Annotated in this window: 106 protein-coding genes (1 of these 106 cut by a window edge); 43 read left to right on the top strand and 63 right to left on the bottom strand. The window is 71.1% G+C overall.

Annotated elements, in window-relative coordinates:
* A protein-coding gene (locus AB0I22_RS24250) for a 2-oxoacid:acceptor oxidoreductase subunit alpha (RefSeq protein ID WP_363132974.1) crosses the window boundary here: on the top strand, positions 1-1,870 show its 3' portion. Its footprint begins 89 nt before the window's first position; 1,870 of the gene's 1,959 nt are visible here — the last part of the coding sequence; its start codon lies off the left edge, out of view; its stop codon occupies positions 1,868-1,870.
* Positions 1,863-2,942 (top strand): 2-oxoacid:ferredoxin oxidoreductase subunit beta, encoded by a 1,080-nt coding sequence (locus AB0I22_RS24245; RefSeq protein WP_363132973.1) that lies wholly within the window; start codon positions 1,863-1,865, stop codon positions 2,940-2,942. Before AB0I22_RS24250 ends, AB0I22_RS24245 begins: the two co-directional genes overlap by 8 nt.
* 85 nt (positions 2,943-3,027) lie before the next feature.
* Here the strand turns inward: AB0I22_RS24245 and AB0I22_RS24240 are convergent, their stop codons facing one another.
* The 5 genes from AB0I22_RS24240 to AB0I22_RS24220 form a co-directional block, all read right to left on the bottom strand.
* Positions 3,028-3,270 (bottom strand): DUF397 domain-containing protein, encoded by a 243-nt coding sequence (locus tag AB0I22_RS24240; RefSeq protein WP_363132972.1) that lies wholly within the window; start codon positions 3,268-3,270, stop codon positions 3,028-3,030.
* Positions 3,270-3,497 (bottom strand): DUF397 domain-containing protein, encoded by a 228-nt coding sequence (locus AB0I22_RS24235; RefSeq protein ID WP_363132971.1) that lies wholly within the window; start codon positions 3,495-3,497, stop codon positions 3,270-3,272. Before AB0I22_RS24235 ends, AB0I22_RS24240 begins: the two co-directional genes overlap by 1 nt.
* 1 nt (position 3,498) lies before the next feature.
* On the bottom strand, positions 3,499-3,840 hold the full coding sequence (locus AB0I22_RS24230) for a Scr1 family TA system antitoxin-like transcriptional regulator (protein WP_363132970.1): 342 nt from the start codon (positions 3,838-3,840) through the stop codon (positions 3,499-3,501).
* Between the two features lie 81 nt (positions 3,841-3,921).
* The gene (locus AB0I22_RS24225) at positions 3,922-4,143 is read right to left on the bottom strand and encodes a DUF397 domain-containing protein (RefSeq protein ID WP_363132969.1); all 222 of its coding nucleotides are present in this window, start codon (positions 4,141-4,143) and stop codon (positions 3,922-3,924) included.
* A gap of 3 nt (positions 4,144-4,146) precedes the next feature.
* Complete coding sequence (locus AB0I22_RS24220) at positions 4,147-5,007, bottom strand: helix-turn-helix transcriptional regulator (RefSeq protein ID WP_363132968.1); 861 nt, start codon at positions 5,005-5,007, stop codon at positions 4,147-4,149.
* 223 nt (positions 5,008-5,230) lie between these two features.
* Between AB0I22_RS24220 and AB0I22_RS24215 the strand changes: the two genes are divergently transcribed.
* The 8 genes from AB0I22_RS24215 to AB0I22_RS24180 all read left to right on the top strand — a co-directional run bounded on the left by AB0I22_RS24215 (position 5,231) and on the right by AB0I22_RS24180 (position 11,588).
* The gene (locus AB0I22_RS24215) at positions 5,231-5,551 is read left to right on the top strand and encodes an ATP-binding protein (protein ID WP_363132967.1); all 321 of its coding nucleotides are present in this window, start codon (positions 5,231-5,233) and stop codon (positions 5,549-5,551) included.
* An 85-nt stretch (positions 5,552-5,636) separates the two neighbouring features.
* On the top strand, positions 5,637-5,816 hold the full coding sequence (locus tag AB0I22_RS24210; protein WP_363132966.1) for a hypothetical protein: 180 nt from the start codon (positions 5,637-5,639) through the stop codon (positions 5,814-5,816).
* A 256-nt stretch (positions 5,817-6,072) separates the two neighbouring features.
* On the top strand, positions 6,073-6,426 hold the full coding sequence (locus AB0I22_RS24205) for a hypothetical protein (protein ID WP_363132965.1): 354 nt from the start codon (positions 6,073-6,075) through the stop codon (positions 6,424-6,426).
* Positions 6,427-6,444: 18 nt separating this feature from the next.
* Positions 6,445-6,990: a DUF6624 domain-containing protein gene (locus AB0I22_RS24200; RefSeq protein ID WP_363132964.1), complete on the top strand. Its 546-nt coding sequence runs from the start codon at positions 6,445-6,447 to the stop codon at positions 6,988-6,990.
* Positions 6,991-7,267: 277 nt separating this feature from the next.
* Entirely contained in the window at positions 7,268-7,450 is a 183-nt protein-coding gene (locus tag AB0I22_RS24195) for a hypothetical protein (protein ID WP_363132963.1), read from the top strand.
* A complete protein-coding gene (locus tag AB0I22_RS24190; protein ID WP_363132962.1) occupies positions 7,447-8,568 on the top strand; it encodes a methyltransferase domain-containing protein in 1,122 nt (373 codons plus the stop codon). The genes AB0I22_RS24195 and AB0I22_RS24190 overlap by 4 nt, the downstream gene beginning before the upstream one ends.
* 337 nt (positions 8,569-8,905) lie before the next feature.
* Positions 8,906-9,931, top strand: coding sequence for an EamA family transporter RarD (gene rarD, locus AB0I22_RS24185; protein ID WP_363132961.1), 1,026 nt, complete (start codon positions 8,906-8,908; stop codon positions 9,929-9,931).
* Between the two features lie 310 nt (positions 9,932-10,241).
* Entirely contained in the window at positions 10,242-11,588 is a 1,347-nt protein-coding gene (locus tag AB0I22_RS24180; protein WP_363132960.1) for a M28 family metallopeptidase, read from the top strand.
* A gap of 156 nt (positions 11,589-11,744) precedes the next feature.
* Here AB0I22_RS24180 and AB0I22_RS24175 read toward each other — a convergent pair whose 3' ends face one another.
* The 4 genes from AB0I22_RS24175 to AB0I22_RS24160 form a co-directional block, all read right to left on the bottom strand.
* Entirely contained in the window at positions 11,745-12,635 is an 891-nt protein-coding gene (locus AB0I22_RS24175; protein ID WP_363132959.1) for an ABC transporter permease, read from the bottom strand.
* Complete coding sequence (locus AB0I22_RS24170; RefSeq protein WP_363133016.1) at positions 12,622-13,605, bottom strand: ABC transporter ATP-binding protein; 984 nt, start codon at positions 13,603-13,605, stop codon at positions 12,622-12,624. Before AB0I22_RS24170 ends, AB0I22_RS24175 begins: the two co-directional genes overlap by 14 nt.
* Positions 13,606-13,974: 369 nt before the next feature.
* Positions 13,975-15,348, bottom strand: a complete 1,374-nt coding sequence (locus AB0I22_RS24165) for a DUF2092 domain-containing protein (protein WP_363132958.1) — start codon at positions 15,346-15,348, stop codon at positions 13,975-13,977.
* A 401-nt stretch (positions 15,349-15,749) separates the two neighbouring features.
* Positions 15,750-16,760 (bottom strand): polyprenyl synthetase family protein, encoded by a 1,011-nt coding sequence (locus AB0I22_RS24160; RefSeq protein ID WP_363132957.1) that lies wholly within the window; start codon positions 16,758-16,760, stop codon positions 15,750-15,752.
* A 484-nt stretch (positions 16,761-17,244) separates the two neighbouring features.
* Between AB0I22_RS24160 and AB0I22_RS24155 the strand changes: the two genes are divergently transcribed.
* Complete coding sequence (locus AB0I22_RS24155; protein ID WP_363132956.1) at positions 17,245-18,735, top strand: peptide MFS transporter; 1,491 nt, start codon at positions 17,245-17,247, stop codon at positions 18,733-18,735.
* A gap of 18 nt (positions 18,736-18,753) precedes the next feature.
* Complete coding sequence (locus tag AB0I22_RS24150) at positions 18,754-20,778, top strand: CocE/NonD family hydrolase (protein WP_363132955.1); 2,025 nt, start codon at positions 18,754-18,756, stop codon at positions 20,776-20,778.
* Between the two features lie 5 nt (positions 20,779-20,783).
* On the opposite strand, the gene AB0I22_RS24145 is transcribed toward AB0I22_RS24150, so the two are convergent.
* Positions 20,784-21,809, bottom strand: a complete 1,026-nt coding sequence (locus tag AB0I22_RS24145; protein WP_363132954.1) for a methyltransferase domain-containing protein — start codon at positions 21,807-21,809, stop codon at positions 20,784-20,786.
* A 246-nt stretch (positions 21,810-22,055) separates the two neighbouring features.
* The gene (locus AB0I22_RS24140; protein ID WP_363132953.1) at positions 22,056-22,790 is read right to left on the bottom strand and encodes an SDR family oxidoreductase; all 735 of its coding nucleotides are present in this window, start codon (positions 22,788-22,790) and stop codon (positions 22,056-22,058) included.
* Positions 22,791-22,879: 89 nt separating this feature from the next.
* Here AB0I22_RS24140 and AB0I22_RS24135 point away from each other — a divergent pair, with 89 nt between their 5' ends.
* Complete coding sequence (locus AB0I22_RS24135) at positions 22,880-23,785, top strand: LysR family transcriptional regulator (protein WP_363132952.1); 906 nt, start codon at positions 22,880-22,882, stop codon at positions 23,783-23,785.
* An 11-nt stretch (positions 23,786-23,796) separates the two neighbouring features.
* Here AB0I22_RS24135 and AB0I22_RS24130 read toward each other — a convergent pair whose 3' ends face one another.
* Together AB0I22_RS24130 and AB0I22_RS24125 are read right to left on the bottom strand one after the other, a co-directional pair.
* Positions 23,797-25,020 carry an FAD-dependent oxidoreductase gene (locus tag AB0I22_RS24130; RefSeq protein WP_363132951.1) on the bottom strand — a complete coding sequence of 408 codons (1,224 nt, stop codon included), beginning with the start codon at positions 25,018-25,020 and terminating at the stop codon, positions 23,797-23,799.
* Positions 25,021-25,039: 19 nt separating this feature from the next.
* Positions 25,040-26,299 (bottom strand): ATP-grasp domain-containing protein, encoded by a 1,260-nt coding sequence (locus AB0I22_RS24125; protein WP_363132950.1) that lies wholly within the window; start codon positions 26,297-26,299, stop codon positions 25,040-25,042.
* A 381-nt stretch (positions 26,300-26,680) separates the two neighbouring features.
* Between AB0I22_RS24125 and AB0I22_RS24120 the strand changes: the two genes are divergently transcribed.
* Both AB0I22_RS24120 and AB0I22_RS24115 read left to right on the top strand, forming a co-directional pair.
* Entirely contained in the window at positions 26,681-27,877 is a 1,197-nt protein-coding gene (locus tag AB0I22_RS24120; RefSeq protein WP_363132949.1) for a fumarylacetoacetate hydrolase family protein, read from the top strand.
* On the top strand, positions 27,874-28,527 hold the full coding sequence (locus tag AB0I22_RS24115; protein WP_363132948.1) for a GPP34 family phosphoprotein: 654 nt from the start codon (positions 27,874-27,876) through the stop codon (positions 28,525-28,527). Before AB0I22_RS24120 ends, AB0I22_RS24115 begins: the two co-directional genes overlap by 4 nt.
* Before the next feature lie 99 nt (positions 28,528-28,626).
* On the opposite strand, the gene nuoN is transcribed toward AB0I22_RS24115, so the two are convergent.
* From nuoN to AB0I22_RS24045, 14 genes are read right to left on the bottom strand one after another with little or no spacing between them, the layout of a single operon-like run.
* The gene (gene nuoN, locus AB0I22_RS24110) at positions 28,627-30,243 is read right to left on the bottom strand and encodes an NADH-quinone oxidoreductase subunit NuoN (protein WP_363133015.1); all 1,617 of its coding nucleotides are present in this window, start codon (positions 30,241-30,243) and stop codon (positions 28,627-28,629) included.
* Positions 30,244-30,275: 32 nt separating this feature from the next.
* Positions 30,276-31,919 carry an NADH-quinone oxidoreductase subunit M gene (locus AB0I22_RS24105; protein WP_363132947.1) on the bottom strand — a complete coding sequence of 548 codons (1,644 nt, stop codon included), beginning with the start codon at positions 31,917-31,919 and terminating at the stop codon, positions 30,276-30,278.
* A gap of 3 nt (positions 31,920-31,922) precedes the next feature.
* Positions 31,923-33,818, bottom strand: coding sequence for an NADH-quinone oxidoreductase subunit L (gene nuoL, locus AB0I22_RS24100; RefSeq protein ID WP_363132946.1), 1,896 nt, complete (start codon positions 33,816-33,818; stop codon positions 31,923-31,925).
* A 12-nt stretch (positions 33,819-33,830) separates the two neighbouring features.
* Positions 33,831-34,130, bottom strand: coding sequence for an NADH-quinone oxidoreductase subunit NuoK (gene nuoK / locus AB0I22_RS24095; protein WP_030883239.1), 300 nt, complete (start codon positions 34,128-34,130; stop codon positions 33,831-33,833).
* Positions 34,127-34,945, bottom strand: a complete 819-nt coding sequence (locus AB0I22_RS24090) for an NADH-quinone oxidoreductase subunit J (RefSeq protein ID WP_363132945.1) — start codon at positions 34,943-34,945, stop codon at positions 34,127-34,129. The genes nuoK and AB0I22_RS24090 overlap by 4 nt, the downstream gene beginning before the upstream one ends.
* Positions 34,942-35,547, bottom strand: a complete 606-nt coding sequence (gene nuoI / locus AB0I22_RS24085) for an NADH-quinone oxidoreductase subunit NuoI (RefSeq protein WP_363132944.1) — start codon at positions 35,545-35,547, stop codon at positions 34,942-34,944. The genes AB0I22_RS24090 and nuoI overlap by 4 nt, the downstream gene beginning before the upstream one ends.
* Positions 35,540-36,895, bottom strand: a complete 1,356-nt coding sequence (gene nuoH / locus AB0I22_RS24080) for an NADH-quinone oxidoreductase subunit NuoH (protein WP_363132943.1) — start codon at positions 36,893-36,895, stop codon at positions 35,540-35,542. The genes nuoI and nuoH overlap by 8 nt, the downstream gene beginning before the upstream one ends.
* The gene (locus AB0I22_RS24075; RefSeq protein ID WP_363132942.1) at positions 36,892-39,402 is read right to left on the bottom strand and encodes an NADH-quinone oxidoreductase subunit G; all 2,511 of its coding nucleotides are present in this window, start codon (positions 39,400-39,402) and stop codon (positions 36,892-36,894) included. Before AB0I22_RS24075 ends, nuoH begins: the two co-directional genes overlap by 4 nt.
* Positions 39,399-40,760: an NADH-quinone oxidoreductase subunit NuoF gene (nuoF, locus tag AB0I22_RS24070; protein WP_363132941.1), complete on the bottom strand. Its 1,362-nt coding sequence runs from the start codon at positions 40,758-40,760 to the stop codon at positions 39,399-39,401. The genes AB0I22_RS24075 and nuoF overlap by 4 nt, the downstream gene beginning before the upstream one ends.
* Complete coding sequence (nuoE, locus tag AB0I22_RS24065) at positions 40,760-41,641, bottom strand: NADH-quinone oxidoreductase subunit NuoE (protein ID WP_363133014.1); 882 nt, start codon at positions 41,639-41,641, stop codon at positions 40,760-40,762. The genes nuoF and nuoE overlap by 1 nt, the downstream gene beginning before the upstream one ends.
* A 17-nt stretch (positions 41,642-41,658) precedes the next feature.
* On the bottom strand, positions 41,659-42,999 hold the full coding sequence (locus AB0I22_RS24060) for an NADH-quinone oxidoreductase subunit D (protein WP_363132940.1): 1,341 nt from the start codon (positions 42,997-42,999) through the stop codon (positions 41,659-41,661).
* A complete protein-coding gene (locus AB0I22_RS24055) occupies positions 42,999-43,739 on the bottom strand; it encodes an NADH-quinone oxidoreductase subunit C (RefSeq protein ID WP_363132939.1) in 741 nt (246 codons plus the stop codon). Before AB0I22_RS24055 ends, AB0I22_RS24060 begins: the two co-directional genes overlap by 1 nt.
* Entirely contained in the window at positions 43,736-44,290 is a 555-nt protein-coding gene (locus tag AB0I22_RS24050; RefSeq protein WP_363132938.1) for an NADH-quinone oxidoreductase subunit B family protein, read from the bottom strand. The genes AB0I22_RS24055 and AB0I22_RS24050 overlap by 4 nt, the downstream gene beginning before the upstream one ends.
* Before the next feature lie 9 nt (positions 44,291-44,299).
* Positions 44,300-44,659 carry an NADH-quinone oxidoreductase subunit A gene (locus AB0I22_RS24045; RefSeq protein WP_363132937.1) on the bottom strand — a complete coding sequence of 120 codons (360 nt, stop codon included), beginning with the start codon at positions 44,657-44,659 and terminating at the stop codon, positions 44,300-44,302.
* A 769-nt stretch (positions 44,660-45,428) separates the two neighbouring features.
* Between AB0I22_RS24045 and AB0I22_RS24040 the strand changes: the two genes are divergently transcribed.
* Positions 45,429-46,277, top strand: coding sequence for a C40 family peptidase (locus AB0I22_RS24040; protein WP_363132936.1), 849 nt, complete (start codon positions 45,429-45,431; stop codon positions 46,275-46,277).
* Positions 46,278-46,408: 131 nt separating this feature from the next.
* Positions 46,409-46,741: a hypothetical protein gene (locus AB0I22_RS24035; protein ID WP_363132935.1), complete on the top strand. Its 333-nt coding sequence runs from the start codon at positions 46,409-46,411 to the stop codon at positions 46,739-46,741.
* Positions 46,742-46,871: 130 nt separating this feature from the next.
* Here the strand turns inward: AB0I22_RS24035 and AB0I22_RS24030 are convergent, their stop codons facing one another.
* Positions 46,872-47,360, bottom strand: a complete 489-nt coding sequence (locus AB0I22_RS24030; RefSeq protein ID WP_363132934.1) for an ATP-binding protein — start codon at positions 47,358-47,360, stop codon at positions 46,872-46,874.
* Positions 47,361-47,605: 245 nt separating this feature from the next.
* On the opposite strand from AB0I22_RS24030, the gene AB0I22_RS24025 reads away from it, so the two are divergent.
* The 3 genes from AB0I22_RS24025 (at position 47,606) to AB0I22_RS24015 (ending at position 48,949) form a co-directional block, all read left to right on the top strand.
* Complete coding sequence (locus AB0I22_RS24025; protein ID WP_363132933.1) at positions 47,606-48,454, top strand: helix-turn-helix transcriptional regulator; 849 nt, start codon at positions 47,606-47,608, stop codon at positions 48,452-48,454.
* A gap of 9 nt (positions 48,455-48,463) precedes the next feature.
* Positions 48,464-48,664 carry a DUF397 domain-containing protein gene (locus tag AB0I22_RS24020; protein ID WP_363132932.1) on the top strand — a complete coding sequence of 67 codons (201 nt, stop codon included), beginning with the start codon at positions 48,464-48,466 and terminating at the stop codon, positions 48,662-48,664.
* A 93-nt stretch (positions 48,665-48,757) separates the two neighbouring features.
* Positions 48,758-48,949, top strand: coding sequence for a DUF397 domain-containing protein (locus tag AB0I22_RS24015; protein WP_363132931.1), 192 nt, complete (start codon positions 48,758-48,760; stop codon positions 48,947-48,949).
* Positions 48,950-49,172: 223 nt separating this feature from the next.
* Here the strand turns inward: AB0I22_RS24015 and AB0I22_RS24010 are convergent, their stop codons facing one another.
* Both AB0I22_RS24010 and AB0I22_RS24005 read right to left on the bottom strand, forming a co-directional pair.
* Complete coding sequence (locus AB0I22_RS24010) at positions 49,173-49,937, bottom strand: maleylpyruvate isomerase family mycothiol-dependent enzyme (protein ID WP_363132930.1); 765 nt, start codon at positions 49,935-49,937, stop codon at positions 49,173-49,175.
* Entirely contained in the window at positions 49,934-51,052 is a 1,119-nt protein-coding gene (locus tag AB0I22_RS24005; protein ID WP_363132929.1) for an EamA family transporter, read from the bottom strand. Before AB0I22_RS24005 ends, AB0I22_RS24010 begins: the two co-directional genes overlap by 4 nt.
* 81 nt (positions 51,053-51,133) lie before the next feature.
* Here AB0I22_RS24005 and AB0I22_RS24000 point away from each other — a divergent pair, with 81 nt between their 5' ends.
* The 3 genes from AB0I22_RS24000 to AB0I22_RS23990 are packed head-to-tail and all read left to right on the top strand — an operon-like array spanning position 51,134 to position 52,492.
* Entirely contained in the window at positions 51,134-51,607 is a 474-nt protein-coding gene (locus AB0I22_RS24000; protein ID WP_363132928.1) for an Lrp/AsnC family transcriptional regulator, read from the top strand.
* Between the two features lie 58 nt (positions 51,608-51,665).
* On the top strand, positions 51,666-52,142 hold the full coding sequence (locus tag AB0I22_RS23995; RefSeq protein ID WP_363132927.1) for a hypothetical protein: 477 nt from the start codon (positions 51,666-51,668) through the stop codon (positions 52,140-52,142).
* The gene (locus AB0I22_RS23990; RefSeq protein ID WP_363132926.1) at positions 52,139-52,492 is read left to right on the top strand and encodes a hypothetical protein; all 354 of its coding nucleotides are present in this window, start codon (positions 52,139-52,141) and stop codon (positions 52,490-52,492) included. Before AB0I22_RS23995 ends, AB0I22_RS23990 begins: the two co-directional genes overlap by 4 nt.
* A gap of 217 nt (positions 52,493-52,709) precedes the next feature.
* Here the strand turns inward: AB0I22_RS23990 and AB0I22_RS23985 are convergent, their stop codons facing one another.
* The 5 genes from AB0I22_RS23985 to mqnC form a co-directional block, all read right to left on the bottom strand.
* The gene (locus AB0I22_RS23985; RefSeq protein WP_363132925.1) at positions 52,710-54,143 is read right to left on the bottom strand and encodes a M1 family metallopeptidase; all 1,434 of its coding nucleotides are present in this window, start codon (positions 54,141-54,143) and stop codon (positions 52,710-52,712) included.
* A gap of 220 nt (positions 54,144-54,363) precedes the next feature.
* Positions 54,364-55,647: a geranylgeranyl reductase family protein gene (locus AB0I22_RS23980; protein ID WP_363132924.1), complete on the bottom strand. Its 1,284-nt coding sequence runs from the start codon at positions 55,645-55,647 to the stop codon at positions 54,364-54,366.
* A gap of 285 nt (positions 55,648-55,932) precedes the next feature.
* Positions 55,933-56,634: a demethylmenaquinone methyltransferase gene (locus AB0I22_RS23975; protein ID WP_363132923.1), complete on the bottom strand. Its 702-nt coding sequence runs from the start codon at positions 56,632-56,634 to the stop codon at positions 55,933-55,935.
* Between the two features lie 89 nt (positions 56,635-56,723).
* Positions 56,724-57,308 (bottom strand): hypothetical protein, encoded by a 585-nt coding sequence (locus AB0I22_RS23970; protein WP_363132922.1) that lies wholly within the window; start codon positions 57,306-57,308, stop codon positions 56,724-56,726.
* Positions 57,309-57,565: 257 nt separating this feature from the next.
* On the bottom strand, positions 57,566-58,762 hold the full coding sequence (gene mqnC / locus AB0I22_RS23965) for a cyclic dehypoxanthinyl futalosine synthase (RefSeq protein ID WP_363132921.1): 1,197 nt from the start codon (positions 58,760-58,762) through the stop codon (positions 57,566-57,568).
* A gap of 427 nt (positions 58,763-59,189) precedes the next feature.
* On the opposite strand from mqnC, the gene AB0I22_RS23960 reads away from it, so the two are divergent.
* Positions 59,190-60,224, top strand: coding sequence for an alpha/beta hydrolase-fold protein (locus tag AB0I22_RS23960; protein WP_363132920.1), 1,035 nt, complete (start codon positions 59,190-59,192; stop codon positions 60,222-60,224).
* Between the two features lie 119 nt (positions 60,225-60,343).
* Here AB0I22_RS23960 and AB0I22_RS23955 read toward each other — a convergent pair whose 3' ends face one another.
* Positions 60,344-61,225 (bottom strand): menaquinone biosynthesis protein, encoded by an 882-nt coding sequence (locus AB0I22_RS23955; protein ID WP_363132919.1) that lies wholly within the window; start codon positions 61,223-61,225, stop codon positions 60,344-60,346.
* 282 nt (positions 61,226-61,507) lie between these two features.
* Here AB0I22_RS23955 and AB0I22_RS23950 point away from each other — a divergent pair, with 282 nt between their 5' ends.
* Positions 61,508-61,714: a cold-shock protein gene (locus AB0I22_RS23950; RefSeq protein WP_363132918.1), complete on the top strand. Its 207-nt coding sequence runs from the start codon at positions 61,508-61,510 to the stop codon at positions 61,712-61,714.
* Positions 61,715-62,151: 437 nt separating this feature from the next.
* Complete coding sequence (locus AB0I22_RS23945; protein WP_363132917.1) at positions 62,152-63,309, top strand: lipase family protein; 1,158 nt, start codon at positions 62,152-62,154, stop codon at positions 63,307-63,309.
* 495 nt (positions 63,310-63,804) lie between these two features.
* Here the strand turns inward: AB0I22_RS23945 and AB0I22_RS23940 are convergent, their stop codons facing one another.
* From AB0I22_RS23940 to AB0I22_RS23920, 5 genes are all read right to left on the bottom strand, one after another.
* Entirely contained in the window at positions 63,805-65,154 is a 1,350-nt protein-coding gene (locus AB0I22_RS23940; RefSeq protein ID WP_363132916.1) for a dicarboxylate/amino acid:cation symporter, read from the bottom strand.
* A gap of 402 nt (positions 65,155-65,556) precedes the next feature.
* Positions 65,557-65,847: a DUF4229 domain-containing protein gene (locus tag AB0I22_RS23935; RefSeq protein ID WP_363132915.1), complete on the bottom strand. Its 291-nt coding sequence runs from the start codon at positions 65,845-65,847 to the stop codon at positions 65,557-65,559.
* 66 nt (positions 65,848-65,913) lie between these two features.
* Positions 65,914-66,435, bottom strand: coding sequence for a GNAT family N-acetyltransferase (locus AB0I22_RS23930; protein ID WP_363132914.1), 522 nt, complete (start codon positions 66,433-66,435; stop codon positions 65,914-65,916).
* A gap of 129 nt (positions 66,436-66,564) precedes the next feature.
* A complete protein-coding gene (gene mqnE / locus AB0I22_RS23925; protein ID WP_363133013.1) occupies positions 66,565-67,731 on the bottom strand; it encodes an aminofutalosine synthase MqnE in 1,167 nt (388 codons plus the stop codon).
* Positions 67,732-67,834: 103 nt separating this feature from the next.
* Positions 67,835-68,290 carry an Lrp/AsnC family transcriptional regulator gene (locus tag AB0I22_RS23920; protein ID WP_363132913.1) on the bottom strand — a complete coding sequence of 152 codons (456 nt, stop codon included), beginning with the start codon at positions 68,288-68,290 and terminating at the stop codon, positions 67,835-67,837.
* A gap of 119 nt (positions 68,291-68,409) precedes the next feature.
* Here AB0I22_RS23920 and AB0I22_RS23915 point away from each other — a divergent pair, with 119 nt between their 5' ends.
* Positions 68,410-68,550: a hypothetical protein gene (locus AB0I22_RS23915; RefSeq protein WP_363133020.1), complete on the top strand. Its 141-nt coding sequence runs from the start codon at positions 68,410-68,412 to the stop codon at positions 68,548-68,550.
* Between the two features lie 5 nt (positions 68,551-68,555).
* Here the strand turns inward: AB0I22_RS23915 and AB0I22_RS23910 are convergent, their stop codons facing one another.
* From AB0I22_RS23910 to AB0I22_RS23900, 3 genes are all read right to left on the bottom strand, one after another.
* Positions 68,556-69,236, bottom strand: a complete 681-nt coding sequence (locus AB0I22_RS23910; RefSeq protein ID WP_363132912.1) for a UbiX family flavin prenyltransferase — start codon at positions 69,234-69,236, stop codon at positions 68,556-68,558.
* Positions 69,237-69,369: 133 nt separating this feature from the next.
* Complete coding sequence (gene mqnP / locus AB0I22_RS23905; RefSeq protein ID WP_363132911.1) at positions 69,370-70,287, bottom strand: menaquinone biosynthesis prenyltransferase MqnP; 918 nt, start codon at positions 70,285-70,287, stop codon at positions 69,370-69,372.
* Between the two features lie 70 nt (positions 70,288-70,357).
* Positions 70,358-71,815 (bottom strand): menaquinone biosynthesis decarboxylase, encoded by a 1,458-nt coding sequence (locus AB0I22_RS23900; protein WP_363132910.1) that lies wholly within the window; start codon positions 71,813-71,815, stop codon positions 70,358-70,360.
* An 86-nt stretch (positions 71,816-71,901) separates the two neighbouring features.
* On the opposite strand from AB0I22_RS23900, the gene AB0I22_RS23895 reads away from it, so the two are divergent.
* Positions 71,902-72,333 (top strand): PLD nuclease N-terminal domain-containing protein, encoded by a 432-nt coding sequence (locus AB0I22_RS23895; RefSeq protein ID WP_363132909.1) that lies wholly within the window; start codon positions 71,902-71,904, stop codon positions 72,331-72,333.
* Between the two features lie 357 nt (positions 72,334-72,690).
* Complete coding sequence (locus AB0I22_RS23890) at positions 72,691-74,118, top strand: alkaline phosphatase family protein (protein ID WP_363132908.1); 1,428 nt, start codon at positions 72,691-72,693, stop codon at positions 74,116-74,118.
* A gap of 42 nt (positions 74,119-74,160) precedes the next feature.
* Here AB0I22_RS23890 and AB0I22_RS23885 read toward each other — a convergent pair whose 3' ends face one another.
* From AB0I22_RS23885 to hemL, 8 genes are all read right to left on the bottom strand, one after another.
* On the bottom strand, positions 74,161-74,718 hold the full coding sequence (locus AB0I22_RS23885) for a Uma2 family endonuclease (RefSeq protein ID WP_363132907.1): 558 nt from the start codon (positions 74,716-74,718) through the stop codon (positions 74,161-74,163).
* A 140-nt stretch (positions 74,719-74,858) separates the two neighbouring features.
* Positions 74,859-76,013 carry a c-type cytochrome biogenesis protein CcsB gene (gene ccsB / locus AB0I22_RS23880; RefSeq protein ID WP_363132906.1) on the bottom strand — a complete coding sequence of 385 codons (1,155 nt, stop codon included), beginning with the start codon at positions 76,011-76,013 and terminating at the stop codon, positions 74,859-74,861.
* Positions 76,010-77,749 (bottom strand): cytochrome c biogenesis protein ResB, encoded by a 1,740-nt coding sequence (locus AB0I22_RS23875; RefSeq protein ID WP_363132905.1) that lies wholly within the window; start codon positions 77,747-77,749, stop codon positions 76,010-76,012. Before AB0I22_RS23875 ends, ccsB begins: the two co-directional genes overlap by 4 nt.
* Before the next feature lie 4 nt (positions 77,750-77,753).
* On the bottom strand, positions 77,754-78,491 hold the full coding sequence (locus tag AB0I22_RS23870; RefSeq protein WP_363132904.1) for a cytochrome c biogenesis protein CcdA: 738 nt from the start codon (positions 78,489-78,491) through the stop codon (positions 77,754-77,756).
* 1 nt (position 78,492) lies between these two features.
* A complete protein-coding gene (locus tag AB0I22_RS23865) occupies positions 78,493-79,116 on the bottom strand; it encodes a TlpA disulfide reductase family protein (protein ID WP_363132903.1) in 624 nt (207 codons plus the stop codon).
* A 58-nt stretch (positions 79,117-79,174) separates the two neighbouring features.
* Positions 79,175-80,392: a hypothetical protein gene (locus AB0I22_RS23860; protein WP_363132902.1), complete on the bottom strand. Its 1,218-nt coding sequence runs from the start codon at positions 80,390-80,392 to the stop codon at positions 79,175-79,177.
* 145 nt (positions 80,393-80,537) lie between these two features.
* Positions 80,538-81,185 (bottom strand): histidine phosphatase family protein, encoded by a 648-nt coding sequence (locus AB0I22_RS23855; RefSeq protein WP_363133012.1) that lies wholly within the window; start codon positions 81,183-81,185, stop codon positions 80,538-80,540.
* Positions 81,186-81,292: 107 nt separating this feature from the next.
* Positions 81,293-82,609, bottom strand: a complete 1,317-nt coding sequence (hemL, locus tag AB0I22_RS23850; RefSeq protein ID WP_363132901.1) for a glutamate-1-semialdehyde 2,1-aminomutase — start codon at positions 82,607-82,609, stop codon at positions 81,293-81,295.
* Positions 82,610-82,727: 118 nt separating this feature from the next.
* Between hemL and AB0I22_RS23845 the strand changes: the two genes are divergently transcribed.
* Complete coding sequence (locus AB0I22_RS23845) at positions 82,728-83,279, top strand: hypothetical protein (RefSeq protein ID WP_078644343.1); 552 nt, start codon at positions 82,728-82,730, stop codon at positions 83,277-83,279.
* A gap of 298 nt (positions 83,280-83,577) precedes the next feature.
* Here the strand turns inward: AB0I22_RS23845 and AB0I22_RS23840 are convergent, their stop codons facing one another.
* Complete coding sequence (locus AB0I22_RS23840) at positions 83,578-84,009, bottom strand: hypothetical protein (RefSeq protein ID WP_363132900.1); 432 nt, start codon at positions 84,007-84,009, stop codon at positions 83,578-83,580.
* Between the two features lie 96 nt (positions 84,010-84,105).
* Positions 84,106-86,625 carry an ATP-binding protein gene (locus AB0I22_RS23835; RefSeq protein ID WP_363132899.1) on the bottom strand — a complete coding sequence of 840 codons (2,520 nt, stop codon included), beginning with the start codon at positions 86,623-86,625 and terminating at the stop codon, positions 84,106-84,108.
* Positions 86,626-86,778: 153 nt separating this feature from the next.
* Between AB0I22_RS23835 and AB0I22_RS23830 the strand changes: the two genes are divergently transcribed.
* The 3 genes from AB0I22_RS23830 to AB0I22_RS23820 all read left to right on the top strand — a co-directional run bounded on the left by AB0I22_RS23830 (position 86,779) and on the right by AB0I22_RS23820 (position 88,512).
* A complete protein-coding gene (locus AB0I22_RS23830) occupies positions 86,779-87,114 on the top strand; it encodes a YnfA family protein (RefSeq protein ID WP_363132898.1) in 336 nt (111 codons plus the stop codon).
* 202 nt (positions 87,115-87,316) lie between these two features.
* Entirely contained in the window at positions 87,317-88,093 is a 777-nt protein-coding gene (locus AB0I22_RS23825; RefSeq protein WP_363132897.1) for an SDR family oxidoreductase, read from the top strand.
* Between the two features lie 35 nt (positions 88,094-88,128).
* Complete coding sequence (locus AB0I22_RS23820) at positions 88,129-88,512, top strand: VOC family protein (protein ID WP_363132896.1); 384 nt, start codon at positions 88,129-88,131, stop codon at positions 88,510-88,512.
* 43 nt (positions 88,513-88,555) lie between these two features.
* Here AB0I22_RS23820 and AB0I22_RS23815 read toward each other — a convergent pair whose 3' ends face one another.
* Positions 88,556-89,749, bottom strand: coding sequence for an RtcB family protein (locus tag AB0I22_RS23815; RefSeq protein WP_363132895.1), 1,194 nt, complete (start codon positions 89,747-89,749; stop codon positions 88,556-88,558).
* A gap of 163 nt (positions 89,750-89,912) precedes the next feature.
* Between AB0I22_RS23815 and AB0I22_RS23810 the strand changes: the two genes are divergently transcribed.
* The 3 genes from AB0I22_RS23810 to AB0I22_RS23800 all read left to right on the top strand — a co-directional run bounded on the left by AB0I22_RS23810 (position 89,913) and on the right by AB0I22_RS23800 (position 93,711).
* Positions 89,913-90,800 carry a hypothetical protein gene (locus tag AB0I22_RS23810; RefSeq protein WP_363132894.1) on the top strand — a complete coding sequence of 296 codons (888 nt, stop codon included), beginning with the start codon at positions 89,913-89,915 and terminating at the stop codon, positions 90,798-90,800.
* Positions 90,801-90,968: 168 nt separating this feature from the next.
* On the top strand, positions 90,969-91,682 hold the full coding sequence (locus tag AB0I22_RS23805; RefSeq protein ID WP_363132893.1) for a DUF3558 domain-containing protein: 714 nt from the start codon (positions 90,969-90,971) through the stop codon (positions 91,680-91,682).
* An 85-nt stretch (positions 91,683-91,767) separates the two neighbouring features.
* Positions 91,768-93,711, top strand: a complete 1,944-nt coding sequence (locus AB0I22_RS23800; protein WP_363132892.1) for a DUF2637 domain-containing protein — start codon at positions 91,768-91,770, stop codon at positions 93,709-93,711.
* 97 nt (positions 93,712-93,808) lie between these two features.
* Here AB0I22_RS23800 and lysS read toward each other — a convergent pair whose 3' ends face one another.
* Positions 93,809-95,575 carry a lysine--tRNA ligase gene (lysS, locus tag AB0I22_RS23795; RefSeq protein ID WP_363132891.1) on the bottom strand — a complete coding sequence of 589 codons (1,767 nt, stop codon included), beginning with the start codon at positions 95,573-95,575 and terminating at the stop codon, positions 93,809-93,811.
* Between the two features lie 276 nt (positions 95,576-95,851).
* On the opposite strand from lysS, the gene argS reads away from it, so the two are divergent.
* Positions 95,852-97,633: an arginine--tRNA ligase gene (argS, locus tag AB0I22_RS23790; protein ID WP_363132890.1), complete on the top strand. Its 1,782-nt coding sequence runs from the start codon at positions 95,852-95,854 to the stop codon at positions 97,631-97,633.
* Between the two features lie 24 nt (positions 97,634-97,657).
* Here the strand turns inward: argS and AB0I22_RS23785 are convergent, their stop codons facing one another.
* Positions 97,658-99,106 (bottom strand): helix-turn-helix domain-containing protein, encoded by a 1,449-nt coding sequence (locus AB0I22_RS23785; RefSeq protein WP_363132889.1) that lies wholly within the window; start codon positions 99,104-99,106, stop codon positions 97,658-97,660.
* A gap of 387 nt (positions 99,107-99,493) precedes the next feature.
* Here AB0I22_RS23785 and AB0I22_RS23780 point away from each other — a divergent pair, with 387 nt between their 5' ends.
* Positions 99,494-100,183: a DUF4232 domain-containing protein gene (locus tag AB0I22_RS23780; RefSeq protein WP_363132888.1), complete on the top strand. Its 690-nt coding sequence runs from the start codon at positions 99,494-99,496 to the stop codon at positions 100,181-100,183.
* Between the two features lie 126 nt (positions 100,184-100,309).
* On the opposite strand, the gene AB0I22_RS23775 is transcribed toward AB0I22_RS23780, so the two are convergent.
* Positions 100,310-100,783: an ATP-binding protein gene (locus AB0I22_RS23775; RefSeq protein ID WP_363132887.1), complete on the bottom strand. Its 474-nt coding sequence runs from the start codon at positions 100,781-100,783 to the stop codon at positions 100,310-100,312.
* Between the two features lie 142 nt (positions 100,784-100,925).
* Between AB0I22_RS23775 and AB0I22_RS23770 the strand changes: the two genes are divergently transcribed.
* Complete coding sequence (locus AB0I22_RS23770) at positions 100,926-101,777, top strand: helix-turn-helix transcriptional regulator (RefSeq protein WP_363132886.1); 852 nt, start codon at positions 100,926-100,928, stop codon at positions 101,775-101,777.
* 105 nt (positions 101,778-101,882) lie between these two features.
* Here AB0I22_RS23770 and hemB read toward each other — a convergent pair whose 3' ends face one another.
* The 5 genes from hemB to AB0I22_RS23745 all read right to left on the bottom strand — a co-directional run bounded on the left by hemB (position 101,883) and on the right by AB0I22_RS23745 (position 107,880).
* Complete coding sequence (gene hemB / locus AB0I22_RS23765; protein ID WP_363132885.1) at positions 101,883-102,869, bottom strand: porphobilinogen synthase; 987 nt, start codon at positions 102,867-102,869, stop codon at positions 101,883-101,885.
* On the bottom strand, positions 102,866-104,530 hold the full coding sequence (locus tag AB0I22_RS23760) for a bifunctional uroporphyrinogen-III C-methyltransferase/uroporphyrinogen-III synthase (protein WP_363132884.1): 1,665 nt from the start codon (positions 104,528-104,530) through the stop codon (positions 102,866-102,868). The genes hemB and AB0I22_RS23760 overlap by 4 nt, the downstream gene beginning before the upstream one ends.
* Complete coding sequence (gene hemC / locus AB0I22_RS23755) at positions 104,527-105,525, bottom strand: hydroxymethylbilane synthase (protein WP_363132883.1); 999 nt, start codon at positions 105,523-105,525, stop codon at positions 104,527-104,529. Before hemC ends, AB0I22_RS23760 begins: the two co-directional genes overlap by 4 nt.
* Positions 105,522-107,030 (bottom strand): glutamyl-tRNA reductase, encoded by a 1,509-nt coding sequence (locus tag AB0I22_RS23750; RefSeq protein WP_363132882.1) that lies wholly within the window; start codon positions 107,028-107,030, stop codon positions 105,522-105,524. Before AB0I22_RS23750 ends, hemC begins: the two co-directional genes overlap by 4 nt.
* Before the next feature lie 70 nt (positions 107,031-107,100).
* Positions 107,101-107,880, bottom strand: coding sequence for a redox-sensing transcriptional repressor Rex (locus tag AB0I22_RS23745; RefSeq protein WP_363132881.1), 780 nt, complete (start codon positions 107,878-107,880; stop codon positions 107,101-107,103).
* Positions 107,881-108,283: 403 nt separating this feature from the next.
* On the opposite strand from AB0I22_RS23745, the gene AB0I22_RS23740 reads away from it, so the two are divergent.
* From AB0I22_RS23740 to AB0I22_RS23725, 4 genes are all read left to right on the top strand, one after another.
* Complete coding sequence (locus AB0I22_RS23740; RefSeq protein ID WP_363132880.1) at positions 108,284-108,571, top strand: glutaredoxin family protein; 288 nt, start codon at positions 108,284-108,286, stop codon at positions 108,569-108,571.
* A gap of 78 nt (positions 108,572-108,649) precedes the next feature.
* Positions 108,650-109,666 (top strand): HAD-IB family hydrolase, encoded by a 1,017-nt coding sequence (locus tag AB0I22_RS23735; protein WP_363132879.1) that lies wholly within the window; start codon positions 108,650-108,652, stop codon positions 109,664-109,666.
* Between the two features lie 394 nt (positions 109,667-110,060).
* The gene (locus tag AB0I22_RS23730) at positions 110,061-110,855 is read left to right on the top strand and encodes an ECF subfamily RNA polymerase sigma factor, BldN family (RefSeq protein ID WP_363132878.1); all 795 of its coding nucleotides are present in this window, start codon (positions 110,061-110,063) and stop codon (positions 110,853-110,855) included.
* 204 nt (positions 110,856-111,059) lie between these two features.
* Positions 111,060-112,262 (top strand): DUF5667 domain-containing protein, encoded by a 1,203-nt coding sequence (locus AB0I22_RS23725; RefSeq protein ID WP_363132877.1) that lies wholly within the window; start codon positions 111,060-111,062, stop codon positions 112,260-112,262.
* The last annotated feature ends 89 nt before the right edge of the window (positions 112,263-112,351 follow it).

Genomic DNA, 112,351 nt, shown 5'->3' with positions numbered 1-112,351 from the left:
CGGCGGGGCGGGCGGCAAAGAGGTGCGCCGGCTCGACCGAGTGATCATCCGGTTCGCGGGGGACTCGGGTGACGGCATGCAGCTCACGGGTGACCGGTTCACCTCCGAGACCGCGTCGTTCGGCAACGACCTGTCCACGCTGCCGAACTTCCCGGCCGAGATCCGGGCGCCCGCCGGCACCCTGCCCGGCGTCTCCAGCTTCCAGCTGCACTTCGCGGACCACGACATCCTCACGCCGGGCGACGCGCCCAACGTGCTGGTGGCCATGAACCCGGCCGCGCTGAAGGCGAACCTCGCGGACGTGCCGCGCGGCTCCGAGATCATCGTCAACACCGACGAGTTCACCAAGCGCCCGATGGCGAAGGTCGGCTACGACACCAGCCCGCTGGAGGACGGCTCGCTGGAGGCGTACAACGTCCACCCGGTGCCGCTGACGACGCTGACGATCGAGGCGCTCAAGGAGTTCGGGCTCTCCCGCAAGGAGGCGGAGCGCTCGAAGAACATGTTCGCGCTCGGCCTGCTGTCGTGGATGTACCACCGGCCGACCGAGGGCACCGAGTCCTTCCTGCGCAAGAAGTTCGCGAAGAAGCCGCAGATCGCGGAGGCCAACGTCGCCGCGTACCGGGCGGGCTGGAACTTCGGCGAGACCACCGAGGACTTCGCCGTCTCCTACGAGGTGGCCCCCGCCACCGCCGCCTTCCCGGCCGGCACCTACCGCAACATCTCCGGCAACCTGGCGCTCGCCTACGGGCTGATCGCCGCGTCCCGCCAGGCGGACCTGCCGCTCTACCTCGGCTCGTACCCGATCACCCCGGCCTCGGACATCCTGCACGAGCTGTCCCGGCACAAGAACTTCGGCGTGCGCACCTTCCAGGCCGAGGACGAGATCGCGGGCATCGGCGCGGCGCTCGGCGCGGCCTTCGGCGGCTCGCTGGCCGTCACCACCACCTCCGGCCCGGGCGTGGCGCTCAAGTCCGAGACCATCGGGCTGGCCGTCTCCCTCGAACTGCCGCTGCTGGTCGTCGACATCCAGCGCGGCGGCCCGTCCACCGGGCTGCCCACCAAGACCGAGCAGGCCGACCTGCTCCAGGCGATGTACGGGCGCAACGGCGAGGCCCCGGTGCCGATCGTGGCCCCGAAGACCCCGGCGGACTGCTTCGACGCGGCGATCGACGCGGCCCGTATCGCGCTCGCCTACCGCACCCCGGTCTTCCTGCTCTCCGACGGCTACCTGGCCAACGGCTCCGAGCCGTGGCGGGTGCCGGACGTCGGCGAACTGCCGGACCTGCGGGTCCGGTTCGCGCACGGCCCCAACCACGAGCTGGCGGACGGCACCGAGGTCTTCTGGCCGTACAAGCGCGACCCCGAGACCCTCGCCCGGCCCTGGGCCGTGCCCGGCACGCCCGGCCTCGAACACCGCATCGGCGGCATCGAGAAGCAGGACGGCACCGGCAACATCTCCTACGACCCCGCCAACCACGACTTCATGGTCCGCATCCGGCAGGCCAAGATCGACGGCGTCGTGGTCGACGACCTCGCCGTGGACGACCCCACCGGCGAAGCCGACACCCTGGTGCTCGGCTGGGGCTCGACCTACGGGCCGATCACCGCGGCGGTCCGGCGGGTGCGCGGCGAGGGCCGTGCCGTCGCCCAGGCCCATCTGCGCCACCTGAACCCCTTCCCTGCCAACCTCGGCGAGGTGCTGAAGCGCTACGACAAGGTCGTCGTGCCGGAGATGAACCTCGGCCAGCTCGCCACCCTGCTGCGGGCCAGGTTCCTGATCGAAACCCGTTCCTACACCCAGGTCAGCGGGATGCCCTTCAAGGCCGAGCAGCTCGCCGATGTGTTCAAGGAGGCCATCAATGACTGAGACGCTGTCGGAGGGCTCGGCGACGACGGAAGCGCTCTCCCTGGTGCCCAAGGCCGAGGCCAAGCAGTCCATGAAGGACTTCAAGTCCGACCAGGAAGTGCGCTGGTGCCCCGGCTGCGGCGACTACGCCATCCTCGCCGCCGTGCAGGGCTTCATGCCCGAACTCGGCCTGGCGAAGGAGAACATCGTCTTCGTCTCGGGCATCGGTTGCTCCTCCCGCTTCCCGTACTACATGAACACCTACGGGATGCACTCCATCCACGGCCGCGCCCCGGCCATCGCCACCGGCCTCGCCTCCTCCCGCCGCGACCTCTCCGTCTGGGTCGTCACCGGTGACGGAGACGCCCTGTCCATCGGCGGCAACCACCTCATCCACGCGCTGCGGCGCAATGTGAACCTCAAGATCCTGCTCTTCAACAACCGGATCTACGGGCTCACCAAGGGCCAGTACAGCCCGACCTCCGAGGTCGGCAAGATCACCAAGTCGACGCCGATGGGCTCCCTCGACGCGCCCTTCAACCCCGTCTCGCTGGCGATCGGCGCCGAAGCGTCCTTCGTGGCCCGTACGGTCGACTCGGACCGCAAGCACCTCACCTCGGTACTGCGCGAGGCCGCCGCCCACCCCGGCACCGCGCTGGTGGAGATCTACCAGAACTGCAACATCTTCAACGACGGCGCCTTCGAGGTCCTCAAGGACAAGCAGCAGGCCGAGGAGGCGGTGATCCGGCTGGAGCACGGGCAGCCGATCCGCTTCGGCGCCGACAGCGCCAAGGGCGTCGTCCGGGACCCCGCCACCGGCGACCTGAAGGTCGTCGAGGTCACGCCGGAGAACGAGTCCCAGATCCTGGTGCACGACGCCCACGCCGCGTCCCCGACCACCGCGTTCGCCCTCTCCCGCCTCGCCGACCCCGACACCCTGCACCACACCCCCATCGGCGTGCTGCGCAGCGTCGACCGGCCGGTCTACGACACCCAGATGTCCGACCAGCTGGAAGCCGCCGTCGTACAGAACGGCAAGGGCGACCTGGCCACCCTCCTCGCCGGCAACGACACCTGGACGGTCGTCGGCTGACGGTCGTCCACTGGACAACAGCGCCCCCTGTACGGCCTGAGCAAGGGCCGTGCAGGGGGCGCTTTTCCGCGTCCTGTTCCGGTTGTCAATGTTCCGGCGACAGATCGAACTCGCCGTCGCGCACGCCCAGGGTGAAGGCTTCCCACTCGGCTGCGGTATACCGCAGCACTGTTCCGGCCGGGTCCGCCGGGTTTCGCATAGCGACAGCTCCACCGGGGAGTTCGGCGATCTCGATGCGATCGCGCGCGTCACTGTCCGGTGCGCTGAGCCACGTCACGCCGGACAGATCCAACGCGTACAGCTCGGCTTTGGCTCGCTCGCCTGTCATCAGCCTGTCAGCGTGTCGTCATGGACAGCAGCCACGAAGGAAGACCACGCCGCGCGGGAGACGCGCGCCGCTGGAATGTCCACGTTCTTGGAGTCGCGTACAGCGACACCGGGCATCGTGGGGATGCGGGCGACCTCGACGCAATTGCCGTTGTTCGCCGTGTAGGAACTCTTACGCCACGCAGCGCGCGCGAGGTCGACCGCGTACAGGTCGGCCGGCTCGTTCATCTCACCGTTCCTTCTCGATACGTTCGATCAGCTTCACCGTGTCCTGCTCCGACAGTGCGGCCCCAGCCAGGTTGCTGAACAGGCGGTTCAGGCGGCGTAGCCCGAGCGCATCATCCCGGAAGGTGGTCGCTTCCGCCGACTCCATGAAGGCTACGTCTGCGTCCCTCTCTTGCCCATCGCTGAAGAGCGTAAAAGCTCCCGTGCTCGCCCCGTTCTCCCCGCCGAGCGCCGCCGTCCTCGTCGACGTCGGCGACTGCGCCCTGTCTGCCTGGCAGGTCGCCCGATGAAACGCCACACCCCCGCTCACCAGCTCAATGCCGACGAGCGGGGGCCCTTCCCTCATCTTGGCCGAAGGAAACAAAGACGGTCCCCGCACCCGGCGGCACCGGATACAGGGACTCAACCACGTTGTCCAAGGCGGCTATCAGCCGTTGAACACTCCAGCGTCCACACCCTTAACGAAAGCCGCCCACTCGCTGGTTGAAAACGTCAATGCCGGGCCCGTCGGGTTCTTCGAGTCACGGACAGCCCGGCCACCGGCGGGAAGTTTCGCGATCTCGACACAGTTGTTATTCGTGCCGGAATACGACGACTTCACCCACTCAAGACCAGCAACAGACGCGCACTCGATGTACTGGGGCTTCACTGTCTACACCATTTCTCTCAGGACGTTCTCCAACAATGCCCGGGACTGTTCTACGCTGCTCGCCGCCATGTTGAGACGTCGGAACACCTGGGTATATTTCTCGACCTCGTCCGTCTCTTCGTAATAGACAGTACTGGTCGGCAAGTCGTTGTAGACCACGTCAGTCTCCGTCGCCCCCGGGAAACTCATGATGACGAACGAGCCGAACAAGCAGGCATTCATCGGGTCACTTTGCGGAAGGATCTGAAGCTCAATGTTCGTCTCGTGGCTGGCCCGAATCAGGAACTCGACCTGTTCCTTCATGACATGGGATTCGCCGATGTGATGAAGGAGAGCCGCCTCAGCCATGACCACCCACAGGCGGACGGGTGTTGCGCGCGCGAGCACCTTGCGGCGCTCCTGACGGACTTCGACTTGCGCCGCGATCGTCTCGTCGGACAGGTCCGGCGTCTGGAGCCGCATCACGGCCTCGGCGTACGCCGGCGTCTGGAGCAGCCCCGGAACGAGGTTCGACTCCACGGCATAGATCTCCGCAGCGTCCCACTCAACAGCGACATAGGCCGCATAAGTCGCCCCGATGGCGTTCCGGTAGCGCGACCACCAACCACGCTGACGCGCCTCCTTCGCCAGCGCCTCTATCGCCGCCCGCTCCGAAGGATCGTCAACGCCGTATGCGTCAAGGAGCGCACGGAGATCGGGCAACCGAACACCCGACTGCGCGTTCTCGATGCGCCCGACTTTGGACTCCGCCGAACCAAGAGCTTTGGCCACGTCGGCGTGCGTCATCTTGGCAGCCTGCCGCAGCTCACGCAGACGCTGCGCGAGCCGCCTCTGACGGATCGTCGGGTTTGGGTTGAGTGGCACGCCGGACGGCCTCCCCTGCTGCCTTGCACGCCAGTTTGCGCCCTCACGAGAGTGGCGGCAACAGCCTTTGAACCTACTCAAAATGAGGACTTGACACTTTAGGTATCCCAAGGTGCATGACAGCCAACACGATGATGCTTCGTAGCGGCTTCATCACGTTAAGTTGATCTCGCTAGAGCGCCACATACCGGCCGCAAGCGGTCAGAGGGGGATGCGTAGACCCATGGAACGCACCGAGCAGGCGCGCTACTCCCGCCACCGCGCAAGCGTCAAGGCATCCCGTACTCGTGCCCGGCAGCTCGCCAATGAATGGGGCTTGGCTGATCTCGTCGACGACCTCGTGCTCGTCGTAGACGAATTGGTTACGAACGCGATCATTCATGCCACAACAGCCAACGGCCGCGAGGTCTCCGTGTCCTACCACCTCGACGCCGTACGACTCCGCGTCGAGGTGCGCGACACCGGCGACGGAGTGCCAGCCCCCGCATCCCCGGCACGAGCGACGAGGACAACGGGCGAGGGCTCGTCATCATCGACGTACTGACGAACGGATGCTGGGGCGTGATTCCCCAGGTGATCGGCAAGAGCGTCTGGTGTGAACTCAAGCTATCGGCCCCGGCGGTGAGCTCATGAAGATGCCCGAAACCTCGGACACCGGGCCAACGCCCGTGCCGACTCCCACCGAAGGGGCCACTCGCCCCGCCCCGAGCGACCCATCATCCGTGGAACAACTCAACGCACAGATCGCCGAGTTGAAGCAGCGGATCGACGACCACTTCGCCTCGCTTCGCGGGGAGGCCACCAAGTGAGGCACCCCGCCGAGCGGTTTCGCGAGTACACCATGCGCCCCGATGGAGCACATCACCCATCTCAAGCAGCTCACCCACCCGTACCGGTTCGCACCCGGCAAGTGATGGTGATGATCCGCCGCCTCACCGCGCCCGCCCACGGCGGCACGCCCCCACTCCCGCCCCCTGCCGCGATGACCCCGGTCGAGCTCCGCCTATGCGGCCCGACCGCCTGCGGCAGGGGTACGTGCCTCACCTCCACCGCGAAGGAATCCTTATGCCTGATCCACTCGTGCAGACCGTGACCATTGCCGCCGACAGTGTCCGGCCGCGTGACGTGATCGCCGTAGGCGGCATCCCGCACGCCGTCGCCGATGTGCGGGAGCTCGCCGGCAGGCGTAAGCGGCTTGAGTTCGAGGACGGCAACGCCTACGTAGTCGGCCGCTCGGTCCACATCGAGGTCACCCGCGTATACGTGCCGGCAAACGCTGTCGTCCGCCGGCAGCCCGCGGTCGGCGTTCCCCGAAGAGAGCGGCGCATCGTCGTACCCGAGGAACAGCACGACCGCGCCACCGCGGCCCGTCAGTGGCTGCACTCTTCATCGGCCGCCCGCCGACCGCCCGCCAGGTAGGCAGAGAGGGACAGAGCCATGCCCGACCCCACACCGCCGCAACGTCCAGCCGTCGCCGACGAGTTGCTGCGCCGCATGGCCACCGACCAACACGCCCGCGGCGTACGCGAGAACAGTCCGAGCGTCGCCCCCGACGGCGACCTGATGCGCACCGTCGACACCGACAACACCGCTGCTCTCGCCCGTATCCTCGACGAGTACGGATGGCCCGGCCTCTCCCTCGTGGGCGAGCAGGCCACGACCGCGGCATGGCTCATCGCTCAGCACGCCGAACCCGACTTTCAGCTACGAGCCTTGAACATGCTCCGCGACGCCGTCGCCCGCGGTGAGGCACCCGCATGGCACCTCGCGTACCTCACCGACCGGTGCCTCATGCACCAGCGAGAACCGCAACTGTTCGGCACCCAGTACCTCGACACCGGCGACGGTCACGGCATTCGCCTGTGGGACGTCGCCGACCCGGACCACCTCGACGCCCGCCGAGCCGAGGTCGGGCTCGGACCGCACGCCGAGTACGAGGCCGTGTTCCGGGCTCGACAGCAAAGCGCCCCGATGGAGCCGTAGCACCGGCCGCCCGGACAGAACGTCACTGGCGACCGAGTCAATAGGACACGACTGCACCATGTGCGACTCCATCGCCTGCCTTGACATCTGGTGAGGGCAACCGCTCCGCCACACCGCAGGCACCGCCGCCGCCCTGGCCACGGCTGGTATCGACCACGACCCCGCGCCGGCCGTCGCCGTCCACGCACCCGAAGGGCCCGCCCGCCTCGACTGGCGCCGCGCCGGGGACAGCCTCGGCTACGGCCCCGCCGAGCTGCCCGTCGCCGTCGCCGACGGCATGCGCACCCTGCTGGACCGTCTCGGCCTCGTCTTCGCCGCCCTCGACCTGATCGTCGACAGCAAGGGCGCCCACCACCTCGTCGACGTGAACGCCAACGGCCAGTGGGCATGGATCAACCGCACCCGCGAACCCATCACACACGCGCTCGCCGACCTCTTCGAGAAGGGCACCACCGCATGAGCCACCCCGCTCCCGACCCCGGACTGGACGAGCGGGCCGCCGCGCTGCGCTTCGAACTCGCCCAAGCCCTCAGCGACTCAGGCGACCTCGTCACCCTGGCCTGGCGCGACGCGTTCGAGCACGTCCCCCGCCACGTCTTCGTACCCGCCTACTACGACAGCAGCGGGCGCCGCATCAGCGGAGACGCCCCCGACACCCGCGAGGAATGGCTCGCCGGCGTCTACGCCGACCGCACCCTCATCACGCAACGCACCGACGGCGCCCCGACCTCGTCCAGCACTGTCCCCTCGCTCATGGCGGAAATGCTCGAAGCCCTCGACATCACCGACAACGACACCACCGTGCTCGAAATCGGCACGGGCACCGGCTACAACTCGGCCCTGCTCGCGCACCGTCTCGGCGGGCAGCACGTGACGACCGTCGACCTGACGGACGAGCTGACCGAGCCCGCCCGCGAGCGCCTCGCCAAGGCCGGATACCGGCCGCGCGTCATCACCGGCGACGGTGCGCACGGCCACGCCGCCGCGGCCCCGTACGGGTGCGTCCTGGCAACGTGCGGCATCGAGTCCGTACCCCCGGCGTGGCTCGACCAGCTCGCCGACGGCGGGCTCATCCTGGCCCCGCTCGGTCTCGGACTCGCCCGCATCCGTCGCACCGGCTCCCGCACCGCGGAGGGCCGGTTCATCGGCACCGCCGCGTTCATGCCGCTGCGCCACGGTGAAGAGACCGGCCCTCCCAAAGGCGACCTCGCCCAACTCTCCGACGCACCCGGGCGCCCCTCCACGCTGCCCACCGCGATGCTCTTCGACAACGCCTTCCGGTTCCTCGTCGGCGTCGTCGAGCCCGGCCTCGTCTGGCAGTACGACCTCGACGACCGCCGCGCCCCCAACGGCGCGCGCGTATGGTCCCCCGACGGCTCCATCGCCGGTCTCGACGCGGACGGCACCGTGACCGAGGCCGGCCCCCGGCGCCTTTGGACGCACCTCGAAGAGACATACGCCGTCTTCCGCGGCAACGACGAGCCCGCTCCCGACCGCTACGGCGTCAGCGTCAGCGGCACAGCACAGCGGGTCTGGCTCGACACCCCCGACGGCCCGAGCTGGCCCCTGAGCACCTGACCAGCACCGCCTGCCACACGCCCCCGAGCGCAGCGGGCGTTCGCATGTCCGCCGCCCCGGTCCCCCAGCGCACATGCTCCCCGCTGCCGGGCCGGCTGCTGCACCGCGGCACGGGCGACCAGCCGGCCAAGCCCGTGGAGCACTTGCGGGACATCGCGGTGACGATCCCGCCCTTCGACGTGGAACGGGCGGTGAAACGGCTGCGTGCGGGAGCGGGGGGCCGGAGCCAAAGGCTCGGCCGTCCACCGAAGGTAACGACCGTCATACGGAACGCACCTGACAGGCGATCTCCACCGCGTTACCGTCAACGGGTCACCACGTCCCCGGGGAGGACCTCTTGACGTCGCGTTCCGACACCAGCACCGGCCTCGTCTACGGCCTCGCCGCCTACGGCATGTGGGGGCTGCTGCCGCTCTACTGGCATCTGCTCCAGTCCTCCGGCGCGATCGAGATCCTCGCCCACCGCATGGCCTGGTCGATGGTCGCCGTCGGGCTCGCCCTGATCGCGCTGCGCCGCTGGTCCTGGCTGCGCCCGCTGCTGCGCCAGCCCAAGAAGCTCGCGCTCGTCACGGTCGCGGCGGCCGTCATCTCCGTGAACTGGGGGATGTACATCTGGAGCGTCAACAGCGGCCATGTCGTCGAGGCGGCCCTGGGCTACTTCATCAACCCGCTGGTCTCCATAGCCTTCGGCGTGCTCGTGCTGCGCGAGCGGCTGCGGCGCGCGCAGTGGGCGGCCGTCGGCGTCGGTGTGCTCGCCGTCGTGGTGCTGACCGTCGGCTACGGCAAGCTGCCCTGGATCGCGCTCACGCTGGCGCTCACCTTCGGCACGTACAGCCTGGTCAAGAAGCAGATCGGGATGGACGGGCTGGAGTCGCTGGCCGCCGAGTCCGCCATCCAGTTCCTGCCCGCCCTCGGCTTCCTGGTCTTCCTGGGGGCGCGCGGCGAGTCCACCTTCACGTCCGGCGGGGCCGGGCACGCGCTGCTCCTGGCGGGGTGCGGCGTCGCGACCGCGCTGCCGCTGATCTGCTTCGGGGCGTCGGCGGTACGGCTGCCGCTCTCCACGCTGGGGATGCTCCAGTACCTGGCGCCGACCCTCCAGTTCCTGCTCGGGCTGTTCGTCTTCCACGAGTCGATGCCGCCCGAGCGGTGGGCCGGGTTCGCGCTGGTGTGGCTGGCGCTGGCGCTGCTGAGCTGGGACGCGCTGCGTACGGCCCGCAGGGGGCGGGCGGAGCTGACGGCGGCGCGGGCCGGGTTCGCGGCGGCGGCGCACGACCCCGCCGAAGGGTCCGGCGAGGGGGCCGGCGGCAGGCCTGCGGTCGCACCTGCCGAGGGGCCCGCGGCAGTGCGCGCGAGCGACTCCTAGGGGCATCCCGCGGCAGTGCGCGCGAGCGACTCCTAGGCATCCCGCGGCCGTACGCGCGAGTGATTCCTAGAGGGCCGCGGCCGTACGCGCCAGCAGCTCCGGCGGGCCCGATGAGGGGCCCGGCGAAGGGCCCGGCGAAGGGCCCGGCGAAGGGCCCGGCGAAGGGCCCGGCGAAGGGCCCGGCGAAGGGCCCGGCGAAGGGCCCGGCGAAGGGCCCGATATCCGGGAATCACTGTCCGAATCCCGCCCTTGACGGTGGCATGGGGCACCCCCAGCATCATGCCCACGTCAACAGAGTTGGGAGCCCCCCATGCCTCACCGCACCGGACAGCCCCTGCACCGAAGATGCCGCGGTCTCGCCCTGTTCACCGCCGGCGCCGCGGCGACCGCGGCCCTCCTCGGCACCGCCTCCGCATCGGCCGCCGGCCCGTCGGCGCCCGCGACACCCACCGTCGCGGCCCCCGACATCCCGGTCGCCAACGTCAAGGCGCACCTGTCCCAGCTCCAGTCGATAGCGAACTCCAACGGCGGCAACCGCGCCCACGGCCGGGCCGGGTACCGGGCGTCCCTCGACTATGTGAAGGGCAAGCTGGACGCCGCCGGATTCACCACCACCGTGCAGCAGTTCACCTCCAGCGGCGCCACCGGCTACAACCTCATCGCCGACTGGCCCGGCGGCGACCCCAACCACGTGATCTTCGCGGGCTCGCACCTGGACTCCGTGAACGCGGGCCCCGGCATCAACGACAACGGCTCCGGCTCGGCGGCCATACTCGAAGTCGCCCTCGCCGCCGCCCGCGAGGGCTTTAAGCCCGACAAGCACCTGCGGTTCGGCTGGTGGGGCGCCGAGGAGCTGGGCATGGTCGGCTCCCGGTACTACGTCAGCAACCTGCCGGCCGCCGAGCGCTCCAAGATCGACGGCTATCTGAACTTCGACATGGTCGGCTCGCCCAACCCCGGCTACTTCGTCTATGACGACGACGCGCAGCTGGAGAAGGTCTTCAAGGACTACTACGCCACCAAGAACATCCCCACCGAGATCGAGACCGAGGGCGACGGCCGCTCCGACCACGCGCCCTTCAAGAACGCGGGCATCCGCGTCGGCGGCCTCTTCAGCGGCGCCGACTACATCAAGACCGCGGCCCAGGCCCAGAAGTGGGGCGGCACCTCCGGCCGCGCCTTCGACGCCTGCTACCACCGGTCCTGCGACACCTCGGCGAACATCAACGACACCGCCCTGAACAACAACAGCGACGCCATCGCGAGCGCTGTCTGGGCCCTGAGCGGCGGCTCCACCAACCCGCCCGACGGCAAGACCTTCGAGAACACCGCCGACGTCCAGATCCCCGACGCCGGAGCCCCCGTCGAGTCGGCCGTCACCGTCGCGGGCGTCGCGGGCAACGCGCCCAGCGCCCTCAAGGTGGGCGTCGACATCAAGCACACCTGGCGCGGCGACCTCACCGTCGCCCTCGTCGGCCCGAGCGGCCGCACCTTCAGTCTCAAGGCGGCCAGCGGCAACGACTCGGCGGACAACGTCATCGCCACCTACACCGTCGACGCGTCCGCCGAGACCGCGAACGGCGTCTGGAAACTCCGCGTGCAGGACACCGGTGCGCAGGACACCGGCTTCATCGACAGCTGGAAGCTGACCTTCTGAACCGCCCGTACGGGGGCCGGCGGCACCCGCCCCGGCCCCTCCTCCGCGTCCGTCGGCGGGACGGTGTCGACGAACCCGTGTCGACGAACCCGTGTCGGCGGGCCCGCGTCGACGGGCCCGTCCGCGGACTCATCGGCGGGCCCATCCCCGGTCGCGTCACACCGTGATGTCGCGCGTGGTGAAGCGCGCCCAGGCCGCCGACCCGAAGACCGCCGCGTACAGCGCCTGGAGCCCCAGGTTCTTCAGCATCTCGTCCCAGTAGACGGGGTCCCGCAGGAGGTCGGCGAAGGAGAGCCAGTAGTGCGAGAAGAAATAGGGCCGGACGGCGTCCAGCTGGGGGAACTGGTCGAGGATCTGGACGGTGATCAGCAGCCCCACGGTCGCCGCCATCGCGGCGATGCCGCTGTTGGTGAGCGTGGAGATGAACAGGCCGACGGCCGCGACGCCCACCAGTGACGCCGCGACGGCGACCGCGATCGCCCCGGCCCGCAGCAGGCCGTCGGCGAAGGAGACCGTCGTGCCGGAGATCAGGGTGACGTCGCCCAGCGGGAAGAGCAGCGCCCCCACCGCCAGCGCCGAGACGGCCACCACCAGGGTCGCGGCCAGGCAGAAGGCGATGACGGTCGCGTACTTGGCGAGCAGCAGGCGCGTACGGCCCGCGGGGGCGACCAGCAGATAGCGGAGCGTGCCGGAGCTCGCCTCGCCCGCGATCGAGTCGCCCGCCACCACGCCGATCGCCATCGGCAGGAAGAACGGCAGGGTCGCGGCGAGCGAGGTGAAGACCAGGAAGATCCCGTTGTTGGTGACCTGCGCGATGAACGCGGGCCCGCCCCCGCCGCCCCCGCCCGACGAGCCGCCGTCGTCCGTCTGGATCTTCACGGCGATGCCGACCAGGACCGGTACGGCCGCGAGCACGGCCAGCAGCGCCAGCGTCCGCCAGCGCCGGAAGGTCGTACCGATCTCGCTGCGTACGAGCCCCAGCCGCCACAGCGGGCTGGGCGCGCGCACGGCCCCCCCGGCCCGTACCTCCGTATCAGCCCGCGACATCGAAGCCCTCCCCCGTGAGCGCGACGAAGGCGTCCTCCAGCGAGGCCCGCTCCGTGCCGAAGCCGCGCACCCGCACGTCGGCCCGTACGAGCGCGGCGTTGAGGTCGGCGAGGTCGAGGGGGCCGCCGGGGTCCGCCGGCAGTTCGCCGGTGATCCGGCCGTCGGCCGCGACGAGGTCGCTCACGCCGTGCTCCTTGAGGACGCGCACCGCGTCCGCCGTGTCGGGGGTGGTGACGGCCAGCCTGCCGCGGGCGGCCCCGGCCAGCTCGGCGACCGTGCCCTGGGTGAGCAGCCGGCCCCGCGCCATGACCGCGGTGTGCGTGCAGACCTGCTCGATCTCGTCGAGGAGGTGGGAGGAGAGGAAGACGGTGGTGCCCTCGGCGGCCAGCTCGCGCACCAGGGTGCGGATCTCCCGCATGCCCTGCGGGTCGAGACCGTTGGTCGGCTCGTCGAGTACGAGCAGTTCGCGCGGCTGGAGCAGGGCCGCGGCCAGCCCGAGCCGCTGCTTCATGCCGAGCGAGTACGCGCGCGCCTTCTTGCCCGCGGCGGCGGCCAGGCCGACGCGGTCCAGGGCGGCGGAGACCCGGGCGGCCCGGGTGCGGGGGTCGGCGGCCGGGTCGGCGGCGTCGTACCGGGCGAGGTTGTCGCGGCCGCTCAGGAACGCGTAGAGCGCGGGGCCCTCGATGAGCGCCCCCACCCTCGGCAGCACCCGCCGCGCCGCGCGCGGCATCGCCTCGCCCAGCACGCGCGCGACGCCGGACGTCGGCTCGATCAGCCCGACGAGCATCCGGATCGTGGTCGTCTTCCCGGAGCCGTTGGGCCCGAGGAACCCGAAGACGCTGCCGCGCGGCACGGTGAGGTCCAGCCCGTCGACGGCGAGCTGCCCGCCGCGGTACCGCTTGCTGAGCCCGCGCGTCGCGATCACGGCGTCGCCGTCCGGGAGAGCCGGCGGGACCGGCGGGGCCGGCAGCGGCGGGGCCGGGTGCGGTCGGGACGCGTCGTTCACGGGCTCCACCTTCGTCTCCCGGCTGTCCGGCTGTCCGGCTGTCCGGCTGTCCGGCCGACCGGCTGACCGGCTGACCGGCTGACCGGCTGACCGGTTGTCCGGCCGGTCTGCTGTCCGGCCGGTCTGCTGTCCGGCCGGTCTGCTGTCCAACGGACCCGCCGCGCGACGGACCGGCCGCGCGACGGACCTGCTGCCCGGCGGAGCTGCCGTCCGAACAGCCCTGTCCGAGCAAGTCTGCCCCGGCCGACGGGCGGCCGGGGCAGGTGGTGCGGGGCGGCGGGCACCTCGCCTCCTGGGCGCTGCTCGCCTGCTTCGCGCTGTTCCCCTACTTGGCTACTTGGCGTTGTTCGCCGCGTTGACCAGCGCGTCCTTGTCGACCGCGCCGACGTACAGCTTGCCGTCGTCCGTCAGCAGGGCGTTGACCAGCCGGGTGCTGAAGACATGGCCGGAGCCGAACTTCCCGGACACCTTCGAACCGAAGGAGTCCATCAGGCCGGACGCCTCGTCACCGCTGCCCTTGCCGTTCTTGCCGTTCTTGCCGTTCTTGCCGGGGACGCTGTCCTTGGGCATCGAGATCTCGGCGATCGAGGCCCAGCCCTCGCCGGTCACCTTCACCTCGGAGTCGCCCTTGGCGCCGCCGAAGCTCTTGGCCCAGTCCTCGGCCTGGCCCGCGCTCTTGCCCTTGCCCTGGCTCTTGCCCTTGCCCGAGAAGAGGTCCGAGCCGCCCTTGCGCCCGGCCTCGGCCTTGGCGTCCTTCTCGTCCGTGACCTTCGCGCCCTTCGGCGGCGTGAAGTCGAACGTACTGGCGGCCGGCTTGCCGAAGTCGACCTTCGTGAAGCCCGCGTCGACGACCGGCTTGCCGCCGCCCTTCGGGTTGACCGAGACCTTCAGCGGCACGCCGTTCTTCGCGTCGACCGAGATGCGGACCGACTCGATCGTCGAACCGCTCTGCTTGGGCTTGACCGAGAGCTGGTACGCGTCCCGCCCGGCGACCTTGGCCGTGCCGTCCACGGACACCGAGGTGGAGCCGTCCACGGCGGCCAGCGCCTGCTTGGCCAGCTCCTGCGGGGAGGCGTTGCGCAGCCCCTTCGACGCGTCGGAGCCCTTGTGCGCGTCCTTGCCGGTCGCGCCCTTGCCGGTCGCGTCCTTGCCGGTCGCGTCCTTGGGGAGCGTCGCGTGGTAGGCGGAGTTGCTGCCGCTGTCGTAGCCCCAGAGCTGGTCGCCGTTGTGGATCAGGCTGTACTCGGCGGCCTTCTCCACCATCGACAGCCGCTGCTTGTCGGGCCCGTCGGCGGCCACCCGCAGCGTGTGCGTACCGGCGGCGAGCTCGGTGAGCTTGGACTGCGGCGAGGCGTCGGAGCCGCCGTCCTTGCCGCCGCCGTTCCCACCGCCTCCGCCTCCGCCGCCTCCGCCGAACGACATGCCGGACGGCAGCGAGGGCAGGCCCAGGTCGGTCGAGATCTTCACCGAGCCGGACAGCTGCTGGGTGTCGGAGGCCGCGACCTTGGCTATCAGGTCCTGGGCGGTGATCTTCGGCAGGTCGGGGTCGCCGCTGCTGGCGAGCGCCGGGACCAGCCCGATCGTCGCCGCCGCCACCCCCGCCACCGCGACCGGTACCCCGTACCGGACAGCCTTGCGACGCCCCGTGCGGCGGCCCTCGGGCTCACCCGCGTCGTCGGCCTCGTATGTCGGTCGGATCAGTGGCATCTGGTCTACCTCCGTCGTCGGCGGCGGTCTTTCGCGTCCTGCACTCGTCCACCCACGGGCCATTGTCGCCCGACCGCCCTGTGGTGGCGCTACCAATCCCAGCAAAACGGCCGGTAAGAAACGTCAGCCCCGGGGATCAACTCGTGTCCGCCTCCGGTATGACAGCGGCTCGCCACCGGGCAGCCGGGCTACGCCGGTCGGCGCACTGCCCGCGCGCGATCCCTTAGGGGGCACCCCCAGCCCCGCCACGGCTCCGTACAAGCGCGCCTCCGGCTCCGCCACGGCTCGTACGAGCCTGCGTCCGGCTGCGCTGCGGCCCGTACGACCGCGAGCGGACCGCGGCCCGTACAGCCGCGGACAAGGTACGTACGGCCCCGACCGCACACGACACGCGCAGGCCGTCAGCCCGCGCGGTGCACCACCGCGTCGCAGAGTTCCTCCAGCGCGGACTTCGCGAACCCGTCCGGCAGCGGGGCCAGGCACGTACGGGCGTCCTGGGCGTAGCGGACCGTGTCGCGGCGGGCCTGCTCCAGGGCGGGGTGGACCCGGAGCCGGCCGAGTACGTGCGCCAGCCGGGCGTCGTCCGTGAGGTCGCCCTTGAGCAGCTCGACGAGTTCGCGGTCGTCCGCCGAACCGCTCACCGCGGCCTGTTCGCGCAGCCGCAGCACCGGCAGGGTGGGGATGCCCTCGCGGAGGTCCGTGCCCGGGGTCTTGCCCGATTCGTGGCCCTCGCTCGCGATGTCGAGGACGTCGTCGGCGAGCTGGAAGGCGATGCCGAGCCGCTCGCAGTATTGGGTGAGGATGTCGACGGTGCCCTCGTCGGCGCCGGCCATCATCGCGCCGAACCGTCCGGCGACGGCGATCAGCGAGCCGGTCTTGCCCGCCAGGACGTCGAGGTAGTGCTCGACCTCGTCCCGGCCGTCGCTCGGGCCGGCGGTCTCCAGGATCTGGCCGGTGACCAGCCGTTCGAACGACTCGGCCTGGATGCGTACCGCCTCCGGGCCCAGGTCGGCCAGTATGTGCGAGGCGCGCGCGAAGAGGAAGTCGCCGGTCAGGACGGCTACGGAGTTGCCCCAGCGGGCGTTGGCGCTGTCCACGCCGCGCCGCACCTCGGCCTCGTCCATCACGTCGTCGTGGTAGAGCGTCGCCAGGTGGGTGAGTTCCACGACGACGGCCGAGGGCACGATGCCCGGCGCGTACGGGTCGCCGAACTGGGCGGCGAGCATCACCAGCAGCGGCCGGAACCGCTTGCCGCCCGCCCGCACGAGATGCTGCGCGGCTTCGGTGATGAACGGCACTTCGCTTTTGGTGGCCTCCAGGAGGCCCTCCTCGACGGCGGCCAGCCCGGCCTGGACATCGGCTTCAAGAGCCTGGTCCCGCACGCTCAGCCCGAAGGGCCCTACGACGGTCACGAGGGTTACTCCTGTCTGCCTGCGATCACGAGGTTTGTCGATGTATCGCTGTCTCCACCGAAAGTCAGCGTATCCGGTCCCGTATGGATCACCGTGGCCGCCCGCCCGACGAAGTGCCCGGGCGGCGGCTCCGCGCGACTTCCACACGACGCCCGCACGAGCTTCGGTCGGGCGCCACACGACGTCCGCACGGCTTCCGGTCCGGCGCCACGCGACGCCCGTACGGCCTCCGGTCCGGCTCCACGCGACGCCCGCACGGCCCTGGATCGGGCTCCGCACGGCCTCGGGCCCGGCTCCGCGCGGCGTCCGCACGGCTTCCGGTCGGTCTCCGGTCCGGCTCCGCGCGGCGTCCGGCCGGCGTCCGCCGCCGCGCAGCCCGCTTTTCGACCCGGTATGTTCTTGATCACCCAGAGCATCGGGTTTTGCCCGGAAAGGAAGGGGCAGCAGCGGCAGTCGGACCACTGATGACCTTGGAGCCAGCACCTTGACCGAGACCGCGCCGGTCGACGAGAGACCCCCGACCGCAGCCGACCACTCCTTCTTCGGACACCCCCGCGGCCTGCTCACCCTCTTCGGCCTGGAGATGTGGGAGCGGTTCTCGTTCCTCGGCATGCAGGCCATCCTGGTCCTGTACTTCGCGGACACGCTGGCCCACGGCGGCCTCGATATGGCCTCCAACACCGCCGCCTCCGTCACCGCCGCCTACGGCACCCTGGTCTATCTCGTCTCGGTCGCGGGCGGCTGGCTCGCCGACCGCGTCCTCGGCACCTACCGCGCCGTCCTGTGGGGCGGCGTCCTCATCGCCTGCGGGCACTATGCGATGGCCGTGCCCGCCGGCGCCATGACCTGGGTCGGCCTAGGGCTGATCATCGCCGGTACGGGCCTGCTCAAACCCAATGTCTCCACCATGGTCGGAAAGCTGTACGCGACCGACGACGAGCGGCGCGACGCCGGATTCGCGCTGTACTACATGGGCATCAACATCGGCGCGTTCCTCGGCCCGCTGATCACCGGCTGGCTCGGCCAGAAGATCGGCTGGCACTGGGGGTTCTCCGCCGCCGCGATCGGCATGACCTTCGGCATCGCCCAGTACGTGCTCGGCCGCCGCGGTCTGGCCGGCCGCAAGCACAGCGCCGAGTTCGCGCTGCCGCCCACCGCCATGCGCCGCGCCGGCCTGCTGACCGCCGGGGGCGCGGTCGTGCTCGCCGCCGTCGCGCTGGCGCTGCACGCCGCGGGCTGGCTGACCATGGGCCGCACCGTGGACGCCGTCACCGTCGTCTCCGTGATCGCGCCGGTCGTCTACTTCACCGTCATGTTCCGCAGCCCGCGGGTGACCGCGCCCGAACGCGGCAGGCTGCGCCCGTACATGGTGCTGTTCGCCGCGTCCGTGGTCTTCAACTTCATCCTCTTCCAGTCGTATTCGACGATGACGCTGCTGGCCGCGGACCACGCGCGGACCTCCGTCCTCGGCTTCGACTTCCCCTCCACCTGGTACAACTCCGTGCTCGGCGTGGTGGAGGTGCTGCTCGCCCCGTTCGTCGCGGCGCTCTGGGTCCGGATGGGCCGCCGCCAGCCGCACGCCTCCCACAAGATCGCCTACGGCGTGATCCTCGGCGGCCTGTCCTTCCTCGTCATGGTGCCCGCCACCACCGGCCGCGCGGGCGACTGGAAGATGGCCGCCTGGTGGCTGGTCGTCTCGTACGTGCTCCTCGGCCTCGGCGACATCCTGCTGGAGACCACCGGCATGTCCGCGACCACCAAGCTCGCCCCGGCCGCCTTCGCCAGCCAGACGATGGCCCTGTGGTTCCTCTCACTGGCCCTCGCCAACGGCATCCAGGCACAGACCGTGAAGCTCTTCGGCGAGATCTCCAACGCGCTGTACTTCGGCGCGAACGGGGCCGTCGCCGTCGTCGCGGGCATCGCGGTGATCGCCGTCGGCCCCTGGCTGCGCCGCACCATGCACCCCGTCCACTGAGGCTGTTGGGACCACGCCATGCAGAACACCCCGCACATCCGCACCGACTTCCCGCACCGCACGTTCCGCGAGGACGTCCGCATCCCCATGGCGGACGGCACCGAGCTGTACGCGCGGATCTGGCGCCCGTACGGCTCCGAGCCCGTACCCGCCCTCCTGGAATACCTGCCCTACCGGCTCGGCGACTGGACCGCGCCGCGCGACGAGCAGAGACACCCCTGGTACGCGGGGCACGGCTACGCGTCCGTACGGGTCGACGTGCGCGGCCACGGCAACTCGCAGGGCATGCCGGGCGACGAGTACGACGAGCGGGAGCTCGCCGACGGCGTCGCGGTGGTGGAGTGGCTCGCCGCCCAGCCCTGGTGCAGCGGGCGGGTCGGCATGTTCGGCATCTCCTGGGGCGGCTTCAACAGCCTCCAGATCGCCGCCCGCGCCCCCGAGGCGCTCAAGGCGATCATCACGGTCTGCTCGGCGGACGACCGCTACGACAACGACGTGCACTACATGGGCGGCTCCGTGCTCGCCGTCGACATGCACGCCTGGGCCGCCACCATGCTGGCCTTCGTCTCCCGGCCGCCGGACCCCGCCCATGTGGGGGACGCCTGGCGGCAGATGTGGCTGGACCGGCTGGAGACCGTCGACCCCTTCATCCACACCTGGCTGGCCCACCAGTCGCGGGACGACTACTGGCGGCACGGCAGCGTCAGCGAGGACTACACGGCGATCAACGCGGCCGTGCTCGCGGTCGGCGGCTGGCACGACCCGTACCGGGACACCGTGCTGCGCCTCGTCGAACACCTCTCGGGCGACGGCGGCGCGCCCGTACGCGGCCTGATCGGGCCCTGGTCGCACCAGTACCCGGACCGCGGCCTGCCGCCCGGCCCGGCCATCGGCTTCCTCCAGGAGACCCTGCGCTGGTGGGACCACTGGCTCAAGGACGCCGACACCGGCGTCATGGACGACCCGCTGCTACGGGCCTGGATCAGCGAATCCCACCCGCCCGCCACAGTCTACACCGAGCTGCCCGGCCGCTGGGTCGGCGAGGACGTCTGGCCCTCCCCAGCGATCCGCACGACCGCCTACGCACTCCCCGGCGACGCACCGGTCGAGGTCGCCTCCCCGCAGCACACGGGCGTGGACGCGGGCCGCTTCTTCCCGTTCGGCAACGACGCGGACCTCCCGCCCGACCAGCGCGAGGAGGACGGCCGCTCGGTCTCCTTCGACTCCGCCCCCCTCACCGACCGGACCGAGATCCTCGGCCGCCCCCGCGTCCGGCTCCGCCTCACCTCGCAGGCGCGGCGCGGCCAGGTCATCGCCCGCATCTGCGACGTGGCCCCGGACGGCTCCTCGACCTTGGTGACCCGAGGCGTCCTCAACCTGGCGTCGAGGCACGGCCGCGAGCGCGGCGTGGAATGGGAACCGGGCGCCACGGAGGACGTGGCCTTCGACCTGAACGGCATCGGCCACGCCTTCCCGCCCGGCCACCGCATCCGGCTCTCGCTCTCCTCGGCGTACTGGCCGTGGATCTGGCCGCAGCCGGACGGCACGGGCTGGACGGTGCACCCCGCCCACAGCGCCATGGACCTCCCGGTCAGGGACCCGTCGGGGGATGTGGCCAGGCCCCCGATCACCTTCGCGGAACCGGAACAGTCGGAACCGCTGGGCGTCGAATACCCGGAGGCGGAGTCCCCCCGCCCGGAACGCCGGGTCATCCGCGACGTGGCCACCGCCGACTGGACCCTGGAGGTCGACCCCCGCTACGGCGGCACGCGCGTCTACCCCGACGGCCTCCAGTTCACCGAGGACGCCCTGGAGACCTACCGCATCCGCACCTACGACCCCCTCAGCGCGCAGACCCGCTCCGACTGGCACATCCGCCTGCACCGCCCGGACATCGGCTGGGACGTGAAGGTGGACACGGAATCGGAGATCACGGCGGACGAGGCCGACTTCGTCACGTACAACAAGGTGACGTGCCGGGAGGGCGAGGCCATCGTCTTCGAACGCGAATGGCGAAACCGCCTGCCGCGCACGGCGGGCTGAGGTCCTCAGACGGGCCAGGCAGCGTCACGGGCCCCGTCCAGCCAGGCAGCGGTCGGCCCCTCCGAGCGGACGGCGATCCCGAACCGCTCGGGGCCGGGCCGCCCGTGCCGGTCCCACCAGCGGAAGGCGCCCTCCACCTCGTCCCAGAGCCGCCGGGGCCCGGCCTGATACACCTTGGCGCGCTCGGACCCGTCCCGGAAAACCACCACAGCCCAGGACCGGTCCGTCAGCCCGTAGAACCAGACGGCGCGCCGGCCGTCGCGCTCACGGTCGGCGTTATGGGCGACGTGCCGCACCCGCAGCCCGATGGCGAACCCGGCGCTCCGGAAGGCCGCTTCCGGCACGTCGGTGAACGAGATCTCCGCGGCGTCCATGGCCTCAGGCCCCGGCACGTACGAGTCGTGCCGGGGCCATACGAACCGCTGCGACCGCATCCGCATGAACGCCACGGGACGCGTGAAAGACCCGGAGGCACTCCGCCCGTCACTGCCGACGACAAGCCGGGCGATGGCCTCGTCCACGCCGTAGTAGGTCCCCCAGGGCAGCAGGACGACCCCGCCGGGGCGGGTCTGCTCCAGCCACGCACCAGGGATCCGGCGCACCCCACAGGTGACGATGACCCGATCGAACGGGGCCCGCTCCGGAGACCCCAGGGCCCCGTCCCCGTGCACCACCTCCACGGGCAGCCCGAACCGCTCCAGGCCGGCCCGCCCCCGCGCGGCCACCGCCCCGTCGACTTCCACCGTGACGACGTTCGCGGCCCCGAGCCGATACGCCAGCAGCGCGGCGTTCCACCCCGTCCCCGTACCGATCTCCAACACGCGCTGCCCCGGCCGCACATCGAGATCCCCGAGCATCGAGAACACCAGACTCGGCATGGATGACGACGAACTGAACGAGGCTCCCGGCTCGGTCCCCTCGTGCGCCCCGTCATCCCACTGCGTGACGATGGGATCGTCCGACGCCGCCCACCGCTCCCAGCCAGCCGGGTCCAGCTCCCTGTCGACCGCGACACTCCGCCTGGTGCCCATGTCATGCGGCCACATCACCTCGGGCAGAAAGGCCGCCCGAGGCACAGCCTCGTAAGCCGAAACCCAATCGGGATACAGTGCCCCGGAATCCACAATTACCCCCTCGACGAGACCAGGGCTCCATCGTGGCCTCAGCCGCCCTCCGGGCGAATATCATTACTACGACGCAACCCGAACGAGCGACTCACGCCGCTACCGCGAGCAGGACGGGGCCGTCGGCCCTGAGCGGCATTCACGCGGGCGGCGTCACAGTTGGGTGCCTCCGCCGTCCACCGTGAGTTCGGCGCCGGTGGTGAACGTCGCGTCGAAGGCGAGGAAAGCGGCGGCGCGTGCGACTTCCTCCGGGATTCCTACGCGTCGCATGGGAATCAGGGCGGCGAATTCCTCTCGCATCGCGTCCACCACCTCGGCGGGCAGGGACTTGTACAGAATTCCCGTGTCGATCGGCCCCGGGCTCACCGCGTTGACCCGTACGCCGCGCGGTTGCAGCTCGCGGGCCCAGCTGCGGGCCATCGAGCGGAGGGCCGCCTTGCTCGCCGAGTAGACGCTGTGGTCCGGCAGGCCCAGTTCGTTCGCGACGGAGGTGGTCAGCACCACGCCGCTGCCCTCGGCGAGCAGCGGGAGCAACCGCTGCAACGTGAAGTAGGGGCCCTTGGTGTTGGCGGTGAAGACGGTGTCGTACATGTCCTCGGTCACCGCGTCGAACGGCGCCTGGCTGCTCATGCCGGAATTCAGGAATACCGCATCCAGCCGGCCGAACGCCTCCTCGATTTTCCCGGCCAGGGCGTCCTGGTCGGCCTTTGATGTGGCGTCACTGCGGACCGCGATCAGGCCCTCATCCCTCGCCTTTTCCAGCGCGGCTTCCTTGCGCCCCGTGATCATTACCTGAGCGCCCTCGGCCGCCAGCAGGCGTGCGATCGACAGACCTATTCCCTCGCTGCCGCCGGTGACAAGAGCGCGCTTTCCTTCGTACTTTCCCATGCCTCGATGAAATACCGGACCCACGAACGGCGTCCAAGACCTGAATGGCAACCCGTCATGCGCGCACCGCATGGAGGTAGGCTCGCAGCGTGCGCGTTCCCGGCTCGGACCTCGATCTTCGGCTCGTCGGCTACTTCACGGCGGTCGCGGAGCACGCCAACTTCGGCCGGGCCGCCGCGGTGCTGCACGTCGCGCAGCCGTCCCTGAGCCGCCGGATCCAGCGTCTTGAGGAGCACTTGGGCGTGCGCCTCTTCGACCGCACGCCGCAGGGCAGCCGGCTCACGGAAGCCGGGCGCGCCTTTCAGCCGCAGGCCCAGGCGCTGCTCCAGGCCGCGCACCGGGCCGAGCTCACCGCCCGCGACGCCGGCGCCCCGCGCGAGTTCACCATCGGGTACGTCGAGGACCTGGTCATCACGCACGCCGTGCGCCGGCTGCGGCAGCAGCACCCCGCGGCCCGCATCCGCACGCGTTACCTGGAGTGGAACGACGCCCGCGCCCTCACCGACCGCCGCGTGGACGCCCTGGTCGCCCGCGCCCCGCTGCCCTTCCCCACCGACCGCCTGCGCCTCGCCGAGCTGTGGTCCGAGCCGCGGGTCCTCGTCGTCCCCGCGGACCACCGCCTGGCGGGCCGGGAGTCGGTGACCGTCGACGACCTCGGCGAAGAGGTCTTCCCGCAGTGCCCGAACGCCGTCCCGCAGTGGAGCGACTTCGCCCGCCTGGAGCCCCGGCCGGACGGGGCCCCGGCGCGCAGCGCTCCGATCGACTACGAGGCGTTCGAGGACAAACTCGACCTGGCCGCCGAGGGGCGGATGGTGCTGATTCTGGCCGCCGGCGACCGGCGGCCCCAACTGCGCCCCGGCCTGACCACCGTGCCCATCGAGGGCATCGACCCGGTCCGCGTCGTCCTGGCGACCCGCACGGCCGACACCAATCCCCTGATCGAGGACTTCCTGAACGCCTGGCCGTCCGGCGAGGACGCTTTCCGCAGTCGCTGAACGGCCCGCCCCTACCGGCCCCCCGGCCCCGCCACCGCCCGAGCCACCCTCGGCGACGCGTACTCCGTCCCGCATACGAACCGCATCACCGGGCCGAAGCTCGCCGCCGCCGGGAGGCCCGTGAAGTGCAGGCCGGGGATGGACGAGCCGTAGCCCGCGTCCAGGCGGGGGCCGCCCGCGCCCACTGCCAGGTGGGCGCGGAGGCCGTGGCCGAGGAAGCCCATGGCGGCCAGGTCGACGCGGTAGCCGGTGGCGGCCATGACGTGGTCGGCGGTCAGTTCGGAGGTGAGGCCGCCGGCGCCCGTCAGGGTCAGTACCGGGCGGCCGTCCGCGACCCGTGCCCGTACGATCCGCTTGCCCTCGGTGACCTGGACCCGGCCGATGAAGCGGTCTCGCAGCCACCATGCGCCGAGCGGCCCGAGCACCCGCTTGACCAGGAACTTCCGGGTCGGCGGCGGGAGGTGGCGGAAGCCCTCGGCGTAGTACGTGAGGGCGTACAGCGACCAGGCGCGGCCGAACGGCGTGTCCGGGCGCAGCGGCGGCTGGCCGTCCGGGGCGGTGCCGAACCGCACCGCGCCCCGGCCGCGCGCGACCACCCGGACCGAGGCGGCCCCGGCGTCGGCGAGCAGGACGGCGCTCTCCAGCGCCGACTGGCCGGCCCCGACCACGACGACATCGGCGCCGGCGAAGCGCGACAGGTCGCGGTGTTGCGAGCTGTGCGACAGCAGGCCGCTCGCGGAGGGTCCGTCGGGAGCGACGGGGGCCAGTTCGGGCGGGAGGTGGGCGAGTCCGGACAGTCCGGTGGCGACGACCACGGCGCGCGCCGTGAACTGCTCGCCGGAGTCGAGCTTCAGCTCGAAGCCGGAACCGTCGGGACGGCCCTTCCCCCGCCGGTCTACGGAGACCACCCGCACCTGTTCCAGCTCCGGCACCAGCCGTTTCCGGAACCACTCCCCGTACCGGGCGAAGGTCTCGACGGGGATGATGTCCCAGTCCGACTCGTACCGCCGTTCCCCTTCCTCCTGGCAGTAGTCGAGCAGCGTGTGGCCGGGCTGCGGCGCGTGGATGCTGGAGGCGGACGGCGTCGATTTGAGCAGCATCCCGGCGGGCATGTGCTCGCGCCAGCTCACCATCGGCGCGCCGAACACGCGGGTGGGCACCCCGCGCGCCCGCAGGTGGGCGGCGGTCGAGAGACCGTACGGACCGGCCCCGATGACTGCTACCGGATGTGTCACGAGTCCCCTCCCCAGGGCATTACTTGGCGATGGCGCGGCGGCGCGAACGACGTGAGCGCCACAGTTGGAGCAGGTGCCGAGCGCCCGGCCGGACGAACCGGACGAGCATCGTGAAGAACGGCTTCAGGTCGTCGCGGGCGATCCACGCCAGCTCCGTGGAGCTGGCGCGCGCGGGCGCGTGCGGCGTGGTGTAGCCGCTGCGGCGGTACGCGGCGTACGCGGGCAGGTCGATGTTCTCGACGATGAAGCGGCGCCCCGCGAGCTGCTCGCCCTCGGGGACCTTGCGGCCGGTGAGGTCGAGGTGCTGGGCCCGTACGACGTCGACGCCCCATTCGTTCTCGAAGAGCCGGAACTGGGCGCCCATGCGGGGGTTGAAGTCCAGCAGTTTGTACAGGCCGTCGCGCCGGTCGTACCGCCAGTCGAGGTCGACGATCCCGGAGAAGCCGATGCGCTTGATGAACTGCGCCGACATCTCGGCCAGTTCGGGGTTGTCGACGACGTACGCGTTGGCCGTCATCCCGGCGTGCGGCGGCCAGGAGCGGACCTTGACGCCCGTGAACATCGACAGCGCCGAGTTCTCCGCGTCGAAGTAGGCGTGGACGATCCAGTCCTCGGCCTCCTCGCGCGGCAGATACTCCTGGATGATCACGCCGGGCCGCGGGCCCCATTCCCGCGCCAGTTCCAGCAGTTCGCGGGGGCCGGAGATGCGCGTCGTACCGTGCACGACAGGCTTGCGGCGCCGCTCGAACGCCTCGCGGTTCTTGGCGACCACGGGGAAGCGCGCGGCGGCCGCGTACCGCGCGATGTCCTCGTACGAGTCGGGGAACGCGGCGGCCGGAGAGGGCACTCCGTGCTCCACGCAGAGCTGGTGCAGACCCTGCTTGCTGGCGAGGCGGCGGGGTAACTCCGGCTCCACGCGCGGGAAGAGGAAGCGGGCGCGGAGCGCGTCCGCCTGCTCGGCGATCAGCACCGCCGCCTCCTCGTCGGTGGGGATCAGCAGCGTCGGCCGGCCGATCCGGCGGCCGATCCCCAGCAGCCCCTCGACCAGCCGCTCGGGGCGCTCGGTGCCGGTCGTCGGCCAGACGAAGCCGCGGTGCAGATAGCGGGAGACGGCGGCGGGGGTCCAGCGGTCCTCGGTGACGGCGAACATGGGGACGCCGAGGCGGCCGAGGCTGCGGATCGCCCCCACTCCGCCGTGGTGCAGCGGGTAGTCGCCGAACTTCACGATCAGCGCGGGAACGGACCGGTCCGCCGCTATGGGCGTGCCTCTGCTCGCCACCAGCTCCCCCTCGGTCATCGCAGCGCAGCGGCCCCCCCACTGTGCGTGACCCGACTTGGAACGCTACTTCGGAATCATCCGCTCCAGCAAGGCGTTTCGGGACATTGCGAGCGCTTTAAGGATCGCGGCGGGGAGCGTCGCGGCAGCGTCTCGGGCGCATCGCGAGGGCCATGGCAGGGAGCGTCGCGGCGTTGGCTCCGGGATCACCGGGAGGATCATCTCGGGGATCGTCTCGGGGGCCGCCGCGAAGATCGGCCGGGTCGCCGCGGGGAACCGGCCGGAACGTCCTCCACCGGGGCGGCTGCGACCGGTTGCCCAGCGGGCGACAGGCCGTAATCTGGTCCGAGCCAATCGGCGACGAGGAAGGCGAGGCAGCACCCCATGCCCCAGCAAGACCCCTTCGGTCCGCACACCCTCCCGTACGGCGTGTTCACCACCGCCGACGCCCCCGAGCAGCGGCGGATCGGCGTCCGTTACGGCGAGCGCGTACTGGACGCCGGCGCGATCGCCACCGTCCGCGGTTCCGCCCACGCCGAGCTGCTGGTCGCTCCCGACCTGGGCCCGCTGCTGGCCGCGGGGCGCTCCGCCTGGCAGGCGGTACGGGCCGAGGTGCGCGACTGGATCAGCGAGGAATCGTTCCTCCTTCCGCTGGCCGACGTCACCCTCCACCTCCCCTTCGAGGTGGCCGACTACGTCGACTTCTACGCGAGCGAACACCACGCGACCAACGTCGGCCGGATCTTCCGCCCGGACGGCGACGCGCTCACCCCGAACTGGAAGCACCTCCCCATCGGCTACCACGGCCGCGCGGGCACCGTCGTCGTCACCGGCACCGAGGTCGTACGCCCCAGCGGCCAGCGCAAGGCGCCCGCCGACGACGCCCCGACCTTCGGGCCCTCCCGCCGCCTGGACATCGAGGCCGAGGTCGGCTTCGTCGTCGGAACCCCCTCGTCCGTCCCCGTGCCGCTGGACGGCTTCCGCGACCACGTCTTCGGCGTCTGCCTCGTCAACGACTGGTCCGCGCGCGACCTCCAGGCCTGGGAGTACGTGCCGCTCGGCCCGTTCCTCGGCAAGTCCTTCGCGACCTCCGTCTCCGCCTGGATCACCCCGCTCGACGCCTTCGACGACGCGCGTACGCCCCCGCCGGAGCGCACCTACCCGCTTCTCCCCTACCTCGATGACTCGGCCGCCGAGCCCGGCGGGCTCGACATCCGCATCGACGTCGCCCTCAACGGCGAGCCGCTCACCGCCCCGCCCTTCTCCTCCATGTACTGGACGGCCGCGCAGCAGCTCGCCCACATGACGGTCAACGGCGCGACCCTGCGCACCGGCGACCTCTACGCCTCCGGCACGGTCAGCGGCCCCGAGGAGCACCAGCTCGGCTGCCTCCTCGAACTCACCAAGGGGAAGGGGCCGTTCCTCCAGGACGGCGACGAGGTCACCATCAGCGCCTGGGCCCCGGGCCCGGACGGCGCCCGCATCGGACTCGGCGAGGTCACCGGCCGGATCGCCCCCGCAGCCCCGGCAGTCCCGGCAGCCCCGGCAGCGGACACCGCCACGGACGCCGGCGCGCCATGACGTTCGCCCCGCCCGACCTCACGCTCCCCGAAGAGCTGCTGCTCCTCGCCCACCACCCCACCGCGGGGCGGCGGCTGTGCCGGTCGCGGTTCCTCCAGTACGGCGTGGCCGGCGCCGTACTCGCGGAACTCCAGCTCTCCGGGCACATCGTGGAGCAGGGCGGCCGCATCACGGTGGTCAAGCCGCTGCCGCCCGCGGACCCGCTGCTGGCCGCCGCGATGGCCACCCTGCCCGCGCCGGGCAAGGCCCGCGGCGACCGGGGGCCCCGCCCCCGCGGCTGGGTGCGGCGCTCGGGGCGGCACCTCCAGGGGCCGTGGCTGGCTCGGCTGGTGGAACGCGGCGCGCTGCGGCCGGAGAACCGCCGCTTCCTCGGCGTGATCCGCTACCGCCTCCACCCCGCGGGCAGCGTCGACTGGACCACCCCGGCCCGGCAGCGCTTCGAGGCGGCGATGCACGCCGGCTTCCCGGGCCCGCGCGACCGCGCCCTGGGCTCGCTGGCCACCGCTACGGGCCTGACGAGCCATCTCGTACCGGGCTTCGCCGCCCGCCACCTGCGGCGCTCCGCGCGCCGCCTGGTACGCGAGGAGTGGCCGGCCCTGGCCGTGCACCGCAACGTGCAGCGGGACAAGTCGGCGGAGTCCAGCGGCTGACCTCCCTGGGCACGAGGCCCGTACGCGAACCGCCGCCCGTCCCCTCCTGATCTCAAGGATCTCCAAGGGGGCGGGCGGCGGCCGTCTTCCAAAAGAGCGCTACCTGATGAACGTCCCCGCCTGTCCCGCCAGGTCCAGGAAGTACTGCGGCGCGACGCCCAGCCCGATGGTGACGACGACCCCGACCGCGATGGCCGTCGAGGTCAGGGCGCTCGGCACCGCCACCGTGGGCCCCTCGGGTGTCGGCTCGCTGAAGAACATCAGCACGATCACCCTGATGTAGAAGAACGCCGCGATCGCCGAGGACAGCACGCCGACGACGACCAGCGCGCCCGCGCCGCCCTCCGCCGCCGCCTTGAAGACCGCGAACTTCCCCGCGAACCCGCTGGTCAGCGGGATGCCCGCGAACGCCAGCAGGAAGACCGCGAAGACCGCCGCGACCAGCGGCGAACGCCGCCCCAGCCCGGCCCACTTGGCCAGCGCCGTCGCCTCGCCGCCCGCGTCCCGCACCAGGGTGACGACCGCGAAGGCCCCGAGCGTCACGAAGGAGTACGCGGCCAGGTAGAAGAGGACGGAGGAGACGCCGTCCGGGGTGACCGCGATGACGCCCGCGAGGATGAACCCCGCGTGCGCGATGGAGGAGTAGGCCAGCAGCCGCTTCACATCGGTCTGGGTGACCGCGACGATGGCGCCGATCAGCATCGTGACGATCGCGACGCCCCACATCACCGGCCGCCAGTCCCAGCGCAGCCCCGGCAGCACCACGTACAGCAGCCGCAGCAGCGCGCCGAAGCCCGCGACCTTGGTGGCCGCCGCCATGAACCCGGTGACCGGCGTCGGCGCGCCCTGGTACACGTCCGGGGTCCACATGTGGAACGGCACCGCGCCCACCTTGAACAGCAGCCCCACCAGCACCATCGCACCGCCGATCAGCAGCAGCGCGTCATTGCCCATCGTCCCGGCGAGCGCCGGGTCCACCGTCTTGACCGTACCGTCGACGACGTCGGCGATGCCGGAGTACGTGACCGTGCCCGCGTACCCGTACAGCAGCGCCACCCCGAAGAGCAGGAACGCCGACGAGAACGCCCCCAGCAGGAAGTACTTGACCGCCGACTCCTGCGAGAGCAGCCGCTGGCGCCGGGCCAGCGCGCACAGCACGTACAGCGGGAGGGAGAAGACCTCCAGCGCGATGAAGAGCGTCAGCAGATCGTTGGCGGCGGGGAAGACGAGCATGCCCGCCACCGCGAAGAGCACGATCGGGAAGACCTCGGTGGTGGTGAACCCGGCCTTCACGGCCGCCTGTTCGGACTCGCTGCCCGGTACGGACGCGGCCTGCGCGGCGAAGGAGTCCACCCGGTTTCCGTGCGCCGCCGGGTCGAGCCGCCGCTCCGCGAAGGTGAAGACGGCGACCAGCGAGACCAGCAGGATCGTGCCCTGGAGGAAGAGCGCGGGGCCGTCGACGGCGATGGCGCCCATCGCCGCGATATGCGCCTTGTCGGTGCCGTACCCCCCGGCGGCGAGGCCGATGACGGCGGCGAAGGCGGCCGCCAGCCCGATGACCGTGAGCATGAGCTGGGCGTAGTAGCGGCCGCGGCGCGGCAGGAACGCCTCGACCAGCACGCCCAGCACCGCCGCGCCGAGCACGATCAGCGTCGGCGACAGCTGGCCGTACTCGATATGGGGCGCGGGAATCTTGTCCTCCGCACCGGCCGCCATTGTCCACAGGCTGTGGACAGTTGCCACGTCAGTCACTTCGCGGCCTCCGCCTCTTCATGGGACGCGTCCTTCTCGGTCGCGGCCCGGACCGGCACATCGGGCTTGGGATCGGTCTTGTCCACCTGGCTCATCGTGTGCTTCACCGCCGGGTTCACGATCTCGGTGAGCGGCTTCGGGTAGACCCCGAGGAAGACCAGCAGCGCGATCAGCGGCGCGATGACGACCAGTTCACGGACCTTGAGGTCCGGCATGGACCGCACCTCGGCCTTCACCGGCCCCGTCATCGTGCGCTGGTAGAGCACCAGGACGTACAGCGCGGCGAGCACGATGCCCACCGTCGCGATGATCCCGAGCACCGGATACCGGCTGAACGTGCCGACCAGGACCAGGAATTCGCTGACGAACGGCGCCAGCCCCGGCAGCGACAGCGTGGCGAGCCCGCCGATCAGGAAGGTCCCGGCGAGCACCGGGGCGACCTTCTGCACCCCGCCGTAGTCGGCGATGAGCCGCGACCCGCGCCGCGAGATCAGGAACCCGGCCACCAGCATCAGCGCCGCCGTGGAGATGCCGTGGTTGACCATGTAGAGCGTCGCGCCGCTCTGGCCCTGGGTCGTCATCGCGAAGATGCCCAGGACGATGAAGCCGAAGTGCGAGATCGAGGCGTACGCGACCAGCCGCTTGATGTCCCGCTGGCCGACCGCGAGCAGCGCCCCGTACAGAATGCTGATCACCGCCAGCACCATGATCACCGGGGTCGCCCACTTCGACGCCTCCGGGAAGAGCTGGATACAGAAGCGGAGCATCGCGAAGGTGCCGACCTTGTCGACGACCGCGGTGATCAGCACGGCGACGGGCGCGGTGGACTCGCCCATCGCGTTCGGCAGCCAGGTGTGCAGCGGCCAGAGCGGAGCCTTGACCGCGAAGGCGAAGAAGAACCCCAAGAACAGCAGGCGTTCCGTGCTCGTCGCCATGTCCAGCTTGCCGGCCGCCCGGGCCTGGATGATCTCCTGGAGAGAGAACGTGCCGTCTCCCAGCTGGTGCGCGGTGACCACGTACAGCCCGATCACGGCGGCCAGCATGATCAGCCCGCCGGCCAGGTTGTAGAGGAGGAACTTCACCGCCGCGTACGAGCGCTGTGCGGCCGTCCGCTCCTCCCCGTGCTCCCCGGCCCGGTCGCCGAAGCCGCCGATGAGGAAGTACATCGGGATCAGCATGGCTTCGAAGAAGATGTAGAACAGGAAGACGTCGGTGGCCTCGAAGGAGATCACCACCATCGCCTCGACCATCAGGATCAGCGCGAAGAACCCCTGGGTCGGCCGCCAGCGGCGGTTGGGCCGCTCCTCCTCCAGGGGGTCGGCGTCATGCCACCCGGCCAGGATCACGAAGGGGATCAGCAGGGCGGTCAGCGCGATGAGCACCACCGCGATGCCGTCCACGCCGAGTTCGTACCGGACCCCGAAGTCCTTGATCCAGGCGTGCGACTCGGTGAGCTGGAACGGGCCCGACGCCCCGGGGTCGAAGCGCACCAGCTGGACGGCGGCGAGCGCCAGTGTCACGAGCGAGAAGAGCAGGGCGAGCCACTTGGCGACCGTGCGCCTGGCGGCCGGGACCGCGGCGGTCGCCACCGCGCCGAGCGCGGGCACCGCGGCCGTGACTGTCAGCAGAGGAAATGACATCGATCAGACCGCCCTCATCAGCAGGGTCGCGGCGATGAGGACCGCCGCGCCGCCGAACATCGAGACCGCGTACGAGCGGGCGTAGCCGTTCTGGAGCCTGCGCAGCCGCCCGGACAGCCCGCCGACCGAGGCCGCCGTGCCGTTCACCGCCCCGTCGACCACGGTGTGATCGACGTAGACGAGGCTGCGCGTCAGGTGTTCGCCGCCCCGGACCAGCACGACGTGGTTGAAGTCGTCCTGGAGCAGGTCGCGCCGGGCCGCCCGGGTCAGCAGCGAGCCGCGCGGCGCGACGGCGGGCACGGGCCGGCGCCCGTACTGCGACCAGGCGAGCGCGACGCCGACGACGAGCACGACCATCGTGGAGATCGTGACGGTCAGGGCGCTGACGGGCGAGTGCCCCTCGGCGTGCCCGGTGACCGGCTCCAGCCACTTCAGGAAGGTGCTGTTGACGCTGAACAGCCCGCCCGCGAAGACCGAGCCGAAGGCGAGGATCACCATGGGGATGGTCATGGACTTGGGCGACTCGTGCGGGTGCGGTTCGTTGCCGTCCGCGTCGGGGACCCAGCGCTTCTCGCCGAAGAACGTCATCAGCATCACACGCGTCATGTAGTACGCGGTGATGGCCGCGCCCAGCAGCGTCGCGCCGCCCAGGATCCACCCCTCGGTCCCGCCCTGGGCGAACGCCGCCTCGATGATCTTGTCCTTGGAGAAGAAGCCGGACAGCCCGGGGAAGCCGATGATCGCCAGATAGCCGAGCCCGAAGGTGACGAAGGTGACCGGCATGTACTTCCGCAGGCCGCCGTACTTCCTCATGTCCACCTCGTCGTTCATGCCGTGCATGACCGAACCGGCCCCGAGGAAGAGCCCGGCCTTGAAGAAGCCGTGCGTCACCAGGTGCATGATCGCGAAGACATAGCCGATCGGGCCGAGCCCGGCGGCCAGGATCATGTAGCCGATCTGCGACATCGTCGACCCGGCCAGGGCCTTCTTGATGTCGTCCTTGGCGCAACCGACGATGGCGCCGAAGAGCAGCGTCACCGCGCCGACCGTCACCACGGCCGTCTGCGCGTCGGGGGCCGCGTTGAAGATCGCGCCGGACCGGGTGATCAGATACACGCCGGCCGTCACCATCGTCGCCGCGTGGATCAGGGCCGAGACCGGGGTCGGGCCCTCCATCGCGTCGCCGAGCCAGCTCTGCAGCGGCACCTGCGCGGACTTGCCGCACGCGGCGAGCAGCAGCATCAGCCCGATCGCCGTCATCTTGCCCTGGCTCGCGTCCCCGGCCGTGGCGAGCACCGGCCCGAACGCGAACGTGCCGAACGTCGTGAACATCAGCATGATCGCGATCGACAGCCCCATGTCGCCGACGCGGTTGACGATGAACGCCTTCTTCGCGGCCGTGGCAGCGCTGGGCTTGTGCTGCCAGAACCCGATCAGGAGGTACGAGGCGAGGCCCACGCCCTCCCAGCCCACGTACAGCAGCAGGTAGTTGTCGGCGATCACCAGCAGCACCATCGCCGCCAGGAACAGGTTCAGATATCCGAAGAAGCGCCGCCGCCGCTCGTCGTGCTCCATATAGCCGACCGAGTAGAGGTGGATCAGCGTGCCGACGCCCGTGATCAGCAGCACGAAGGTCATGGACAGCTGGTCGAGCTGGAAGGCCACGTCGGCGCGGAAGCCGCCGACCGGCACCCAGCTGAACAGGTGCGCGTGCAGAGCGCGGTGCTCCCCGCTCCTGCCGAGCATGTCGGCGAAGAGCACCGCGCCGATGACGAAGGACGCCGCGGCCAGGAGCGTGCCGAGCCAGTGCCCGACGCGGTCCAGCCGCTTGCCGCCGCACAGCAGCACGGCGGCGCCCAGCAGCGGGGCCGCGACGAGCAATCCGATGAGGTTCTCCACGTCAGCGTCCCCTTACAGCTTCAGCAGGCTGGCGTCGTCGACCGAGGCCGAGTGGCGGGAGCGGAAGATCGTCACGATGATGGCGAGGCCCACCACGACCTCGGCGGCGGCCACCACCATCGTGAAGAAGGCGATGATCTGGCCGTCCAGGTTGCCGTGCAGCCGGGAGAAGGCGACGAACGCGAGGTTGCAGGCGTTCAGCATCAGCTCGACGCACATGAAGACGACGATCGCGTTCCGCCGGATGAGCACGCCGGCGGCGCCGATGGTGAACAACAGGGCGGCCAGATAGAGGTAGTTGACGGGGTTCATTTCTTGGCCTCCTCCTCGGTGCGCTCCAGCCAGTCCTGCGAGCGCTGCTCCAGCGCCTTCAGCTCGCCGAGGGCTTCGCCCGAGACGTCCCGGATCTGGCCGCGGGCCCGCAGCGTCGGGTTGACCGTCAGCTCGGACGGTGTGCCGTCGGGCAGCAGCCCCGGGATGTCGACCGCGTTGTGCCGGGCGTAGACGCCGGGGGCGGGCAGCGGCGGGAGCTGCTTGCCGCCGCGCACCCGGGCCTCGGCCAGCTCGCGCTGGGTGGCCGCCCGCTCGGTGCGCTCGCGGTGCGTGAGCACCATCGCGCCGACCGCGGCGGTGATCAGCAGCGCGCCGGTGATCTCGAAGGCGAACACGTACTTGGTGAAGATGAGCGCCGCCAGCCCCTGCACGTTGCCGCCGGAGTTGGCCTTGCCGAGCCCGTTGAAGTGCTTCAGGGAGGCGTTGCCGATGCCCGCGACGAGCAGGATGCCGAAGCCGAGGCCGCAGGCCGCGGCGAGCCAGCGCTGGCCCTTGATCGTCTCCTTGAGGGAGTCGGCCGCGGTGACGCCGACCAGCATGACGACGAAGAGGAAGAGCATCATGATCGCGCCGGTATAGACGACGACCTGGACGATGCCGAGGAAGTACGCGCCGTTGGCGAGGTAGAAGACCGCCAGGATGATCATCGTGCCCGCCAGGCACAGCGCGCTGTGGACGGCCCTGCGCATCAGGATCGTGCCCAGCGCGCCGAGCACGGCGACCGTGCCGAGCACCCAGAACTGGACCGCCTCGCCCGTGGAGGTCGCGGACGCGGCGGCGGCGAGCTGGCTCATGTCCGCACCCCCTCGTCGGCCGCCGCCTGCCCGGTGCCCTCCGGCGCCGGCGACTCGCCCTTGGAGAGCGCGACTTGGCGCACCGTGCCGGGCGCGGCCTCCGTCACCAGGCCCCGGTAGTAGTCCTGCTCGTCCGTGCCCGGGAAGATCGAGTGCGGCGAGTCGACCATGCCCTCCTCCAGGCCCGCGAGCAGCTCCTCCTTGGTGTAGATGAGGGAGGCGCGGCTGGTGTTGGCCAGCTCGTACTCGTTGGTCATGGTCAGCGCCCGGGTCGGGCACGCCTCGACGCACAGCCCGCACAGGATGCAGCGCAGGTAGTTGATCTGGTAGACGCGGCCGTACCGCTCGCCCGGGGAGTACCGCTCCTCCTCGGTGTTCTCCGCGCCCTCCACGTAGATGGCGTCCGCCGGGCAGGCCCACGCGCACAGCTCGCAGCCGATGCACTTCTCCAGCCCGTCCGGGTGCCGGTTGAGCTGGTGACGGCCGTGGAAGCGGGGGGCCGTGGGTTTCTTCTGCTCGGGGTACTGCTCGGTCAGCCGCTTCTTGAACATGGCCTTGAAGGTCACGCCGAAGCCGGCCACCGGGTTCTGGAACTCAGACACCACCAGCCTCCTTTCCGTCACTGTCAGTATCGACCGCACCACTGACAATCAGCTCGCGCTCGCGGCGCGGCCGTCGCCGTGGCACGGGCGGCAGGCTCTGTCCGGGCAGCGGCGGCACGGGGAAACCGCCCGCCATCGGGTCGAAGGCCGGCTCGCTCGCCTCGTCCTTCGCACCGCGCCGGTCCCGGAAGATGTCGACGACGAACGACAGCAGCAGGATCACCAGGACCGCGCCGCCGACGTAGAGCACGATGTCCTGGAAGCCGTAGTTCTCGTTCCGCAGCGCCCGTACGGTCGCGACCAGCATCAGCCAGACCATCGAGACCGGGATGAGGACCTTCCAGCCCAGCTTCATGAACTGGTCGTAGCGCAGCCGCGGCAGCGTGCCGCGCAGCCAGATGAAGAAGAACAGCAGCAGCTGGAGTTTGATGACGAACCAGAGCATCGGCCACCAGCCGTGGTTCGCGCCCTCCCAGAACGCCGAGACCGGGTACGGGGCCCGCCAGCCGCCCAGGAAGAGGGTGACCGCGACCGCCGAGACCGTGACCATGTTGACGTACTCGGCCAGCATGAACATCGCGAACTTGATGGAGGAGTACTCGGTGTTGAAGCCGCCGACCAGGTCGCCCTCGGACTCCGGGAGGTCGAACGGCGCCCGGTTGGTCTCGCCGACCATCGCCACGATGTAGATGAGGAAGGAGACCGGCAGCAGCAGCGCGAACCACCGGTCGTGCTGCGACTCGACGATCGAGGAGGTCGACATCGACCCCGAGTAGAGGAAGACGGCGGCGAAGGAGACGCCCATCGCGATCTCGTACGAGATCATCTGCGCGCACGAGCGCAACCCGCCGAGCAGCGGGTACGTCGACCCCGACGACCAGCCGGCCAGCACGATGCCGTAGATGCCGACGGAGGCGGTGGCGAGGATGTAGAGGACGCCGATCGGCAGGTCGGTGAGTTGCATCGTGGTGCGCTGGCCGAAGATCGAGACCTCGTTGCCGGACGGGCCGAACGGGATCACCGCGATCGCCATGAAGGCCGGCACGGCCGCGACGATCGGCGCGAGGATGTACACCACCTTGTCCGCGCGCTTGACGACCACGTCCTCCTTCAGCATCAGCTTGATGCCGTCGGCGAGCGACTGGAGCATTCCCCAGGGGCCGTGCCGGTTGGGGCCGATGCGCAGCTGCATCCACGCGACGACCTTGCGCTCCCAGACGATGGAGAAGAGCACGGTGAGCATCACGAAGGCGAAGCAGAAGACCGCCTTGACGACGACCAGCCACCACGTGTCGCGGCCGAACACGGAGAGGTTCTCCGCGGCGAGCGATCCGGCGAGGTAGTTCATGCCGTCACCTCCGCTTCAGGGGCGACCGGCGCGGGCGCGCCGACCTTCACCAACTGGCCGGGCACCGCGCCCAGATCGGCGTGCACGCCGCCGCCGACCGAGTTCAGCGGCAGCCATACGACCCGGTCCGGCATGTCCGTGACGCGCAGCGGCAGCCGCACCGTCCCGGCCGGTCCGGACACCGCCAGCTCCGCGCCGTCCGCGACCCCCGCCTCCGCGGCGGTGGCCGCCGACAGCAGCGCCACGGCCGCGTGCCGGGTGCCGGCCAGCGCCTCGTCGCCGTCCTGGAGCCGCCCCTGGTCGAGCAGCAGCCGGTGGCCGGCGAGCACCGCCTCCCCCGGCTCCGGCCGGGGCAGCGGCCGCGCCGCCTCCTGCGGCTCCGCCGCGTGCGGCCCCTCCCACGGCCCGAGCCGGTCCAGTTCGGCCCGTACCGCCCGTACGTCCGGCAGCGCGAAGTGCACGTCCATGGCGTCGGCCAGCATGTGCAGGACCCGCGCGTCCGGCAGCAGGTGACGGCGCGTCATCTGGTCCGGCTTGAGCGCGGCCTCGAAGGGGCGGGCCCGGCCCTCCCAGTCGAGGAAGGTCCCGGACTTCTCGGGCGCCGCCGCGACGGGCAGCACCACGTCCGCCCGCTCGGTCACCGCCGAGGGCCGCTGCTCCAGGCTCACCAGGAACCCGATCTCCTCCAGCGCCCGCTCGGCCCGCGCCGGGTCGGGCAGGTCGCGCACCTCGACCCCGGCGACGAGCAGCGCGCCCAGTTCGCCGGTGGCCGCGGCTGCGGCTTCAATGATTTGCCCCGTATCGCGCCCCGGGCCGCGCGGCAGTTGCGCCACGCCCCACACGGCGGCGGTCTCCTCGCGGGCCCGCGGGTCGGTGGCCGGCCGCCCGCCGGGCAGCAGCCCCGGCAGCGCCCCGGCCTCGACGGCGCCGCGCTCCCCGGCCCGGCGCGGAATCCACACCAGGTGCGCGCCGGTCGCGGCGGCGGTCCGTACGGCCGCGGTGAGCGCGCCCGGCACCGCGGCCAGCCGCTCGCCGACGATGATCACCGCGTCGTCGGCGCGCAGCGCGTCGTACGCCTCCCGGCCGCCGCCGCTCACCTCCGTGCCGGACGTCAGCGCGTTCAGCCACTCCGTCTCGGTGCCGGGGGCCGCGGGCAGCAGCGTGCCGCCCGCCTTCACCAGCCCCCGGCTCGCGTGCGTGGCCAGCGCGAACGTCCGCTGGCCGTGCTTGCGGTGCGCCTTGCGCAGCCGCAGGAAGACGCCGGGCGCCTCCTCCTCGGCCTCGAACCCGGCGAGCAGCACCGCGGGCGCCTTCTCCAGCGCCGCGTAGCTGATGCCGCCGCCGTCCAGGTCGCGGCCGCGCCCGGCGACGCGCGCCGCGAGGAAGTCGGCCTCCTCGGCGCTGTGCACGCGGGCCCGGAAGTCGATGTCGTTGGTGTCCAGGGCGACGCGCGCGAACTTGGCGTAGGCGTACGCGTCCTCGACGGTGAGCCGGCCGCCGGTCAGCACGCCCGTAAGGCCGCGGGCCGCCGCCAGTCCGCGGGCCGCGGCCTCCAGCGCCTCGGGCCAGCTCGCCGCCTTCAGCTCACCGGTCTCGGCGTCCCGTACGAGCGGGGTGGTGAGCCGGTCCGGCCGCTGCGCGTAGCGGAAGCCGAACCGCCCCTTGTCGCAGATCCACTCCTCGTTGACCTCGGGGTCGTCCGCCGCCAGCCGCCGCATGACCTTGCCGCGCCGGTGGTCGGTGCGGGTCGCGCAGCCGCCCGCGCAGTGCTCGCACACGGTCGGCGAGGAGACCAGGTCGAAGGGGCGGGAGCGGAATCGGTACGCCGCCGAGGTCAGCGCGCCCACCGGGCAGATCTGGATGGTGTTGCCGGAGAAGTACGACTCGAAGGGGTCGCCCTCGCCCGTGCCGACCTGCTGGAGCGCGCCGCGCTCGATCAGCTCGATCATCGGGTCGCCCGCGATCTGGTTCGAGAAGCGGGTGCAGCGCGCGCACAGCACGCACCGCTCGCGGTCCAGCAGCACCTGCGCGGAGATCGGCACGGGCTTCGCGTACGTCCGCTTCTGCCCCTCGAACCGCGAGTCGGGGTCGCCGACCTGCATGGCCTGGTTCTGCAACGGGCACTCCCCGCCCTTGTCGCAGACCGGGCAGTCCAGCGGGTGGTTGATGAGCAGCAGCTCCATCACGCCGCGCTGGGCCTTCTCGGCGACGGGCGAGGTGAGCTGGGACTTGACCACCATGCCGTCGGTGCAGGTGATGGTGCAGGACGCCATCGGCTTGCGCTGGCCCTCGACCTCGACGATGCACTGCCGGCAGGCGCCGGCCGGGTCGAGGAGCGGGTGGTCGCAGAACCGCGGGATCTCGATGCCGAGCAGTTCGGCGGCCCGGATGACCAGCGTGCCCTTGGGCACGGAGATCTCGACGCCGTCGATGGTCAGCGAGACGAGATCTGCGGGCGGCACCGCCGCCGCTCCACCGCCGCCGGGGCCGGTCGTTGTGACGGTCACGCGTTCACCCCCAGGTGAGCGGTCTTCGGGCCGTCGGCCCATACGGTCGACTTGGCCGGGTCGAAGGGGCAGCCCCGACCGGTGATGTGCTGCTCGTACTCCGCGCGGAAGTACTTGAGGGAGGAGAAGATCGGGGCCGCCGCGCCGTCCCCGAGCGCGCAGAACGACTTGCCGTTGATGTTGTCGGCGATGTCGTTCAGCTTCTCCAGGTCGGTCATCCGGCCCTTGCCCGCCTCGATGTCGCGGAGCAACTGGACGAGCCAGTACGTGCCTTCGCGGCAGGGGGTGCACTTGCCGCAGGACTCGTGGGCGTAGAACTCGGTCCAGCGGGTGACGGCCCGCACCACGCAGGTCGTCTCGTCGAAGCACTGGAGCGCCTTGGTGCCGAGCATCGAGCCGGCCGCGCCCACGCCCTCGTAGTCGAGGGGCACGTCGAGGTGCTCGTCGGTGAACATCGGCGTCGAAGAGCCGCCGGGCGTCCAGAACTTGAGCCGGTGGCCGGGGCGCATGCCGCCGCTCATGTCGAGGAGTTGGCGCAGTGTGATGCCGAGCGGGGCCTCGTACTGGCCGGGGCCCGCGACATGGCCGCTCAGCGAGTACAGCGTGAAGCCCGGGGACTTCTCGCTGCCCATCGAGCGGAACCAGTCCTTGCCCTTGTTCAGGATCGCGGGAACCGAGGCGATGGACTCGACGTTGTTCACCACAGTGGGGCAGGCGTACAGGCCCGCGACGGCGGGGAAGGGGGGCCGCAGCCGGGGCTGGCCGCGGCGCCCTTCGAGCGAGTCGAGCAGCGCGGTCTCCTCGCCGCAGATGTACGCGCCGGCCCCCGCGTGCACGGTGATGTCAAGGTCCAGGCCGCTGCCCAGGATGTCCTTGCCGAGGTAGCCCGCCGCGTACGCCTCGCGCACGGCCTCGTGCAGCCGGCGCAGCACGGGAACGGCCTCGCCGCGCAGATAGATGAACGCGTGGCTGGAGCGGATCGCGTGGCAGGCGATCAGCATGCCCTCGATGAGCACGTGCGGATTGGCGAAGAGGAGGGGGATGTCCTTGCAGGTGCCGGGCTCGGACTCGTCGGCGTTGACGACGAGGTAGTGCGGCTTTCCGTCGCCCTGCGGGATGAACTGCCATTTCATGCCGGTGGGGAAGCCCGCCCCGCCGCGGCCGCGCAGCCCGGAGTCCTTGACGTACGCGATGACGTCGTCCGGGGCCATCGCGAGGGCCTTGCGCGCGCCCTCGTACCCCTCGTGCCGGTGGTAGGTCTCCAGCGTCCAGGAACCGGGCTGGTCCCAGAAGGCGGACAGCACCGGCGCGAGAACCTTCTCGGGGCTCGTCTCGTCGACTTCTGCTGCCAAGGTCATCACTCCCCCTCCTCGGCGACCGGTCCGGCCGGATTGCTGGGGTCGGAGGCCGAGGTCTGCTGCGATGTCTGCTGTGTCCCGGAGGGACCCGATGTGGGGCGGTGGTCGGGCGACGGGCGGGCGTGCGAACTCGGGTGGGTCGCGGGCGCCTCGTCGGTGGTGGGACGGCCGCCGGCCGCGGGCCGGGCGGCGGTGCGGGGGGCCACGACGCGGCCGGGCGCGCTCTCGCCCTTGGCCAGCCGCAGCCCGGCGAGCGAGGCCGGTCCGGCCCCGCCGGTGGCCTCGACGGCGCCGGGGCGCTCGTCGGGGAACCCGGCGAGGATGCGGGCCGTCTCCTTATATGTGCACAGGGGCGCGCCGCGCGTCGGCTGCACGGCGCGGCCGGCCCGCAGGTCGTCGACGAGCGCGGTGGCGCTCTCGACGGTCTGGTTGTCGAAGAACTCCCAGTTCACCATCAGTACGGGCGCGAAGTCGCAGGCCGCGTTGCACTCGATGTGTTCGAGGGTGACCTTCCCGTCGGGCGTGGTCTCGCTGTTGCCGACGCCCAGGTGCTCCTTGAGCGCGTCGAAGATCGCGTCGCCGCCCATCACCGCGCACAGGGTGTTGGTGCAGACCCCGACCTGGTAGTCGCCGGAGGGTTTGCGCCGGTACATCGTGTAGAAGGTGGCCACGGCGGTGACCTCGGCGGTGGTCAGGCCGAGCTGTTCGGCGCAGAACCGGACGCCGGTGCGGGTGACGTGCCCCTCCTCCGCCTGTACGAGGTGGAGCAGCGGCAGCAGCGCGGAGCGCGAGTCGGGGTAGCGGGAGATCACCTCCCGCGCGTCGGCGTCGAGCCGTTCCCGTACGTCGGCGGGGTAGTCGGGCGCGGGGAGCCGGGGCATCCCCAGCTGGACGTCGCTCACCGGTCGACGCCTCCCATCACGGGGTCGATGGACGCGACGGCGACGATGACGTCGGCGACCTGGCCGCCCTCGCACATCGCCGCCATGGCCTGAAGGTTGGTGAAGGACGGGTCGCGGAAGTGGACCCGGTAGGGGCGGGTGCCCCCGTCGCTGACGAGGTGCACGCCGAGTTCGCCCTTGGGCGACTCCACGGCCGCGTACGCCTGGCCGGGCGGGACCCGGAACCCCTCGGTCACCAGCTTGAAGTGGTGGATCAGGGCCTCCATCGAGGTGCCCATGATCTTCTTGATGTGGTCGAGGGAGTTGCCGAGGCCGTCCGGTCCGAGCGCCAGCTGCGCGGGCCAGGCGATCTTCTTGTCGGCGACCATGACCGGGCCGGGCTCCAGCCGGTCCAGGCACTGCTCGACGATGCGCAGCGACTGCCGCATCTCCTCGATCCGGATCAGGAAGCGGCCGTAGCTGTCGCAGGTCTCGGCGGTCGGGACGTCGAAGTCGTAGTTCTCGTAGCCGCAGTAGGGCTGCGCCTTGCGCAGGTCGTGCGGGAGTCCGGCGGAGCGCAGCACCGGGCCGGTCGCGCCGAGCGCCATGCAGCCGGCGAGGTCCAGATAGCCGACGTCCTGCATGCGGCCCTTGAAGATCGGGTTGCCGGTGGCGAGCTTGTCGTACTCGGGGATGTTCTTGCGCATCTTCTTCACGTACGCGCGGACCTGGTCGACGGCGCCGGGCGGCAGGTCCTGGGCGAGTCCGCCGGGGCGTACGTACGCGTGGTTCATCCGGAGCCCGGTGATCAGCTCGTAGAGGTCCAGGACCAGTTCGCGGTCGCGGAACCCGTAGATCATGATCGTGGTCGCGCCGAGCTCCATGCCGCCGGTGGCGATGGCCACCAGGTGCGAGGAGATGCGGTTGAGCTCCATCAGCATCACGCGGATGACGGAGGCGCGGTCCGGGATGTGCTCCTCGATGCCGAGGAGCTTCTCGACGCCCAGGCAGTACGCCGTCTCGTTGAAGAACGGCGTCAGGTAGTCCATGCGCGTCACGAACGTGGTGCCCTGCGTCCACGTCCGGTATTCGAGGTTCTTCTCGATCCCCGTGTGCAGATAGCCGATGCCGCAGCGGGCCTCGGTGACCGTCTCGCCGTCGATCTCCAGGATCAGCCGGAGCACGCCGTGGGTGGACGGGTGCTGGGGGCCCATGTTGACGATGATCCGCTCGTCGTCGGCCCGCTTCGCGGCCTCGGCGACCTCGTCCCAGTCGCCGCCGGTGACGGTGTAGACGGTGCCTTCGGTGGTCTCGCGCGCGGCGCTCGTGTGGGAGGCGCTCGCATTCGACGTGCTCATCAGGTGTACGACCTCCGCTGGTCCGGAGCCGGGATCTGGGCGCCCTTGTACTCGACGGGAATGCCGCCGAGCGGGTAGTCCTTGCGCTGCGGGAAGCCCTGCCAGTCGTCCGGCATCATGATTCGGGTGAGCGCCGGGTGGCCGTCGAAGATCAGGCCGAAGAAGTCGTACGTCTCGCGCTCGTGCCAGTCGTTGGTCGGATAGACGTCCACGAGGGAGGGCACGTGCGGGTCGCTGTCGGGCGCGGAGACCTCCAGCCGGATCAGCCGGTTGTGGGTGATCGAGCGCAGGTGGTAGACCGCGTGCAGCTCGCGCCCCTTGTCGTCCTCGAAGTGCACGCCGCTGACGCCGGTGCACAGCTCGAAGCGGAGCGCGGGGTCGTCGCGGAGCGTCCGGGCGACCCGCGGCAGGTACTCCCGCTCGATGTGGAAGGTCAGCTCGTCGCGGTCGACGACGGTCTTCTCGATGACGTTCTCCGGGACCAGGCCCTGCTCGTCGAGGGCCCCCTCCAGCTCGTCGGCGACCTCGTCGAACCAGCCGCCGTACGGGCGCGACGACGCGCCGGGCAGCCGTACGGTCCGTACGAGGCCGCCGTAGCCGGAGGTGTCGGAGCCGTCCGCCGCGCCGAACATGCCCCGGCGGGTGGCGATCGCCTCCCCTTGGTCGCCGCGCTGGCCGGGCAGGTTGGCGGCGTCGATGTCCCGGTCGGGGTTGACCCCGGCCGGCTGGGCGTCGCTCATCGCAGCAGCCCCTTCATCTCGATCAGCGGGAGGGCGCCGAGCGCCGCTTCCTCCGCCTCGCGGGCCGCTTCCTCGCGATTGACCCCGAGCTTCTCGTTCTGGATCTTGTGGTGCAGCTTGAGGATCGCGTCGAGGAGCATCTCGGGACGCGGCGGACATCCCGGCAAATAGATATCCACCGGGACGATGTGATCAACGCCCTGCACAATCGCGTAGTTGTTGAACATCCCGCCCGAGGACGCGCAGACGCCCATGGAGATGACCCACTTCGGGTTCGGCATCTGGTCGTAGACCTGCCGCAGCACCGGGGCCATCTTCTGGCTCACCCGGCCCGCCACGATCATCAGGTCCGCCTGCCGGGGCGAGCCGCGGAAGACCTCCATCCCGAAGCGGGCGAGGTCGTAGCGGCCCGCGCCGGTCGTCATCATCTCGATGGCGCAGCAGGCGAGGCCGAAGGTGGCCGGGAAGACGGACGATTTACGGACCCAGCCCGCGGCCTGCTCGACGGTGGTGAGCAGAAAGCCGCTCGGCAGCTTCTCTTCAAGTCCCATGGTTGGCCCCTAGTCCCATTCCAGGCCGCCACGACGCCATACATAGGCGTAGGCGACGAAGACGGTCAGCACGAAGAGGAGCATCTCGACGAGCCCGAACAGCCCCAGGGAGTCGAAGGTGACCGCCCAGGGATAGAGGAAGACGATCTCGATATCGAAGACGATGAAGAGCATCGCCGTCAGGTAGTACTTAATGGGGAAACGCCCGCCGCCGGCCGGCTGCGGGGTCGGCTCGATGCCGCACTCGTACGCTTCGAGCTTGGCGCGGTTGTAGCGCTTGGGGCCGATGATCGAGGCCATGACCACGGAGAAGATCGCGAAGCCTGCCCCGAGGGCTCCCAGTACGAGGATGGGCGCGTAAGCGTTCACCGCTCCTCGCTCCTTCCAGTCGACGATGACTGCTGGCAGACGGGACCGGGTGTGTGGACCGCCCCGCGAAATCCCCCACGAATCCCGTGCGAGTTCCGCGCGACCCCCAGGAAGATCGCGCGTATGTGAGGCAGTTCACAAGCCCGAGTCGCCTGCATCTTATGCCCGCCGGTCTGTGATCTGCGACACGGGGTGCGACAACGCCTTTGTGATCTCCACCACCTGACGAAGGATCATGAAGTCGGATGAGCGGTGATCTTCATACGCGAAGCGGCAGAGTGATCACTAGAGGTGACATTCGGGGGCCGCGTTGCTGGTGAGAGCCGTGGTTGCGCTATCAAGAGATGGCCGATGCAAGCAAATTGGCGCTGGACGGAGTCAACTGCTATTGCGCGGCCACTCGGAGGAGGCGGGCGCGAGCGCCGTCGTCGTCCGCCGATGACGGCGTCACTTCACAAGCCCGCCCCGCCCCCGCCTTCACGGGTCCCCTTTCGGCCCCGGCGGGCGTGAGCTATCCCACCCGGTTGCACGTTCAAGGATCACTTTTTCCGGGCACCCTCGACTCAGGAGCTACAGAAGTGGTAGGCGACCCCAGGGGCCTCATCCGACGTCAAATGCCATGCGTATCCGCATGATCGCGCAAATCGGACACCCCACGTCCGGGCCTCCCTAAGATCAACAAGACTCAATTCTCGGCGTGTACACGGCAGGTGTGGCGCATGCCACTTTTGTTGATCTCGGGCATCGGCACTTGATAGCCGTTAGTGCCATGTCCCCTGTCGCTCACATACCCAGCCGCCGGAAGTCCCGCCGTACCGCCTCTTCGTGGGCGCTGCGCACGGGGGTTGCCGGCGGCGTTCTCAGCACCCTCGCGGTGACCGGCGCGGCCGCCCCGTCGAGCGCCGCCGAGAAGCCCGCGGAGTCCACTCTGGAGATGCCGACGGTCGACGCGACCCTCGCCGCCTCCATCTCGCAGAGCGCGGACGCCACCCAGCAGACGGCCCACGACTACCAGGTCCGGGCCGAGCAGGAAGCTGCCGCGCACAAGGCCAAGGTCCAGGCCAAGAAGGTCAAGGACGAGGCCGACCGCAAGGCCGAGGCCGAGAAGAAGGCCGAAGCGGCCAAGAAGGCCAAGGCCGAGAAGGAGGCCAAGGCCGCCGACGAGGCCGCCCGCGCCTCCCGGTCCGCCGAGCGCACCCAGCTCTCCACCACGTCGGCCCCCTCGTCGTCCACGTCGTCCACCCCCTCGACGTCCCACGCCACGGGCAGCGCCGCGACGCTGATCTCGTTCCTCCAGGCGCAGATCGGCAAGCCGTACGTGATGGGCGCGACCGGCTCCTCCTCGTACGACTGCTCCGGCCTCACCCAGGCCGCGTACCGCCAGATCGGCATCGACCTGCCGCGCGTCTCCCAGGACCAGTCGACGGCCGGCACCGCCGTCTCCCTCGACAACCTCCAGCCCGGCGACCTCCTCTACTGGGGCGGCGCGGGCAGCGCGCACCACGTGGCCGTCTACATCGGCGGCGGCAAGTTCATCGGCGCCCAGAACCCCAGCACGGGCATCGTCGAGCGCTCCCTCAGCTACGACCAGCCGACGGGCGCCGTCCGCGTCATGTGACGCCGGCTCTCCTCGCACTACGCGAAGATCCCCTGGTACCCGCCGCTCGGGCCCGGGGGATCTTCGCGTGTGGGGCACGTCATCGAGGCACGGGATTGAGTACCGGGTCCGCTCCGGGGCAAGATCATCACATGATGGCTTTCGGCAAACGCCAGGAACCGGCGGTGGTCGTCCTGCGCGACGCGGACACGATCACCGCAGCCCTCCACCAGGCCCTCGGCGCCGCCTCCCCGGAGGAACGCCCCGGCCTCGAAGCGGCCCTGGCCCTCGCCACCGAGGCCGCGAGCGCCCCGGAATCGGAGCTGCGCGCCCGCTGGGTACGGAACCGCCTCGCCGCGACCGGCTACGACGGCCCCGTCGACGACTCCGTCGCGGCCGTCAAAGCCCTGCGCCAGGCCGAACCCGGCCTGAGCCTCCTGCAAGCGGCGACCCTGACGAAGGAGGCCGCCGCCGCGCGGCACTGACGCGGCCCGCGCCGACGGCTTCCGCTTCGTCGGGATCGGATACGGCGGCTGCGGCTGCGGGGGCACCGCCTCCAGTGCGGCTACGTGGCCCCCGGCCGCTCGGGCTTTCCGCGCGCGCTGAGGCTCGGCCTCACTTCCCGGGCGCGCGGTACGGCCCGGCCTGATCCGGCTTTCCCCGCGCCGCCGTTCGGTGCTCGTCCAGCGTGAACCACACCCGCTTGCGCGCCCGATCCGGTTCGACGGGCCATGTGACACCCCACCTGGTGGCCATCTCCTGGACCAGCAGCAGGCCACGCCCACGTTCTTCGTCGGCGCGCGGATCATGCGCGTCGCGTGCGCGAAGCCGAGGGCATGGGGCGTCGTCCCATACGGCCACGTACACACGGCCCGGTCCTACGGTCACGTCCACGTGCACGACGGGAGTCGACGTGTGCAGATGGACATTCGTGACGATCTCGCTCACGAGCAGCTTGGCCACGTCGGCGACGCTCGCGTGACGGGTCAGGGCCAGCAGCAGCGCCACCTGCTCGCGGGCGATCTTCGGAGTTATGGCGTCGTTCGGCGCGCTGACGCGGAACGACTGGCGTTGTGGGGGTACGGCGAGTCCTGCGTTGCTCATGCGCATCTCCCGGTGGAGTCGGAGCTCCCGCGCTGCTGCGCCGTCCGTGGCCTGGCCCCCGGCTCACCCTCAACGGGCATGCCGGTGACTGCACTTCGGCTGTTCCAGGCGTGCCGCGTGGTGCTGCACCGCAGAGTAGGGCACAACAGTGGGACGTAACAACAGTGGGACGGTGATCACGCCCTGGCGGGTGGACCCGTGACACAGTTCGGCGGCAGACTCAAAGCCACCACAGAGGGGGTGCCATGCCGCCGAGGAGCTATCCGACGGCCCGACAGAAACGCTTGGGCGCGGAACTGCGCAAGATGCGCGAGCGCGCCGGGCTGTCCGGGAGCCAAGTGGGCGCATTCCTGGGCGGGGAGCGCGCGCAGGTCAGCCACCTGGAATCGGGGCGATACGGCGTAAGCGCCGAACGCGTACGCCGACTCGCCGCCCACTACTCCGCGACGGACAAGCGCCTCGTCGACGCGCTGGCCGACATGGCCGAGGAACGCGGCAAAGGGTGGTGGGAAGAGTACCGGGGCGTCCTCTCGCCGGGCTTCATGGACGTGGCCGAACTGGAGCACCACGCAACGCATATGCGCGTGATCCAAATGCTGTACATACCCGGAATTCTCCAGACGGAGTCGTACGCTCGCCAGCTGATGCAGAGCGGCATTTCCGAGCTGCCGGTCGCGGAGCTCAACACGCGAGTGGAACACCGCTTGAGACGACGCGCGATCTTCGACCGCCCACAGCCGCCGAAATTCGACGTGCTCATTCACGAAGCCGCACTCCGCATGAGGTACTGCACGCCGGACGTGATGCGTGCACAGCTGGATTTCCTGCTCGACGCTGCCCAGTGGCCGTCCGTGACGGTCCGCGTCATCCCGTTCGACGCCCAGGTCACCGCGTCGGTCCACTCCGTGCTCTACGCCGGCGCATCGGTCCCTGCCCTGGACACAGTCCAGATCGATGGTGCCTTCGACGGCGGTTTTCTGGACGCAGAAGCGCAACTGGCGAAATACCGCACTCTCCTCGACTCCGTCGAGGGAATCGCGCTCGGCGCCGACGAGTCCAGAAAGTTCATTCAACACATCGCACAGGAACTGTGAGCCAACCGCATGACCGACGCAACTACATGGCAGAAGTCCTCTTTCTCTGGACCCGACAACAATCAGAGCTGTGTCGAACTGGCCGCACACGACGGCGTAATAAAGATGCGCGAGAGCGACACCCCGGACACCGTTCTCTCGACGACCCCCGAAAGGCTGCGCGGGCTCATCCTGAGCGTCAAGGCAGATGCCTTCGGCCGCCTGACCTGACTTCCGGAACCGGGCGGCCTCATCACGGCCGTGAGGGAGCGGACTGCCTCGATTTCATCCACCAGATCGCAGTACGACTGCGGGAGGCGTGACATGCCGGGGAACGATTGGCAGAAGTCTTCCTACTGCCAGGCGGGAAACTCGTGCGTGGGCATACGCCGAAACGGCGGAATGGTCCAGATTCGCGAGAGCGCACAACCCGACACGAGCATCACCACAACCCCCGCGAAGCTGCGCGGGCTCATCCTCAGCGTCAAGGCGCATAGGTTCACCCACCTGATCTAGTGATCACGCGAGCCGCGTCGGTCCCGGGCTGCTCGACGACTGGACCGGGCTGTTCGTCGCGCAGCTCGCCGCCTCTTCCGCCGTACGGCACGGCTCGGTGGGGGGCTCCGCACGGACCCTGCTCGATGTCGCCACCGGCTTCCAGGCCCGTACCGAACCCCGCGCCAACAGCGACAGGTGGGCCGCCACCCATCGCGGCCCCTGTCTCCGGGCCCGGCCTCGATCAGACCGTCGGCGTGCCGGCAGCCAGTTGGCCCGCCCAGTGCCGCTGGTGCGGGTTCAGGTTCAGTGGTGTGCGGCCCCACAGGTCGAGGTACAGCTCTTCGGCGGTGGCGGCGATCCGGGTGTCGCTTGGTTCGTTCGGTTCGCCCGGTTCATTCGGTTCGCCCGGGGCCGCCGCCCTGGTGTGGGCGGTCGCCGTGGTGAGTTCTACCAGCCAGCGGTGGCCCGTGTCCGTGCTGTGCACGTCGATCCGGCCGGCGCGGGTGAAGCGCCTGCCGTCGCGGACCCCGGCGGGCAGGTGGACCGCGAGGATTTCGTCCACGCCGTCGGCCGCTACGTCCGCCGGGACCGCCAGCGGTTCTCCCGCGGCATCCGCGATGTCCCAGCTGTGGACGAACACCTCGTGGGTGAGGCACCGCGGCCAGAACGAGACGACGTGCGGCTGGACGGACCAGTTCCACGCGGCGGCGCGGGGGTCGGCCGCGGCGAGGCGGTCCAGGACCCGGTCCCACTCTCCGGCGGCCCACTGGATCACCCGGTCGTCGGTGGGCATCTCGGCGTCGATGAACTCGGGTTGGCCGGGCCCGTGGTCGACGCAGGCGTGGACGTAGGAGGCGACGTTGCCCAGATGGTGGACGACGTCGCGGACCCGCCAGTCGGGGCAGGCGGGCACGGGGTCGCCGAGCCGGCCCGCGGCCATGCGCCATGCTTGCGCGCCCATCGCCCGGCTCGCCTCGACATGGCGCGCGGTGTCCAGCAGGTTCATCGGGTCGAGCCTTTCGGGAGCGGGTGTTCGGCGGGTGGCCAGGGTGGGTCGTTCGGGAGCGGGTGTTCGGAGGAAACCGGTTGGGGCGAGCCCTCCGGTAGCGAGTGCCCGGCCGCCTGGCGGGGTGACGCCTCCCGTGGCGGAGATTCGGCCGCCTGGCGGGATGGGCTATCCGGGAGCGGCGGCCGGCGGCTGATTCGCCGTGCCACGACCCTGCCGCCGACGATGAGCACCACCGCGCTGACGATGACGGCCCCGCCGAGCAGCAGGTTCGGGCTGAGCGCCTCCTGCCCGAGCAGGGCGCCCAGCATGACCGCGACCACCGGGTTCACGTAGGCGTAGGTGGCCATCGTGTCGTTGGGCAGGGTGGCGTTGGCGTAGCCGTACGCCGTGAAGGCGATCATGGAGCCGCCGACGATCAGCCACAGGAGCCCGGCGATCGAACCGCCGGTGACCGCCGCGGGGTCGAAGCGGCCGAACTCGCCTTTCACGGCGGCGGCGATGATCAGCAGCAGCCCTCCAGTGATCATCTCCAGCGACGTCACGACGAGGGGGTGCGAGGGCAGTGGGGCGCGGCGGGCGTAGACCGAACCGGTCGCCCAGCAGAGCGACCCGATCAGCACGACGGCCGCACCGCCGACGTCGACGCGGGCGCCGGGTCCGCCTACGAGCACGCCGACCCCGACCGTTCCGAGGACGAGCGCCAACGTCATGGTGGCCGTGATGCGCGTCCTCGTCACCGCCGCGTTGATCAGGACCATCCAGACCGGCACGGTCGCCACGATGAGGGCGGCCAGTCCGGAGTCGATGCTCGTCTCGCCGACGCTGAGCAGGCCGTTGCCGCCGACCAGCAGCAGGGCGGCGATGATCAGTACGGAGCGCAGGTGCCGCACGGTCGGGCGCCGGGCCCCGCGGGCATGGCGCGGTCCGACGATCGCGAACATCAGCGTGCCGGCCGTGAGGAACCGGACACCGGCCATGAGCAGCGGCGGGATCGTGTCGACCGCCAGTTGGATGCCCAGGTACGTAGATCCCCAGAAGATCCATACGGTGACCAGCGCCAGCCAGGGAAGCGGTAGGCGACGTGTGAGTATCTGTTTAGGCTCGATGGGCATCTTGCCTCATTTAGAAAGGTGAATCAGGTAGGATGCTTTCCAGAGATTAGGGTGATCCGCCATGAAGGGCAAGTACTCGCTATGACGCGACAGCTGGACGACGTCGACCGGACGATCCTGCGGTCGGTGACGGCCGACGGCCGGCAGACCGTTCGGGCGCTCGCCCGGGCCGTCGGGCTGTCCGAGCCCTCGGTACGGGACCGCCTGCAGCGGCTGGAGCGCGACGGGGTGATCACCGGCTACCACGCGAATCTCGACCCCGCGAGCGTGGACGCGGGGACGGCGGCGTTCGTCGCGCTCCGCTTCGACCCTGGCGCGGCGGCAAGGGCGGTGGTCAACGAGCGGCTGGAACAAGAGACTTGCGTGCTCGAAGTGCACGAGGTGGCGGGAGAGGACTGCTACTGGCTGAAGGTGCGGGTGGCCAGTACGGACGCGCTCGCCGACGCGCTCGACCGCATCCGGGCGATCCCGCCGGTGCACGGTACGAGCACGACCATCGTGCTGCGCACCGTCTTCGAACGACCGCTGGGCGCGGACGCCACACCCTCTCCGTGACGCCCGGCCGCGCAGGGCGACCTCGACACCACAGAACTTTGAAACTAATGTAAAAGTCATGACGACGCAGCTGGAAGTGAACTTCTCCGAGCTGATCAACAAGCCGAAGGCGACCTTGGCCGGACTGGCCGGGGCGAAGCGGATACTGCTGCGGCGGCGGGACGCGGAAGATCTGGTGATCACCACGGCCGCCCGAGTCGAGCAGGACGCCCAGATCATGTCCGCCGGAACGCGCATGTTCGTCGCGCTGGTGCGGCATGACACGGCCGCGCGGTCGCTCCTCCTGGAGATCATCCCCGAGGCGTTCCCCTGGGTCCGTTTTCTCCCCGAGAAAAGCGTCCGGGCCTTCGCGGCCGAGCTGGCCGAGGTGCTGCCCGCCGCGGAGAGCCTCGGCAATATGTCGGCCGTGGCCACGACGATCGCCGCGTGGCAGCACACGGCCGAGGTCCACTCGGACCCGGAGCTGCTGGCCGCACTGACCACGGACAGGGGCGAGGACTACGGCCCCGTGCCGGAACCGGGCGTGACCGGTTGACCCCCAAGCACGGCGACCATGTGGCGCCGCCGGCCGTCGAGGACCAATGGCACATCCGTTTCGCCGACGCGGCGGCCGTCAAGGGCTGGGAGGAGCTGTGCCGTCAGGCCCCCGGCAACACGAACCGGGCCTGGCACATCATGCGCGATCGCCCATCGCCTGAGACGCAAGATCCGCGCCACCACCGGCTACGCCCGCCCCTGCACTCGGGGACATTTCAGGGCGTACGGCTGGACCGCTGGCAGTTGGAGGTCACGGGCGGCGGGCGCGTTTGGTACCTGCTGGACCGCGATCGCCACACGGTGTGGATCGACTACGCGGGCACCGGCCACCCCCGCGAGACCGCCTGACCGCATCCGCCCTGCCTCGCCCCCCACTCCACGCGGATCGACCACGCCGACGGCTCGCCTGTCGCCGAAGGCGCGGTGATCCGCGTTCAGGCGGTCCGGTGGCCCGGCGGCCGGGGCCGCTGCCGAGCCGCCGGCTGCGTTCCGGCAATGGGATGTCGACGAAATGGCCTGCTGTCAGGGGCCCGTCATCAGGGGGCCCGTCCTCGGGGGCCGACTGTCAGTGGGCGAGCCTCGCCAGCGACCCCGGGTAGAGGTACTTCTTCTCCGGGATCTTCGTGCTGTGCGCCCAGGCATGGAAGAACCCGGAGAGGTCCTTTCCGGAGACCTTCTGGGCGAGCGCCTCGAACTGCGGCCACGTCGCGTTGGAGTCGCGGTGGTCGTGGGTCCACTGCTTCAGCGTCGCGAAGAACGCCTTGTCTCCGACGGTGCGGCGCAGCGCGTGTACCATCAGCGACCCCTTGTCGTACAAGGCCGGGTCCAGTTCCTTGCCCTTGCCGGGGTCGTAGAGCTTGAGGCCCCAGTACTCGGGGTTGTTCTTGTTCTCCTCCACGGTGTCGCGGTAGAAGCCCTTGTCGAGGTCGGAGCCGTTGTGCTCCTCCCAGAGCTGGCTGGCGTACTGGGCGAAGCACTCGTTGAGGCAGCCGTTGCGCCAGTCGGCGACCGTGACGCTGTCGCCGAACCACTGGTGGGCGTCCTCGTGGGCCATCGACATGTCGAACATCGTCCCGACGTACGTGGGGCGGGTCTGCGTCTCCAGAGCACCTGGGCCGCCCCCGTCGCCCCCGTTGACGACGATGCCGCCGGCGGACGAGAACGGGTACGGGCCGAATTTCGACGAGAGGAAGTCGAGTATCTCCGGGAGTTGGCCCTCCCACTCCTGGCTCCCCGCCTCGGTGCCGGGGCTGTACGCGTGGATGACGGGCGTGCCGTCCTTGAGTTTCGAGTGGTGCACCGTGAACTTGTCGACGGCGAAGGCGCTCAGATACGTGGCGAGCGGCTTGTCCTCGTGCCAGCGGAAGGTCTTGACGGCCTTGCCGCCCGAGTCCTTGCCCGTAGTGGTCTTGCCCGGCAGTCCGCTGCCGATCGCGGTCCAGCCGTCCGGAACGGTCGCGGTGAGCTGGAAGGTGGCCTTGTCCGAGGGGTGGTCGTTGCTCGGGTACCAGTCCCGCGACGAATGCGGCTCCCCGGATACGTACGCCCCGCCGTCCTTCATGGTGTTCCAGGCATCGCCGACCGGCTTGCCCGCGTACCGCACCCGCACCGTGAACTTCTTGCCCTTGGCCAGCTGCCGGGCCGGGGTGATGACCAGCTTGTGGGCGCCGGAGCGGGAGAACGCCTTCGCGGGGGCGCCGTTGACGGCGACGGACGCGACCGTGAAGCCCTTCAGGTCCAGGCTGAAGCGGTCCAGGGCCTCGCCGGCCGTGGCCGTGACGGTGGTGTCGCCGTCCAGATAGTGCGAGTGGGCCGGATCGTAGGCCACGCGCACGTCGTAGTGGGAGACGTGGTAGCCGGAGTTGCCGTCGTCGGGGAAGTACGGGTCGCCCACGCCGCTGCCGCCGATGGCGGCGGAAGCGGGCAGTGTGGACAGGGCGGACAGCACCAGGCTGCCCGAGAGGGCGCCCAGCAGGGCGGTACGGCGTGTCGTGCGCATGAGGCTTCTGGATCCCTTGCTCGCGGTTCTCGACCTCGACAGGCCCTTCGCCTACCCGACGTCCGCCCCGGCCCGGGGTTGCGCCGCCCGCCACACGGCTTTCCCCCGCGACCGATCCCCGCGGCCGATCCAGGACACAGAAAAACCGCCGGCCCCCATCGCGGGGCCGGCGGTCCGTGCAGCGTACGTCCGTACGTACGTACGTCCGTCCGTAAGTACGCTACGACCTCGGCGCGACCTTCGACAACCCGTTGATGATCCGGTCCATGGCGTCGCCGCCCGTCGGGTCCGTCAGGTTCGCGAGCATCTTGAGGGTGAACCGCATCAGCAGCGGGTGGGTGAGGCCGCGCTGGGTGGCCATCTTCATGACCTTCGGGTTGCCGATGAGCTTCACGAAGGCGCGGCCGAGCGTGTAGTAACCGCCGTAGGTCTCCTTGAGGACCTTCGGGTAGTTCTGCAGGGCCAGCTCGCGCTGGGCGTACGTGGCGCGGGCGTGGGCCTGGACGATGACGTCGGCGGCGATCTGGCCGGACTCCATGGCGTAGGCGATGCCCTCGCCGTTGAAGGGGTTCACCAGGCCGCCCGCGTCGCCGACGAGCAGCAGGCCGCGCGTGTAGTGCGGCTGGCGGTTGAAAGCCATCGGGAGGGCGGCGCCGCGGATCGGGCCGGTCATGTTCTCGGGGGTGTAGCCCCAGTCCGCCGGCATCGAGGCGCACCACGCCTTGAGGATCTCGCGCCAGTCCAGCTCCTTGAACGCGGAGCTGCTGTTGAGGATGCCGAGGCCGACGTTGCTGGTGCCGTCGCCCATGCCGAAGATCCAGCCGTAGCCGGGCAGCAGCCGGTCCTGCGGGCCGCGCCGGTCCCACAGCTCCAGCCAGGACTCCAGGTAGTCGTCGTCGTGGCGGGGCGAGGTGAAGTACGTGCGGACGGCCACGCCCATCGGGCGGTCCTCGCGCCGGTGCAGGCCCATCGCCAGGGACAGCCGCGTCGAGTTGCCGTCCGCGGCGACCACGAGCGGCGCGTGGAAGGTGGCCGGGGTCTTCTCCTCGCCGAGCTTGGCGTGCACGCCGGTGATCCGGCCCGTGCGGTCGTCGATGACCGGAGCGCCCACGTTGCACCGCTCGTACAGCCGCGCCCCCGCCTTCTCGGCCTGGCGCGCCAGCTGCTCGTCGAAGTCGTCGCGCTTGCGGACCAGCCCGTAGTCCGGGTACGAGGCGAGGTCCGGCCAGTCGAGCTGGAGGCGGACGCCGCCGCCGATGATGCGCAGGCCCTTGTTGCGCAGCCAGCCCGCCTCCTCGGAGATGTCGATCCCCATGGCCACGAGCTGCTTGGTGGCGCGCGGGGTCAGCCCGTCGCCGCAGACCTTCTCGCGCGGGAACGCCGTCTTCTCCAGCAGGAGCACGTCCAGGCCCGACCTGGCCAGGTGGTAGGCGGTGGCGGAACCGGCCGGGCCGGCCCCGACGACGATCACGTCTGCGCTGTGCTCGGCAGGGGACTCGGTCACGGCGGGGTCTCCCCAAGGATCGGAACATGCGTGCCGGACGACGGACGGGTCACGCACTGGACAAGAGCAGTCTATGGGGGCGCAATCCGGCGCACGAGAAGGGTCGCCGTCGCGCGCGACATCCCCGGTCGGAGCGGGTACGGGCCGAAGGCGGAGCGGGTACGGGCCGGGGCGGGCCGAAGGAGGAGCGGGTACGGACCAAGGCGGACCACCGCCGGAACGGACCAACGCCAGAGCGGACCCACGCCGGAACGGACCAACGCCGGAACGGACCAGCGCCGGGCTTCAGCCCTCGCTCGGCTTCCTGCCCCGGTGCAGCGCCACGATGCCGCCCGTCAGGTTCCGCCACGCCACCTTCGACCAGCCCGCCCCCTGCATCCGGGCCGCCAGCGCCGGCTGGTCGGGCCAGTCGCGGATCGACTCGGCGAGGTAGACGTACGCGTCCGGGTTGCTGCTGACCGCCGTCGCGACCGGCGGCAGGGCGCGCATCAGGTACTCGCTGTACACCGTGCGGAACGGCGCCCACGTGGGGTGGCTGAACTCGCAGATGACGACCCGGCCGCCGGGCTTCGTCACCCGCAGCAGCTCGCGCAGCGCGGCATCGGTCTCCTGTACGTTGCGCAGCCCGAAGGAGATCGTGACGGCGTCGAACACCCCGTCCGCGAACGGCAGCCGGGTCGCGTCGCCGGCCGTGAGCGGCAGGTGCGGGTGGCGCTTCTTGCCCTCCCGCAGCATGCCGATCGAGAAGTCGCACGGAACGACGTACGCGCCGGTGGCCGCGAACGGCAGCGACGACGTGCCCGTGCCCGCCGCCAGGTCCAGGACCCTCTCCCCCGGCCGCGCGGCCACCGCCTGCGCCACCGCCTTGCGCCAGAGCCGGGCCTGGCCCAGCGACAGCACGTCGTTGGTCAGGTCGTACTTGGCCGCCACGTCGTCGAACATCGCGGCGACTTCGTGCGGCTGCTTCTCCAGGGATGCTCGGGTCACGCGCCCATTCTTCCCCGCCCGCGCCCTCGCGGCGCGCACGGGGGGGGCGTTTCGGGCCGCGCAGCGGGAGCCGTGGCGAAGACCGGAGATCAGCGGCGGCGGTGGACCAGCCGCCCGCCGAGGACAGTGGCCAGCGCGCTCCCGTCCGCCGCGAAGACCGCGAAGTCGGCGGGCCCGCCCACCGTCAGCGTTCCGGGCCGCAGCGCGGGCGACTCGGGCGACGCGGGCAGCACCCGGAGACCGGAGCGTTCGACGGCCTTACGGACCGGGGGCCGCTCGAACGGGCCGGTCAGCGCGGTCGTGCCCGCCGCCAGCAGCCGCTGGAGCCCGCGCCGGGCGCTGCCGCCCCAGCGGACGTCGGTCATGGCGAGCGCCACGAGGGCCGCGCCGGTGACCGGCTCCGTCCCCAGCTCGTCGGCCTCGCGCGGATCGGGGTGGTAGGCGGCCTCCAGGAGGGCCGCCGCGTCCGGTTCGTACCGGCCGGGGGCCAGCACGCCGTCCCACTCCCGCACCCGGGCGCGCTCACCGTGCTCGGCGCGCAGCCGCTCGTACGGGCCGATGTCCTCGATGCGGTCCCCGGACACCAGGACGGCGTCCGCCTCGGTGACCGGCGCGGCGACCGGCGCGTCGCTCCCGCCGAGCCGCACCTCGCGCACCCGATGAATCGTCAACACCCGGACCACCGCCGCCTCTACGCTCCGGCCCCGCACCACCCATTACCTGTCGGCCGCCCGCGTACGAGCCGCCTCCAGCGCGTGTCCGCGCGCACGCGCAGGCCGCCCGCCCGCCCGGCGGCCTGCGGTCGCCCACGGACCGCCCGCCACGCTCCTCGCACCCGTACCCCCGCGCCGACGCGCAGAGGCCCACGCGCCCGCGCCCGATCGGCGCGGAACACCCGCGCCCGGCCCCCAGCCGACCGCAGGTCAGCCGGTCAGCTGGTCTCGACGAGTTTCAGCTCGGGGTGCGCCGTGCCGCCCTCAATAGCCGTCGACGACAGGTGCGAGACGACCTTGTCGTCGACCGGGTCGTTCGCCGGGTCGTCGTGCACGACCAGGTGCTCGTACGTGGTGGCGCGCTGCGCCGGTACGCGGCCCGCCTTGCGGATGAGGTCGATGATCTCCATCCGGTTCGAGCGGTGCTTCGCGCCGGCGGAGGAGACCACGTTCTCCTCCAGCATGATGGAGCCGAGGTCGTCCGCGCCGTAGTGCAGGGAGAGCTGGCCGACCTCCTTGCCCGTGGTCAGCCAGGAGCCCTGGATGTGGGCGACGTTGTCGAGGAAGAGCCGCGCGATGGCGATCATGCGCAGGTACTCGAAGAGAGTGGCCTGCGTCTGGCCCTTCAGGTGGTTGTTCTCGGGCTGGTAGGTGTACGGGATGAAGGCGCGGAAGCCGCCCGTACGGTCCTGGACGTCGCGGATCATCCGCAGGTGCTCGATACGCTCGGCGTTGGTCTCGCCGGTGCCCATCAGCATCGTGGACGTCGACTCGACGCCCAGCCCGTGCGCGATCTCCATGATCTCCAGCCAGCGCTCGCCGGACTCCTTGAGCGGCGCGATGGCGGTGCGCGGCCGGGCCGGGAGCAGCTCCGCGCCCGCGCCCGCGAAGGAGTCGAGGCCGGCGGTGTGGATGCGGCTGATGGCCTCCTCGGCGGTGACGCCGGAGATACGGGCCATGTGCTCGATCTCGGAGGCGCCGAGGGAGTGGATGACGAGCTCGGGGTAGGCCTTCTTGATCGCGGCGAAGTGCTCTTCGTAGTACTCGACGCCGTAGTCCGGGTGGTGGCCGCCCTGGAACATGATCTGCGTGCCGCCGAGCTGGACGGTCTCCTCGCAGCGGCGCAGGATGTCGTCGAGGTCGCGGGTCCAGACCTTGTCGCTCTTCGGCGCGGCGTAGAAGGCGCAGAACTTGCACGCGGTGACGCACGAGTTCGTGTAGTTGATGTTGCGCTCGATGATGTACGTGGCGATGTGCTCGGTGCCCGCGTACCGCTTGCGGCGCGCGGCGTCGGCCGCCGCGCCGAGTGCGTGCAGCGGCGCCGACCGGTACAGGTCGAGCGCCTCCTCCGGGGTGATCCGGCCGCCGGTCGCGGCGCGGTCGAGGACGGACGAGAGGTCGGCGTTCTCGGTCACCGGGACGTCCCTTCGGAGGGTGCTGACAAGACTGATCCAGCCTACGCCAGCGCTCCGACAGAACCGGTGGGGGCCGGGCGGCGGGCCGAGCGGCGGGCCGGGCGGCCTCACGGGCACGGCCCGCGAACCCCGCCGGCACGGCCCGTGAACCCCGTCGGCGGGGCCGGCGGGCCTCGTCGGCGGGGCCGGCGGGCCCCGCTCGGCTGCCCCCGCGCCCACATTGCCTTCTCGTGAGAATCAGCTGATCGGCTTATGACTCAATTCACCGGGTGAGGCGGAACCCGCCGCCCTGATTTCCCCATCAAACAGGCCGGAACAACCCGTCATGTCCTTCGGGGCAGCAGGATCATCCGGAGCGCCACGAATGAGTCATTCTTCCAGGGGGACCTACCGTTCCCAGGGTCATCGCCGGGCCTCCAAGGCAAAGGTGTGGTTCCTGGGGGTCGTGGCCGTGCTGGTGCTCGGCGGGATCGCGTATCCGGTCATGGACTACCTCGGGGTCTTCTCGGACCAGGGCGATCCGGTCAGCTTCGGACAGCCGGAGCCGGGTGAGGGCGGCGGTCAGGCGGGCGGCGACAGCGGCAAGCAGAAAAAGGACTCCAAGGTCTCGTTCCCGACCGGGCCGAAGGCGGACTTCCGGGTGCAGAGCCATCTGAGCGACGGCACCACCATCGGCGTCGTGAAGCTGCACGGCAAGAAGTCGGGCTTCACCGGCAAGGTGTGGGTCTGGGCGCCGAAGCAGTACGGGGAGGCGAAGTACGCGAAGAGCGGCTTCCCCGTGATGATCGCGCTGCCGGGCGGCAACGGGTACCCGAACAACTACTGGATGGGCACCGACCTCAAGCTCCAGGCGACCATCGCGAAGGAGTCGCTGGAGGGCAAGAGCCTGCCCTTCGTGCTCGCCATGCCGGTGCTGAACCCGGACGCGAAGAACTACTACGACGGCAGCGACATACCCGGCCAGCCCAAAATGGGCACCTGGCTGAGCGAGGACGTCCCCGACCTGATGAAGGCGAACTTCCGCACGCTGAAATCGCGCGACGGCTGGGCCTTCATGGGCTCGTCCTCGGGCGGATTCTCCGGGCTGAAGGCCGTGCTGAAGGACCCGGACAAGTTCAAGGCCGTCATCGCCTCCGGCCCGGACATCGTGCCGGACTCCCCGCTGTGGGCGGGGCACCCGGCCGAAAAAGCGGCCAACAACCCGGAGAAACTGGCCGAGAAGCTGATCGCAGCCAAGCACCCGGACGTCTATCTGGCCTTCCAGGTCGGCACCAAGGAACACACCGTGATGCCGAAGGTGAAGAAGTTCATCACCCAGTACGGCAATAGAGGCCCGGTCAAGACGAACCTTCAGGTGATCCAGGGCGGCGAGCACAACGGCAAGACCTATGTGCAGGGCATGGCCAACGGAAGCCTCCAGTGGATCAGCGAACACATGGAGGGCCCGACACCGGCCTCTTGACCGGCACCGGCCTCCTGACCAACGCCGGCCTCCTGAGAGGTCTCGCCGAAAAGCCCGGCGCCGGCCCCCGTGAACTCCGCCCCCACGGAGTTCGGGGGGCCGGCGCCGTCACCCCCAGGTCAGCCCTCCAGCAGGTTCACCTTCACGTCGGCCGGGAACCCGGTCGTCGGGCCCGTACGCCGCGCGAACTCGGTGACGCCCGCCAGCTGCTCCGCCCCGAAGCGGAAGTCCAGGGTCGTGAAGTAGCGCTCCAGCAGCGGCGCGTCGAACTGCTCCCAGCGCGCCGCCTGCTCGGCGACCTTCCCGACCTCCGCCAGGGACACGTCGCGGGAGGCGAGGAACGCCTCGTGCACCTTCCGTACGATCCGGGGCTCGCGCTCCAGGTAGTCGCGGCGCACGGCCCACACGGCGAAGACGAACGGCAGCCCCGTCCAGTCCTTCCACATCTGCCCGAGGTCGTGGACGTCGAGGCCGAGCTGGGGCCCGTAATGCATTTTGGCCCGCAGCGCCGCGTCCCCGATCAGTACGGCGGCGTCCGCCTCCTGCATCATCTGCCCGAGGTCCGGCGGGCAGGTGTAGTAGTCGGGCTCGACCTTGTACTGCTCCGCGAGCAGCAGCTGGGCCAGGCGCACGGAGGTCCGCGAGGTCGAGCCGAGCGCGACCCGGCCGCGGTCCAGCTGCTCCAGCGGCACCTGCGAGGCGATCACGCAGGACATCACCGGACCGTCGCAGCCGACGGCGATGTCGGGCAGCGCGACCAGGTCGTCGGCGTTCTTCAGGAACTCGACGAGCGTGATGGGGCCGATGTCGAGTTCGCCGCTGACCAGCTGTTCGCTGAGCTTCTCCGGGGTGTCCTTGGTGAGCTCCAGATCGAGCAGCGTGCCCGTGCGGGCGAGGCCCCAGTACAGGGGCAGGCAGTTGAGGAACTGAATGTGGCCGACCCGCGGCCGGCTCCGACGGTGGTCGGGGAGGGCGGCGGCGGCAGAGGCTGAATTGTCCACATCCGGAGGCTAGACCCGCGTCGCACACGCGAACGGAGCGGGGTCCGGCGATCCGCGCTCGACCTGCGATCTTTTCCGTCCAACAGCGGCTGAAAACCCCGCCAACAGGTGATCTTCGACTCTTTCCCAGCCCCCACGGAGCGTGCTAGGCTCACCGCAAGTTGCAGTTTGGTTTCCCTTGCAGTACAGAGCCTGCGGAGCATGTGACCCCGCAGGCTTTTGTAGTTTTCAGACTTCTCGCAGGTTCTGGAGCAGGGCAACCCTTTGGCCCAAGGAGGGCTTATGGCTACCGGAACCGTGAAGTGGTTCAACGCTGAAAAGGGCTTCGGCTTCATCGCCCAGGACGGCGGCGGCCCGGATGTCTTCGTTCACTACTCCGCGATCAACGCCTCTGGCTTCCGTTCCCTGGAAGAGAACCAGCAGGTGAACTTCGACGTCACGCAGGGTCCGAAGGGCCCGCAGGCGGAGAACGTCACCCCCGCCGGCTGATCCCTCGGGACCAGCTGGTCGGCCGATCGCGGTCGACGTGCAACACCCAAGGAGCCCCGCTCCTCCGCTTCGGCGGGGAGCGGGGCTCCTGCCTTTGGCACAGGGCCCTCGTACGGGACTCCTGTACGGGGCCCCTGTACGGGACTCCCACACGGGACCCTTGTACGGACCCGCGTACGGAACTCGTGCACGGAGCCCGCGTACCGAGCCCTCATACGGACCCCGCTCCCTCCCCCGCGCCCGTACGAGCGTGTGAGCCCCCCGAGGGCTCCCCCGCGCACCGGTCCGGTTGCCCGCCGCCCGGCGCGCCGCGAGCCGCATCCGCCCCCGGCGTCGGCAGAGTTGATCTTCCCGGTCCGCTCCCGGCGCACCGCCGCCCGCGGCGGCCCCATCGGTCGGCCCAGCGCCACCGGACCGTCGGGAGATGGGAGAGCCGCATGCACGCGCGCACCACAGCCCTCACCGCCGTCGCCGCACTCACCCTGTCGCTCGGGCCGGGCGGCACCGGCCACAGCGGCGCCGCCGCCCGTACGGCGGACCGGCCCGGCGACCTCGTCAGCTCGGCGCCGACCGCGTTCCGCCGGCTGCCCGGCCAGCCCACCCCGACCCGGGCCTGGCACATCAAGTACCGCTCCACCACGGCCAAGGGCGCCCCCAACACGGTCTCCGGAACCGTGCTCGTCCCCACCGACGGCAGCCCGGGCCCGCGCCCGCTGATCACCTACGCCGTCGGCACGGTCGGCCTCGCCGACAGCTGCGCGCCCTCGGCCGGGTTCCCGCGCGGCACGACCGCCGAGGCCGACCTCATCCAACTGCTCACGCTGCGCGGCTGGGCCGTGGCCGTCACCGACTACGAGGGCCTCGGCACGCCCGGCGTCCACACCTATACGGTCGGCCCCGCCGAGGGCCGCGCCGTGCTCGACGCGGCGCGGGCCGCCGAACGCCTGCCCGGCACGGGGCTCTCCAAGGACACGCCCGTCGGCATCATGGGCTACTCGCAGGGCGGCCAGGCGTCGGGCTGGGCAGCCGAGTTGCACGCGAGCTACGCGCCCGAACTGAACGTCAAGGGCACCGCCGCCGGCGGCGTACCCGCCGATCTCCTCAAGGTCGCCGCCCACAACCACGGCAGCACAGGAGCGGGCCTCGTCCTGATGTCCGCGATCGGCCAGAACGCGGCCTTCCCGGAGCTGCGGCTCGACGCCTACCTCAACGAACGCGGCCGCCGCTACGTGGACTTGATGAAGCGGAGCTGCGTGGCGATCGACACCGTCGCGGGCCTCTTCCGGGAGATGTCCGACGTGACGGTCCGCGACCCGCTGCGCCGGCCGGCCTGGCAACGCGCCCTGCACGCCTCCGACCTGGGCGCCCGCGCCCCCGACCGGCCCGTGTACCTCTACCACGGGACGGCCGACCAGCTGATTCCGTACGCGGTCGGCGACCGGCTGCGCGCCGACTGGTGCGCGCGGCGGGCCGCGGTCGCGTGGCGGCCGATCCCGCTCGGCGAACACGTCGCCGGCGCCATCTCGGGCTCGGTCCCGGCCGCGAACTGGCTCGCCGACCGCTTCGCCGACAGGCCGCCCCACAGCGACTGCTGACTGTCCGAAAGACCTGCGGAAGGCTGGATGGAAGAGAGCCCCGTGCCACCTTCCCCCACAGAAGGCGGCACGGGGCCGTTCATGGCGGCGCCGACGGCGGCCCGGCCCGGATCGCGGAAGTCCCGCGCGAGCGGCGGCGCCGAAGAGACCCGCACGCCCCGGCGGGTCCCGTCGGCGGCGTGGTGAAGCGGCGGACCGGCGCGGTACGGGCACGAGCGGGTGCGCGTCGTCGGCCGCCCGCCGGATCGCTGTGAGCAGCTTCTCATCCCGCGCCCGAAGCCGGTGCGGCACCTCCCGTTTCCCGGACCACCGCGGGCAGTTCGGGCCCCGGCCGTCACGCGCGTAACCAGCTCTTACGCACGTACCAGCCGGTACGCGCGTACCAGTCTGTACGTACGTACCAGCCCGTACGCGCGTACGGCCCCCCGAGCGCCAGGGGCGCGGAGGGCCGTACGCGGGTGGAGCGGAGCGGAACGGAGCGGAACGGAAACGCGGTCAGACGGTCGCGGGCTCCGGCTTCTTCGGCTGCGGCTGCGCCGGGGCCGGGGACGAGGCCGGGACCTCGTCGTCCAGCGGGGAGGAGCCGGCGGCGTCGTACATGGCGCGGTCCAGGACCTTCTCCCGTGCCGAGACGACGATCGGGACGACGACCTGCCCGGCGACGTTGGTCGCGGTGCGCATCATGTCGAGGATCGGGTCGATCGCCAGCAGCAGGCCGACGCCTGCCAGCGGCAGGCCCAGGGTCGAGAGGGTCAGCGTCAGCATCACGGTCGCGCCGGTCAGACCGGCCGTGGCGGCCGAGCCGATGACCGAGACGAAGGCGATCAGCAGGTAGTCGCCGATGCCGAGGTGCATGTGGAAGATCTCGGCGACGAAGATCGCGGCGATGGCCGGGTAGATCGAGGCGCAGCCGTCCATCTTGGTCGTGGAGCCGAAGGGCACCGCGAAGGACGCGTACTCCTTCGGCACGCCGAGCCGCTCGGTGACCTTCTGGGTCAGCGGCATGGTGCCGACCGAGGAGCGGGAGACGAAGGCCAGCTGGATGGCGGGCCAGGCGCCCTTGAAGAACTGGATCGGGTTGGCCTTGGCGACCAGGCCGAGCAGCAGCGGGTAGACGCCGAAGAGGACGAGGGCGCAGCCGACGTAGATGTCGACGGTGAACGTCGCGTACTGGCCGAGCAGGTCCCAGCCGTACTGGTAGATGGCCTTGCCGATGAGGCCGACGGTGCCGAGCGGGGCGAGCCGGATGACCCACCACAGGGCCTTCTGGAGGAGCTCCAGGACCGAGCGGCTGAGGGTGAGGATCGGCTCGGCCTTCTCGCCGAGCTTGAGGGCGGCGATGCCCGCGACGGCGGCCATGAAGACGATCTGCATGACCTGGAGTTCGGTGAACGGCGTGACGACGTCGGTCGGGATGATCCCGGTGAGGAAGTCCAGCCAGGAGCCCGAGTGCTGGGGCTTGGCGCCGTCGGCGGCGGTCAGGCCGGTGCCGGAGCCGGGGTTGGTGAGCAGGCCGATGGCGAGGCCGATGACGACCGCGATCAGCGAGGTCACCATGAACCAGATCAGGGTCCGGGTGGCGAGGCGGGCGGCGTTGTTCACGTTCCGCAGGTTGGTGATGGACACCAGGATGGCGAAGAAGACGAGCGGGGCGACGGCCAGCTTCAGCAGCTGGATGAAGATGCCGCCGATCTTGTCCAGGGTCGTCTGGAGCCAGGCGATGTCGCCGCTCTTCGCGGCCCAGCCGAGGAGGGCGCCGAGGACCAGGCCCAGCAGGATCTGGGCCCAGAACGGCACCTTGGGTATGCGCCGGCTCGACGATGACGTGTTCGTTGACGATGACAACGGAATCTCCGGGGACAGACGGGTGTCAGAGAGGTGAGGGCGTGAATGCGCCAGGAGGTCCGTACGGGATCTCCGGCCGCTGCGGCGGATCGTCGGGCGGGGCCCGGTCAGCGGCGGCGACAGGCCGCGGACATGCGGCGGCAAAGATCGATGTGCAGGCGCGCCACGAGCACGAGGCTCATGGGGGATCGGTGCGCAGCTGCTGTCTTCATGACAAGTACGTTAACACTCGAACTTTGAGGTTCCCAAAGAATATCTTTGGTATCTCGCGTTACGGACAGCCCCAGGCAGGGACAAAGGGGCTCCAGGGGGCGCCAGGTGGGCGCCAGGGGGCAAAAACGACAGCGCCCCGCAGGGGAGCGGCTGCTCCCCCGCGGGGCGTGCGTGGCGTGCGTGCGGCGGCTACACGACGTGATCCTCCTGGGCGGCGTTGGCCGCCAGGGCCTCCTTGGCGCGGTCCACGCGGCCGACGATCTGCTCGGACATGGCGTCACGCTGCTTGCGCAGCAGCACATAGCTCAGCGGCGCGGAGATGACGAGCGCGACCAGCACCATCCAGATCAGGTTGGAGCCGCGCACCGCGAGCGGAATGACGTGCACGGAGCAGAGCACCCAGACCACCGCGAAGCAGGCGATGAGGAGGCCGATTCGCATACCGGTGTAGCGGAGCGAGGCGAACTTCTGGCTACTCACGGAGAGACCTTCTTCTCAACGACATCCGAAAGGGGCACCCTCCAGTCAAGCACGCCCCCGATTCGTTCAGAGAAGGGGGAGCCACATCGTGATGTCGTCGCGGTGGTCGCCGTCCGCGACCTTGATCGCGTCGGGCACCCGGCCGACCTCCTTGAAGCCGCAGCGCGCGTAGAAGTGGTCCACCCCCGTGCCGCCTCGCACGCCGAGGCGCAGCGCGTCGAAGCCCAGGTCGCGGGCCATCTCTATGGCTTCGAGCAGCATCTGCCGTCCGTGGCCGCCGCCCTGGAGCGCCGGGTGGATCATGACCGTGGCCACGGTGCACCAGTGCTTCATCAGGCGGTGCCGGTTGAACTTGAGGAAGACCGTGCCGGCCAGCCGCCCGTCGGGGCCGTACGCCGCCAGCATCCGCGCGCGCCCGGCGGCGACGTCGTCGGCCTGGCTCTCGGCGGCGGGCCGGATGTCCTCGACGGTGACCGGGGCGACGAAGCCGACGGCTCCGCCGGCGTTGGTCACCTCCGTCCAGAGCTGAGCGAGGCTGTCGCGGAGTGCGGGGGTGAGCTGGGGATCACGGACGTACGTAAGTGCCATGACCGCTATGCAACCATTACCGACCGCGCGGTGCAATGCCGTTTCCCGGCGCCGCGAACCCCGCCGGAAACCGCGAAGACCCCGGCCGGCGGCCGGGGTCTCGACAGGTGCGTGCGGTGCGCGACGGGCTCAGACGCGCATCGGCTGCGGCGACTCGCGCCGCGCCGGGTCCGGGCCGTCGTACTCGCGGATGGTCTCGTAGCGCGTGTTGCGCTCGATCGGGCGGAAGCCCGCGTCCCGGATCAGGTCCAGCAGATCGTCACGGGTCAGCTTGTTCGGCGTCCCGTAGTTGTCCGCGTCGTGCGTGATCTTGTACTCGACGACCGAGCCGTCCATGTCGTCCGCGCCGTGCTGGAGCGCGAGCTGCGCGGTCTGCACACCGTGCATGACCCAGAAGACCTTGACGTGCGGGACGTTGTCGAACAGCAGCCGGGAGACCGCGAAGGTCTTCAGGGCCTCGGCGCCGGTCGCCATCGTGGTGCGCGCCTGGAGCCTGTTGCGGACCTTGCCGTCCTTCATGTCCACGAAGTCGTGCTGGTAGCGCAGCGGGATGAAGACCTGGAAGCCGTTCGTCTCGTCCTGGAGCTCGCGCAGCCGCAGCACGTGGTCGACGCGGTGCCGGGGCTCCTCGATGTGCCCGTACAGCATCGTCGCCGGGGTCTTGAGCCCCTTCTCGTGCGCCAGGCGGTGGATGCGCGACCAGTCCTCCCAGTGGGTGTCGTGGTCGACGATGTGCTGCCGGACCTCCCAGTCGAAGATCTCCGCGCCGCCGCCGGTCAGCGACTCCAGACCGGCCTCGATCAGCTCGTCGAGGATCTCGGAGGCGGGCAGCCCGGAGATCTTCTCGAAGTGGTGGATCTCGGTGGCGGTGAACGCCTTGAGGGAGACGGTGTCGGGCAGCGCCTCCTTGAGGGCGCTGAGCGAGCGCGGGTAGTAGCGCCACGGCAGGGTCGGGTGCAGGCCGTTGACGATGTGCAGCTCGGTGAGGTTCTCGTTCTCCATGGCCTTGGCCAGGCGGACGGCTTCCTCGATGCGCATCGTGTACGCGTCCTTCTCCCCCGGCTTGCGCTGGAAGGAGCAGTACGCGCACGACGCCGTGCACACATTGGTCATGTTGAGGTGGCGGTTGACGTTGAAGTGGACGACGTCGCCGTTCTTCCGCGTGCGTACCTCGTGGGCGAGGCCGCCCAGCCAGGCCAGGTCGTCGCTCTCGTAGAGCGCGATGCCGTCCTCGCGGGTCAGCCGCTCCCCGGACCGGACCTTGTCCTCCAGCTCGCGCTTGAGTCCCACATCCAGTTTCGATGCAGTCATCCGGTCGCCTCCACTACATATCCATGTGTCTGCTGTCGCCTTCGGGCCTCTGTCCGTTATCGCCGTACGGGCCTCGTCGAGCCTACGCCTACGGCTCTTCGGGGAGCTCCCCGACCCGGTTCTCCCACTTCGTGGAGAGCACGATCGTGGTGCGGGTCCGCGAGACGCCGCGGGTCCCGGAGAGCCTGCGGATGGTCCGCTCCAGCCCGTCCACGTCGCCGACCCGCGCCTTGAGCATGTACGAGTCGTCGCCCGCGATGAACCAGCAGTCCTCGATCTCCGGCAGGTCGCGCAGCCGCCGCGCCACGTCCTCGTGGTCGGCGGCGTCGGAGAGGGAGATGCCGATCAGGGCCGTCACGCCGAGGCCGAGCGAGGCGGAGTCGACCGTGGCGCGGTACCCGGTGATCACGCCGGCCGCCTCCAGGCGGTTGATCCGGTCGGTGACGCTCGGCCCCGAGAGCCCCACCAGCCGGCCCAGTTCCGCGTACGAGGCTCTGCCGTTCTCCCGCAGAGCCTGGATGAGCTGCCTGTCCACCGCGTCCATACGCCTGACACCTTCCATTAATCAGCGAACTCGCAGTTTTGCATGTAGAATCTAAGGCGTACAGGGCAGATGCCCTGCAAAACCGTCACACGATCAAAGAAGATCTAGGAGTGTGTCCCGTGTACACGATCGAGATGGCCTACGCCCGGATGCGTGAGCTTCAGGACGAGGCCAAGCGTTCGCGTGCTCACCAGCCCACCGCTGCCGCCGCCCGCCGCACCGGAATGATGTTCCGCACCGCGCGCGCCAAGAAGCGCTGAGCGTCCTAACCCTCCCGAGAGCCGCCACCCAGCTCTCCCTCCCAGCGGCGGTACAGCCGATGCGGCACGCCTGCCGCGTCCAGCACCCGCCCCGCGACGAAGTCCACCAGATCCTGGATGTGCGTCGCCCCCGCGTAGAACGCCGGAGAGGCGGGCAGCACCACGGCGCCCGCCTCGTCCAGTGCCACCAAGTGCTTCAGCGTCTGGCCGTTCAGCGGCGTCTCGCGCACCGCGACCACCAGCGGCCGCCGCTCCTTGAGCGTCACGCTCGCCGCCCGCTGCAGCAGATCCTTCGAGAGACCCAGCGCGACCCCGGCCACGCAGGCCGTCGACGCGGGCACGATCAGCATCCCCTGTACGGGGTACGAGCCCGACGACGGCCCCGCGGCCAGATCCCCGGCCGCCCAGTACCGCACCCCCGACACATCCGCGTCGAAGACGCCCGGCTTGCCGTCCGCGCCCCGGGCGAGCCACGCCGCCAGGTCCTCGCGCCAGTGCGCGTCGCGGAAGCTGATGCCCGTCTCGTCCAGCAGGGTCAACCGTGAGGCGCGGCTGACCACCAGGTCCACGTCCTCGCCCGCGCTCAGCAGCGCGCGCAGCACCGCCGCGGCGTACGGGGTCCCGGACGCGCCGGAGACCCCCACCAGCCATGGACGGCGTGTTCTTGTGCGTTCGTACGGTTCCACGACCCGAGCCTATCCGGCCGCCGCCCGCCCGTTCCCTGTCGCCCGCGTGCGGCGGGAACGGGAACGGGCGGGCCCGGCTCACCCGAATCGGTCACCCCGCCGGCCCCGCCGCTGACGCCGCGGGGCCCGGCGGTCAGACCGTCAGCCCCCGCACCAGCAGGTCGAGCAGCACGCAGACGAACAGCGAGATCCCGATGAAGCTGTTGGTCTGGAAGAACGCCCGGTTCAGCCGGGACAGGTCGTGCGGCTTCACGATCGTGTGCTCGTAGCAGAACGCCGCCGCGACGATCACCAGGCCGATCCAGAAGAACACCCCGGCGTGGGTGGCCAGCCCGAACCACACCAGCAGCGCCGTGGTCAGCACATGGCAGACCCGCGCCCCGTACAGCGCCGCCGGGACGCCGTACCGGGCCGGGGTCGACTTCACCCCGTGCGCCCGGTCCGCCTCCACGTCCTGGGAGCCGAAGATCAGGTCGAAGCCGCCGATCCAGATGCCGACCGCGAGGCCGAGGATCACCGCCTCCCACGACCACTCCCCCGTGACCGCGAGCCACGCGCCGACCGGGCCCATCGCCTGCGCCAGGCCCAGGATCGCGTGCGGGAAGTTGGTGAACCGCTTCCCGTACGGATAGACCACCATCGGCACCACGGCGATCGGCGCGAGCGCCAGGCACAGCGGGTTCAGCGCCGCCGCCGCGCTCAGGAAGACCACGACCGCGACCAGCGCGCCGGTCCACGCGGACCGCACCGACACCGCGCCCGTCACCAGCTCGCGGCCGGCCGTGCGCGGATTGCGGGCGTCGATCTCGCGGTCGATGATCCGGTTGCAGGCCATCGCGAAGGTGCGCAGCCCCACCATGGCGACGGTCACCAGGAGCAGCCGCCCCCAGTGGATCTCCTTGTCGAGCCGGTGCATCGCGGTGAGGGCGGCGATGTACGCGAAGGGCAGCGCGAAGACGGAGTGCTCGATCATCACGAGCCGCAGGAACGCCCGCACCTTGCCGCTGGGCCGCGCGGGACCGGACCCCAGTACGCCTTCGGCGGCCGACATCACAGCCCGCACCCGCGCGGACCGGAATTCCCCGGCTCCGCGTTCTCCTCGGCGGTCATGGACTGAGCTCTCACAGCCCGTACTCCTTCCAACGCTTCGTCACCTTTTCGGCGACCTCCGGGTCCGACTCGACCATCCGCGGCCAGCCGCCGTCGCGCGTGTACCCCTCCTCGGGCCACTTCGCGGTCGCGTCGATACCCGCCTTGCCGCCCCAGAACTGCTGGTACGAGGCGTGGTCGAGGTGGTCGACGGGCCCCTCGACGACGGTCAGGTCGCGCGCGTAGTCCGTGTTCCCCAGCGCCCGCCAGGCGACCTCGTGCAGGTCGTGGACGTCGCAGTCGGCGTCCACCACCACGATCAGCTTGGTGAGCGACATCATGTGCGCGCCCCAGATCGCGTGCATGACCTTCTGCGCGTGCTTCGGATACCGCTTGTCGATCGCGACGATCGCGCAGTTGTGGAAGCCGCCCGACTCCGGCAGGTGGTAGTCCACGATGTCCGGCACGATGATCTTCAGCAGCGGGAGGAAGAACCGCTCGGTGGCCCGGCCGAGGGGGCCGTCCTCCGTCGGCGGCCGGCCCACCACGATCGACTGGAGCAGCGGCCGCTTGCGCATCGTGACGCAGTCGATGGTCAGCGCGGGGAACGGCTCCTGCGGCGTGTAGAAGCCGGTGTGGTCGCCGAACGGCCCCTCCGGCAGCATCTCGCCCGGCTCCAGCCACCCCTCGATGACCACCTCGGCCTGCGCCGGCACCTGGAGCGGCACCGTCTTGCAGTCGACCATCTCGATCCGCTTGCCCTGCACGAACCCCGCGAACAGGTACTCGTCGATGTCGCCGGGCAGCGGCGCGGTCGAGGCGTACGTCACAGCGGGCGGCGCTCCGAAGGCGATCGCGACCGGCAGCCGCTCACCGCGCCGCGCGGCCACCTGGTAGTGGTTGCGGCTGTCCTTGTGGATCTGCCAGTGCATGCCGATGGTGCGCTTGTCGTGGCGCTGGAGGCGGTAGAGCCCCAGGTTGCGCACGCCCGTCTCGGGGTGCTTGGTGTGCGTGAGCCCCAGGTTGAAGAAGGAGCCGCCGTCCTCGGGCCAGGTGAAGAGCGCCGGCAGCCGCTCCAGGTCGACGTCGTCGCCCGTGAGCACCACTTCCTGTACGGGCGCGGCCTCGCCCTTCACCTTCTTCGGCGGTACGTGCGTCATGTTCGCGAGCTTCCCGAACGCCTCCCGCACCCCGACGAAGCCCTGCGGCAGCTCGGGCTTCAGCAGCCCGCCGATCCGGTCGCTGATGTCGTCGTAGGACTTCAGCCCGAGCGACTTCAGCAGCCGGCGGTCGGTCCCGAAGACGTTCATGGCCAGCGGCATCGCCGCGCCCTTCACGTTCTCGAAGAGCAGCGCCGGGCCGCCCGCCTTGTTCACCCGGTCGACGATCTCCCCGATCTCCAGATAGGGGTCGACTTCCGCCTTGACGCGCTTGAGGTCGCCGTCGCGCTCAAGGGCTCTCAGGAATGAGCGAAGATCGTCATAAGCCATGCCATCAAGTATCAAGCACGCACTACCCTTGTCCCGTCACGGGGGCCGCCGACCGGCCCGTTCCTTATCTCTGGGGGCTCGCCACCATGCTCAGGTATCTGCCGTTCCTGCTGATCCTGGCCCTGTGGATCTATGCCTTCATCGACTGCCTGAACACCCCGGAGAACGAGGTCAGGGGGCTGCCGAAGATCGCGTGGGTGTTCATCATCCTGCTCTTCGGCGAGGTGCTGATCGGGCCGATCGCCTGGCTCGCCGCGGGCCGCCCGCGCACCGCCGCCGGGCCCGGCGCGGGAGGCGGCCCCGGGCCGCGCCGCACCTGGGTCGCACCGGACGACAATCCCGACTTCCTGAACACCATCCAGCGGGACGGCGGGCGGGGCGGCCGAGGCGGCCGGGACGGCTCCGCGGACGAGGAACTGCTCAAGAGCTGGGAGGCGGACCTGCGCCGCCGCGAGGAGGAGATCCGCCGCAAGGACGGCGGCCCCGAGGACGCGCCGCCGGCCCCGCCGAAGGGCTGACCCTCCGGCCGGTACGGACACGGCTCGTCCTGACGCGACTCGTACGGACACGGCTCGTACGGACGCCGTACGGGCCGCCCCGGTCGCAGCCCGTGCGCATGCGGCCCGTACGAGCGCCGCACGGCCCGCTCCAGCCGCGGCCTGTACGAATTCGGCTCCTATGGACGCCGTACGGGCCGCTCCTGCGTGCGGCTGACGCCGAGCGGGGCGCAAGACGACCACATCGGTCAACTCTCGTCTCTTCACAGCCATTTGTTGCATCGTTCACGTATTCACTCCTGCCCTTGGTGCGCACGCGCCGCGAGAGTCGGGTCGGCCCATTGGGGCCCGTATGCGATTCGAGCGAGAGGGACACCCATGCCCGACATGACCCGACGCAGACTCCTCGGCTCGGCGGCGGGCGCGGTCGGCGGCGCCGCGGCGCTGTCGCTGCTGCCGCCGAGCGTCCAGAAAGCGGTGGCCGCCGGACCGGAGCGGCACGGCTCGCTGGACGACATCGAGCACGTCGTGCTGCTGATGCAGGAGAACCGGTCGTTCGACCACTACTTCGGCACCCTCAAGGGCGTACGCGGCTTCGCCGACCCCGACGCGCTGCGGCTCCCCACCGGGCGCTCGGTGTTCTACCAGCCGGACGAGGCGAACCCCGAGGGGTACCTGCTGCCGTTCCGCCTCAACACGCATAAGAGCAGCGCCCAGGCGATCCCCTCCACCAGCCACGCCTGGGCCGTGCAGCACGAGGCGTGGAACGGCGGCAAGATGGACCGCTGGCTGCCCGCGCACCGCAAGGCGGACGGGAAGAACGGCCCGTACGTGATGGGCTACCACACCCGGCAGGACATACCGTTCCAGTTCGCGCTGGCCGAGACCTTCACCATCTGCGACAACTACTTCTGCTCGGTCTTCGGCCCGACCTGGCCCAACCGGCTCTACTGGATGACCGGCACCATCGACCCGTCCGGCGCCCAGGGCGGCCCGATCACCAACAACACGGCCCCCACGCCGTACCGGTGGACCACCTACGCCGAGCGGCTCCAGCGGGCGGGCGTGAGCTGGCGCGTCTACCAGCAGCAGGACAACTACGGCTGCAACATGCTGGAGAACTTCAAGACCTTCAAGGACGCCAAGCCGGGCGACCCGCTGTACGAGCGCGGCATGCGCAAGCTCGCGGCCGACGCCTTCGAGGAGGACGCCCGCAACGACCGGCTCCCCGCGGTGTCCTGGATCATCCCCACCAGCACCGAGTCCGAGCACCCGGACTACCTGCCGGCCGCGGGCGCCGACTTCGTCGCCCGGAAGATCGAGGCCATCGCGGCCAACCCGGAGGTGTGGCGCAAGACCGCCTTCATCCTCAACTACGACGAGAACGACGGCCTCTTCGACCACGTCCCGCCGCCGACGCCGCCCGCCGGCACGAAGGACGAGTTCGTACGGGGCCTGCCGATCGGCGGCGGCTACCGGGTGCCGTGCACGATCATCTCGCCGTGGACGGTGGGCGGCTGGGCCGCCGGGGACGCCTTCGACCACACCTCGGTGCTCCAGTTCCTGGAACGCTGGACGGGCGTCGAGGAGCCCAACATCACCGACTGGCGCCGCGACACCTTCGGCGACCTCACCTCCGCCTTCGGCTTCCGCCACGCCGCCCACCGCCCGCCGCGCCTGCCGCACGACACGGCGCGCCAGCTGGAACGGGCCAAGTGGGAGGTCGCCAACCTCCCCAAGCCCACCCTCCCCACCACCGGCCAGAAACCACCCCACCAGGAACGCGGCCACCGCAAGCGCCGCTGACCCGCCGGGTCGGGCACACCGGCCTCGCGACTGGCGGTTGGGTCAGTCGCGGGGCCAGTCCGTGGTCTCGATAGTGATGCCGGCCGCGGAGAGAACGACATCGGCGCCGAAAGCGTAGGTGGCGACTTCGCCGTACGCGCCGTCTTTCGGAGCGTGGTGGACGCTCACGTGCGCGGTCTTCGGGTCGGCGATGACGTAGGTGGGCACCCCGGCCAGGGCGTATGTCCTGAGCTTCGCGTCGTAGTCGTCGCGGCGGCTGCCCCTGGAGACGACCTCGGCCACCAGCTCGACGTCCCGGTAGCTGTGACTGCCGTTCTCGTCCTCTTCCGCGCCGTCCCGCACCAGTGCGACGTCCGGCGCGTAGCCGTTGAGGGCCCCGGGGAAGTCGACGCGTACGTCCCAGAGGATGTTCGCGTCGTGCCCACGGGCGTCCGCCACCGCGCGCACGATCCGCCGGATGATCGTGGAGTGCACCGCGCGATGCTCGTTCAGGACGATCTGCCCCTCGATGATCTCCACCCGGTAGCCCGGAGGGACATTCATGGCATCGATCGCCGCGAACATCTCGTCCAGTACGGCCGTGTTCTCCGCGGCGGTCATCCGCACCTCCTGGTCGGCTGCCTGGAACGTACCGGCGCGGCTGTCCTGCCGCAGTCCCCCGGGCGGGGGAACGGCGCGCCCCCAGCACAACGGCCCGCGCCGCTCCCTCAGGGAGCGGCGCGGGCCGTGGCGGCCGGTGGTCAGACGCCCGCGTACGAGTGCTTGCCGGTGATGAAGATGTTCACGCCGTAGTAGTTGAAGAGGTAGCAGGCGAAGGCGATGAGGCCGAGGTAGGCGGCCTTGCGGCCCTTCCAGCCGGCGGTGGCGCGGGCGTGGAGGTAGGCGGCGTAGGCGACCCAGGTGATGAAGGACCAGGTCTCCTTGGGGTCCCAGCCCCAGTAGCGGCCCCAGGCGGCCTCGGCCCAGATGGAGCCCGCGATGATCGTGAAGGTCCACAGCGGGAAGACCGTGGCGTTGACGCGGTAGGCGAACTTGTCGAGGGTCGCGGAGGCCGGCAGCCGTTCCAGGGCGCCGTCCCAGCCCATCTGCACCCGGACCCCGAACCGCGTCCAGCGGCTGCCCGCCGGGGTGTTCCGCAGCTTCTTCGCCAGGATGTCGCCGCCGGCCCGGCCGGCCGCCTGGCGGACCTCCAGCCCGTCGCGGAAGCGGTAGAAGAGGGAGGAGACCGCGCCGACGTACAGCGACGCGCCGGAGATGATCGCGCAGGAGACGTGGATCCACAGCCAGTACGAGTGCAGCGCGGGCACGAGCTGGTCGCTGGAGGTGTACAGCACGGAGACGGCGAGGCCGAGGTCGAGGAGGATCGTGGTGACCAGCGGCAGGCCGAGCCAGCGGATGTTCTTCTTGGCCAGCAGCAGACCGAGGTAGACCGCCACCGCCACCATCCCGAAGGTGGTGGAGAACTCGTACATGTTGCCCCAGGGGGCGCGCTCCACGGACAGCGCCCGGGTGAGCACCCCGCCGACGTGGATCAGGAAGGCCAGCACCGTCAGGGAGATGGCGATACGGCCGTACATGTCCCCCTTCTCGCTGCCGCCCGCCGCGCCCGGCCCGTCCGGCACGTCGCGGGCGCCCGCCGCCGCGCGGGTGACCACCTTCGGGCGTTCCAGCACCGCCGTGCCCGTGCCGCCCTTCTGGGCGACCTGCACGGTCACGCTCTTCGGCGCCGCCTCGGCGGTCAGCGCGGCGGCGGTGCGGCCGACCGCGCTGCGGCTGCCGAACACCCACTCCGCGATGTGCGCGAGGAAGGCGAGGGTGTAGACGGCCATCGCCGAATAGATCAGCACATTGCTGGTATGGGCCAGGTTCTCGTTGGCTGCGGCAGCGATGTTCACGCGCGCGCTCCTTCGGAGGGATCAGCGGGGTCTGCGGGATCGACGGGATCTGCGGAGTCCGGATCGGCGCCCTGTTCCGGGTCCTCCGGTACGGGCATGGCGTGGGGCTGGAGCGCGAGCGCGAGGTCGCCGAGCTCCTCGGGCAGTTTCGCGGACTCGCTGCGGCCGAGGCCGCCGAGCTCCACGACCGTACGCCCGTCCTCGCCCTCGACCGCCCGTACCCAGACGCGGCGGCGCTGGATGAACAGGGAGCCGGCGAGACCGAGCAGCGCGCCGACCGCCCCGGCCAGCGCGGTGCCGTTGCCCGGCTGGTGGGAGACCTGGAAGGTGGCCCAGGTCTTGATGGCGTCGAACTTGAGGGTGCCGGCGCCGTTCGGGAGCTTCATGGTGTCGCCGACGCGCAGCAGGTCCGCGAACGGCTTGCCGTCCTTGTCCTGGAACTGCTTCATCTTCGACGTGTCGAGCTTGTAGACGCTCTGCGGCAGACCCGCGTCCATGCCCAGGCTGCCGTGGTAGGCGGTCAGCACCAGCGCCGGCGAGTCCAGCGCCGGGAACTGGGACATCATCGTGCCGGTCTTGAGGTCCAGCGTCGGCACGAAGTTGCCCTGGAAGCCGATCTGGTCCGTCTTGCCGTCCTTGTCGTGGAAGTCCGGCACCTTGAGGATCGTGGACTCGGTGAGGTTCTTGCCGTCCACGGGCAGCGAGGCCACCGCGCCCTTGTACGCGATGTTGCCCTGGCCGTCCCGGACGGTGACGACGGGCGCGTAGCCGTGGCCCTGGAGGTAGACCTTGGAGCCGCCCGTCTCCAGCGGCTTGTTCACCTCTATCGCGGTCTCGCGCGGCTTGCCGTCCACGCCGTCGTAGTACGTGACGTGGGCCCGGAAGACGCGGGGGGTGCCCTTCTCCGGGCCGGTGCGCTCGTAGCTGGAGTCGAAGCCGTTCAGGTCGAAGCTGAACGGCTGGAGGTTGTCCTTGTCGAAGAGCGTGCCGGGCTTGAAGTCGTCGTACTGCGACATGGTGTTGGAGAAGCCGTCGCCCTCGACGATCAGCTTGGAGCCCTCGGCCTTGAAGAGCTGGCCGGTCGCGAAGGCCACCAGCATCACGATCAGCGAGATGTGGAAGAGGAGGTTGCCCGCCTCGCGCAGGTAGCCCTTCTCGGCGGCCACGGAATCGGCGGCGTTCTCCGTGCGGAACCGCTTGCCCCGCAGCACCTTGCGCGCCGCGGCCAGCACTTCCTCCGGCTCGGTTTCGGTCCGCCACGTCGTGTACGCGGGCAGCCGGGTCAGCCGGCGCGGCGCGCCCGGCGGGCGGCCGCGGAGCTGGCCGACGAACTGCCAGGTGCGCGGCACGATGCAGCCGATGAGCGAGATGAACAGCAGGATGTAGATCGCCGAGAACCACACCGAGCTGTAGACGTGGAAGAGCTGGAGCTTCTCGTAGATCGGCGTGACGGTGGGGTGCGCCTTCTGCCAGTCCTCGACCTTGACCGAGTCGACGCTGGTCTGCGGCACGAGCGAGCCGGGGATCGCGGCCAGCGAGAGCAGGAACAGCAGGATCAGCGCGACCCGCATCGAGGTGAGCTGGCGCCAGAACCAGCGGGCCCACCCGATGACGCCCATCGACGGCAGCTTGCCCGACGGTCCGGACTCGGGGGCCTCGACCGGCGCCGTGGACAGCTGGGCGCCGGCCTCGCCGAGGCCCTGCTCCTCGTCGGCGGGGGTGGGTGTCTTGGCCATCAGATCAGACCTCGGGAACGAAGGATTGGGTCCACGACTGCATATCGGTGACGATGCGGTCCCACGCCCCGGTGACGAGCAGCACGCCGACCGCGACGAGCATCAGGCCGCCGATCCGCATGACCCACTTGTAGTGGCGCTTGACCCAGCCGAACGCGCCGAGCGCCCGCCGGAAGGCGACCGCGGCGAGGATGAAGGGGACGCCGAGCCCCACGCAGTAGGCGATCATGAGGATCGCGCCGCGCCAGGCGCTCGCCTGGTCGAGGGCGAGTACGTTGACGGCGGCGAGGGTGGGGCCGATGCACGGCGTCCAGCCGACCCCGAACAGGACGCCCAGCAGCGGCGCCCCGGCCAGCCCCATCGCGGGCTTCTTGTGGAAGCGGAACTCCCGCTGCCCGAAGAGGCTCATGAACCCCATGAAGGCGAGGCCGAGCACGATGGTGAAGGCCCCGAGGACCTTGGAGATGAGTTCCTTGTGCGCCTGGAGCTGCCAGCCGAAGTTGCCGAACAGGGCGCCGCCGGAGACGAAGACGGCGGTGAAGCCGAGGACGAAGAGCGAGGCGCCGACGACCATGCGGCCGCGCTTGGCGTTGCCGAGGTCGGTGCCGCTGACCCCGGTGACGTACGAGAGGTAGCCGGGGACCAGCGGCAGCACGCACGGGGAGAAGAAGGAGACGAGACCGCCGAGCACCGCGATGGGCAGCGCGAGCAGCAGTGCTCCGCTCAGGACGGTCTGGTTCATGTCACTTCTCCGCGACGAGCGGGTCGAGCGTCTCGCGCAGCTCGGCCACGCTCAGCGCCTTGGGCGCGCGGGCGGCGATGTTCCCGTCCCGGTCGATGAAGATCGTGGAGGGGATGAACTGCGGGTTGAGGCTGCCCTTGGGGAAGCGCAGCAGCAGCTTGCCGGCCGGGTCGTGGTAGCTGGGGTACGGGACCTCGTACCGCTTCTCGAAGCTGAGCGCCGGCGCGGTGTCCGTGTCCCGGGTGTTGAGGCCGACGAACTCGACGCCCTTGTCCTTGTACTCGTTGGCGACCTTGGTGAGGTTGGGCGCCTCGGCGCGGCAGGGCGTGCACCACGAGCCCCACACGTTGAATGCGATGATCTTGCCCTTGAAGTCCTTCAGAAGGTCGAGCCGCTTGCCCTCAAGGGACTTGCCGACGAGGTCCGGCGCGCTCTGCCGGTCGCTCTTGTTCTTGACGACGCTGATGCCGCCCGTGCCCTGCACGAACTTGGTGTCACCGCCGCCCTTGGCCGCGTTCTCGGTTCCGCAGGCGCTCAGCACCAAAGCGGCTGTTGCGGCGCCGACGGCCAGCACTGCGGCACGACGGTGGCGTGTGGGGCGTCGAGGGGCGCGGCGGGCACTCATGTGAAAAGTTTCGCATGGGCCCCCCTGCGATCTTCCGCGCCCCCCTCGACGGCGATTCTCAGCCCCGCGACGGGGTCCACTTCTGGCCCACACCCAGCCCTCGGAGGTCCGCGAGCACCTTCGGGTCCTGCGCGTCCATCCAGTCGACGAGCTGCTTGAAGGAGACGAGCCGGACGTCCTTGTGCTTCTCGTCGGCGATGTGCTTGAGCGCTTCCTCGACGGCGTCCATGTAGATGCCGCCGTTCCACTGCTCGAAGTGGTTGCCGATGAAGAAGGGCGCGCGGTTGGTCTCGTACGCGCGCTGGAAACCGGCTATGTAGGACCGGGTGGCCTGCTGACGCCAGGCCGGGTAGTTGGCCGAGGGCGCCTTCGTCGAGTTCTTCGACTGGTTGAAGAGCATGTTGTAGTCCATGGACAGGACTTCGAAGCGGTGGCCGGGGAACGGTATCGCCTGGAGCGGCAGATCCCATACGCCGTGCTTCTTCGCCGGCCATATCTGGAGTCCGCCCGACGAACTCGCGTCATAGCGCCAGCCGAGTTTCGCGGCGGTCGGCAGCAGATTGTCCTGGCCGAGCAGGCACGGCGTACGGCCGCCGACGAGTTCCTTCGAGTAGTCGAATGGCAGCGGTTCGAGGTCCGAAAAGCCGGTGTTCGTACGCCACTTGGTGACGAACGACATCGCCTGGTCGATTTCCGACTGCCATTGCGCGGGCGTCCACTTGGCCACGGAACCGGAGCCCGCGCAGAAGTGCCCGTTGAAGTGCGTGCCTATCTCATGGCCTTCGAGCCAGGCGGCGCGCACGTTCTGCAGCGTCGCCTTGATGTGGTCGTCGGTGAGATAGCCGATGTCCGAGGCGCCGACCTTGTTGTTCGGCGGCCGGTACATGTTCTTCTTCGCCTCCGGCAGGCAGTACAGCCCGGAGAGGAAGAAGGTCATGGCCGCGTTGTGCTCCTTGGCCAGCTTGCGGAAGCGGGGGAAGAGCCCGTTGCCGACCTCGCCGGCGCCGTCCCAGGAGAACACCACGAACTGCGGCGGCTTCTGCCCGGGCGCCAGCCGCTCCGGCTTCGGCGGCTGATGCGGCTGCGGTCCGGCATCGGCCGTCGAGCCGTCGCCTATCGGTTTCGCCTTCGCCCGTTCGCTGGCCTTCGCCCGCGGGTCCTTGGTGGCGGCCGTGCCCCGGTCCGATCCCGAATCCGAGGAACATCCGGCCACGCCCAATGCGGCTGCAGCTCCCACTCCCATTCCGAGCAGCCCGCGTCGGCTGATGTCGCGCATTTCTTCCCCATCCGTGCTCGCCGTGCTCACCGTCCATATAAATGGACGATCGGTAAGACTGCACGGCGAGCGCGGATGGTTGCGCTCGGCGGACGTGAAATTATTGCCAGAAATTGGCCCGCGCTTACGCTACGAATTACGCTCTTTACGCTCCGAAGCCTTTGGAGCCGCCCTTCACGGGCTTGGCGCCGGCCAGCAGATGGGCAGGCACCAAATCGCGGGCCGGTTCGCTGTATCCGACCGACACGATGCGATTTCCGCGGAAAGTGAACGACGTCAGGCTCGCCAGCGTGCACTGCCGTTTGCGCGGGTCGTGCCAGAGCCGGCGCCGCTCGGCGAAGCTCCGCACGATCCAGATCGGCAGCTGGTGGCTGACGCACACCGCCTCATGGCCGCGCGCCGCGTCCCGCGCCGCGCCGATCGCGCCCATCATCCGCACGACCTGCTCGACATACGGCTCGCCCCACGACGGGCGGAACGGGTTGGTCAGGTACTTCCAGTTGGACGGGTTCTTCAGCGCACCGTCGCCCACCCCGAACGTCTTGCCCTCGAAGACGTTCCCCGCCTCGATCAGCCGCTCGTCCGTCGCCAGGTCCAGGCTCAGCGCCTTGGCCAGCGGCGTCGCCGTCTCCTGCGCCCGTTCCAGCGGCGAGGCCACCACATGGGTGATGTCGCGCCCGGAGAGGTGGTCGGCGACCCGGTCCGCCATCTGCCGGCCGAGTTCCGAGAGGTGGTAGCCGGGCTTGCGCCCGTACAGGACGCCCTCGGGGTTGTGCACCTCGCCGTGGCGCATCACATGCACCACGGTCAGCGCGTCCCGGCCGTCCCCGCCCGTACCGCCGCCCGCGCCCGCGCTGCCGGACGCGCCGTTGTTCGCTGCTCCATTCGTCATGCCGGACATCATTCCGTCGCCTCGGCGGCGGCCCGCGCCGCCCCCGGCAGTGCGGCGGCGATCCGCTCGACCGCCGCGCCGTCGTGCGCCGTCGAGAGGAACCACGACTCGAAGGAGGACGGCGGGAGATAGACGCCCTGCGCGAGCATCGAGTGGAAGAAGGCGGTGAAGCGGAACGACTCCTGGGCCTTCGCCGTCTCGTAGTCCCGCACCTCCTGGTCGGTGAAGAACACCGAGAACATGCTGCCCGCGGCCGACACCCGGTGCGCGACGCCCGCCTTGTCCAGCGCCCCCGACACCAGCGCCCGCACCTCGGCGGAGACCGCGTCCACCCGCCCGTACGCGGCGTCGTCCAGCAGCCGCAGCTGCGCGATGCCCGCGGCGGTCGCCACCGGGTTACCGGAGAGGGTGCCCGCCTGGTAGACCGGGCCGATCGGCGCGAGGTGCGCCATGACGTCGGCGCGCCCGCCGAAGGCCGCGGCCGGGAAGCCGCCGCCCATGACCTTGCCGAAGGTCATCAGGTCGGGCCGCACCCCGTCCAGCCCGTACCAGCCCGCCTTGCTCACCCGGAAGCCGGTCATGACCTCGTCGGAGATGAACAGCGCGCCGTTGTCGGAGCACAGGTCGGCCAGGCCCTGGTTGAAGCCCGGCAGCGGCGGCACCACGCCCATGTTGCCCGCCGCCGCCTCCGTGATCACGCACGCGATCTCGCCCGGGTGGGCGGCGAAGGCGGCCCGCACGGCGTCGAGGTCGTTGTAGGGGAGGACGATGGTGTCCCCGGCCTGCGCGCCGGTGACGCCGGGCGTGTCCGGCAGCGCGAACGTCGCGAGCCCGGACCCGGCCGCGGCCAGCAGCGCGTCCACGTGGCCGTGGTAGCAGCCCGCGAACTTGATCACCTTCGGGCGGCCGGTGAAGCCGCGCGCCAGCCGGATCGCCGACATCGTCGCCTCGGTGCCGGAGGAGACCAGCCGCACCTGCTCGACGGGGGCGACGCGGGACACGATCTCCTCGGCGAGCACGACCTCGCCCTCGCCGGGGGCGCCGAAGGAGGTGCCGCGCGCGACGGCCTCCTGCACCGCGGCCGTCACCTCGGGGTGCGCGTGGCCCAGGATCATCGGGCCCCACGAGCACACCAGGTCCACATACTCCCGGCCGTCGGCGTCGGTGAGGTACGGACCGGCGCCGGACACCATGAACCGGGGCGTACCGCCCACGGCACGGAACGCGCGCACCGGGGAGTTCACGCCGCCGGGCGTCGCGACGGCCGCGCGGTCGAAGAGCGTCTGCGAGACTGGGGCAGAGTACGAGTAAGTCACACCAGCCATGGTCTCAGAGCCGCACCGGGACTCGCGGCGAGGGCGTTTCAGGCGCCGGTCGCGGGGGAGGTCTCTGAGACGATGATCGGGTTGCGCGACGGAGTTCGCGAGTGGTCGGGTGGAGATTATGCATCGCGGTGGCGGACTGGGTGAGGGGACCGATGACCTGGGCCCCGAGCGAGCCCAGCGCGGACGCCACCGGCGCGAGGCGGAAAGCGCGGGAAGCAGGAGTGGTGGCCGGGTGGGGGTGACCTACAAGTACTTCGGGGCACCCAACGGAGCGACCGCCGCACGCGTACCGATCTCCATGCGCCCGGAAGAGCTCGGCGGGGACGAGCTGGGTATGGGCGGCATGTTCTCCAAGATCAAACCGGAGACCATGGCCGCCATGGTCCTCACCGGCATAGAGGGCATACCCCTGCACCGGGTCCCCCCGCTGGAGCTCGTCGTCCTCCACCCCGACTACGCCGTGGTGAAACTCCCCACGACCGTCGTCGACCCGCTGCGCGGCATCGGCGAGGAATCGGTCGGCGCCGCGGCCTTCATATGGTCCACGGTCCCCGACCGCGGCGGCCCGGGCGACGCCTTCCGCGTCTACCAGCTCCTCCACGAATGGCAGGACTTCTCCCACCGGCTGCACGAGGCGGGACACCAGCCTTACTGCTTGGTGTGGCCCTGAGCCGACGGCGGGCTTCGGGCAGCTTGGCGTAGTGGGTCGGTGGGCCGGTGTGTCGGTGGGTCCTTGGGTTGGTGACGGTGGTCCGCGCCTGGGCGCCGGGTCGGCTCGTACGGGCGTGAGCGCTCGGCCGGTCCGTACGGGCGTGAGCCGGGCGCGGGTGCGTACGGGTCACGAGTGCCCAGCCGACCCTCTTACGGGACTGGGCGCCCGGCCGTTCGTACGGGCGTGAGCCGGGCGTGAGCCGGGCGGGGACGTGGGTCGGACGCGGACGTGGGTCGGACGCGGGCGCGCGCTCGCGTCACTCGCCGAACCGCTGGTCGAACTCCTCGACCAGCCGCCCGCCCGCCGCCTCCACCAGCCGGCCCACGACCGGGTGGATCACCAGGCTCGCGACCGCGCCCGCCAGCACCGGCAGCCGACGGGCGAACCACTGGCGGACGTACGCCATGGTGGACAGGTCCGCCTCGGGCGCGGTGACGGCCTCCTCCAGCTCGTCCAGGAGGCCGACGGCCCGTTCCGCCTCCGGCTCGTCCGCCGGCACGAGGGCCCGTACGCGCGCGAACTCGGCGCGCAGCTCCGCCAGTTCCTCCTCGGTGACCGCGGTCGCCGGGCCGCCCGGTGCGGCCTCGACGCGGGAGACGGTGTTGCCGCGGCCGACGACGACCTGGCCGGACACCTCCTGGGTGTGCACTTCGTAGCGGTCGCCGTGGCTCTCGGTCGTCTCGGGCATGGGCGGGGCTCCTTCTCCTGCTTGCTACTTGCTGCTTCTCGCGACTTGCTGCTTCTTGGGGATTGCTGCTGAGGCCGGGACGGCTCGTGCAGGGGCTCATCTCTCATCGGGCGACGGCTCGGGCACCGGCGAGGCCGAAGGGGCCTCGGAAGGCTTCTCGGGAGGCGGCTCCTCGGGGGCGCGCTCCCGGGGAGGGTCCTCCGGGTCGGGGGTGCGGGTGGTCCCGCTCGGCTCGGGCGCTTCCGCGGACGTGGGCTGCCTGGCCGTCGCCGAGGTCTTCGTGGCCTCCGGCGGCGCGGACGGGCCCGAAGGTCCGGGCGGCTCCGTCGGCGCGGTGGGCCCGGTCGGACCCGTCGGCCCGTCCCTCACCGCGACCCCCGTCACCGCCAGCGACACGTCCGCCTGCCCCCAGTCGTCGAGCATGGTGACGGTCGCCCGGTACGCGCCCGCCCGCGTCGGCCGGAAGGTCACGTCGAAGAGGCAGAGCCGGGAGCCGGCCGGCGGCGGGCAGGCCGTCAGGGCGGACCGCCACGCGCTCGGCCCCCCGGCGTTCACCCCCTGCTCGTCGGCGACGCTCAGCGAGTCCTCGTCGTCGCACGGCAGCCACTGGCCGAAGCGGACCGTTCTGGTCACCGACTTCCCGACCGCCACCTGCCCGAAGTCCTGGCCGGGCAGCGCGACCGGTTCGCACGTGCCGGACGACGGGCTGCCGCTGCCCGCGCCCCGGCCGGCCTGCGCCGGTCCCGCCGAACTCGCCCCGCTCGACGGGCCGTCCGACGCTCCGGTGGGCGGCACGCCCGTAGCCCCGCCGCCCCCACTGCCCCCGCTCCCGCCGCTGTTCCCACCGGCCCCGCCCGCGGCGCTCGCCGGCGGCGACAGTCCGGCGGCCGTCGCGCTGGAGACCAGCGGGGCCGGTACGGCCGGCCGGTCGCCGTCGGCGGTGACCGCCGCCGCGAGAACGCCGCCCGCCACCACGGCGGCGACCGCGGCGCCGACCGTCGCCGGATGGGTGACGGCCTCGCGCAGGCCCTTACGGCCCTTGGGCCTCCGGCCGCGCCCCGGCGCGTGCTCCTTCAGCTGCGGTGGAGAGCCGCCGGGCGCGGGGCCGGCGGCGGGCGCGGGACCGGCCGCGTGCGCGGGACCGGCGGGCGCGCTGTGCTGGGCCACCAGCGCGTACCCCCCGCCGCCGCCACCGCCGGCCAGCGCCCCGAACCCCGCGGCCAGTACGCGGCGGCGCACGTCCCGCTCGTGGGCGAAGTACGCGGCGTCGTAGGCCGCGCCCAGTTCGAGGGCCGCGCGCTCGCCGAGTTCGAGGGCCTGCCGCCACGCGCCCCAGCGCAGCGACCTGGCCAGCGCGGGGGCCGCGGCCCGTGCCAGGTCCCGCACCGCCGCGTGGTTGCCCGCCCAGCTCGCGGAGGACAGGACGCGCCCGATGGCGACGGCCTCGGCCGCCGCCTGCTGCCGGGTGGCCCGGGTACGTACCCAGGCGATCAGCGGCGCGGCGAACTCGGCGGCCTGGCGCGGCGGACCCACCCGTTCCGCGACCAGCGCGGCGAACCGGCCGCCGGCCCGGTACCCGGCGCCATCGGCCTCGGCGAGCCGCAGGGCGCGCAGTTCGGTCAGGGCGGCGCGATCCGCGCCCCCGGTGAACACGGTCAGCAGCCCCGAGGAGACCGGCAGCGGATCGAAGGCGCACAGCAGCCGCAGCAGCCGCGCCGCCCGTTCGCTCAGCCGGCCGGCGACGCCCACCGCGAACACCGACTCGTCCGCCGTGAGCGTCTCGAACGCCTCGTACGCGCCGTAGCCAACGGGGCCCGTGACGGCGGCGCTGGCGGCGGACGCGCTCATGGCGGCGGCGGCCTGCACCAGGGTGAGCGGGTGCCCGTTCACGGTGGCGGCGAGGCGGCGCGCCGCGGTCGTCTCGCGGCCGCGCAGCGGGCGGCCCAGTTCCCGTACGAGCAGGTCGAGCGCGGCGTACTCGGGCAGCCCTTCGAGCCGCATCGGCCGGCCGCCGGGCCCGTCGGCGGCGGAGCCCCCCGGGCGGGCGCCCAACCCGCGCTCCACGGAGGACAGCAGCAGCTCGCAGCCCGGCGTGGCGTACACGAGGCCGGCCAGCTCCTCGGCCGTTCCGCCGAAGTCGTCGACGACGAGCAGCGGCCCGCGCACCGAGCCCATCAGCCGCCGCATCTCGGCCGGTTCGGGCTTGTAGTCCGCCACCTCGAAGCAGGCGTGGAAGATCTCCTGGAGGACGTCCTCGGCGGGCAGTCCGGCGGCGGGAAGGTAGACGACGGCGCCGCCGCGCGCGATCCGGCCGGCGGCGAAGGCGCGCAGCAGCGCGGTCTTGCCGAGCCCCGGCGGTCCGTACACCTGCACCGGAGCGCCGGCGGCCAGCCACCGCTCCAGCGCGGCGAGTTCGCTCGTACGGGCCAGCAGCGCGGGGGCGCGGGCGGGCAGGGCCCAGCCGAGCGGGTGGGCGCGCCGCTGGACCGGGGGCGGCCCTTGGGCCCGGTAGGTGACGGACGAGCCCAGCTCGGCGTTGATCACCACGTTGCGGTCACCGACGACGACCTGTCCAGGAACGTCGCCGTGGATGCGGACTCCGTCCGAACCGGCCATGGGCTGCCTCCCCCGTGCGCGCAAACCCAAGGATGGATTTATAGCAGCCAATTCATATGATCAACTTGCAATCTCGCATGTTGTTCTCAATTGAGCTGTTCTCGACGGAAGGTGACATTCCCGACCGCGATTCGGCCACCGTACGGTGGCCCCATGCTCCCCGCGCGCTCCATCGCCCTCTTCCTCCTCGCCGCCCTCCTGGAGATCGGGGGCGCGTGGCTCGTCTGGCAGGGCGTGCGCGAGCAGCGCGGGTGGGCGTGGATCGGCGGCGGGATCGTGGCCCTCGGCGCGTACGGGTTCGTCGCCACCCTCCAGCCGGACGCGGACTTCGGCCGCATCCTCGCCGCGTACGGCGGGGTGTTCGTCGCCGGTTCGCTGGCCTGGGGCATGGTCGCGGACGGCTACCGCCCGGACCGCTTCGACGTGCTCGGCGCGCTCATCTGCCTCGCCGGGGTCGCCGTGATCATGTACGCGCCGAGGGGCCGGTGAGCGGCGGCGACCGGGGCATATCCTGCGCGGAAACGTAAAGATTCGTCACCGCGGCCCCACGCGCCGGCGCACCCGCGCGCTCCGCGGCGGCGGCCGCGCCCCCGCACTCCGTCCCCGCGCCCCGTACTCCGTCCCGCGCCCCGCACCCCGCACCCCGCACCCCGCACCCCGCACCCCGCACCCCGCACCAGAGGAGAGCCCCATGCCCGCCGACGCCGCCACCGCCACCGCCCGTACCGCAGTCATCACCGGGGCCAGCAGCGGCATCGGCGCCGCCACCGCCCGCCGGCTCGCCGCCGAGGGCTACCGCGTCGTCCTCACCGCCCGCCGCAAGGACCGCATAGAGGCACTCGCCGCCGAACTGACCGAGGCGGGCCACCGGGCCGAAGCACACACGCTCGACGTCACGGACCGCGCCGCCGTCGACGCCTTCGCGGCCGGCCTCGACCGCTGCGACGTGCTGGTCAACAACGCGGGCGGCGCCCTCGGCACCGACCCCGTCGCCTCCGCCGACCCCGCCGACTGGCGTGCCATGTACGAGGTCAACGTCCTCGGCGTGCTCAACACCACCCAGGCCCTGCTGCCCGCCCTGGTCGCCTCCGGCGACGGCACGGTCCTGATCCTCTCCTCCACCGCGGGCCTCGGCACATACGAGGGCGGCGGCGGCTACGTAGCCGCCAAGCACGGCGCGCACGCCATCGCGGAGACGCTCCGCCTGGAACTGTGCGGGCAGCCCGTACGCGTCATAGAGATCGCGCCGGGCATGGTCAAGACCGACGAGTTCGCCCTCACCCGCTTCCGCGGCGACCAGGAGAAGGCCGCCAAGGTCTACGCGGGCGTCGCCGAACCGCTGACCGCCGACGACGTCGCCGACACCATCGCCTGGACGGTCACCCGCCCCGCCCACGTCAACGTCGACCTCCTGGTCCTGCGCCCCCGCGCCCAGGCGTCCAACTACAAGGTGCACCGCGAGAACTGACCACGCACGCCCACTCCGTACCGAGAGGAAGCCCCATGCGCGTCACCGCCATCGACCACCTGGTCCTCAACGTCACCGACCCCGAACGCTCCCTGGCCTTCTACTGCGGCCCGCTCGGCCTGGAACCGGTCCGCGCCGACGAATGGCGCGCGGGCAAGGCGCCGTTCCCCTCGGTCCGCGTCAGCCCGACCGCCATCCTCGACCTGGTCCAGGCCCCCCGCGGCGAGGCCAACGTCGACCACTTCTGCCTCGTGGTCGACCCCCTCGACTGGCAAGAGGTCCTGGACTCCGGCGCCTTCACCGTCGTCGAAGGCCCCGTCCAACGCTTCGGCGCCCGCGGCGACGCCCACTCCGTCTACGTACTCGACCCGGACGGCAACAGAATCGAACTCCGCTGGTACCCGCAGGACGCCGCGTAGTCCGGCGCCGGCCGGCTCCCGCTCACCCGGCGGGAGCCGGCGCTCACCCCTTCACGCAGATGACCTGCTTGAGCTTGGCGACGACCTCGACCAGGTCGCGCTGCTGGTCGATGACCTGCTCGATCGGCTTGTACGCGGCCGGGATCTCGTCGACGACGCCCGAGTCCTTGCGGCACTCCACGCCGCGCGTCTGGTCCTCCAGGTCGCTGGTGGAGAACCGCTTCTTCGCGGCGTTGCGGCTCATGCGGCGGCCCGCGCCGTGGGAGGCGGAGTTGAATGAGGCGGCGTTGCCGAGGCCCTTGACGATGTACGAGCCGGTGCCCATGGAGCCGGGGATGATGCCGTATTCGCCGCTGCCCGCGCGGATCGCGCCCTTGCGGGTGACGAGCAGGTCCACGCCGTCGTAGCGCTCCTCGGCGACGTAGTTGTGGTGGCAGGAGATGACAGGGTCGAAGGTGACGCGCGCCTTCTTGAACTCGCGGCGGACGACGTCCTGGAAGAGGGCCATCATGATGGCCCGGTTGTGCTTCGCGTACTCCTGCGCCCAGAAGAGGTCGTGCCGGTAGGCCGCCATCTGCGGGGTGTCGGCGATGAAGACCGCGAGGTCGCGGTCGACGAGGCCCTGGTTGTGCGGGAGGTCCCGCGCCTTGCCGATGTGGTGTTCGGCCAGTTCCTTGCCGATGTTGCGGGAGCCGGAGTGCAGCATCAGCCAGACGGCGCCCGTCTCGTCGTACGTGAGTTCGATGAAGTGGTTGCCCGCGCCGAGCGAACCCATCTGCTTCACGGCCCGCCCCTGCCGGAACTTGACCGCCTCCGCCACCCCGTCGAACCGCGCCCAGAAGTCGTCCCATCCGGCCGTCGGGAAGCCGTGGATACGCCCTGGATCGACCGCCTCGTCGTGCATCGCCCGCCCCACCGGAATCGCCTGCTCGATCTTCGAGCGCAGCCGCGACAGATCGCCCGGCAGATCGTTGGCGGTGAGCGATGTCTTGACGGCCGACATGCCGCAGCCGATGTCCACCCCGACAGCCGCCGGGCAGACCGCCCCGCGCATGGCGATCACCGAGCCGACCGTCGCACCCTTGCCGTAGTGCACGTCCGGCATCACCGCCAGGCCCTTGATCCACGGCAGCGTGGAGACATTGCGCAGCTGCTGCATCGCGACGCCCTCGACCGCCGCCGGATCGGCCCACATGCGGATCGGGACCTGTGCCCCGGGTACCTCGGTGTACGACATGACTTACCTCATTCCCCCACAAAACCCTCAAAGCGCAAATGCCGGGCCTAACGTCGGATTGACGGCGGCGAACCGGCAGGCGCGGCAGTACGTGCGGTAGACATTGTGTCCAGCCGCCGTCTTCGGGCGGCAACCAGTTTTCCGGCGAAAGGGGCCTTGAACAGTGCAGCGAAAGGCGTACGCACCGGTCGCCGCACTGGCCGCGGCCGTGCTCAGCGTCGGGCTGGCGAGCGGCTGCAGCTCGGGCTCCGGCGCGACCGGCACCGGCGACGACGCCAAGTCCGGGGACTCCAGCCCGTCCGCGACCGCCGCCGAGCCCGGCAAGTACCAGTCGCTCCCCGAGCCCTGCGGAAAGGTCGACCGCAAGACGCTGCGCACCATGCTGCCCGGCGTCGACGACCAGAGCGAGCAGGACGCCGAGAAGACGTACGCCGGCCAGCCCGCCCTCACCTACGACACCGACCGCCGCGTCGGCTGCCGCTGGAGCCTGGAGACGCCCGAGGGCACCCGCCACCTGACGGTCGACTACGAGCGCGTGGTCTCCTACGACCCGGCGGTCAGCGACGACGACCGGGCGCGGCAGCTCTACGAGGCACGGGCCAGCGCCGCGAACATCCCGACCGGCTCCTCCTCGGCCCACCCCCCGGGCCACCCGGCGACCAATGACTCCGTCGGCTCCCCGAAGTCGAAGAAGAACGGCACACCGGGCGGCGAGTCCGCTCAGCTCACCGCCGAGCACGAAGCCGGTACGAGCCCCACCCCCACCTCCGGCGTCCCCACCGCCCCCGCCTCCCCCACCACGAACGCCGCCGACCTCGCCCCCAGGCTCCTCGACGACCTCGGCGACGACGCCTTCCTCAACGACCGGCTCGCCACCGCCGACTCCGGCGTGCACCGCGACATCACCGTCGTCTTCCGCTCCTCGAACGTCCTGGTCACCGTCGGATACGACCAGTGGGCGGCCGACAAGCAGCACACCCCCAGCAGCGAGGACCTCCAGGGCAAGGCCCGCGGTCTGGCCAATGAACTCGCCGGTTACTTCAGCGACTGATCCGGCGAGTATCGCCACACTTGGGCCGCCCCCGCGCCCCGGCCGCGTACCGTGCCGATAGCCCGCCCGGTTCCCGCCGGTTCCGGCGCCGGGCCCGCCCGGCCGGTTCCGGCACCGGAGCCGGCCGGCCCCCGGACAACCCGTCGACACCGAATGAGCGAAGGACCCATGCGCAGCACAGCCCCGCGACTCGCCCGAATCCTCGCCTGCGGAGCAGTACCGGTGATGCTCGTCGCCACCGGCTGCTCCGACGACTCCGGCTCGAAGAAGAAGGACTCGTCGAGCTCGTCCTCCGCCTCCTCCTCGGCCAGCGCCTCGCCCACCGTCAAGGCCGCCGCGTTCTCCAAGATCCCCGAGGCCTGCAAGGAGATCTCCACCAAGACGGTCGAGAAGCTCGTTCCCAACGTGAACGAGAAGAACGGCAAGGTCCTGAAGCCCCCCAGGAGCGGCAGCTCCACCTCCTGCCTGTGGAACGGCACGGACGACGACGACCTCAAGGACATGCAGTACCGCTCCCTCACCATCGAGGTGAACGTCTTCCCCTCCCACCCCACCTTCGGCTCCGGCGACCAGCGCGCCACGGCGTTCGTCACCCAGGAGGCCGACAAGGCCGCCAAGGCGGAGGGCGCGAAGAACGTCAAGACCGGCACCGCCGACGGCGTCGGCGACCAGGCCGCCACGGTCAAGGCCGAGTCCAGGAAGGGCGGCGACAACTACCGCGACCAGCGGGTCGTGGCCCGTAGCGCCAACGCCGTCGTCACCGTCCAGTACGACGGCGCGGGCTTCCAGGGCGCCAAGTCGCCCAACGCCGACGACCTGCTGAAGCTGGCGGAGGCCGCCGCCAAGGAGGCTCTCGCCTCCATCGCCGCCGCCAACAAGTAGCCCATAGCAACAGCCGCCGCGCCCCGCCCCGAACGGGTGTGCCAGTCTTGGCGCGCCGGTATTCGAGGGCGGGGAGGTATCGCGGGTGTCCGCGACGGAAGTGACCAAGCTGACGCGTACGCACCGCATATTGATCGGTCTCGTCGTGGCGGGAGCGGTGGTGATCGCCGGAATCGGCTTCGCCGGTTCGTACTCCGCCGTGCGCGACCTCGCCCTCAAGAAGGGTTTCGGCGGCTTCGCCGACGTCCTGCCCATCGGCATCGACGCCGGCATCGTCGTCCTCCTGGCCCTGGACCTGCTCCTCACCTGGATGCGGATCCCCTTCCCGCTGCTGCGCCAGACCGCCTGGCTGCTCACCGCCGCCACCATCGCCTTCAACGGCGCCGCCGCCTGGCCCGACCCGCTCGGCGTCGGCATGCACGCGGTCATCCCGGTGCTCTTCGTCGTCTCCGTCGAGGCGGCGCGGCACGCCGTCGGCCGGATCGCCGACATCACCGCCGACCGCCACATGGAAGGCGTCCGCCTCACCCGCTGGCTGCTCTCCCCCGTCCCCACCTTCCGTCTGTGGCGCCGGATGAAGCTGTGGGAGCTGCGCAGCTACGAGCAGGTCATCCAGCTGGAACAGGACCGCCTCGTCTACCGCGCCCGGCTCCAGGCCCGCTACGGCCGTGCCTGGCGGCGCAAGGCGCCCGTCGAGTCCCTGATGCCGCTGCGCCTGGCACGCTTCGGGGTACCGCTCTCGGAGACCGGCCCCGCGGGGCTGGCCTCTGCGGGCATCAATCCGGCACCGCCGGCCCTGCCGATGCCGAGTACGCCGCTTCCCGCTACCCAACAACGCCCGGCCATCGCGGCAGCGGCCGAGCCACTGCCGCACGAGCAGCCGGCCGCGGGGGCGGCGGAGGCCGCTCCGGCCGGGGGCGCTCCGACTGGGGCCACTCCGGCTGGGGCCGCTCCGGCTACGGCCGGGGAGCAGCAGCCCGCCGCGGCCGGGCAGGGCCCGGCGGGAGCGGGGCCCGCTGACGCGGAGCAGGGCATCGTCGCCACGGGACAGGCCGCTGTCAACGGCCAAGCTCCGGCCGTGGAGCAGGCCTCTGACGCGGGGCAGCACCCCGGTGCGGCCCACGGCGCAGCCGCAGGGCAGGCCGCTGTCAACGGCCAGGCCCCCGCGCCTCAGCAGATCCAGCAAGCCCAGCAGTTCCAACAGGTCCAGCAAGCCCAGCAGGTCCACCAAGCGCAGCAGATTCAACAAGCGCAGCAGGCCCAGCAGGTACGTACGTCCGAGCAGCCCTCAGGCACGCCGCAGGCCCCCGCCGCTCCTCAGCCTCCCCAGCCTCCCCAGCAGGCGCAGTACGCCCCGCAAGCGCCCGTCGGCCCGCAGCAGAACCAGCAGCCCCAGTACGCCGAGCACGCGCCCCAGCAGAACCAGCAGCACCAGCAGAACCCGCAGGGCGACCACCCCACCCACCACCAGGCCCAATACGCCGCCCAGCAGAACCAGCAAGCCCAGCAGCACCAGCAGGCCCAATACGCCGAAGCCGCCCCCGCCACTCAGCAGTTCCCGGCCACCGGGCAGGCGACCGCCGCGGGCCAGCCGCAGTACGCCTCGCACCAGCCCGCAGCCGAGGAGCACCGGCAGGCGTACGGGCACGGCGCCCCCGCGCCCGTACAGGCTCCGGCCGAAGCGACCCCGGCCGCGGAACCGCACGTCAACCCCTGGTTCGTAGCGCCGCCCACAGCTCCGGCACCGGCCCCCGCCCCCGAGCACGCCGACTACGAGCAGGAGCAGGAGCAGCAGGAAGAAGCGGCCGACGAGGACGCTCACCAGGAGCAGCTGTTCTCGGCTTATCGCCGGTACAGGGAGAGCAACGGGGAATTCCCCAACGCCCGGCAGCTCGGCCGTCACCTCGCCGATGTCGACGGCGTCACCAGCGAGAGCGGCGGCCCTCTCACCGAGGGCGAGCTGCGCGGGTTCCTGCGCGACTTCCGGCACCGGTACCGGTCCGAGGCCGACGCCGACAGCGCGCACTGACCCCGGCACAACGGCACAACGGCACAGCGCATGACGGAGGGCCGCCACCCAGGTCGATCGACCGGGTGACGGCCCTCCGTCCGTACGTCGCGAAAAGCTACGCGCCCAGCAGCTTGCGCACCCGGTCCGCCCCCACCGCCAGCAGCAGCGTGGGCAGTCGCGGGCCCGTGTCGCGGCTCACCAGCAGCCGGTACAGGAGCGCGAAGAACGAGCGCTGCGCGACCTTCAGCTCCGGCGTCGGCTTGGCGTCCGGGGCCAGGCCCGCCTGGATCTTCGGCACGCCGTAGACGAGCGTGGTCAGCCCGTCCAGCGACCAGTGCTCGTCGAGCCCGTCGAGCAGCAGCCGCAGCGACTCGCGCGCCTCGTCGTCCAGGGACGCCAGCAGTTCGGCGTCCGGCTCGTCCCGCAGGATCGTCCGCTGCTCGGCCGGGACCTGGGTGGTGACCCAGTGCTGCGCGCGGTCGAGCCGCGGCCGGGTCTCGTCGAGCGAGGCGACCGGGTTGGCCGGGTCGAGCTCGCCGAGGATGCGCAGCGTCTGCTCGTCCTGGCCGCCGGTGATGTCCACGACCGAGGCGAGCGTGCGGTACGGCAGCGGGCGCGGCGTCTTCGGGAGCTCGGCGGCGGCGGTCCGGGTGGCGCGCCCGTACGCGGCGGTGTCGGCGGGCTGCGCCGAACCGTCCGCGATCTTGCGCTCCAGGGCGTCCCACTCGTCGTACAGCCGCTGGATCTCCTGGTCGAAGGCGATCTTGAAGGACTGGTTGGGCTTGCGCCGCGCGTACAGCCAGCGCAGCAGCGGCGCCTCCATGATCTCCAGCGCGTCGGCCGGGGTCGGCACGCCGCCCTTCGAGGAGGACATCTTGGCCATGCCGCTGATGCCGACGAAGGCGTACATCGGGCCGATCGGCTGCCGGCCGTCGAAGACCTCGCGGACGATCTGGCCGCCGACGACGTACGAGGAGCCGGGCGAGGAGTGGTCGACGCCGCTGGGCTCGAAGACGACGCCCTCGTACGCCCAGCGCATCGGCCAGTCGACCTTCCAGACCAGCTTGCCGCGGTCGTGCTCGCGCAGCAGCACCGTCTCCTCGTGCCCGCAGACGCAGCTGTAGGACAGCTCGGTCGACTCGTCGTCGTACGCGGTGACGGTCGTCAGGTCGCGGTCGCACACGGAGCAGTAGGGCTTGTACGGGAAGTAGCCCCCGCCGCCCGTGCTGCCGTCGTCCTCGCTCGCCGCGCCGGAGCCCTCGGCGGCCTCCAGCTCGGCCTCGTCGACGGGCTTCTGGCTCTGCTTCTGGCCCTGCTTCTGGCCCTTGGCCGCGCCGCCCGGCTTCTCCTTCGTCCGGTACCGGTCGAGGATTCCGTCGATCCGGCCGCGGTCGCGCATCGCGTGCAGGATCTGCTCGCGGTACGCGCCGGAGGTGTACTGCTCGGTCTGGCTGATGCCGCGGAACTCGATGCCGAGCTCTTCCAGCGCCTTGATCATCGGCGCCTTGAAGTGCTCGGCCCAGTTGGCGTACGGGCTGCCGGGCGGGGCCGGCACCGAGGTGAGCGGCTTGCCGATGTGCTCCGACCAGGACGGGTCGATGCCGGCCGGGACCTTGCGGTACCGGTCGTAGTCGTCCCAGGAAATGATGTGCACGCAGTCGTGCCCGCGGCGCCGGATCTCGTCGGCGACCAGGTGCGGGGTCATGACCTCGCGCAGGTTGCCCAGATGGATCGGGCCGGAGGGGCTGAGGCCCGAGGCGCAGACAATGGGTTTGCCGGGGGCATGACGCTCCGCCTCGGCAATGACCTCGTCGGCGAATCGGGAGACCCAGTCGGCCTCGGTGCTCTGAGCCACGTTCGGCACTTCCTTCCTTGCGGTCATGGCGTCGACCATTGTCCCAGACGGCAAGGGTGCCCCGGGGGTTCCGCGACCGCCCGTGAATTAACCGGCCGGGCGGGCCGACCGTAAAGCGGCCGGTGGGCGAACCGTAAGCCGTGGCCCGTACGAACGACCCCTCCGCCCCCACAGCCCGTACGACCCCTCCGCCCCGTACAGCCCGTACGCCCCGTGCCGCCCGTGGAATATCCGGCCGGGCCGGCGCGGCCCCCGTGGGATACTTGGCACCGGCCCAGACGACCCCTCACGGAACGGCATCCCATGGCTTCGGTCCCTTCACTCGCCGCCACGGTCCACCAGCGCGTCGCGGACGCCCTCTCGGCTGCCCTGCCGGAGGCCGGCGCCGCCGACCCGCTGCTGCGACGTAGCGACCGGGCGGACTTCCAGGCCAACGGGATGCTGGCGCTGGCGAAGAAGCTGAAGGGCAACCCCCGCGAGCTGGCCGCCAAGGTCGTCGAGGGGCTGCCGGCCGGTGAGCTGATCTCCGATGTCGAGGTCTCCGGCCCCGGCTTCCTGAACATCACCGTCGCCGACTCCGCGATCACGAACACGCTCGCGGCCCGCGCCGCCGACGACCGGCTCGGCGTCCCGTACGCGCCGGAGCCGGGCACCACGGTCATCGACTACTCCCAGCCCAACGTGGCCAAGGAGATGCACGTCGGCCACCTGCGTTCGACGGTGATCGGCGACGCGATCGTCAAGATCCTGGAGCACCGGGGCGAGACGGTGGTCCGCCGCCACCACATCGGCGACTGGGGCACCCAGTTCGGCATGCTCATCCAGTACCTGATCGAGCACCCCGCCGAGCTGGATCACGCTTCCGACGCCGCGGCCGCCGCGAACGGCGCCGAGGGCGAGGGCGAGGCCGCCATGGCGCGGCTCAACCGCCTCTACAAGGCGTCGCGCGCGCTCTTCGACTCCGACGAGGAGTTCAAGGGCCGCGCCCGCGACCGGGTGGTGTCCCTCCAGTCCGGCGACGAGGAGACCCTCGCCCTCTGGCACAAGATCGTCGACGAGTCGAAGATCTACTTCCGGGCCGTGTACGAGAAGCTCGACGTGGAGATCCGGGACGCGGACATCGTCGGCGAGAGCGCGTACAACGACGACCTGATCAACGTCGTCAAGGAGCTGGAGGAGTCCGGCGTCGCCGTCCGCTCCGACGGCGCCCTGTGCGTCTTCTTCGACGACGTCAAGGGCCCGGACGGCAACCCGACGCCGCTCATCGTCCAGAAGTCCAACGGCGGCTTCGGCTACGCGGCCACCGACCTCGCGGCCATCCGCGACCGGGTCGGCACGCTGGGCGCCGACACGCTCCTCTACGTCGTGGACGCCCGGCAGGCGCTGCACTTCCGGATGGTCTTCGAGACCGCCCGCCGGGCGGGCTGGCTCCCCGAGGACACCGCGCGGCAGCTCCCCTTCGGGACCGTGCTCGGCAAGGACGGCAAGCCCTTCAAGACCCGTGAGGGCGAGACCGTCCGGCTGGTCGACCTGCTGGACGAGGCGATCGACCGCGCGTCGGCCGTCGTACGGGAGAAGGCCAAGGACCTCACCGAGGACGAGATCGCCGAGCGCGGCGCGCAGGTGGGCATCGGCGCGGTCAAGTACGCCGACCTGTCCACCTCGATGACCCGCGACTACGTCTTCGACCTCGACCGGATGGTGTCCCTCAACGGCGACACCAGCGTCTACCTCCAGTACGCGTACGCGCGCATCCAGTCCATCCTGCGCAAGGCGGACGGCAAGCACCCGGCGCCCCACCCGGAGCTGGCGCTGGCCCCCGCCGAGCGCGCGCTGGGCCTGCACCTCGACGACTTCGCCGAGATCCTGGCCTCGGTCGCCGAGACGTACGAGCCGCACAAGCTCGCCGCGTACCTCTACCAGCTCGCCTCGCACTACACGACGTTCTACGACCAGTGCCCGGTCCTCAAGCCCGAGGTCCCCGCCGACGTGGCCGAGAACCGTCTCTTCCTGTGCGAGCTCACCGGCCGCACGCTGCGGCAGGGCATGGCGCTCCTGGGCATCCGCACCCCCGAGCGCCTGTAGCGGAAGGTCCCCGGGGGCGGGACGCTACGAAGCGGTGTCCCGCTCCCAGCCCTTCTTCTCATCGTTGTACGCGTACTTCGGCGCGTCCTTCAGCCCGGATGTACGGAACGGCTTGCCGTGGTCGTAGATCCGCGTCGTGCCGTGCCGGCCGCCGCTGCTCCACTCCAGCTCCAGATACCAGCTGACGTCGTGGCCGTCGGTGTGCGCCTGGATGTTCAGCACCTGCGGATCGTTCAGCGACACCTTGTACGGGAAGTCCGTGGCGGGGATCTTCAGATCGCCCTGCTCCCCGGCGACCGGCCGCGTCACCGGGGCTCCGGCGTCGAGGTCGATGTCGAACGACCTCGGCGTCATCCCGCCGCCGCAGCCGCTCCCCATGGAGAACGACGACCAGTCGAGCGGTGCCGAACGCCCCACCACGCGCACGTGCATCGCCTGTAGCACCACCGTCTTCTCGCTCTTCCCCTGCACGACCAGCTGGGTCTTCGAGGTGCCGCCGGTGACCGCGCCCAGGTTCCGCGCCCAGGCCCCGGTGTCCTGCTCGGTCGGCGGCCGCGGCACCTGGGCGGGCGTGTCGCCCAGCAGGTAGTACTGGGAGCAGCGGTCCTCCCAGGAGTTGATCCGGCTGCTCACGGTCAGCGGCTCGCCCGAAACGTCCCCGCCCTGGCCCTTGCCCCGGCCCGTGCCCGTGTCCTTGCTCGGGGCGAGGCCCGCGCCGGGATCCCCGCCGGGAGCCTCCGCGCCGCCCGACGCCGTCGGCGAGGGTGAACCGCTCTTGGACGTCTCGGCCCCGTCGCCCTCCTTGGAGGCGCCGTCCGGCGAGCCGCTCTTCGACGCCCGCGGCGCACTCGGGTCTGCGCTCGGCAGGCGCGAGGCGGAGTAGCCCGCGGGCTTCTCCTTGCCTTCGTCCGCCGCCCCGGTCACCTGCGCCACCGCCACGGCGGCGGGCACGGCGAGGGCCACCACCCCGACGCCCACGAGGGCGGCCCGCTTCCGCGTCCAGCGACGGACCGGACGCTCGGGTTCCGGTGCGGGCTCGGCCGCGGACTCGGCCGCGGGCCCGGCCTCCGCCGGCGGTACGGGCACGGGTTCCGCCGCGGACTCCCGTACGGGCGCGTCCTCCCGTACAGCCTTCGGTACGGGCTCCACTCGCGGTCCCGCCCCCGGCTCCTGCTCCCGCTCCGGCTGGGCCTCCGGTGCGGCGGTCGCCGCCGACGAAGGCTTGCGCCGCCGGGCCGCGTCCGCGACGATCCAGCGCCGGTGCACCTCCACCAGCTCGTCCGGCGTCGCCCCGCACAGCCGCGCGAGACGTTCCACGGGTGCGTAGTCGGTGGGCACGGCGTCGCCGTTGCAGTAGCGGTGCAGCGTGGACGTGCTCACGTGGAGCTTTCCGGCCAGCACGCCGTAGCTGCGTGCCGAGCGGCCCTTCAGCTCCCGGAGCAGAGCGGCAAAGTCCTCTGTCTCACTCGCCACACCCACCGGCCCCCTCCAAGTCCGTCCCAGAAGCGCGTTCCAGGGGTGGGGCTTCTCCCCAGGTCAGATTATGCGCGGCCGTTCCAGCTTCCCCAATACTCGGGCGGCCGTTGCGGCGGGAACAGGACGCCTCGCAGGCTGTGGACATGCCGCGGCGAGTACCGCGGCCTTCCACCCTTCCAGCGCCATCCGCCCAGGAGCAGTCATGCCTTCACGCGACCGGTTCAGCTTCATCGACGCCGTGGCCGTGGCCGTGCTCGTGGCGTCCACCGTCACCGTCGTGGCGCTCGTCCATTCCTTCTGATCCTCCATTCCTTCTGGTCCTCCATTCCTTCTGATCCTTCGTTCCTTCTGATCCTTCTGATCCGCACGGGGAGAACTCCGATCATGGCCAAGTCCCGCCGCACCCGCACCATCGCCGTCGCCGTCGCGGCCTTCGCCGCCGCCGTCTCCCTGACCGCCTGCCAGTCTGGAGGGACCGACAAGGCCGCCCCGGCCGGCGCGAGCGCCACCGCTTCCGCGGCCTCGGGCGGCTCCGTCAACGACCCCAAGGCCGACAGCGCGCCCGGTCACTCCGAGAAGAACACCGGCGCCACGGCCCGGCTGGGCGGCAAGAGCGGCGCCGTGTCCAAGAGCGGCGGGGGCGACCAGGGGCCCGTCGAGCTCGCCTGCTCCGGGGACAACGTCGAGGTCACCGCCGAGACCCCGACGCGCCCCTCGCACTACCTGCTGCTGACGGCCACCAACACCGGCTCACAGGCGTGCAACGCGTACTACTACCCGATGCTCCGGTTCGGCGAGGACCAGTCCGTGTCCGCCGCGCCGATGGAGGACACCAAGCCGCAGGCCGTGGTCACCCTCCGGCCCGGCGAATCGGCGTACGCGGGGGTCGCCCTCGGCGCCGACGGCGACCACGGCCGCACCGCCGACTCGCTGGCCGTCTACTTCGGCAACGCCGACAACGACGGCTCCACCGGCTCGGCCGCCCACCCGGCGCTGCCCGGCGGCAGCGCGTACTACGACGACAACGCCCAGGTCACCTACTGGCAGCGCGAGAAGGCCGACGCCGTCAACTAGGCCGCCCCCGCGTCCCGGCCCGGCGGCCGGGACGCGCCGCAGACCGTGGGCGACGACCCCGCCCACGGAGACGCCCGCACCGAGTGATCGCCCCCGCTTCCACCCGGTGCGGGTGTCTCACCCCGCTCAGGGGTCGGCGGAGGCCCCCGGGACGCCGCCGCCGAGTTCGAACCACATCATCTTGCCGCCCAGCCCCTGCTGCTGATCCCGCAGCAGGAAGCCGCCCCAGCTGTCCGCGTACAGCCGCACGAGCCCCAGCCCGCGCCCCCGCTCGACGTCCGGGGGCGGCACGGCCGGCCCCACCGCCGTCGCCAGGGCGGGCAGCTTGGGGTTGGCGTCCCACACGCTCACCCGCACCCGCTCCCCGTCCCGCCGTACCCGCACGGAGGCGGGCCCGTCGGCGTAGCGGTAGGAGTTGGTGACGAGTTCGGAGGTCAGCAGCTCCGCGGTGTCGGCGTACTCGGAGAAGCCGTGCTCCTCGAAGATGGTGCGCAGCGTCCGGCGCGCGATGCAGGGGGCGAGCGGGTCGCGCGGCACCTGGAGGGTGTACTCCCAGTCCTCGGGCGGCCCGGCCTCGAACGGCTCCGGCGCACAACTCATACGCGCCTCCCTAGCGTGAGCGAAGTGACACACACCGTAAGGCAGTCGGTGCGCGCGGGACGCGGCTTCCGGAAAATACATGCACCCGATGGACCCCCGGGGGTGCGCGCCGCCAGACTGGGCGTGACGAGGGAGGAGGCCGATGCCACCGAGGAGCGCCCCCACGGCCCGCCAGCAGCGGCTGGGCTCAGAACTCCGCAAGCTCCGCGAGCGGGCGGGCATGACGGCCTCGGAGGCGGGCGCGCTGCTCGGCGCCGACCAGGCCCGGATCAGCAACATCGAGTCCGGGCGGGCCGGCGTCAGCGCCGAGCGGCTGCGCGCCCTGGCCCGGACGTACGGCTGCGCCGACCGTCAACTCGTCGACGCGCTCAGCGCCCTTACGGGCAACCGCACCCGTCACTGGTGGGAGGAGTACCGCGCCACGCTGCCGCCGGGGCTGCTCGATCTCGCCGAGATCGAGCACCACGCCGTGGAGCTGCGCACGGCGCAGACCTCCATCCTGCCCGGCCTCCTCCAGACCGTCGACCACGCCCGCGTCATCTTCAACCAGGGCGTGCCGCCGCTGCCGCCCCACGAGGTCGAGCACCGGGTCGCGCACCGCATGAGGCGCCAGGAGGTCCTCCGCCGCGCCGCCCCGATGCCGTACACGGCGATCATCCACGAGGCCGCGCTGCGCATGCGGTTCGGCGGCCGGGAGACGACCCGCGCCCAGCTCGACCATCTCGTGGAGATGAGCGGGCGGGAGAACGTACGGGTGCTGGCGATCCCCTTCGAGCGGGGCGAGTTCCCGGGCGCGGGGCAGACCATCCTGTACGCGTCGGGGCCGGTGGCGCAGCTCGACACCGTGCAGCTGGACCAGTCGCACGGGCCCGCGCTGCTGGACGCGGCGGACCAGCTCGCCAAGTACCGGGCGCTGCTGGACCGGATGGAGGAGCTGGCCCTCGACCGGGCGCGCTCCCGCGACTTCGTCCGCGCCATCGCCCGCGCGGTGTGAGCCCGCCCCGCGCCGCCTTCGCCGCGCCGACGCCCGTACGCACGACAGCCCCCGACGGGCGGACCGTCGGGGGCTGGACGCAGGAAAACCAACGTCACATCGGCGTCAGAGCTGCCGCGCGGCCTCCGCCGCCCAGTAGGTGAGGATCATGCTCGCGCCCGCGCGCTTGGCGCCGACGAGGGTCTCCATGATGATGCGGTCGCGGTCGACCCACCCGTTGGCGGCGGCGGCCTCGACCATCGCGTACTCGCCGGAGACCTGGTACGCGGCGACCGGCACGTCCACCGTGTCCGCGACCTGCCGCAGGATGTCCAGGTAGGGCAGCGCCGGCTTGACGATGACCATGTCGGCGCCCTCTTCGATGTCGAGCGCCAGCTCGCGCAGGGACTCCCGGGCGTTGGCCGGGTCCTGCTGGTACGTCTTGCGGTCGCCGGTCAGCGAGGAGGCGACGGCCTCCCGGAACGGGCCGAAGAACGCGGAGGCGTACTTGGCGGTGTAGGCCAGGATGGAGACGTCCTGGTGGCCCGCGCCGTCCAACGCCTCGCGGACGACCCGGACCTGGCCGTCCATCATGCCGCTGGGCGCGACCGTGTGGACGCCCGCGTCGGCCTGGACGCGCGCCATCTCGGCGTACCGCTCCAGCGTCGCGTCGTTGTCCACCCGGCCGTGCTCGTCGAGGACGCCGCAGTGGCCGTGGTCGGTGTACTCGTCCAGGCAGAGGTCCGACATGATCACCAGGTCGTCGCCGACCTCGGACCGAACGTCCCGGATCGCGACCTGGAGGATGCCGTCGGGGTCCGTGCCCCGGCTGCCGACCGCGTCCTTCTCCTCGGGCACGCCGTAGAGCATGAACCCGCCGACGCCCGCCTCGACCGCCTCGACGGCCGCCTTGCGCAGGCTGTCGCGGGTGTGCTGGACGACGCCCGGCATGGAGGCGACCGGCACCGGCTCGGCGGCGCCCTCCCGCACGAAGGCGGGCAGGATCAGGTCGGCCGGGTGCAGCCGGGTCTCGGCGACCATCCGGCGCATGGCCGGGGTGGTGCGCAGCCGCCGCGGGCGCGCCCCGGGGAAACTTCCGTAGTTCGTGCTCAACTCCGTGCCCTCCTACGCGATCCGGGCCGCCGCTCGCTGGGGCGGGTGACCGGGTCGCCGGCCTCCAGCGCGGCCTCGCGCCGCGCGGCCCCGAAGTCCGCGAGCGCCGCGGCCAGTTTGTGCACCGAGGGCTCGGGCGACATGACGTCCACGCGCAGCCCGTGCTCCTCGGCGGTCTTGGCGGTGGCCGGGCCGATGCAGGCGATCACGGTCACGTTGTGCGGCTTGCCGGCGATGCCGACCAGGTTCCGCACGGTCGAGGACGAGGTGAACAGGACCGCGTCGAAGCCGCCGCCCTTGATCGCCTCGCGGGTCTCGGCGGGCGGCGGGGAGGCCCGTACGGTCCGGTAGGCGGTGACGTCGTCGACCTCCCAGCCCAGCTCGATCAGCCCGGCGACCAGGGTCTCCGTGGCGATGTCGGCGCGCGGCAGGAAGACCCGGTCGATCGGGTCGAAGACCGGGTCGTAGGGCGGCCAGTCCTCCAGCAGCCCGGCGGCCGACTGCTCGCCGCTCGGCACCAGGTCCGGCTTGACGCCGAAGTCCACCAGCGACTTGGCGGTCTGCTCGCCGACCGCCGCGACCTTGATCCCGGCGAAGGCGCGCGCGTCGAGCCCGTACTCCTCGAACTTCTCGCGCACCGCCTTGACGGCGTTCACGGAGGTGAAGGCGATCCACTCGTAGCGCCCGGTGACCAGGCCCTTGACCGCGCGCTCCATCTGCTGCGGGGTGCGCGGCGGCTCGACGGCGATCGTCGGCACCTCGCTGGGCACGGCGCCGTACGAACGGAGCTGGTCGGAGAGCGATGCGGCCTGCTCCTTGGTGCGCGGCACGAGCACGTTCCAGCCGAACAGCGGCTTGGACTCGAACCACGAGAGCCGGTCGCGCTGCGCGGCCGCGCTGCGCTCGCCGACCACGGCTATCACGGGCTGCCCGCCGTTCGGCGACGGCAGCACCTTCGCGGCCTTGAGCGTCTGCGCCACCGAGCCGAGCGTCACCGACCAGGTGCGCTGGCGCGTCGTGGTGCCCGCGACGGTGACGGTCATCGGGGTGTCGGGCTTGCGCCCGGCCGTGATCAGCTCGCTCGCGGTGGCGGCGACGGTGTCGAGGGTGGCGGTGACCACCACGGTCACCTCGCTCGCGCCGACCTCCGCCCAGCACCGGTCGGAGGCGGTACGGGCGTCCAGGAACCGGACGTCGGCGCCGCTCGCGTCGTGCAGCGGCACTCCGGCGTAGGCGGGCACGCCCACCGCGTTGGCGACGCCGGGCACCACCTCGAAGGTCACCCCCTCGGCGGCGCAGGCCAGCATCTCGTCGGCGGCGTTGCCGTCCAGCCCGGGGTCGCCGACGACCGCACGGACGACCCGCTTGCCGCTCCGCGCCGCCCCCATGACAAGATTGGCGGTGTCCCTAAGAACCGGGACCTCGGCGGCACTTGATGAGCCATCAGCTACCGCCTGGGCAGGCATGCCGTGACTCTCCACGGCCACGTTGGCGCGCACGTGCGCACGTACCACTTCGAGTACGGACGGATCGGCGATCAGTACATCCGCTGCCGCCAGTGCCTCCACGGCTCGGAGCGTCAGCAGTCCCGGGTCTCCGGGACCGGCACCGAGGAAGGTGACGTGCCCGAGCGCGGGGTGATTAGGGGCGGTGGGGTTCAAAGTGCTCGCTCCCCCATAAGACCGGCCGCACCCTTGGCCAGCATCTCGGCGGCGAGTTCCCGGCCGAGGGCCGAGGCTGCGTCACTGGAGGCCGGAACGGGACCGGTGGTGGACAGCTGCACCAGCGTCGAGCCGTCGGTCGAGCCGACGACGCCGCGCAGGCGCATTACGGTGACAGCCTGCCCGTCGGCCTGCAGGTCGGCCAGCGCACCCACAGGTGCGGAGCAGCCGGCCTCCAGGGCGGCGAGCAGGGAACGCTCGGCGGTCACGGCGGCCCGGGTGAACGGGTCGTCGAGCTCGGCGAGCACGCTGGCGAGTCCGGGGGCGGCGCCGACCTGGTCGGCTACGCACTCGACTGCCAGGGCCCCCTGGCCGGGGGCGGGCAGGATCGAGTCGGCGGGCAGGAACTGGCTCGCCTCCCCGATCCGGCCGATGCGGGTGAGGCCGGCCGCGGCCAGCACGACGCCGTCCAGTTCCCCGCCGGTGACGTACCCGACGCGGGTGTCGATGTTGCCGCGGATCGGCACGGTCTCGATGTCTTGGCCGAGCGAGCGCGCCCACGCGTTCAGCTGCGCCATCCGGCGCGGCGAGCCGGTGCCGACCCGGGCGCCCGCGGGCAGCGACTCGAAGTCGAGCCCGTCGCGGGCGACCAGCACGTCGCGCGGGTCCTCGCGGGCCGGGATCGCGGCCAGCACCAGCCCGGCCGGCTCGGCGGTCGGCAGGTCCTTCAGCGAGTGCACGGCGAAGTCGATGTCACCGGCGAGCAGCGCGTCGCGCAGCGCGGAGACGAAGACGCCGGTGCCGCCGATCTGCGCGAGGTGCTCGCGTGAGGTGTCGCCGTACGTCGTGATCTCGACGAGCTCCACGGCGCGCCCGGTGAGCGTGCGCACCGCCTCGGCGACCTGAGCTGACTGGGCCATGGCGAGCTTGCTGCGCCGGGTGCCCAGCCGGAGCGGCCGGCTGTCGGCGGCCGCCGTGAGTGAGGTGTCGTTCATGCCCGCTCCCGTGCTGTGTTCTGCCTGTCGGACCGCGTGTCCGCCCGGCTGACGGCGGCGACCGCCTGCGGGTCGAGGTCGAAGAGTTCGCGCAGCGCGTCCGCGTACCCGGCGCCGCCGGGCGTCGCGGCCAGCTGCTTGACCCGCACGGTGGGCGCGTGCAGGAGTTTGTCGACGACCCGGCGGACGGTCTGGGTGATCTCCGCGCGCTCCTTGTCGTCCAGGTCCGGAAGGCGGCCGTCCAGCCGCGTGATCTCGCTCGCGACGAGGTCCGCCGCCATGGTGCGCAGCGCGACCACGGTGGGCGTGATGTGCGCGGCGCGCTGGGCGGCCCCGAACGCCTCGACCTCGTCCGCGACGATCGCGCGGACCCGGTCGACGTCGGCGGCCATGGGCGCGTCGGCGGACGCCTCGGCGAGCGACTCGATGTCGACGAGCCGTACGTACTCGACCCGGTGCGCGGCGGCGTCCACGTCGCGCGGCATCGCGAGGTCGAGGAGGTGCAGGAGCGGCGCGGAGCGGCGCGCGTCGTCGGCGAGGCCGAGGGGGCAGTCGTCGCCCTGGCCGCGCTCCGGGTCCGTGTCATCGCCGCCGCGTACGTATTCGGCGCGTACGTCCCCGCCCGGCAGGGCCTGGGCCTCGGCCGTCGCCGCCAGCCGCTCGGTGAGGGCCGACAGCACCGACTCGACGGTGAGGACCAGGCCGGTGGCGCCCGTGCAGGAGACGACGATGTCGGCCTGGGCCAGCTCGGCCGCGACGTCGGCCATCGGCACGGCGGAGGCCGTGAGCCCGGCCGCGCCCGGGCCGCCGGGCTCGGTCAGCGCGAGCGCGAGGCGCCGTGCGCGCTCCAGCGTCCGGTTGGCGACGGCGAGCTCCGCGACCCCGGCGCGGGCCAGGGTGGCCGCGGCGAGCGAGGACATGGAGCCGGCGCCGATGATCAGGGCGCGCTTGCCGCGCGCCCACTCCTGCACGGGGGCGCCGTCGGCCAGCTGCTCCAGGCCGAAGGTCACCAGCGACTGGCCGGCCTTGTCGATGCCGGTCTCGCTGTGCGCGCGCTTGCCGACCCGCAGGGCCTGCTGGAAGAGGTCGTTGAGGAGCCGGCCGGCCGTGTGCAGCTCCTGGCCGAGGGCGAGCGCGTCCTTGATCTGGCCGAGGATCTGGCCCTCGCCGACGACCATCGAGTCGAGCCCGCAGGCCACCGAGAAGAGGTGGTGGACGGCCCGGTCCTCGTAGTGCACGTAGAGGTAGGGCGTCAGCTCCTCCAGCCCTATCCCCGTGTGCCGGGCGAGCAGGGTGGACAGCTCGGCGACGCCCGCGTGGAACTTGTCCACGTCCGCGTACAGCTCTATGCGGTTGCAGGTGGCCAGGACCGCCGCCTCGGCCGCGGGCTCGGTGGCGAGGGTGTCGTGCAACAGCTTCGCCCGCGCGTCCGCCGCGAGGGCGGCGCGCTCCAGCACGCTGACCGGCGCGCTGCGGTGGCTCAGGCCGACGACCAGGAGGCTCATGCCCTCTCCTCGCTTCGCTCGGGCCCCGCGCCGGGGACGTCGTGGTGGATGGTGCGTTCTCTGAAGCCGGTCATGCCGGCATCACGGCGGGTACATCGCCGTCGGGTCCCTTTCCGCCGCCGGACCCCGTGGCCGTACGGGCCACCGGAGGCGGCGCGGCGACGGCCGCCGCGGCGGACTCCGACTCCTCGCCCGCCTTGCGCTGCTCGTGGAAGGCGAGGATCTGGAGCTCTATGGACAGGTCGACCTTCCGTACGTCCACGCCCTCGGGGACGGTCAGCACGGTCGGCGCGAAGTTGAGGATCGAGGTGACCCCGGCGTTGACGAGCCGGTCGCAGACCTGCTGGGCCGCGCCGGCCGGGGTGGCGATGACGCCGATGGAGACCCCGTTGTCGCTGATGATCGCTTCGAGTTCGTCGGTGTGCCGGACCGGGAGGCCCGCGACCGGCTTGCCGGCCATGGCCGGGTCGGCGTCGATGAGGGCCGCGACCCGGAAACCGCGCGAGGCGAAGCCGCCGTAATTGGCGAGCGCCGCCCCGAGGTTGCCGATACCGACGATCACAACCGGCCAGTCCTGGGTCAGGCCGAGCTCACGCGAGATCTGGTAGACGAGATACTCGACGTCGTAGCCGACGCCCCGGGTCCCGTACGAGCCGAGGTAGCTGAAATCCTTGCGCAGCTTCGCGGAGTTGACCCCCGCGGCGGCTGCGAGTTCCTCGGACGAGACCGTGGGGACCGAGCGCTCGGAAAGCGCGGTCAGCGCACGCAGATACAGCGGAAGCCGGGCGACGGTGGCCTCGGGAATCCCTCGGCTTCGGGTCGCCGGTCGGTGAGTTCGGCCAGTTGCCACGGTGCTCCTGCGGGTAGAGCGGGGCTGCGGGCGGCATCTTGTCGCAGGACCGCCCCGTCGAATGCAGGCTATGTCTTTGTGAACGCGTGCACAAAGATGGTGTCCGCTTTGTCCGAGCAAAGTGACAGGCGTCACGCGCCGTTTCAGCCGCATCCGGGAACCATCACCCGCACCGCCGCGACCACATTCGTATCGCGGGTTCGCCGACGGGAGCACGCGCCCTCACTCCTCACCGCTATGCCCCCGGACACCAACAAATCGCCCACCATGGTAGTCGCCCCGGGCACCCTTACCGACCGCTTCGCGGCCATCCAGGACAGAAGCGGAAGACGCACGGAGCGCGACGGGCAGCGGCCGACCGACGGTTGAGGGGCCCGCGGCCGGCCATCCCGCACCGGGCACAATGACTGCCATGACCCCGCTGCTGCGCCGCCCGGCCCGTAAGAATCCCGCCAACAGCACGGTGACCCTGATCGGCAAACCCGGCTGCCATCTCTGCGACGACGCGGAGGCGGTCATCGAGCGGGTCTGCGGGGAACTCGGCGCGAAGTGGGAAAAGAAAGACATCACCCAGGATGCGGAACTCCACCGCCAATACTGGGAACAGATCCCGGTGATCCTGGTGGACGGCGCTCAGCACGACTTCTGGCGAGTGGACCCGGCCCGGCTGCGCAAAGCGCTCGGCGGGTAACCGGAGCGTGGCGGGAAGTTCACGCGCCCGAATGGTTCCGGGTCCGGCCGCACCGAACAAACTGGCTATGCTCGCGCCATGGCCGCACTGGGATGGCTCACCCCCCGTAGGCGCTCCGCCACCGCACGCAGCGTGCTGGCCGGCGAGGCGGCGGCGGAGGCAGCCCGCAAGTCCGCGCACAACACTCCCGACACGGCAGCGGAGGAGGGGCCCGAGCCGGCCTCTCCCGGACGCGCCGGGCCGACCGAGCCGGTCGAGCCGACTGAGCCACCCGAGGCCGCCGCTCCGGCCGAGCCCGCCGAACCGGAATTCCCCGTCGTCGGCGACGAGAAGGCCGCCGCCTTCTTCGATCTCGACAACACCGTGATGCAGGGCGCGGCCCTCTTCCACTTCGGCCGCGGCCTCTATAAGCGGCACTTCTTCCGCAAGCGCGAGCTGGTCCGCTTCGCCTGGCAGCAGGCCTGGTTCCGGCTGGCGGGCGTCGAGGACCCCGAGCACATGCAGGACGCGCGCGACAGCGCCCTGTCCATCGTCAAGGGGCACCGCGTCTCGGAGCTGATGTCCATCGGCGAGGAGATCTACGACGAGTACATGGCCGAGCGCATCTGGCCGGGCACCCGCGCGCTGGCCCAGGCCCACCTCGACGCGGGCCAGAAGGTCTGGCTGGTGACCGCGGCCCCCGTCGAGACCGCCACGATCATCGCCCGCCGGCTCGGGCTGACCGGGGCGCTGGGCACCGTCGCCGAGTCGATCGGCGGCGTGTACACCGGCAAGCTGGTCGGCGAACCGCTGCACGGCCCGGCGAAGGCGGAGGCGGTACGGGCCCTGGCCGCGGCCGAGAACCTGGACCTGGACCGCTGCGCCGCGTACAGCGACTCCGCCAACGACATCCCGATGCTGTCGATCGTCGGCCACCCCTACGCCATCAACCCGGATGCCCACCTGCGCAAACACGCCCGCGAACGCGGCTGGCGGCTGCGCGACTACCGCACCGGCCGCAAAGCCGCCCGCGTCGGCATCCCGGCGGCGGCGGGCGTGGGCGCCCTGGCGGGCGGCGCGGCGGCAGCGGTGGCGCTGCACCGCCGCCGCCGCTGAGGCGCACCCGGGGCGGGCCCGAGGCATGCCCGGGGCGGTCCCTGGGCAGGCCCGAAAACCCCGTCGCCCGGCGTAACCGCCGTCACCCCCCAGCCAATCCGCCGGTTTCGCACCCACACGGCCCCCGCCAGTCCCCTTGTGTCCGGGTTGCCACAACACGCCAGCCAACCGATCAGCTCTGGCCCCACACCGATCAATAACCGTCACTTGTTCGACACTTGATCGGTCGTTAACCGGTAACAGAGCGGACGTAAACGATGATTTGAGCAACTGGGTGTAGCGTCGCCTATACGAAGCGTTATCCTCCTCAGACGCAAACCGGTACCCGCACGTCCCTACGACGAGTGAATGGTCCCGCACTGCACGTGATGGAAGCTCTGCCTCTGGGAGTCCCGTGTACCCACACGTCGGGGTTGACGCCTCGGGCCTGGCTACGCTCCGCGCGACGGTCATCGACCGCCTGCGCGGCTTCGTCCCCACCGCGTACGCCGTCCCCGCCCTTGCCCCGCTCGCCCCCGCCGGCGGTCCCGCCGGCCCCTGCTACGCCATGGCCGAGAGCACCACGGCCGTCGGCAGACGCACCCGCGGACGTACCGGTTCCGGCACGTCCACCGCCCCCCGCCGCCCGAGCGCCGACAGTGACAGCGCTCGCATGATGGACCTGGTCGAGCGCGCCCAGGCCGGAGAGGCCGACGCCTTCGGCCGCCTCTACGACCAGTACTCCGACACCGTTTACCGATACATCTACTACCGCGTGGGCGGAAGGGCCACCGCCGAGGACCTCACCAGCGAGACGTTCCTGCGCGCCCTGCGCCGCATCGGCACCTTCACCTGGCAGGGCCGCGACTTCGGCGCCTGGCTGGTGACCATCGCCCGCAACCTCGTCGCCGACCACTTCAAGTCCTCGCGGTTCCGGCTCGAAGTGACCACCGGCGAGATGCTCGACGCCAACGAGGTCGAGCGCAGCCCGGAGGACTCCGTCCTCGAATCCCTCTCCAACGCCGCGCTGCTGGAAGCGGTGCGCAAGCTCAACCCGCAGCAGCAGGAGTGCGTGACCCTCCGCTTCCTCCAGGGCCTGTCGGTCGCCGAGACCGCCCGCGTCATGGGGAAGAACGAAGGCGCCATCAAGACCCTCCAATACCGTGCCGTACGAACCCTCGCCCGGCTCCTGCCGGACGATGCCCGCTGACCCTCGGTATCCACCCCCTCACCTGCGGTCAGATCATCCGGACCGCGTAACCCGAGTGCCGCGCCGCTCGTTGTGCGGGATGCAGGCTCCCTGCGGTCACGCCATGCCCGCAGCCACTCACTCGATCGAGTGGACGCGCTCAAGGCGTGCAACCTTCCAGGTGTCCTGGGGAGTCGACCGTCATGACGAGAGGAGGTGCCGCCTGTGATCGCGAACGTATCGGCGCACCGGCGGGCGAACGCCTTCGCCCAGTCCCTGGAGGAGCAGGAGCTCCAGGGCGCAACGGCCGAGCAGTCCGATCCATCGGCGGAACACGCCGAGCGGAATCGGCTGCTGGCCCTGGCGAGCGGGCTCGGCGAGCTACCGGCACCGGAGTTGGACCCCGAAGTCAAAATCGTGCAGCGGGCGCAGTTGATCGCTGCCATGGAGGCACAGTTCGCGGAGGGCGCAGCCCAAGTCCCCGAGCAGCGCTCCGGAAAGGGCGCGCACCGGGCGAGCCCGCTGAGCAGGCTGCGGCCGCGCTCCCGCTGGTCCAAGGGGCTCGCCGCCGGCGGGCTCACGGTGGGCGTGGCGGCGGGCGCGTTCGGAGGCGTCGCGGCCGCCAGCAACAACGCCCTGCCCGGCGATTCGCTGTACGGACTCAAGCGCGGCATGGAGGACTTCAAGCTGGGCATGGCCGACGGCGACTCCGACCGCGGCCAGATCTACCTGGACCAGGCGTCCACGCGCATGCAGGAGGCCCGCCGCCTCCTGGAGCGCGGCCGCCTCGGCGACCTCGACCACGAATCCGTGGGCGAGGTACGCAAGGCGCTGTCCGGCATGCACTTCGACGCCTCCGAGGGCCACCGGCTGCTCCACGAGGCGTACGAGCGCGACGGCTCGCTCAATCCGATCCAGGCGCTGTCGTCCTTCACCACCTCGCACCGCGAGGGCTGGCACCAGCTGCGCGAGCGGCTGCCCCTCCAGCTCACCGACGTGCGCGACCAGGTGAGTTCGGTCTTCGACGCCATAGACCAGGAAGTCGGCCCGCTGCGGTCGCTGCTCCCGACCGCCTCGGACCGGCACGGCTCCACGGACCGGCAGGGCACCCCCCGGCACGCCGCGCCGGACCACCCGGACCAGCCGACGCCCTCGGCCCGGCCGACCAAGGCCGAGACCGGTCCGGGCGACGCCGATCACCGGCCGTCTCCGTCCTCGTCGGCGGAGAAGAGCGAGGACGGCGGCCTCCTCGGCGGCACCGGCCTGCTCGATCCGCCCGCCAAGGACCACCACGGCGGCAGCCCGTCCCCGTCCCACGGCGAGGACGGCAAGGAGGGCAAGTCGGGCGGCAAGCCGGACATCACCATCCCGCCGCTGCTGCCGGGCCTGCTCCCGGGCCTGGGCATCAACGGCGACGACGGGAAGTAGCACCGGAGGCGGGGGGGGGGGGGGCGGCCCCCCCCCCCCCCCCCCCCCCCCCGGCACCCCCCCCCCCCCCCACCCAACAAAAAAAAACC

The sequence above is a fragment of the Streptomyces sp. NPDC050610 genome, assembly GCF_040654875.1.
Lineage (GTDB): Bacteria > Actinomycetota > Actinomycetes > Streptomycetales > Streptomycetaceae > Streptomyces.
The sequence above is the reverse complement of the archived record's forward strand: the minus strand, read 5'-3'. Positions and strand labels throughout refer to the sequence as shown.

What these genes read in the sequence shown, in the direction of transcription:
- AB0I22_RS24245 (WP_363132973.1), top strand. Translation starts at nt 1,863, where the DNA reads ATGACTGAGACGCTGTCGGAGGGCTCGGCGACGACGGAAGCGCTCTCC.
- AB0I22_RS24240 (WP_363132972.1), bottom strand. Translation starts at nt 3,270, where the DNA reads ATGACAGGCGAGCGAGCCAAAGCCGAGCTGTACGCGTTGGATCTGTCC.
- AB0I22_RS24235 (WP_363132971.1), bottom strand. Translation starts at nt 3,497, where the DNA reads ATGAACGAGCCGGCCGACCTGTACGCGGTCGACCTCGCGCGCGCTGCG.
- AB0I22_RS24230 (WP_363132970.1), bottom strand. Translation starts at nt 3,840, where the DNA reads ATGAGGGAAGGGCCCCCGCTCGTCGGCATTGAGCTGGTGAGCGGGGGT.
- AB0I22_RS24215 (WP_363132967.1), top strand. Translation starts at nt 5,231, where the DNA reads ATGGAACGCACCGAGCAGGCGCGCTACTCCCGCCACCGCGCAAGCGTC.
- AB0I22_RS24210 (WP_363132966.1), top strand. Translation starts at nt 5,637, where the DNA reads ATGAAGATGCCCGAAACCTCGGACACCGGGCCAACGCCCGTGCCGACT.
- AB0I22_RS24205 (WP_363132965.1), top strand. Translation starts at nt 6,073, where the DNA reads ATGCCTGATCCACTCGTGCAGACCGTGACCATTGCCGCCGACAGTGTC.
- AB0I22_RS24200 (WP_363132964.1), top strand. Translation starts at nt 6,445, where the DNA reads ATGCCCGACCCCACACCGCCGCAACGTCCAGCCGTCGCCGACGAGTTG.
- AB0I22_RS24195 (WP_363132963.1), top strand. Translation starts at nt 7,268, where the DNA reads ATGCGCACCCTGCTGGACCGTCTCGGCCTCGTCTTCGCCGCCCTCGAC.
- AB0I22_RS24190 (WP_363132962.1), top strand. Translation starts at nt 7,447, where the DNA reads ATGAGCCACCCCGCTCCCGACCCCGGACTGGACGAGCGGGCCGCCGCG.
- AB0I22_RS24180 (WP_363132960.1), top strand. Translation starts at nt 10,242, where the DNA reads ATGCCTCACCGCACCGGACAGCCCCTGCACCGAAGATGCCGCGGTCTC.
- AB0I22_RS24175 (WP_363132959.1), bottom strand. Translation starts at nt 12,635, where the DNA reads ATGTCGCGGGCTGATACGGAGGTACGGGCCGGGGGGGCCGTGCGCGCG.
- AB0I22_RS24165 (WP_363132958.1), bottom strand. Translation starts at nt 15,348, where the DNA reads ATGCCACTGATCCGACCGACATACGAGGCCGACGACGCGGGTGAGCCC.
- AB0I22_RS24150 (WP_363132955.1), top strand. Translation starts at nt 18,754, where the DNA reads ATGCAGAACACCCCGCACATCCGCACCGACTTCCCGCACCGCACGTTC.
- AB0I22_RS24145 (WP_363132954.1), bottom strand. Translation starts at nt 21,809, where the DNA reads ATGGGCACCAGGCGGAGTGTCGCGGTCGACAGGGAGCTGGACCCGGCT.
- AB0I22_RS24140 (WP_363132953.1), bottom strand. Translation starts at nt 22,790, where the DNA reads ATGGGAAAGTACGAAGGAAAGCGCGCTCTTGTCACCGGCGGCAGCGAG.
- AB0I22_RS24120 (WP_363132949.1), top strand. Translation starts at nt 26,681, where the DNA reads ATGCCCCAGCAAGACCCCTTCGGTCCGCACACCCTCCCGTACGGCGTG.
- AB0I22_RS24115 (WP_363132948.1), top strand. Translation starts at nt 27,874, where the DNA reads ATGACGTTCGCCCCGCCCGACCTCACGCTCCCCGAAGAGCTGCTGCTC.
- nuoN (WP_363133015.1), bottom strand. Translation starts at nt 30,243, where the DNA reads ATGGCGGCCGGTGCGGAGGACAAGATTCCCGCGCCCCATATCGAGTAC.
- AB0I22_RS24105 (WP_363132947.1), bottom strand. Translation starts at nt 31,919, where the DNA reads ATGTCATTTCCTCTGCTGACAGTCACGGCCGCGGTGCCCGCGCTCGGC.
- nuoK (WP_030883239.1), bottom strand. Translation starts at nt 34,130, where the DNA reads ATGAACCCCGTCAACTACCTCTATCTGGCCGCCCTGTTGTTCACCATC.
- AB0I22_RS24090 (WP_363132945.1), bottom strand. Translation starts at nt 34,945, where the DNA reads ATGAGCCAGCTCGCCGCCGCCGCGTCCGCGACCTCCACGGGCGAGGCG.
- nuoH (WP_363132943.1), bottom strand. Translation starts at nt 36,895, where the DNA reads ATGAACTACCTCGCCGGATCGCTCGCCGCGGAGAACCTCTCCGTGTTC.
- nuoF (WP_363132941.1), bottom strand. Translation starts at nt 40,760, where the DNA reads ATGACCTTGGCAGCAGAAGTCGACGAGACGAGCCCCGAGAAGGTTCTC.
- nuoE (WP_363133014.1), bottom strand. Translation starts at nt 41,641, where the DNA reads ATGCCCCGGCTCCCCGCGCCCGACTACCCCGCCGACGTACGGGAACGG.
- AB0I22_RS24060 (WP_363132940.1), bottom strand. Translation starts at nt 42,999, where the DNA reads ATGAGCACGTCGAATGCGAGCGCCTCCCACACGAGCGCCGCGCGCGAG.
- AB0I22_RS24055 (WP_363132939.1), bottom strand. Translation starts at nt 43,739, where the DNA reads ATGAGCGACGCCCAGCCGGCCGGGGTCAACCCCGACCGGGACATCGAC.
- AB0I22_RS24050 (WP_363132938.1), bottom strand. Translation starts at nt 44,290, where the DNA reads ATGGGACTTGAAGAGAAGCTGCCGAGCGGCTTTCTGCTCACCACCGTC.
- AB0I22_RS24040 (WP_363132936.1), top strand. Translation starts at nt 45,429, where the DNA reads ATGTCCCCTGTCGCTCACATACCCAGCCGCCGGAAGTCCCGCCGTACC.
- AB0I22_RS24035 (WP_363132935.1), top strand. Translation starts at nt 46,409, where the DNA reads ATGATGGCTTTCGGCAAACGCCAGGAACCGGCGGTGGTCGTCCTGCGC.
- AB0I22_RS24030 (WP_363132934.1), bottom strand. Translation starts at nt 47,360, where the DNA reads ATGAGCAACGCAGGACTCGCCGTACCCCCACAACGCCAGTCGTTCCGC.
- AB0I22_RS24025 (WP_363132933.1), top strand. Translation starts at nt 47,606, where the DNA reads ATGCCGCCGAGGAGCTATCCGACGGCCCGACAGAAACGCTTGGGCGCG.
- AB0I22_RS24020 (WP_363132932.1), top strand. Translation starts at nt 48,464, where the DNA reads ATGACCGACGCAACTACATGGCAGAAGTCCTCTTTCTCTGGACCCGAC.
- AB0I22_RS24015 (WP_363132931.1), top strand. Translation starts at nt 48,758, where the DNA reads ATGCCGGGGAACGATTGGCAGAAGTCTTCCTACTGCCAGGCGGGAAAC.
- AB0I22_RS24010 (WP_363132930.1), bottom strand. Translation starts at nt 49,937, where the DNA reads ATGAACCTGCTGGACACCGCGCGCCATGTCGAGGCGAGCCGGGCGATG.
- AB0I22_RS24005 (WP_363132929.1), bottom strand. Translation starts at nt 51,052, where the DNA reads ATGCCCATCGAGCCTAAACAGATACTCACACGTCGCCTACCGCTTCCC.
- AB0I22_RS24000 (WP_363132928.1), top strand. Translation starts at nt 51,134, where the DNA reads ATGACGCGACAGCTGGACGACGTCGACCGGACGATCCTGCGGTCGGTG.
- AB0I22_RS23995 (WP_363132927.1), top strand. Translation starts at nt 51,666, where the DNA reads ATGACGACGCAGCTGGAAGTGAACTTCTCCGAGCTGATCAACAAGCCG.
- AB0I22_RS23985 (WP_363132925.1), bottom strand. Translation starts at nt 54,143, where the DNA reads ATGCGCACGACACGCCGTACCGCCCTGCTGGGCGCCCTCTCGGGCAGC.
- AB0I22_RS23950 (WP_363132918.1), top strand. Translation starts at nt 61,508, where the DNA reads ATGGCTACCGGAACCGTGAAGTGGTTCAACGCTGAAAAGGGCTTCGGC.
- AB0I22_RS23945 (WP_363132917.1), top strand. Translation starts at nt 62,152, where the DNA reads ATGCACGCGCGCACCACAGCCCTCACCGCCGTCGCCGCACTCACCCTG.
- AB0I22_RS23930 (WP_363132914.1), bottom strand. Translation starts at nt 66,435, where the DNA reads ATGGCACTTACGTACGTCCGTGATCCCCAGCTCACCCCCGCACTCCGC.
- AB0I22_RS23920 (WP_363132913.1), bottom strand. Translation starts at nt 68,290, where the DNA reads ATGGACGCGGTGGACAGGCAGCTCATCCAGGCTCTGCGGGAGAACGGC.
- mqnP (WP_363132911.1), bottom strand. Translation starts at nt 70,287, where the DNA reads ATGTCGGCCGCCGAAGGCGTACTGGGGTCCGGTCCCGCGCGGCCCAGC.
- AB0I22_RS23900 (WP_363132910.1), bottom strand. Translation starts at nt 71,815, where the DNA reads ATGGCTTATGACGATCTTCGCTCATTCCTGAGAGCCCTTGAGCGCGAC.
- AB0I22_RS23895 (WP_363132909.1), top strand. Translation starts at nt 71,902, where the DNA reads ATGCTCAGGTATCTGCCGTTCCTGCTGATCCTGGCCCTGTGGATCTAT.
- AB0I22_RS23890 (WP_363132908.1), top strand. Translation starts at nt 72,691, where the DNA reads ATGCCCGACATGACCCGACGCAGACTCCTCGGCTCGGCGGCGGGCGCG.
- AB0I22_RS23885 (WP_363132907.1), bottom strand. Translation starts at nt 74,718, where the DNA reads ATGACCGCCGCGGAGAACACGGCCGTACTGGACGAGATGTTCGCGGCG.
- AB0I22_RS23875 (WP_363132905.1), bottom strand. Translation starts at nt 77,749, where the DNA reads ATGGCCAAGACACCCACCCCCGCCGACGAGGAGCAGGGCCTCGGCGAG.
- AB0I22_RS23870 (WP_363132904.1), bottom strand. Translation starts at nt 78,491, where the DNA reads ATGAACCAGACCGTCCTGAGCGGAGCACTGCTGCTCGCGCTGCCCATC.
- AB0I22_RS23865 (WP_363132903.1), bottom strand. Translation starts at nt 79,116, where the DNA reads ATGAGTGCCCGCCGCGCCCCTCGACGCCCCACACGCCACCGTCGTGCC.
- AB0I22_RS23860 (WP_363132902.1), bottom strand. Translation starts at nt 80,392, where the DNA reads ATGCGCGACATCAGCCGACGCGGGCTGCTCGGAATGGGAGTGGGAGCT.
- AB0I22_RS23855 (WP_363133012.1), bottom strand. Translation starts at nt 81,185, where the DNA reads ATGCGCCACGGCGAGGTGCACAACCCCGAGGGCGTCCTGTACGGGCGC.
- hemL (WP_363132901.1), bottom strand. Translation starts at nt 82,609, where the DNA reads ATGGCTGGTGTGACTTACTCGTACTCTGCCCCAGTCTCGCAGACGCTC.
- AB0I22_RS23845 (WP_078644343.1), top strand. Translation starts at nt 82,728, where the DNA reads ATGCATCGCGGTGGCGGACTGGGTGAGGGGACCGATGACCTGGGCCCC.
- AB0I22_RS23840 (WP_363132900.1), bottom strand. Translation starts at nt 84,009, where the DNA reads ATGCCCGAGACGACCGAGAGCCACGGCGACCGCTACGAAGTGCACACC.
- AB0I22_RS23835 (WP_363132899.1), bottom strand. Translation starts at nt 86,625, where the DNA reads ATGGCCGGTTCGGACGGAGTCCGCATCCACGGCGACGTTCCTGGACAG.
- AB0I22_RS23830 (WP_363132898.1), top strand. Translation starts at nt 86,779, where the DNA reads ATGCTCCCCGCGCGCTCCATCGCCCTCTTCCTCCTCGCCGCCCTCCTG.
- AB0I22_RS23825 (WP_363132897.1), top strand. Translation starts at nt 87,317, where the DNA reads ATGCCCGCCGACGCCGCCACCGCCACCGCCCGTACCGCAGTCATCACC.
- AB0I22_RS23820 (WP_363132896.1), top strand. Translation starts at nt 88,129, where the DNA reads ATGCGCGTCACCGCCATCGACCACCTGGTCCTCAACGTCACCGACCCC.
- AB0I22_RS23815 (WP_363132895.1), bottom strand. Translation starts at nt 89,749, where the DNA reads ATGTCGTACACCGAGGTACCCGGGGCACAGGTCCCGATCCGCATGTGG.
- AB0I22_RS23805 (WP_363132893.1), top strand. Translation starts at nt 90,969, where the DNA reads ATGCGCAGCACAGCCCCGCGACTCGCCCGAATCCTCGCCTGCGGAGCA.
- lysS (WP_363132891.1), bottom strand. Translation starts at nt 95,575, where the DNA reads ATGACCGCAAGGAAGGAAGTGCCGAACGTGGCTCAGAGCACCGAGGCC.
- argS (WP_363132890.1), top strand. Translation starts at nt 95,852, where the DNA reads ATGGCTTCGGTCCCTTCACTCGCCGCCACGGTCCACCAGCGCGTCGCG.
- AB0I22_RS23780 (WP_363132888.1), top strand. Translation starts at nt 99,494, where the DNA reads ATGGCCAAGTCCCGCCGCACCCGCACCATCGCCGTCGCCGTCGCGGCC.
- AB0I22_RS23775 (WP_363132887.1), bottom strand. Translation starts at nt 100,783, where the DNA reads ATGAGTTGTGCGCCGGAGCCGTTCGAGGCCGGGCCGCCCGAGGACTGG.
- AB0I22_RS23770 (WP_363132886.1), top strand. Translation starts at nt 100,926, where the DNA reads ATGCCACCGAGGAGCGCCCCCACGGCCCGCCAGCAGCGGCTGGGCTCA.
- hemC (WP_363132883.1), bottom strand. Translation starts at nt 105,525, where the DNA reads ATGAACGACACCTCACTCACGGCGGCCGCCGACAGCCGGCCGCTCCGG.
- AB0I22_RS23750 (WP_363132882.1), bottom strand. Translation starts at nt 107,030, where the DNA reads ATGAGCCTCCTGGTCGTCGGCCTGAGCCACCGCAGCGCGCCGGTCAGC.
- AB0I22_RS23740 (WP_363132880.1), top strand. Translation starts at nt 108,284, where the DNA reads ATGACTGCCATGACCCCGCTGCTGCGCCGCCCGGCCCGTAAGAATCCC.
- AB0I22_RS23735 (WP_363132879.1), top strand. Translation starts at nt 108,650, where the DNA reads ATGGCCGCACTGGGATGGCTCACCCCCCGTAGGCGCTCCGCCACCGCA.